At 71.1% G+C, this 112821-nt stretch carries 106 protein-coding genes and 2 pseudogenes (1 of these 108 running past the window's edge); 55 read left to right on the forward strand and 53 right to left on the reverse strand.

The genetic code is table 11. The annotated features are described in order from the left end of the window. On the reverse strand, positions 1 to 248 hold a 248-nt coding region (locus tag K7B10_RS04470; protein WP_229334630.1), incomplete at its 3' end, for a hypothetical protein. 67 nt (positions 249 to 315) lie between these two features. On the opposite strand from K7B10_RS04470, the gene K7B10_RS04475 reads away from it, so the two are divergent. Continuing rightward, positions 316 to 630: a hypothetical protein gene (locus tag K7B10_RS04475; RefSeq protein WP_229334631.1), complete on the forward strand. Its 315-nt coding sequence runs from the start codon at positions 316 to 318 to the stop codon at positions 628 to 630. Here the strand turns inward: K7B10_RS04475 and K7B10_RS04480 are convergent, their stop codons facing one another. Beyond that, on the reverse strand, positions 631 to 1128 hold the full coding sequence (locus K7B10_RS04480; protein ID WP_229334632.1) for a MarR family winged helix-turn-helix transcriptional regulator: 498 nt from the start codon (positions 1126 to 1128) through the stop codon (positions 631 to 633). A 143-nt stretch (positions 1129 to 1271) separates the two neighbouring features. Between K7B10_RS04480 and K7B10_RS04485 the strand changes: the two genes are divergently transcribed. After that, positions 1272 to 2225 carry an NADP-dependent oxidoreductase gene (locus tag K7B10_RS04485; protein ID WP_229334633.1) on the forward strand — a complete coding sequence of 318 codons (954 nt, stop codon included), beginning with the start codon at positions 1272 to 1274 and terminating at the stop codon, positions 2223 to 2225. 29 nt (positions 2226 to 2254) lie between these two features. Here the strand turns inward: K7B10_RS04485 and K7B10_RS04490 are convergent, their stop codons facing one another. After that, positions 2255 to 2899 carry an NADPH-dependent F420 reductase gene (locus K7B10_RS04490; protein WP_229334634.1) on the reverse strand — a complete coding sequence of 215 codons (645 nt, stop codon included), beginning with the start codon at positions 2897 to 2899 and terminating at the stop codon, positions 2255 to 2257. A 48-nt stretch (positions 2900 to 2947) separates the two neighbouring features. Beyond that, entirely contained in the window at positions 2948 to 3760 is an 813-nt protein-coding gene (locus K7B10_RS04495; RefSeq protein ID WP_229334635.1) for an inositol monophosphatase family protein, read from the reverse strand. 117 nt (positions 3761 to 3877) lie between these two features. Here K7B10_RS04495 and K7B10_RS04500 point away from each other — a divergent pair, with 117 nt between their 5' ends. Then, positions 3878 to 4855: a LysR family transcriptional regulator gene (locus K7B10_RS04500; protein WP_229334636.1), complete on the forward strand. Its 978-nt coding sequence runs from the start codon at positions 3878 to 3880 to the stop codon at positions 4853 to 4855. Positions 4856 to 4929: 74 nt separating this feature from the next. Continuing rightward, complete coding sequence (locus tag K7B10_RS04505; protein WP_229334637.1) at positions 4930 to 6618, forward strand: sensor histidine kinase; 1689 nt, start codon at positions 4930 to 4932, stop codon at positions 6616 to 6618. Between the two features lie 4 nt (positions 6619 to 6622). Here the strand turns inward: K7B10_RS04505 and K7B10_RS04510 are convergent, their stop codons facing one another. Further along, complete coding sequence (locus K7B10_RS04510; RefSeq protein ID WP_229344765.1) at positions 6623 to 7045, reverse strand: pyridoxamine 5'-phosphate oxidase family protein; 423 nt, start codon at positions 7043 to 7045, stop codon at positions 6623 to 6625. Positions 7046 to 7216: 171 nt separating this feature from the next. After that, positions 7217 to 7543, reverse strand: coding sequence for an STAS domain-containing protein (locus K7B10_RS04515; RefSeq protein WP_229334638.1), 327 nt, complete (start codon positions 7541 to 7543; stop codon positions 7217 to 7219). A 272-nt stretch (positions 7544 to 7815) separates the two neighbouring features. Here K7B10_RS04515 and K7B10_RS04520 point away from each other — a divergent pair, with 272 nt between their 5' ends. After that, positions 7816 to 8550, forward strand: coding sequence for a response regulator (locus K7B10_RS04520; protein ID WP_229344766.1), 735 nt, complete (start codon positions 7816 to 7818; stop codon positions 8548 to 8550). A gap of 123 nt (positions 8551 to 8673) precedes the next feature. Here K7B10_RS04520 and K7B10_RS04525 read toward each other — a convergent pair whose 3' ends face one another. After that, the gene (locus K7B10_RS04525; RefSeq protein WP_030861277.1) at positions 8674 to 8877 is read right to left on the reverse strand and encodes a cold-shock protein; all 204 of its coding nucleotides are present in this window, start codon (positions 8875 to 8877) and stop codon (positions 8674 to 8676) included. Between the two features lie 142 nt (positions 8878 to 9019). Here K7B10_RS04525 and K7B10_RS04530 point away from each other — a divergent pair, with 142 nt between their 5' ends. Then, positions 9020 to 9247, forward strand: a complete 228-nt coding sequence (locus K7B10_RS04530) for a hypothetical protein (protein WP_229334639.1) — start codon at positions 9020 to 9022, stop codon at positions 9245 to 9247. A 120-nt stretch (positions 9248 to 9367) separates the two neighbouring features. After that, positions 9368 to 10690: a polysaccharide deacetylase family protein gene (locus tag K7B10_RS04535; protein WP_229334640.1), complete on the forward strand. Its 1323-nt coding sequence runs from the start codon at positions 9368 to 9370 to the stop codon at positions 10688 to 10690. A 36-nt stretch (positions 10691 to 10726) separates the two neighbouring features. Here K7B10_RS04535 and K7B10_RS04540 read toward each other — a convergent pair whose 3' ends face one another. Next, positions 10727 to 12733, reverse strand: a complete 2007-nt coding sequence (locus K7B10_RS04540; RefSeq protein ID WP_372481367.1) for a transglycosylase domain-containing protein — start codon at positions 12731 to 12733, stop codon at positions 10727 to 10729. Positions 12734 to 13119: 386 nt separating this feature from the next. Here K7B10_RS04540 and K7B10_RS04545 point away from each other — a divergent pair, with 386 nt between their 5' ends. From K7B10_RS04545 to K7B10_RS04555, 3 genes are all read left to right on the forward strand, one after another. Beyond that, a complete protein-coding gene (locus K7B10_RS04545) occupies positions 13120 to 14259 on the forward strand; it encodes an amidase domain-containing protein (RefSeq protein WP_229334642.1) in 1140 nt (379 codons plus the stop codon). A gap of 428 nt (positions 14260 to 14687) precedes the next feature. Then, positions 14688 to 15731: a 1-phosphofructokinase family hexose kinase gene (locus tag K7B10_RS04550; RefSeq protein WP_229334643.1), complete on the forward strand. Its 1044-nt coding sequence runs from the start codon at positions 14688 to 14690 to the stop codon at positions 15729 to 15731. Positions 15732 to 16197: 466 nt separating this feature from the next. Next, positions 16198 to 17052: a slipin family protein gene (locus K7B10_RS04555; protein ID WP_229334644.1), complete on the forward strand. Its 855-nt coding sequence runs from the start codon at positions 16198 to 16200 to the stop codon at positions 17050 to 17052. Between the two features lie 584 nt (positions 17053 to 17636). Here the strand turns inward: K7B10_RS04555 and K7B10_RS04560 are convergent. Then, on the reverse strand, positions 17637 to 18041 hold the full coding sequence (locus K7B10_RS04560; RefSeq protein WP_372481368.1) for a pyridoxamine 5'-phosphate oxidase family protein: 405 nt from the start codon (positions 18039 to 18041) through the stop codon (positions 17637 to 17639). 104 nt (positions 18042 to 18145) lie between these two features. After that, a complete protein-coding gene (locus tag K7B10_RS04565; protein ID WP_229334646.1) occupies positions 18146 to 18430 on the reverse strand; it encodes an SHOCT domain-containing protein in 285 nt (94 codons plus the stop codon). A 183-nt stretch (positions 18431 to 18613) separates the two neighbouring features. On the opposite strand from K7B10_RS04565, the gene K7B10_RS04570 reads away from it, so the two are divergent. Beyond that, the gene (locus K7B10_RS04570) at positions 18614 to 19078 is read left to right on the forward strand and encodes a Crp/Fnr family transcriptional regulator (protein WP_229334647.1); all 465 of its coding nucleotides are present in this window, start codon (positions 18614 to 18616) and stop codon (positions 19076 to 19078) included. 398 nt (positions 19079 to 19476) lie between these two features. On the opposite strand, the pseudogene K7B10_RS04575 reads toward K7B10_RS04570, so the two are convergent. The 3 genes and pseudogenes from K7B10_RS04575 to K7B10_RS04585 form a co-directional block, all read right to left on the reverse strand. Further along, positions 19477 to 19680: pseudogene (locus K7B10_RS04575) on the reverse strand (DUF1918 domain-containing protein); the annotation flags it as partial. Positions 19681 to 19958: 278 nt separating this feature from the next. Beyond that, positions 19959 to 20819 carry a universal stress protein gene (locus K7B10_RS04580; protein ID WP_229334648.1) on the reverse strand — a complete coding sequence of 287 codons (861 nt, stop codon included), beginning with the start codon at positions 20817 to 20819 and terminating at the stop codon, positions 19959 to 19961. Then, on the reverse strand, positions 20816 to 21241 hold the full coding sequence (locus tag K7B10_RS04585) for an adenine nucleotide alpha hydrolase family protein (RefSeq protein WP_229334649.1): 426 nt from the start codon (positions 21239 to 21241) through the stop codon (positions 20816 to 20818). Before K7B10_RS04585 ends, K7B10_RS04580 begins: the two co-directional genes overlap by 4 nt. 270 nt (positions 21242 to 21511) lie before the next feature. Between K7B10_RS04585 and K7B10_RS04590 the strand changes: the two genes are divergently transcribed. The 8 genes from K7B10_RS04590 to K7B10_RS04625 all read left to right on the forward strand — a co-directional run bounded on the left by K7B10_RS04590 (position 21512) and on the right by K7B10_RS04625 (position 29494). Beyond that, positions 21512 to 21856, forward strand: a complete 345-nt coding sequence (locus K7B10_RS04590; RefSeq protein ID WP_229334650.1) for a CBS domain-containing protein — start codon at positions 21512 to 21514, stop codon at positions 21854 to 21856. A gap of 121 nt (positions 21857 to 21977) precedes the next feature. Then, entirely contained in the window at positions 21978 to 23771 is a 1794-nt protein-coding gene (gene acsA, locus K7B10_RS04595) for an acetate--CoA ligase (RefSeq protein ID WP_229334651.1), read from the forward strand. 25 nt (positions 23772 to 23796) lie between these two features. Next, the gene (gene pdhA, locus K7B10_RS04600) at positions 23797 to 24876 is read left to right on the forward strand and encodes a pyruvate dehydrogenase (acetyl-transferring) E1 component subunit alpha (RefSeq protein WP_372481370.1); all 1080 of its coding nucleotides are present in this window, start codon (positions 23797 to 23799) and stop codon (positions 24874 to 24876) included. After that, positions 24873 to 25877, forward strand: coding sequence for an alpha-ketoacid dehydrogenase subunit beta (locus K7B10_RS04605; RefSeq protein WP_229334652.1), 1005 nt, complete (start codon positions 24873 to 24875; stop codon positions 25875 to 25877). The genes pdhA and K7B10_RS04605 overlap by 4 nt, the downstream gene beginning before the upstream one ends. 1 nt (position 25878) lies before the next feature. Beyond that, positions 25879 to 27210, forward strand: a complete 1332-nt coding sequence (locus tag K7B10_RS04610) for a dihydrolipoamide acetyltransferase family protein (RefSeq protein WP_229334653.1) — start codon at positions 25879 to 25881, stop codon at positions 27208 to 27210. Further along, entirely contained in the window at positions 27207 to 27458 is a 252-nt protein-coding gene (locus K7B10_RS04615) for an acyl carrier protein (protein ID WP_229334654.1), read from the forward strand. The genes K7B10_RS04610 and K7B10_RS04615 overlap by 4 nt, the downstream gene beginning before the upstream one ends. A gap of 137 nt (positions 27459 to 27595) precedes the next feature. Then, complete coding sequence (locus tag K7B10_RS04620) at positions 27596 to 28471, forward strand: universal stress protein (protein WP_229334655.1); 876 nt, start codon at positions 27596 to 27598, stop codon at positions 28469 to 28471. Positions 28472 to 28498: 27 nt separating this feature from the next. Next, complete coding sequence (locus K7B10_RS04625) at positions 28499 to 29494, forward strand: Acg family FMN-binding oxidoreductase (RefSeq protein ID WP_229334656.1); 996 nt, start codon at positions 28499 to 28501, stop codon at positions 29492 to 29494. Positions 29495 to 29793: 299 nt separating this feature from the next. Here the strand turns inward: K7B10_RS04625 and K7B10_RS04630 are convergent, their stop codons facing one another. The 5 genes from K7B10_RS04630 to ppsA are packed head-to-tail and all read right to left on the reverse strand — an operon-like array spanning position 29794 to position 36218. Continuing rightward, entirely contained in the window at positions 29794 to 30096 is a 303-nt protein-coding gene (locus K7B10_RS04630) for a DUF1876 domain-containing protein (protein ID WP_229334657.1), read from the reverse strand. 21 nt (positions 30097 to 30117) lie between these two features. Continuing rightward, on the reverse strand, positions 30118 to 32796 hold the full coding sequence (locus K7B10_RS04635; protein WP_229334658.1) for a cation-translocating P-type ATPase: 2679 nt from the start codon (positions 32794 to 32796) through the stop codon (positions 30118 to 30120). Then, positions 32789 to 33208, reverse strand: a complete 420-nt coding sequence (locus tag K7B10_RS04640; RefSeq protein WP_229334659.1) for a hypothetical protein — start codon at positions 33206 to 33208, stop codon at positions 32789 to 32791. The genes K7B10_RS04635 and K7B10_RS04640 overlap by 8 nt, the downstream gene beginning before the upstream one ends. Positions 33209 to 33241: 33 nt before the next feature. After that, the gene (locus K7B10_RS04645; protein WP_229334660.1) at positions 33242 to 33745 is read right to left on the reverse strand and encodes a flavodoxin domain-containing protein; all 504 of its coding nucleotides are present in this window, start codon (positions 33743 to 33745) and stop codon (positions 33242 to 33244) included. Between the two features lie 31 nt (positions 33746 to 33776). After that, positions 33777 to 36218 carry a phosphoenolpyruvate synthase gene (gene ppsA, locus K7B10_RS04650; protein ID WP_229334661.1) on the reverse strand — a complete coding sequence of 814 codons (2442 nt, stop codon included), beginning with the start codon at positions 36216 to 36218 and terminating at the stop codon, positions 33777 to 33779. A 534-nt stretch (positions 36219 to 36752) separates the two neighbouring features. Between ppsA and K7B10_RS04655 the strand changes: the two genes are divergently transcribed. After that, entirely contained in the window at positions 36753 to 38108 is a 1356-nt protein-coding gene (locus K7B10_RS04655; protein WP_229334662.1) for a nicotinate phosphoribosyltransferase, read from the forward strand. Here the strand turns inward: K7B10_RS04655 and K7B10_RS04660 are convergent. The 5 genes and pseudogenes from K7B10_RS04660 to K7B10_RS04680 all read right to left on the reverse strand — a co-directional run. Further along, the gene (locus K7B10_RS04660) at positions 38074 to 39585 is read right to left on the reverse strand and encodes an AAA family ATPase (RefSeq protein ID WP_229334663.1); all 1512 of its coding nucleotides are present in this window, start codon (positions 39583 to 39585) and stop codon (positions 38074 to 38076) included. The two genes, K7B10_RS04655 and K7B10_RS04660, sit on opposite strands and share 35 nt — an antisense overlap. Before the next feature lie 115 nt (positions 39586 to 39700). Continuing rightward, positions 39701 to 42103: a glycoside hydrolase family 65 protein gene (locus K7B10_RS04665; protein WP_229334664.1), complete on the reverse strand. Its 2403-nt coding sequence runs from the start codon at positions 42101 to 42103 to the stop codon at positions 39701 to 39703. Further along, positions 42100 to 42411 (reverse strand): HAD family hydrolase, encoded by a 312-nt coding sequence (locus tag K7B10_RS41190; RefSeq protein ID WP_308284510.1) that lies wholly within the window; start codon positions 42409 to 42411, stop codon positions 42100 to 42102. The genes K7B10_RS04665 and K7B10_RS41190 overlap by 4 nt, the downstream gene beginning before the upstream one ends. After that, positions 42408 to 43094: a helix-turn-helix domain-containing protein gene (locus K7B10_RS04675; protein ID WP_372481371.1), complete on the reverse strand. Its 687-nt coding sequence runs from the start codon at positions 43092 to 43094 to the stop codon at positions 42408 to 42410. The genes K7B10_RS41190 and K7B10_RS04675 overlap by 4 nt, the downstream gene beginning before the upstream one ends. Positions 43095 to 43206: 112 nt before the next feature. After that, positions 43207 to 43353 (reverse strand): annotated as a pseudogene (locus K7B10_RS04680) (alcohol dehydrogenase catalytic domain-containing protein); the annotation flags it as partial. A 187-nt stretch (positions 43354 to 43540) separates the two neighbouring features. Between K7B10_RS04680 and K7B10_RS04685 the strand changes: the two are divergent. The 4 genes from K7B10_RS04685 (at position 43541) to K7B10_RS04700 (ending at position 46863) form a co-directional block, all read left to right on the forward strand. Beyond that, complete coding sequence (locus K7B10_RS04685; RefSeq protein ID WP_229334666.1) at positions 43541 to 44968, forward strand: MBL fold metallo-hydrolase RNA specificity domain-containing protein; 1428 nt, start codon at positions 43541 to 43543, stop codon at positions 44966 to 44968. 95 nt (positions 44969 to 45063) lie between these two features. Further along, on the forward strand, positions 45064 to 45309 hold the full coding sequence (locus tag K7B10_RS04690) for a hypothetical protein (RefSeq protein WP_308284511.1): 246 nt from the start codon (positions 45064 to 45066) through the stop codon (positions 45307 to 45309). Between the two features lie 10 nt (positions 45310 to 45319). Next, a complete protein-coding gene (locus tag K7B10_RS04695; protein ID WP_229334667.1) occupies positions 45320 to 45988 on the forward strand; it encodes a CBS domain-containing protein in 669 nt (222 codons plus the stop codon). Between the two features lie 131 nt (positions 45989 to 46119). Next, positions 46120 to 46863 (forward strand): hypothetical protein, encoded by a 744-nt coding sequence (locus K7B10_RS04700; RefSeq protein ID WP_229334668.1) that lies wholly within the window; start codon positions 46120 to 46122, stop codon positions 46861 to 46863. Between the two features lie 93 nt (positions 46864 to 46956). On the opposite strand, the gene K7B10_RS04705 is transcribed toward K7B10_RS04700, so the two are convergent. The 3 genes from K7B10_RS04705 to K7B10_RS04715 form a co-directional block, all read right to left on the reverse strand. After that, complete coding sequence (locus K7B10_RS04705) at positions 46957 to 47727, reverse strand: ABC-2 transporter permease (protein WP_229334669.1); 771 nt, start codon at positions 47725 to 47727, stop codon at positions 46957 to 46959. A 47-nt stretch (positions 47728 to 47774) separates the two neighbouring features. Beyond that, positions 47775 to 48692, reverse strand: a complete 918-nt coding sequence (locus K7B10_RS04710) for an ABC transporter ATP-binding protein (protein WP_229334670.1) — start codon at positions 48690 to 48692, stop codon at positions 47775 to 47777. Between the two features lie 527 nt (positions 48693 to 49219). After that, positions 49220 to 49639 (reverse strand): CBS domain-containing protein, encoded by a 420-nt coding sequence (locus K7B10_RS04715; protein WP_229334671.1) that lies wholly within the window; start codon positions 49637 to 49639, stop codon positions 49220 to 49222. Between the two features lie 337 nt (positions 49640 to 49976). Here K7B10_RS04715 and K7B10_RS04720 point away from each other — a divergent pair, with 337 nt between their 5' ends. The 7 genes from K7B10_RS04720 to K7B10_RS04745 all read left to right on the forward strand — a co-directional run bounded on the left by K7B10_RS04720 (position 49977) and on the right by K7B10_RS04745 (position 53854). Continuing rightward, positions 49977 to 50153, forward strand: coding sequence for a hypothetical protein (locus tag K7B10_RS04720; protein ID WP_229334672.1), 177 nt, complete (start codon positions 49977 to 49979; stop codon positions 50151 to 50153). 71 nt (positions 50154 to 50224) lie between these two features. Next, positions 50225 to 50641, forward strand: a complete 417-nt coding sequence (locus K7B10_RS04725) for a CBS domain-containing protein (RefSeq protein WP_229334673.1) — start codon at positions 50225 to 50227, stop codon at positions 50639 to 50641. 80 nt (positions 50642 to 50721) lie between these two features. Beyond that, positions 50722 to 50883, forward strand: a complete 162-nt coding sequence (locus K7B10_RS04730; protein ID WP_229334674.1) for a hypothetical protein — start codon at positions 50722 to 50724, stop codon at positions 50881 to 50883. 99 nt (positions 50884 to 50982) lie between these two features. After that, positions 50983 to 51852, forward strand: coding sequence for a universal stress protein (locus tag K7B10_RS04735; RefSeq protein ID WP_229334675.1), 870 nt, complete (start codon positions 50983 to 50985; stop codon positions 51850 to 51852). 434 nt (positions 51853 to 52286) lie between these two features. After that, on the forward strand, positions 52287 to 52892 hold the full coding sequence (locus tag K7B10_RS04740) for a CBS domain-containing protein (RefSeq protein ID WP_229334676.1): 606 nt from the start codon (positions 52287 to 52289) through the stop codon (positions 52890 to 52892). Between the two features lie 49 nt (positions 52893 to 52941). Further along, positions 52942 to 53058 (forward strand): hypothetical protein, encoded by a 117-nt coding sequence (locus K7B10_RS41525; RefSeq protein WP_372481534.1) that lies wholly within the window; start codon positions 52942 to 52944, stop codon positions 53056 to 53058. Between the two features lie 139 nt (positions 53059 to 53197). Next, positions 53198 to 53854 carry a CBS domain-containing protein gene (locus tag K7B10_RS04745; protein WP_229334677.1) on the forward strand — a complete coding sequence of 219 codons (657 nt, stop codon included), beginning with the start codon at positions 53198 to 53200 and terminating at the stop codon, positions 53852 to 53854. 44 nt (positions 53855 to 53898) lie between these two features. Here K7B10_RS04745 and mdlC read toward each other — a convergent pair whose 3' ends face one another. The 13 genes from mdlC to K7B10_RS04810 all read right to left on the reverse strand — a co-directional run bounded on the left by mdlC (position 53899) and on the right by K7B10_RS04810 (position 69956). After that, on the reverse strand, positions 53899 to 55500 hold the full coding sequence (gene mdlC, locus K7B10_RS04750) for a benzoylformate decarboxylase (RefSeq protein ID WP_229334678.1): 1602 nt from the start codon (positions 55498 to 55500) through the stop codon (positions 53899 to 53901). Between the two features lie 36 nt (positions 55501 to 55536). After that, the gene (locus K7B10_RS04755; RefSeq protein ID WP_229334679.1) at positions 55537 to 55920 is read right to left on the reverse strand and encodes a hypothetical protein; all 384 of its coding nucleotides are present in this window, start codon (positions 55918 to 55920) and stop codon (positions 55537 to 55539) included. Continuing rightward, complete coding sequence (locus K7B10_RS04760; RefSeq protein ID WP_229334680.1) at positions 55917 to 56285, reverse strand: nitrile hydratase; 369 nt, start codon at positions 56283 to 56285, stop codon at positions 55917 to 55919. Before K7B10_RS04760 ends, K7B10_RS04755 begins: the two co-directional genes overlap by 4 nt. Further along, a complete protein-coding gene (locus tag K7B10_RS04765) occupies positions 56282 to 58045 on the reverse strand; it encodes a CocE/NonD family hydrolase (protein ID WP_229334681.1) in 1764 nt (587 codons plus the stop codon). Before K7B10_RS04765 ends, K7B10_RS04760 begins: the two co-directional genes overlap by 4 nt. A 188-nt stretch (positions 58046 to 58233) precedes the next feature. Further along, on the reverse strand, positions 58234 to 59709 hold the full coding sequence (locus K7B10_RS04770; RefSeq protein ID WP_229344770.1) for a bifunctional aminoglycoside phosphotransferase/ATP-binding protein: 1476 nt from the start codon (positions 59707 to 59709) through the stop codon (positions 58234 to 58236). Positions 59710 to 59812: 103 nt separating this feature from the next. Continuing rightward, a complete protein-coding gene (locus K7B10_RS04775) occupies positions 59813 to 60682 on the reverse strand; it encodes a universal stress protein (RefSeq protein WP_229334682.1) in 870 nt (289 codons plus the stop codon). A 223-nt stretch (positions 60683 to 60905) separates the two neighbouring features. After that, on the reverse strand, positions 60906 to 62270 hold the full coding sequence (locus K7B10_RS04780) for a Ni/Fe hydrogenase subunit alpha (protein WP_229334683.1): 1365 nt from the start codon (positions 62268 to 62270) through the stop codon (positions 60906 to 60908). After that, positions 62267 to 63085 carry an NADH-quinone oxidoreductase subunit B family protein gene (locus K7B10_RS04785; protein WP_229334684.1) on the reverse strand — a complete coding sequence of 273 codons (819 nt, stop codon included), beginning with the start codon at positions 63083 to 63085 and terminating at the stop codon, positions 62267 to 62269. Before K7B10_RS04785 ends, K7B10_RS04780 begins: the two co-directional genes overlap by 4 nt. Position 63086: 1 nt before the next feature. Then, positions 63087 to 63893 (reverse strand): FAD/NAD(P)-binding protein, encoded by an 807-nt coding sequence (locus tag K7B10_RS04790; protein WP_229334685.1) that lies wholly within the window; start codon positions 63891 to 63893, stop codon positions 63087 to 63089. Continuing rightward, positions 63890 to 64375 (reverse strand): cyclic nucleotide-binding domain-containing protein, encoded by a 486-nt coding sequence (locus tag K7B10_RS04795; protein ID WP_229334686.1) that lies wholly within the window; start codon positions 64373 to 64375, stop codon positions 63890 to 63892. The genes K7B10_RS04790 and K7B10_RS04795 overlap by 4 nt, the downstream gene beginning before the upstream one ends. Beyond that, positions 64372 to 65541, reverse strand: a complete 1170-nt coding sequence (locus K7B10_RS04800) for a 4Fe-4S dicluster domain-containing protein (protein ID WP_229334687.1) — start codon at positions 65539 to 65541, stop codon at positions 64372 to 64374. Before K7B10_RS04800 ends, K7B10_RS04795 begins: the two co-directional genes overlap by 4 nt. Positions 65542 to 65583: 42 nt before the next feature. Continuing rightward, positions 65584 to 66120: a hydrogenase maturation protease gene (locus K7B10_RS04805; protein WP_229334688.1), complete on the reverse strand. Its 537-nt coding sequence runs from the start codon at positions 66118 to 66120 to the stop codon at positions 65584 to 65586. Positions 66121 to 66323: 203 nt separating this feature from the next. Continuing rightward, a complete protein-coding gene (locus K7B10_RS04810) occupies positions 66324 to 69956 on the reverse strand; it encodes a hydantoinase B/oxoprolinase family protein (RefSeq protein WP_229334689.1) in 3633 nt (1210 codons plus the stop codon). A gap of 102 nt (positions 69957 to 70058) precedes the next feature. On the opposite strand from K7B10_RS04810, the gene K7B10_RS04815 reads away from it, so the two are divergent. Then, entirely contained in the window at positions 70059 to 71114 is a 1056-nt protein-coding gene (locus K7B10_RS04815) for a Rossmann-fold NAD(P)-binding domain-containing protein (RefSeq protein ID WP_229334690.1), read from the forward strand. A 17-nt stretch (positions 71115 to 71131) separates the two neighbouring features. Here K7B10_RS04815 and K7B10_RS04820 read toward each other — a convergent pair whose 3' ends face one another. Next, positions 71132 to 71770, reverse strand: coding sequence for a hypothetical protein (locus K7B10_RS04820; RefSeq protein WP_229334691.1), 639 nt, complete (start codon positions 71768 to 71770; stop codon positions 71132 to 71134). Positions 71771 to 72806: 1036 nt separating this feature from the next. Here K7B10_RS04820 and K7B10_RS04825 point away from each other — a divergent pair. The 3 genes from K7B10_RS04825 to K7B10_RS04835 all read left to right on the forward strand — a co-directional run bounded on the left by K7B10_RS04825 (position 72807) and on the right by K7B10_RS04835 (position 76578). Continuing rightward, entirely contained in the window at positions 72807 to 73784 is a 978-nt protein-coding gene (locus K7B10_RS04825; RefSeq protein ID WP_229334692.1) for a lysylphosphatidylglycerol synthase transmembrane domain-containing protein, read from the forward strand. A 188-nt stretch (positions 73785 to 73972) separates the two neighbouring features. Then, positions 73973 to 74887, forward strand: coding sequence for a universal stress protein (locus K7B10_RS04830; RefSeq protein WP_229334693.1), 915 nt, complete (start codon positions 73973 to 73975; stop codon positions 74885 to 74887). 347 nt (positions 74888 to 75234) lie between these two features. Next, positions 75235 to 76578 carry a phosphoribosyltransferase family protein gene (locus K7B10_RS04835; protein ID WP_229334694.1) on the forward strand — a complete coding sequence of 448 codons (1344 nt, stop codon included), beginning with the start codon at positions 75235 to 75237 and terminating at the stop codon, positions 76576 to 76578. A gap of 156 nt (positions 76579 to 76734) precedes the next feature. Here K7B10_RS04835 and K7B10_RS04840 read toward each other — a convergent pair whose 3' ends face one another. Beyond that, positions 76735 to 77646, reverse strand: coding sequence for a universal stress protein (locus K7B10_RS04840; protein WP_229334695.1), 912 nt, complete (start codon positions 77644 to 77646; stop codon positions 76735 to 76737). A 191-nt stretch (positions 77647 to 77837) separates the two neighbouring features. Continuing rightward, entirely contained in the window at positions 77838 to 78068 is a 231-nt protein-coding gene (locus K7B10_RS04845) for a hypothetical protein (protein WP_229334696.1), read from the reverse strand. Positions 78069 to 78370: 302 nt separating this feature from the next. Between K7B10_RS04845 and K7B10_RS04850 the strand changes: the two genes are divergently transcribed. Beyond that, positions 78371 to 79750 carry an MFS transporter gene (locus tag K7B10_RS04850; RefSeq protein ID WP_229334697.1) on the forward strand — a complete coding sequence of 460 codons (1380 nt, stop codon included), beginning with the start codon at positions 78371 to 78373 and terminating at the stop codon, positions 79748 to 79750. Positions 79751 to 79782: 32 nt separating this feature from the next. After that, on the forward strand, positions 79783 to 81747 hold the full coding sequence (locus K7B10_RS04855) for a helix-turn-helix domain-containing protein (protein ID WP_229334698.1): 1965 nt from the start codon (positions 79783 to 79785) through the stop codon (positions 81745 to 81747). On the opposite strand, the gene K7B10_RS04860 is transcribed toward K7B10_RS04855, so the two are convergent. Next, the gene (locus K7B10_RS04860) at positions 81729 to 82658 is read right to left on the reverse strand and encodes an MBL fold metallo-hydrolase (RefSeq protein WP_229334699.1); all 930 of its coding nucleotides are present in this window, start codon (positions 82656 to 82658) and stop codon (positions 81729 to 81731) included. The genes K7B10_RS04855 and K7B10_RS04860 overlap by 19 nt on opposite strands. 101 nt (positions 82659 to 82759) lie before the next feature. On the opposite strand from K7B10_RS04860, the gene K7B10_RS04865 reads away from it, so the two are divergent. After that, positions 82760 to 83686 carry an AraC family transcriptional regulator gene (locus K7B10_RS04865; RefSeq protein ID WP_229334700.1) on the forward strand — a complete coding sequence of 309 codons (927 nt, stop codon included), beginning with the start codon at positions 82760 to 82762 and terminating at the stop codon, positions 83684 to 83686. Between the two features lie 79 nt (positions 83687 to 83765). On the opposite strand, the gene K7B10_RS04870 is transcribed toward K7B10_RS04865, so the two are convergent. After that, a complete protein-coding gene (locus K7B10_RS04870; protein WP_229334701.1) occupies positions 83766 to 84446 on the reverse strand; it encodes a DUF4360 domain-containing protein in 681 nt (226 codons plus the stop codon). A 217-nt stretch (positions 84447 to 84663) separates the two neighbouring features. Between K7B10_RS04870 and K7B10_RS40695 the strand changes: the two genes are divergently transcribed. Then, complete coding sequence (locus tag K7B10_RS40695) at positions 84664 to 86562, forward strand: galactose oxidase early set domain-containing protein (RefSeq protein WP_267501330.1); 1899 nt, start codon at positions 84664 to 84666, stop codon at positions 86560 to 86562. 39 nt (positions 86563 to 86601) lie between these two features. Here K7B10_RS40695 and K7B10_RS04880 read toward each other — a convergent pair whose 3' ends face one another. Beyond that, positions 86602 to 87138, reverse strand: coding sequence for a MarR family winged helix-turn-helix transcriptional regulator (locus K7B10_RS04880; protein WP_229334702.1), 537 nt, complete (start codon positions 87136 to 87138; stop codon positions 86602 to 86604). A 39-nt stretch (positions 87139 to 87177) separates the two neighbouring features. Here K7B10_RS04880 and K7B10_RS04885 point away from each other — a divergent pair, with 39 nt between their 5' ends. The 4 genes from K7B10_RS04885 to K7B10_RS04905 all read left to right on the forward strand — a co-directional run bounded on the left by K7B10_RS04885 (position 87178) and on the right by K7B10_RS04905 (position 92190). Further along, entirely contained in the window at positions 87178 to 88065 is an 888-nt protein-coding gene (locus K7B10_RS04885) for a DMT family transporter (protein ID WP_229334703.1), read from the forward strand. Positions 88066 to 88327: 262 nt separating this feature from the next. Next, a complete protein-coding gene (locus K7B10_RS40700) occupies positions 88328 to 90409 on the forward strand; it encodes an RICIN domain-containing protein (protein ID WP_267501331.1) in 2082 nt (693 codons plus the stop codon). A gap of 138 nt (positions 90410 to 90547) precedes the next feature. After that, complete coding sequence (locus tag K7B10_RS04900; RefSeq protein ID WP_229334704.1) at positions 90548 to 91195, forward strand: hypothetical protein; 648 nt, start codon at positions 90548 to 90550, stop codon at positions 91193 to 91195. A 113-nt stretch (positions 91196 to 91308) separates the two neighbouring features. Beyond that, complete coding sequence (locus tag K7B10_RS04905; RefSeq protein ID WP_229334705.1) at positions 91309 to 92190, forward strand: pirin family protein; 882 nt, start codon at positions 91309 to 91311, stop codon at positions 92188 to 92190. A 147-nt stretch (positions 92191 to 92337) separates the two neighbouring features. Here the strand turns inward: K7B10_RS04905 and K7B10_RS04910 are convergent, their stop codons facing one another. Next, positions 92338 to 92511, reverse strand: coding sequence for a hypothetical protein (locus K7B10_RS04910; protein WP_229334706.1), 174 nt, complete (start codon positions 92509 to 92511; stop codon positions 92338 to 92340). Continuing rightward, positions 92508 to 92822, reverse strand: coding sequence for a hypothetical protein (locus K7B10_RS04915; protein WP_229334707.1), 315 nt, complete (start codon positions 92820 to 92822; stop codon positions 92508 to 92510). Before K7B10_RS04915 ends, K7B10_RS04910 begins: the two co-directional genes overlap by 4 nt. Before the next feature lie 237 nt (positions 92823 to 93059). Here K7B10_RS04915 and K7B10_RS04920 point away from each other — a divergent pair, with 237 nt between their 5' ends. Next, positions 93060 to 93419 (forward strand): DUF6204 family protein, encoded by a 360-nt coding sequence (locus K7B10_RS04920; protein ID WP_229334708.1) that lies wholly within the window; start codon positions 93060 to 93062, stop codon positions 93417 to 93419. 180 nt (positions 93420 to 93599) lie between these two features. On the opposite strand, the gene K7B10_RS04925 is transcribed toward K7B10_RS04920, so the two are convergent. Both K7B10_RS04925 and K7B10_RS04930 read right to left on the reverse strand, forming a co-directional pair. After that, a complete protein-coding gene (locus K7B10_RS04925; RefSeq protein ID WP_229334709.1) occupies positions 93600 to 93893 on the reverse strand; it encodes a hypothetical protein in 294 nt (97 codons plus the stop codon). A 136-nt stretch (positions 93894 to 94029) separates the two neighbouring features. Continuing rightward, positions 94030 to 95538: an MFS transporter gene (locus tag K7B10_RS04930; RefSeq protein ID WP_229334710.1), complete on the reverse strand. Its 1509-nt coding sequence runs from the start codon at positions 95536 to 95538 to the stop codon at positions 94030 to 94032. 137 nt (positions 95539 to 95675) lie between these two features. Here K7B10_RS04930 and K7B10_RS04935 point away from each other — a divergent pair, with 137 nt between their 5' ends. The 10 genes from K7B10_RS04935 (at position 95676) to K7B10_RS04980 (ending at position 107605) form a co-directional block, all read left to right on the forward strand. Next, a complete protein-coding gene (locus K7B10_RS04935) occupies positions 95676 to 96116 on the forward strand; it encodes a MarR family winged helix-turn-helix transcriptional regulator (RefSeq protein ID WP_229334711.1) in 441 nt (146 codons plus the stop codon). Between the two features lie 903 nt (positions 96117 to 97019). Then, entirely contained in the window at positions 97020 to 98546 is a 1527-nt protein-coding gene (locus tag K7B10_RS04940; protein ID WP_229344776.1) for an NPCBM/NEW2 domain-containing protein, read from the forward strand. Between the two features lie 117 nt (positions 98547 to 98663). Beyond that, positions 98664 to 98855, forward strand: coding sequence for a hypothetical protein (locus K7B10_RS04945; RefSeq protein WP_229334712.1), 192 nt, complete (start codon positions 98664 to 98666; stop codon positions 98853 to 98855). 135 nt (positions 98856 to 98990) lie between these two features. Beyond that, a complete protein-coding gene (locus K7B10_RS04950; RefSeq protein WP_229334713.1) occupies positions 98991 to 100412 on the forward strand; it encodes a glycoside hydrolase family 16 protein in 1422 nt (473 codons plus the stop codon). Positions 100413 to 100440: 28 nt separating this feature from the next. Further along, the gene (locus K7B10_RS04955; protein ID WP_229334714.1) at positions 100441 to 101661 is read left to right on the forward strand and encodes a glycoside hydrolase family 64 protein; all 1221 of its coding nucleotides are present in this window, start codon (positions 100441 to 100443) and stop codon (positions 101659 to 101661) included. Between the two features lie 115 nt (positions 101662 to 101776). Next, entirely contained in the window at positions 101777 to 102820 is a 1044-nt protein-coding gene (locus K7B10_RS04960; protein WP_229344778.1) for a LacI family DNA-binding transcriptional regulator, read from the forward strand. 222 nt (positions 102821 to 103042) lie between these two features. Further along, positions 103043 to 104347 (forward strand): ABC transporter substrate-binding protein, encoded by a 1305-nt coding sequence (locus K7B10_RS04965; RefSeq protein ID WP_229334715.1) that lies wholly within the window; start codon positions 103043 to 103045, stop codon positions 104345 to 104347. After that, entirely contained in the window at positions 104334 to 105311 is a 978-nt protein-coding gene (locus K7B10_RS04970; protein WP_229334716.1) for a carbohydrate ABC transporter permease, read from the forward strand. The genes K7B10_RS04965 and K7B10_RS04970 overlap by 14 nt, the downstream gene beginning before the upstream one ends. Continuing rightward, positions 105308 to 106141, forward strand: coding sequence for a carbohydrate ABC transporter permease (locus K7B10_RS04975; protein ID WP_229334717.1), 834 nt, complete (start codon positions 105308 to 105310; stop codon positions 106139 to 106141). The genes K7B10_RS04970 and K7B10_RS04975 overlap by 4 nt, the downstream gene beginning before the upstream one ends. 45 nt (positions 106142 to 106186) lie before the next feature. Further along, entirely contained in the window at positions 106187 to 107605 is a 1419-nt protein-coding gene (locus K7B10_RS04980; RefSeq protein WP_229334718.1) for a GH1 family beta-glucosidase, read from the forward strand. Here the strand turns inward: K7B10_RS04980 and K7B10_RS04985 are convergent. The 4 genes from K7B10_RS04985 to K7B10_RS05000 form a co-directional block, all read right to left on the reverse strand. Further along, positions 107577 to 108203 (reverse strand): HutD/Ves family protein, encoded by a 627-nt coding sequence (locus tag K7B10_RS04985; protein ID WP_229334719.1) that lies wholly within the window; start codon positions 108201 to 108203, stop codon positions 107577 to 107579. The genes K7B10_RS04980 and K7B10_RS04985 overlap by 29 nt on opposite strands. A gap of 88 nt (positions 108204 to 108291) precedes the next feature. Next, a complete protein-coding gene (locus K7B10_RS04990) occupies positions 108292 to 110040 on the reverse strand; it encodes a glycosyl hydrolase family 18 protein (RefSeq protein WP_229334720.1) in 1749 nt (582 codons plus the stop codon). A 109-nt stretch (positions 110041 to 110149) separates the two neighbouring features. After that, positions 110150 to 110887 (reverse strand): hypothetical protein, encoded by a 738-nt coding sequence (locus tag K7B10_RS04995; protein WP_229334721.1) that lies wholly within the window; start codon positions 110885 to 110887, stop codon positions 110150 to 110152. Between the two features lie 157 nt (positions 110888 to 111044). Beyond that, positions 111045 to 111923, reverse strand: a complete 879-nt coding sequence (locus K7B10_RS05000; RefSeq protein WP_308284514.1) for an NADPH-dependent F420 reductase — start codon at positions 111921 to 111923, stop codon at positions 111045 to 111047. 95 nt (positions 111924 to 112018) lie between these two features. Here K7B10_RS05000 and K7B10_RS05005 point away from each other — a divergent pair, with 95 nt between their 5' ends. After that, positions 112019 to 112821: the 5' portion of an AfsR/SARP family transcriptional regulator gene (locus tag K7B10_RS05005; RefSeq protein ID WP_372481372.1), read on the forward strand. The gene runs 10 nt beyond the window's last position; only the first 803 of its 813 coding nucleotides appear in the window; it begins with the start codon at positions 112019 to 112021; its stop codon lies off the right edge, out of view.

The following is a 112821-nucleotide window of genomic DNA, read 5'->3' on the forward strand; positions in this document are numbered from 1 at the left end:
CGAGCACGTCGTCGGCGGCGACCGGGGCGGCCGTCGAGCCCCGCGGTGTCGCAGCGCGGCATCGGATCCGGGTGCCGGCCGGCCGGCGCGGCTTCGGCGGGGACGCCTCGGTCGAGGGCGGCGGCGAGCATGCCGGCGAGCTCGCGGGTGCGGTGGGTGAGGGTGTCGGCGGCGTGCCGGGCGACCTCGGCGGGGCAGTGGCGGCACCCGATGTCGAGCGGCCGGGGCCTCGTGGCCTCCGCGACCACGCACGAACGCCGCCCCCGCCGTAGCGTGGAAGCAGCAGTGACACTCCGCGGTGAGGGACGGTGCGCCATGACCTGGGCTTCGTGGACAACGACAGGAGTCTTCGCCGGACGGGGCGGGGTACGCACCGAGGAAGCCGGGGTCCTCAGCGGGGACCTGACCGTGCACACGACCTGGTCGGGCCGGGAGGCCAACGTGGCGGTGCAGTACAGCGGCGGATCGGACTGGTTCACCGTCACCGGCAGCCCGGTGCACTGCGCGTCCGAGGAGGGTAGCCGCGTCCTGCACCAGGTGATGGTCGACGCCGTACGCGCCGGCGCCGCCGCCACCGTTCCGCAGGACATTCCCACGGGCACCGGCCGGGGCGGGGCGGAGCCGGCATAGCTAGGAGACCGGCGGGGCGGAGGCCGGGCCGTTCACCATGGCGTCGAGGTTCGCGGTCATGCGGTCGAGGAAATCCCGCAGCCGGGCGTGCTCGGCAGGTGTGAAGCCGGTGAGCGATTCGGCGTCGATGCCGGCGCGCAGCTCCTGGACGGGGTCGCGCAGCTCGTTCGCCCGGAGGGTCAGCGTGACCAGGGCGCGACGCGCGTCCGAGGGGTCGGGGGTGCGCGTGATCAGGCCGTCGCGTTCCATGCGCCGCAGGTTGAGGGCCATGGTCGGCTGCTCCACGCCGGTCCGGCGGGCCAGGTCGCTCTGGGTCAGACCGTCCTGCTCGTAGAGGGCGAGCAGCGTGGGGAGCTGGCCGAGGCTGACGCCCAGCGCGGCGAGCCGGGCCGTGATGGCCTGGCTCAGCAGCCGGGCGGCGTGGTTGACCACGGCGCAGACCAGGGGCTCTTCGCGGGGCGCCGTCGCCCGAGGCTGTATCTCGCGGTCACTGTGCACCGTGGATCCCCACTCCTTCCATGGCCGCCGTGGCCCGCTTGACATCATCCCATAGCTAACTATGCTCAAATTAGATAGTGAGCTATGGAGTGGCCGAGAGTGCGGGCACGCGCAGGCCGCCCCCTCCCCCGAAGGACCCCACCATGTACGCCTTCGCCATCGACGGCTTCGACGACACTCCCGCTCTGCGCGATCTCCCCACTCCCCTGCCCGGTCCCGGTGAGATCCAGATCAAGGTCCGCGCCGCCGGCATCAACCCGCTGGACTGGAAGATCGCCGCGGGGCAGCTGGCCGGCTCCGGCGCCCCGCACGCCTTCCCCCTCACCCTCGGCATCGACGTCGCAGGGCAGGTCACCGCCGTGGGCGAGGGCGTCGACGCCTTCACCGCCGGGGAGGAGATCTTCGGCATGGCCTGGCCGCACACGTTCCGGCACGGCTCGTTCGCCCAGTACATGACCGCCCCGCAGGACGCCGCCCTGGCCGCCCGGCCGAGCGGCCTCGACCCCGTGTCCGCGGCAGCCCTGCCGATGACCGGCGGCACCGCCCTCGCCACGCTGGACTGGCTGGACCTCAAAGCGGGCGAAACGTTGCTCGTCATCGGCGCGACCGGTGGAGTCGGCTCGTACGCGATCCAGCTCGCGGCCGCCGCGGGCGTCCGCGTCATCGCCACCGCCGCCGCGGAGGACCACGCCTACGCCCGCGGTCTGGGCGCGGCCGAGACCATCGACTACCGCACCACCGACACGGCCGACGCGGTCGCGGCGGCGCACCCCGACGGGATCGACGCAATCCTCGACCTCGCCGGCACCGCCGAAGCCCTGAACGTACGCCTCGCTCCGCTCCTGCGACCCGGGGCGCGCGTGGTCAGCACCGTCTTCTCCGCCGACCCGGACGCCCTCGCGACCCGGGACGTCAAGGCGGTGAACTTCTTCTACCAGGCCGAGCCCGCGGACATGGCGCGTCTCGCCGAACTCGTCACCACCGGCAGGCTGCGCGTCGCCGACACCACCTCCTACCCCCTCTCCCACATCGCCGACGCCCATGCCGCGTCCACGACGGGACACGTCCGCGGCAAGCTCGTCGTCACCAACGAGTAGGCCGATCGGGTAAGAGCGGTCTCGACGGGTCAGCGGGCGAGGGAGACGGCGAGGGGCTCGAAGCCGTGTCGGCGCAGGATGTGCGGCACGATCAGGATCATGGCTTCGGTGGCGCGGGCCGTGGTGATGTCGCCGAGGTCCTCGATCCGTTCCGGCTTCCACCCCAGGTCGCCGAGCAGGCCGGTGACCGTCTTCTTCGCGTTCTCGTCGTCGCCCGAGAGATAGGCGGTCGGTGGGGTGGCCAGGATTTCTGGGGCGGTCATGACCATGAACAGCATGGTGTTGAGGGTCTTGACCACATGGGTGTCGGGAAGGACGGCCTGGAGTTTCTCGGCGAGGCTGCTGCCGGGGTAACACAGGTCGCCGGGCAGGCCGTCGGCCGTGTCGCGGGTGGCGTTGGAGACGTCGACGAGGATCTTGCCGGAGAGCTCGTCGCGCAGGTCGGCGAGGCGGCCCAGGGAGCTGTCGCCGGGCGTCGCGTTGATCACGATGTCCGCGGTGCGGGCGGTGGTGCGCTGGTCGGCGAAGGCGATCCGCGGGGCGAGTCCTGCGGTGCGGGCGGCGGTGTCTTCGGAGTTCCGGGTGCCAAGGGTGACCTGGTGTCCGGCGGCGGAGAGCTTGCCGGCGAGGTTGGTTCCGACGCGGCCGGCGCCCAGGATGCCGATGTGGGTCATGCGGGGATGCTCCTTGCGGTACGGGGTGGGAGGCGTGGAGACGTCCGGTCAGGCGATCGGCGCGAGGACCTTGCGGGCGGCGGCGTGGACGCCGGGGGCTGCGGCCAGGAAGTCGCGACTGCCCGTGTTCCAGGGTTCACCCGCGAGGTCGGTGACGGCGCCTCCGGCCTCGGAGACCAGCAGGGCGCCGGCGACCAGGCCGGAGCGGACGTCGGAGAACTGCCAGAACGCGTCCATGCGTCCGGCGGCGACGTGGATGAGCTGCATCGTGGCGGGAACGGACACGCGCACGACCAGGCCGTTGACGAGCATGGCGGTGACGGAGTCGCCGATCCGCCGGAAGGTGCGCTCGTCCTCGCCGGGCTTGGCCTGACCGGTGCCGATCAGGGCGGCGCCCAGGTCGGTCTTGGCGGACACCTTCAGGGGCCGGTCGTTGAGGCGGGCACCGCCGCCGGCGACAGCGGTGTAAGTGTCGCCGGTCAGCGGCAGGTGGACGACGGTGAGCACCGGCTGGTTGTCGCGGACCAGGGTGGCGGTGACGGCCCAGTCGTCCATGCCGTGAACGTGGTTGATGTTGCCCTCCGCGGGATCGACGACCCACCACTCCCCGGGCGGGAGCGCGCCGCCGGCGAGCTCGTCCTCGGCCCACTGCGACCCCTGTCGGGCGCGCAGCAGAGGTTGGCGCAGTACGTCCAGCACCGCGTCGTCGTTGGCGTGGATCTCGCCGACGACCTCGTCCAGGCTCACGCCGCGGGCGTGGGAGGTGTAGCGGTCGCGCAGTGTGACACCGGCCGTCTTCACCGCGGCGGTGACGTCGGGCAGCAGCGTCGCGTCGGCGTCGAAAGGCATGACTGTGCTCATGGTGGGCTCCGTGGGGATTCGGTGGAAGCGGGGCGGTCGTCTCGCCCCCGCACCTCGAAAGTAGGCGGCCCGACCGTTAACAACAAGTGCATGCTTGTCACTTGTAGAGTTACCGCCATGCAACTGGATCTGAATCTGCTCACGGCCCTGGACGCCCTGCTGGAAGAGGGCAGCGTCACCGGCGCGGCAGCGCGCCTCCACGTCACCGCGCCGGCGATGAGCCGCTCCCTGGGCCGCATCCGCAGGGCCACCGGTGACCAGATCCTGGTCCGCACCGGCCGCAGCATGGTCCCCACCACCCGCGCGCTGGCCATGCGCGCCCAGGTCCACACCCTCGTACAGCAAGCCCACCGACTTCTCTCCACGCAACAGGAACTCGACCTGGCGGCACTCGACCGGGTGTTCACCGTGCGCTGGCACGACGCGCTGACCGCAGCCTCCGGGACCGCCCTGATCACCGCCGTCCACCGCCAGGCCCCCGGCGTCCGATTGCGCCTGTCCGCCGAACCCGGCACGGACGACGCCGAGTTGCGCCGGGGTGAAGTCGACCTCGAATCCAGCTCCGCCACTCCGACGCTGCCCGACGTCCGCCACCGCCTCGTCGGCACCGACCGGCTCGTCGTCGCCGTCCGACCGGGCCACCCGCTCACCGAAGGCCCGTTGAGCCTCGAGCGCTACGCAGCCGCCGAACACCTCACCGTTTCGCGACGCGGCAGCCTGCGCGACCCGATCGACGACGCCCTGACCACGCGCGGCCTCGAACGACGCGTCGCCGCCGCCGGACCCACTGCCGCCTTCGCACTGCAACTCGCCCTCGACACCGACCTGGTCGTCACCCTCCCCGACGCGGTCACCCGCACGGCCCGGGAACAGCTCGGCCTGGTCACACTGCCCCTGCCACTGCCCCTGCCCGGCGTCCCCCTGTACCTGCTGTGGCACCAGCGCTACGACGACGACCGCGCCCACGGCTGGCTGCGGGACGTGGCCACCGAAACCATCCGGACACTGTTCACACCACCGACCGCCGGGTCCGACCGCCCGGTCCGGCCGTCGGGTCCGGCCGATGGGTCTCCGGCGTCCGGCTGCTCTCGATAGGCTGGCGCCGGACCGGGTGGTGGGGACAGAGGGAGCTGGTGGGCGTGGCGGATCCGTTGCCTCAGGTACCGCGGATGCAACTGGACGAGCTGCTCGAGGAACTTCAGGCCCGCATCAATGCCGTACGCGGCACGCGGGACCGGGTGCACAGCCTGCTGGAGGCGGTCGTCTCCGTCGGCCGGGAACTGGACCTGTCCCAGGTCCTGCGACGCATCGTGGAAGCCGGCGCACTGCTCGTCGAGGCCGACTACGGCGCACTGGGCGTGATCGGACCCGACGGCCGGACGCTCTCGCAGTTCCTGACCGTGGGACTCGCCGAGGAGCAGATCGCCCGGATCGGGGCGCTCCCCGCCGGCCACGGGCTGCTGGGCGAGGTCATCCGCCATCCCGAACCGCTGCGCCTCACCGACCTCAGCGCCCACACCGCGTCGTACGGCTTCCCGGCCGATCACCCGCCGATGCGCACGTTCCTCGGCGTCCCGATCCGGGTCCGCGACGAGGTGTTCGGCAACCTGTACCTGACCGACAAGCGCGACGGCCAGGACTTCGACACCGAGGACGAGGCGGTCATCTCCACCCTCTCCGTCGCCGCCGGGGTGGCCATCGACAACGCGCGCCTGTACGAGGGCTCCCAGCGGCAGCAGCGCTGGCTGCGGGCGAACGCCGAGATCACCAACAGCCTGCTGTCCGGGAGCCCGCGTCCCGCGGCGCTGGAGCTCATCGCACGCCGTGCCCAGGAGATCACGGGCGCCGAGCTCGCCGACGTCTCGATGCCGCTCGACGGCACGGACGACCTGGCCGTGGAACTCTCGGTCGGGCCCGGCGGCGAGCTGCGGCGCGGCCTGGTGATACCGGTGGAAGGCAGTCTCTCCGGAGCCGCGTACAAGGCCGGCAGGCCGGTCACCACGGTCAGTCTCGCCACTGACGACCTCTACGGCGGCGGCGCGCAGCGGCTGACGGCACTCGGACCGGCGGTGGCCGTCCCGTTGGGCACGGCCGCCGGGGACGGGCGGGGCGTCCTGCTGCTCGCACGGGCGGCGTCCGAGCCGGTCTTCACCGACGGTGAACTGGAGCCCCTGCTGGCCTTCGCCGGCCAGGCCGCGCTGGCGCTGGAGCTCGCCGAGCGGCGCCGTGACGCCGAGCAGATAGCGCTGTTGGAGGAGCGCGACCGGATCGCCCGTGACCTGCACGACCTCGCCATCCAGCGGCTCTTCGCCACCGGGATGACCCTGCAGAGCGCGGCCCGGCTGGTGGAGCACGCCGGCGCCGCCGAGCGGGTGGGGCGGGCCGTCGACGACCTGGACGAGACCATCAAGATCATCCGGTCGACGATCTTCGGGCTCCGGGCCAAGGACCGCGAAGCGGGGCCAGGCCTGCGGGCGCGCGCCGCCCGGGCGGTCGGAGAGGCGGGGTCGGCGCTCGGCCACCCGCCCCGCCTCAGCATGGAGGGGCTGCTGGACACCGACGTGTCCGCACAGGTCGCCGACCATGCCATGGCCGCCCTGACCGAGCTGCTGAGCAATGCCGCCCGCCACGCGCACGCCACCCGGGTGGGGGTCTCGCTCAGGGCCACCCACGAGGAAATCGTCCTGACGGTGACCGACAACGGCAGGGGCATGCCTGCCCAGGGCCGCCGCAGCGGTCTGCGCAACCTCGACGAGCGCGCCCGGGGCCTGGGCGGCACGTTCTCCGTGGGCAGCCCGTCCGACGGCGGAAGCGTCCTGGTCTGGCGGGCTCCGCTCACCGGGGCGGCCGGCACGTGACCGGTCAGGGGCCGCACACCGCCACGGGCTCGGACGGGTCCGCCTCCAGGCGGAACCCCGTGACCAGGTCAGGCGTGATGCGCAGCGCGCGCACCATCGTCTGCGCCACCCAGGGACGCAGCCGCGAGGCATAGCCTTCGGGGTCCTCCACCGGGGTGGCGTAGCCGGTCACCACGACGCTCCAGCCGAGGTGCGTCTCGGCATCGATGGCATCGGCTTCGTAGGCGACCACGACCCCCGCCGTGCCGGACGGCGCGAGCAGGGAGGCGAGGGCCCCGCCGTCGTGGACGCGCACGACGATGCTCTCGCCCTCCACCAGGTGGTTCACGGGCCGGACGGCCGGCAGGGCGTGCCGGGTGAAGACGATGCGGCCCAGCGAGACCGTCCCCAGCAGTCCGAGCGCCTCGTCGCGGTCCAGCTGCCGCATCCGCCGGGGCGACGGCTCCCGCCCCCCGCATGTCGTCTCGCGCTCCACGGTCCGCGCCTCCTTCGCTTCCGGCCTCCGCGTCGCGCGGGATGATCACCACGTTCACGTGCCGGGCCGGCCGGTGCCAGGGCCGTACGGTCCCTTTCCGCCCGCCGGGGTGGGGCCGAACGGTCACCTCCCCGACGGCAGGAGCACCCGGTCGGCGCCGAGGACCCGCATCGGCTCGGCCACCGGGCGGGGAACCCCGGCGAGCGTGAGCCGGGTGCCGCAGGCAGCACACCACTGGTGCACGCGCAGGAGCAGGTCGATGCCGGAACTGTCACAGAAGGTGAGACCGGACAGGTCCAGCGTGAACTCGGGGCCCGACAACCGCGCGAACTGCATCAGTCCGGGTCCGACCTGCGCACTCGTGTGCAAGTCGAGTTCACCGCCGAGGAACGCCGTCATGTCGGATCCCTCTCCCACCGCGCACGTCAGTGCGATCAGCTGCGTGGCCATGGCACACCTTCACGTTCCATGCGGCTCCCCGGGCTCAGCCGCGCCGTTCCCCGTACTCCTCACAGCTCAGCGGACCGGCCCGGTCCTTGGTAAGGACCGGTCGGTCCCCACCGAGGGCCGAAGGTCCCTCTTCCCGCGCGGCGGCACGGGGCCCCGAGGAGCGCATCCGCGACAAGGGCCGATCGGCCCTGTCCGATCGGCCCTTGCGGACGGCAGGATCCAGGCAGTGGCACGCCCGCGGAGGCCGGGCGCCGCGAAGGAGTTGCGTCATGATGGAGAGCGGCCCGTCTCCCGCGAAGTCGCCCGCGCCGATCGGCGTGTTCCTCCTGGACGACCACGAGGTGGTCCGCCGCGGCGTCCACGACCTGCTGGACGCCGAGCCCGACCTGACCGTGATCGGCGAAGCGGGCACTGCAGAACAAGCCCTGATCCGCATCCCGGCGTTACGCCCGCAGGTGGCGGTCCTGGACGTGCGGCTGCCGGACGGTGACGGGGTGAGCGTGTGCCGCGAACTGCGGTCCCGGATGCCCGGACTCGCCTGCTTGATGCTCACTTCCTTCGACGACGAGGAAGCACTCCTGGACGCGGTGATGGCCGGCGCGTCGGGGTACGTCCTCAAGCAGATCACGGGCACCGACCTCGTCTCCGCCGTTCGCACCGTCGCCTCGGGCCAGTCCATGCTGGACCCCGGCGCCACCACCCGCCTGATGGCCCGGATCAGGGGCGACGCCCCGAAGGAGGAACGGCCACCCGGACTGCCCGGGTTGACCGAGCGGGAACGCGAGATCCTCATCCTCGTGAGCGACGGCCTCACCAACCGTGAGATCGGCGAGCGGCTCTTCCTCGCGGAGAAGACGATCAAGAACATCGTCTCGCGGCTCTTCACCAAACTCGGCGTCGAACGGCGCGTGCAGGCAGCGGTCATCGCCAGCCACACCTTGAACCCCCCGGGCCGACGCCCTGCGGCGACACCCGAGTCGGCAGACGGCGGCGCCGCTCCACGTTGACGGCGGCGCTGCCGGAACGCGCCCCCGCCGAGAAAGGCCCGGCCGGCACGAGCGTGCCGACCGGGCCTTTCTTACGGCAGCGGGGCCACACGTGTGGTCGCGGCCGTCATGGGGAGTGAAGGATCAGGCGGGGGTGATGTTCTCCGCCTGGGGGCCCTTCTGGCCCTGAGTGACGTCGAAGTTGACCTTCTGGCCTTCCTGGAGCTCACGGAAGCCCTGGGCGGCGATGTTCGAGTAGTGGGCGAAGACGTCCGGGCCGCCGCCGTCCTGCTCGATGAAGCCGAAGCCCTTTTCCGAGTTGAACCACTTCACGGTTCCGCTGGCCATGTGTCCTCCAAGGGACTTTAAACCGGTCCCGCACCATGCGGGAGCCGGAGGTGATCGCCCTGGTCCTCAGAGACTCTGAACAGCAAAATCGCCCGTGAACGTGCGCACACGGGCAACCGGTACTTCGGAACCACGACAGCTGGTGCTGACGCTACACGGACACTCCTGCTCGCACCACGAGAACACCCGCCCGGTCGTGGTCGAGTCCGGAATGTTCCAGACCGAGCCCGCCCCGGCCGGGGTCGTTCCTTCCGAGCCCGGGGGCCTGCTGGACGTCCTGGGCGTGACCGCCGTGCCCGGCCCCGGGTCCATGGGGGAGGCGTCCGGACCCCGAGACGTCCGCGAGGCGGTGCCCGGTGCGGGGCTGTGAGTTGGCTGTGAAGCGACGGGGCGAGGAGGCCGGAGTGTGGGATGAGTGCCGACAAGTTCTATATTCGTATGAACCATCCATACGCGGCCCGGCTGCGGGGATTTCAAGGGGACGACTGCGATGGCCGACACCGACACCGCTCCGGCTGCCCGGAGGGAGTCCCGGAGTTCCCGCAAAGTACGGAGGAAGGCGCAGAACCGCAGGCGCCTGGGCCTGGGCATCGCCGTGATCGCCCTGGCCGGGGCCACCGCCGCCGCGTTCGCCTTCACGATGGGCGGTCCCGAGGGGGCCGCCCAAGGCGATGCGAAGCTCGGGGCTCCGGGCGGTGCGGCCGACGGGGCCGCCGCGGCGAAGAAGGCCGAGGAGACCTGGGACGGCAAGGTCAAGGTGTTGGGAGACGGCTCCACCTCCTACACCGGGCCACAGCCGGGACAGCTCAAGCCCGAGCGGCTGAAGCCCGGAGAGAAGCCGCCGCAGTTCGTGGTGTTCTCCTGGGACGGCGCGCTGGAGGGCGACGACCACCTCTTCTCCCACTTCCGCCAGGTCGCCCGCGAGAACAAGGCTCACATGACCTTCTTCCTCACGGGCATCTACCTGCTGCCGGAAAGCAAGAAGGCGCTCTACCGGCCGCCGCAGCACAACCAGGGCTCGGCCGCCATCTCCTACCCGACCGTCCCGCACGTGAAGGGCACGCTGGAGCAGTTGCGCGGCGCCTGGGCCGACGGCGACGAGATCGGTTCGCACTTCAACGGGCACTTCTGCGGGCCCAAGGGCGGCGGGGACTGGAGCCCCGCCGAATGGAAGAGCGAGATCGACCAGACGTATTCGTTCGTCAAGAACTGGAAGACCAACACCGGTTTCACCAAGGAGGCGCCGCTGCCCTTCGACCCGGACCGGGAAGTGGTCGGAGGCCGGGCGCCCTGCCTGGAGGGCCAGAAGAACCTCCTGACCGCGATCAAGCCGTACGGCTGGCGCTACGACGCGAGTTCCGCGGGGGACTTCCAGCTGTGGCCGGCCAAGCAGGACGGCATCTGGAACTTTCCGCTGCAGCTCGTACCACTGCAGGGCAAGGAGGTGCAGGTCCTCTCCATGGACTTCAACTTCCTCTTCAACCAGTCGGGCGACAGCACACAGGGCGACCCGGCGAAGTTCGCCGGGTGGCAGGCGCAGACCCGGGCCTCGTATCTGAACGGCTTCAACCGTGTGTACAACGGCAGCCGGGCGCCCATGTTCGTCGGCAACCACTTCGAGGACTGGAACGGCGGCATCTACATGAAGGCCGTCGAGGACGTGATGAAGGACGTCTGCCCGCGCCAGGACGTCCGCTGCGTGTCGTTCCGGGAGCTGGCGGACTGGCTCGACGCGCAGGACCCGAAGGTCCTGGCCCAACTGCGCGGGCTCGACCCCGCGCAGGCACCGGACTGGGCTTCGCTCATCAAGTAGACGGGGCCAGGGGCCGGGCAGCGTGCGCTGCCCGGCCTACTTCACCGCCTTGATGTAGTCGGTCCACAGACGCACCGCCCGCTCGCTGCCGGGCGTCCCCGGGGCGTCGCCGCCCAGTCCCGTCAGCGGCAGCGGCACCAGGTCGGTCAGCGACATCCGGTAGACCACCACGGCCGTGGACTCCTGCTCGGTGCTCGCGACGAACCAGCCCGCCGTGTTCGCGGCCGTCGTGCCGGTCTTGCCCGCCGCCCCGGCGTGCGCCTTGCCCGCCGTCTTCGCCGAACCCTCGGTGACCGCGTCCCGCAAGGCCTCCGTCACCGCCCGGGCGGTCTTGGCCGTCACGGCCCGGGTCGGCTGCGGCGTGTCGAGCGGGACCGCGGCGCCGTTGCGGCTGGCCGAGCGCACCGAGTAGGGGTCGGTGTGCATGCCGTCGGCGGCGAAGGTCTCGTAGGCGCCGGCCATGCGGATCGCACTGGGCATCGAGTTCTCCCCGAGCGCGAACGCGGGAACGCGTGGCCCGAGGCTCGATCCGAGCAGGCCCGCACGCTGGGCGAACGACTGCACCCCGTCGAGGCCCACGTCGAGGCCGAGTTGCAGCATGGGTGTGTTGACGGAGTTGGCGACGGCCTGGTGCAACGTCACCTGGCCCCAGTTGCGGCCGTCGTCGTTGCGTCCCTTCACCACCTTGCCGCTGCGGTCCCAGTACGGCCCCTCGGGCGTCTGCACGGTGACCTGGTCGTCGCCGTTGTACACGGTGGAGGGGGAGACGGGCGTACGGGTCTTGCCGCGTGAGCGCAGCACCCCTTCGTCGAGCGCGGCGGCGTAGACGATCGGTGTGAACGCCGTGCCGACCGGGATGGTCGTCGCGTTCGACTCGTTGAAGCCCTGCTTCAGATAGTCGGGGCCGCCGTACACGGCGAGCAGCCGCCCGTCGGGGGAGACGCTCGCCGCGCCGATCTTCGCGTTCTTGTCCGTGTCGGGACGCCGTTCGGCGTCGAAGTCCTTCTGCGCCTTTTGGACGGCAGAGGTCAGTGCCGTCATGCGGGTCCGGTCGAAGGTCGTGTAGATCTGGTAGCCGCCGAGGTCGAAATCGGAGTCCGTGATGTGGCCCGCCTTGATCGCGTAGGCCTTGGCCAGCTCGACCAGATATCCGGTCTGCGCGCCCGGAGTGCCGGGGAGTGCCGCTCCCAAGGGCTCGGGGAAGGTGGTGTAGGTGGCGCGCTCGGCCCGCGAGAGCCGGCCGGTCTCGACCATGCGGTCCAGGATCCAGGCCCAGCGTTCGACGGCCCGCTCGTGGTTCTCCTTGCCGATGGCCGGGTCGTACAGCCCGGCGCCCTTGAGGAGGGAGGCCAGGAAGGCGCCCTCGCTGGCATTGAGCTGCGAGACGTCCTTGCCGAAGTACGCCTGGGACGCGCGTTGGATCCCGTACGTCCCGCGCCCGAACCAGCTGGTGTTGAGGTAGTCCTGGAGGATCTGCTTCTTGTCCCTCTGGTTGTCCAGTTTCACGGCGAGCAAGAGCTCGGTGAACTTCCGGGAAAGCGTGCGGTCCTGGTTCAGGTAGGCGTTCTTCACGAACTGCTGCGTGATGGTGGACCCGCCCTGGGTCTCGCCGCCCGTCGCCGCGGCACCCAGGGCGCGCAGGACGCCGGACGGTGACACACCGGGATCCGAGTAGAAGCTCGCGTTCTCGGCGGAGAGAACGGCGTCCTGGACCTTGGGGGGCACCTTGTCCAGCGGCATCTCCTGCCGGCTGACCCAGCCCGTCCGGGCCATCGTGGAGCCGTCGGCCCAGTAGTAGACGTTGTCCTGCTGTGTGGCGAAGGAGTTGAGGTCTTCGGGTATGTCCGTGGTCGCGTAGGCGTACGTGATGAAGCCCGCCAGGGCCGTGAACGCGTACAGACAGGCGCCCAGCCACTGGCGCCAGGAGGGTATCCACCGGCGCCAGCCGCTGCGGCCCGGCCTCGGGAAGGCGGGTCGCAGGCGCCGCAGTTGTGTGCGCGCCGCAGCGGCGGCCGGTGCGAGGGCGCCGGGCTGGCCGGCCACCGCCCGGGGCCGACGGCGCGTCCCGGTCTTCCTCCGGCGGCCCGACGGGGCTCCGCCGCCGCCCTCCGGAGCCGCCCGCCTGCCCCATGATCGCCCTCTTGCGGACGTATCCTGCCTGCCCACTGGGAATGCCCCCTTGCTGCGCTTTCCTGCATACCCTAGAGGCATTTGCTGTGAGGTCCGCGTGAGGTATCGGCTTCCGGCCGCGAGGTGCGGCGCCGGCGGCGGAAGGTGACAACCGGAGGTAGACCGCCCTGCGCTCGAGGTGACTCCTGTCAGGTGACCGCCGCCGAAGCGGAACGTGCCGAAGGAGACGGAGGAGCCGCCTGGTTGTGCGAAGATTCCGTCCCCCGGTCCGTGTGGACCGGGTGACAAGGGGAAAAGCAGTGATACCAAAGAGGTTCAGGCTTGCCGTCGGCGCAGCCCTGACCGTGACCCTGTCGTCCGCGACGCTGTTCGCCTACTCCGCGAGTGCGGGCTCCGGTCCCGAAGCAGCCGACCGCGCGACCGTCGACGCCTTCGCCCGCATAGCCGACGACGTGCTCTCCCAGCGCACCCAGGCTCTGGTCGAGGAGCAGCCGGGCCACCGCAACTCCGGCCCGTCCTCCGCGAAGACGCGCATGTCGGCCCAGCTGAAGAAGGACGAGGACGCCGCGATCTCGTCGCTGCAGTCCCGCAAGACGCGCCTGGCGGCGCTCGGCGAGGCGTACTCGGGTGCCACCACCCACGTCGCCGTGGACCGGGCCACGGTGACCGGTGGGAAGGCGACCGTCGAGGTCTCCGAGGACACCACGCTCACCTACAAGAAACTGCGCGGGGACGAGCCGGCCACGACCGACTTCCGCACGCGCTACGAACTGACCCTGACCAGCAAGCGGGGCGGTGCCTGGGAGCTGACCTCGATCAAGTCCCAGGAGAACGGCCCCGTCGCGATCAACGAGCCCGTGGCGGCGAAGGCGAACGTCGCCAAGGACGACGGCAAGCAGTATCCGGACGGCACGCCCGCCTCCACCAAGTACCCCGCTCCGGCGAAGCCCAAGGCGAAGACCGGCGGTGCGTACGACTACGCGGCCATGGCGAAGTACGCGGAGAAGTACTGGAGCAGCTACAACCCGGCGTACCGCAAGTTCAGCGGCGCGGGGGGCGACTGCACCAACTTCATCAGCCAGGCGCTGAAGGCGGGTGGCTGGAAGACGGTTCCGGGCTCCACGACGGACTACCGCAACTGGTCGTACGACGGCCCCCGCCAGACCGACTCGTGGGTCGGCGCGAACGAGTGGGCCTGGTTCACTCTGTCCAACAAGCGGGCCGCCAACCTGGCCAACGTCTACCAGACGGACGTCGGTGACATCGTGCAGGTGGACTTCAACAGGGACGGGTCCAAGGACCATTCCATGATGGTGACGTACCGCAGCAACGCCGGAATGCCGTACCTCACCTACCACTCCACCAACACCTACCGCAAGTCGCTCGCGAGCATCATCGCGTCCTACCCGGACGCGATCTACTACGCGTACCGCACCTGACGGGTGCCCTTCGGCTCCTCCTGCCGCGGTGCCCCCGCGGCAGGCTTGCCGCCCCCCTCCTGGCGAGCTCGGAGGGGGGCGGACCGCTCCCCCCGGCCGCCGGACCCATCAGGAGAATCGTCGCCCGCGGCGGCCGTCTTCGGCGGCCCCAGGTGGAAGACGCCCCTGGGGGATCCGCATACGGAGGAGCAGGCCGAGCCATGGGCCGGCATGCAGGTGACGCCAGGCTGTTTCAGTATGGAAGTCGGCTCGGACGTGTCGCTGTCCACGGAGGTGGGTTCGATGGTGCTTCCCGCGCGGCGCCGGACCAGTGGGCCGGTGGTGCTGGACGGGTTCTTCGGCCTCACGTGCCAGTTCCCGCACGAGCGGAACCGTGCCCAGCAGGCGGTGCGCAGGACAGCGGTCAGCGCGACCGCCAGGGCACAGCGATGAGCACGGCCGCGACGCCTGACCCCATCACAGCCGGGGATACCGACGGTGCAGGCGGCGCAGAGACTGCGGAAGGGACATCGATCCTGACCCTGACGATGAATCCCGCGGTCGATCTCTGCTGGGAGGTCGAGCATCTGGAGGTCATCGGGAAGAACCGTGCCCGGGTCAGGTCAGTGGCCGCCGGGGGCGGAGGGATCAACGTCGCCCGTCATGTCGTGCGGCTCGGAGGACGGGCCACCGCCTTCCACACCGCCGGAGGCGTGGTCGGCCTGCGCCTGAACCGGCTGCTGGACGAAGAGGGCATCGACCACGTCGCCGTCGGCATCGACGACGAAACACGCGAAGCCCTCGTGCTGTTCGAGGCCGGATCGCGCCACGGCTACCACGTCGTGCCACCCGGCCCGCACCTGCACGAGCGCGAGGGACGGCGATCCCTGGATGCGCTGGTGCAGGCCGTTGGCAGTTGCCCGTACGTCGTGGCCAGCGGAAGCCTGCCCGGCGGTTTGCCCGACGACTTCTATGCGGCCGTCGCCCGCCGTATCAGGGAAGCCGGGTCCCGACTGGTCCTGGACACCTCCGGGCCGGCGCTTCGCGGAGCACTCACCGAGGGCGTGTTCCTGCTCAGGTGCAACCGGACAGAGGCCGAAAGCATGGCCGGCCGGCCGGTCCGCGACTTCGAAGACGCCCGAGCCCTCAACGAGCACCTGCTCACCACAGGGGCCGCCGAGATCGCCGTCACCACCCTCGGAGAGCTGGGCGCATTGTGCTCGACCGGCCACGGCCACACCGAGCTCTACGCGCCGCCGCTGCCCGGCGAGCCCCTGAGCGATGCCGGGGCGGGAGACAGCATGGTCGCCGCCCTTGTCACACGGCTGGCCGCCGGGGAGGATCCCGTCAGCGCCTGCGCGCTGGGGGTGGCCGTGGCCGCCGCTGCGATGCTCACCCCCAGCACCGAGCCCTTCGACTTGGACGTGGCCCGATCCCTCCGCTCCCAGGTGAGGACCAGGTTCCGGGCCGACCCACGACGTCAGGGGGTTTGACCCTGCCAGCCCCGTGCCGTTTGGCCAGGCCTCTCAACCACAGTGCGTACCCCGTGCTCACGAGCCGACTCCGCCCCCACAACCGAGTCGGGGCGGGGCGCTGCCGGTGGCGCTGAAGCGACGGCCGTGCCGACCTCGTGGTGCGAGCGGGCCCGTGGTTGGGAAGACTGAAGAACGGCCCCGCTGCCGGAGTCCGATGGTCCTCGTCGAGGGGCCGACCGGGGCCTTGCGGTCCGGTTCCCGTGCGTCACGCGGCGCCTCGAAGCCGACGGGCCGTGCGGGGGTGTGGACCGTTCGGCCCCTGCCCGGCACGGGGGAGGCGCGCGATGCTGGGAAGCGGCAGGGCTCGTCGCATGAGCCAGACCCGTGCGGCCCTGCGGGCGGAGCAGGGGCAGTCTCCCCTTTCCGCCGCCGCTCAGGGACCTCGCCCGGGCATGACGTGGTCCTCGTTCCGAGGAGCAGTACCGTGGGAGTTTGGATCTTCGTTCTGATCGTCGTGGCCGTGGTGGCCCTGGTGGGGCTGGTGATGGCCATCAAGATCGTCAGGCAGTACGAGAAGGGTGTGCTGTTCCGGTTCGGCCGGCTGATCGGCACCCGGGAACCGGGGCTTCGGCTCATCGTGCCGTTCGTGGACGTCCTGCACCGCGTTTCGCTGCGGATCGTCACCATGCCCATCCAGTCCCAGGGGATCATCACGCGGGACAACGTCAGCGTCGACGTCTCCGCGGTCGCCTATTTCCGCGTCGTCGACGCCGTGAAATCGGTCATCGCCGTCGAGAACGTCGAAGCGGCGATCAACCAGATCGCCCAGACCACCCTCCGCAAGGTCGTCGGGCAGCACACCCTCGACGAGACCCTCTCGGAGACCGACCGCATCAACATCGACATCCGCGAGATCCTCGACATCACCACCACCGACTGGGGCGTCGAGGTCACCCTGGTCGAGCTGAAGGACATCCAGCTGCCCGACAGCATGAAGCGCGCCATGGCCCGCCAGGCAGAAGCCGAACGCGAGAAGAGGGCCAAGATCATCAGCGCCGAGGGCGAATCGATGGCCGCCGCAGCGCTCGGTGACGCCTCCGACATCATGATGGCCCACCCGCTCGCCCTCCAACTGCGCAATCTGCAGAGCCTGGTGGAGATCGGCGTGGACAAGAACAGCACCGTCGTCTTCCCCGCGCCCCTCATGAGCACCATCGGCGAGCTCGGCACCTTCCTCGCCCGCGAGACAGCCGCCGCACAGCGGGGCAACGCTCCGGTGGACCTCGGCAAGGAACCTGCCGCCCCTCTGCTCACGAACGGATCCGCCAAGTCCCCGTAACCAGCCGGCACCCCGGCCGGACCGCACCGGGCGGGGGCAGCGCTGACCGCACCGGGCCCTGCGGGGGTACCGCGCCAGTCCCGACCGTTCGAAAGAGGTGAGGTTTCGGTCGAATACATGACTTCCCTGGTGATATCACGTCACACCCGTGCGATCGAAGGCCAGGCGCGGCTACACCCGCCGGACCTTCGGCCCCGGCAGGTGGACTGGGTGGTATGTCCACGTTGCCGGGTGGTGGCCCACGGCGGTAGGTCGATGGTGGATGGAAGCAGCCCCACGGCGGACGGACAGGGCGTGCTCCCTTGCCTCGTCCCGCCCCGGCGCCGTCACGGCAGCCTGCCGCTCGCGGATCACACGCCCACCGGACGCACGAGACCAGGCGTTCCCATGGCCAGCATCCACGCGGTGATCCATTGCGACGGACATCTGGAGTTCCGCGACGGCACCCCGGACCCGGTGGACCAGGACGGCCGCCCGCTGCACGCCGACACCGGAGACGACGGACAGCAGCCGCGAGGATCCGGTCGCCCCGCCCGTCGGCCGCCACTTCACACGCAGGCCGCCGACCAGGGGTCCGGGGGCGGCTACTCGGCCGCGCCGAGCAGGAAGCCCGTGACAAGATCCGGCCTGATGCGCAGGGCCCTGGTCATCGCCTGACGCACCCACGGTACGAGCAACGCCGCGTACGGGTCCGCCCCGTCCCTTTCTGCGACCAGAGAGGCGTAGCCGGTGACGACGACGCTCCAGCCGAGGCGGGTCTCGGGGTCTATGACATCTGCCTCGTAGGCGACGACGACCCCGGGGGCGTCGGGCGTCGCCACGAGCGAAGCGAGCGCTCCACCGTCCTGGATCCGGACGACGATGTCCTCCCCGTCCACGACATGGTTGACCAGCCTCACGGCCGGAAGGGCATGCTCGCTGAAGACGATGCGTCCCAGCGATACCGTGCCGAGCAGGCTCAGTGCTTCGCTTCGGTCCAACGCCTTCATGCTCCGGGTCGGCTCCCCATCCGGGCCGCTGAGATCTGGTCGCCGCGTCGCTTCGTGGTTCATCGTTCGCGCCCTTTGCTCGGCTCCCTCTCGTAGGGCCGGGTTCAGCCCTCTCCCGGTCCGGGCCGACTTCGACCAGGCCCGTGCTCACGCAGCACGGTCAGACTCCGTTCGAACTCTTCCTCGTCGATCTCCCCCCGGGCGAACCGTTCGGCGAGCACCTGCTTGGCGGAAGGCGCAGCGCGGGGCTCCACCGGGCCTGAGGGGAAACGGTCGACGCTGCGGAGGAGCAGAACGACTGCCATGACGGCCAGAGCCACGAGGAGGACCATGCTGAACGACATGGCGACCCAGCCCCATCCGCCCATTCCGTGGTCGTACCAGAACATGGCTCACGCTCCTGGGGCAACGGCTTGGGACCCGGCCCACGGGGCAGGTCCCGCGTGTTCCCACTGTCCACCGGCCTGCGGCGTCAGGAGATGGGCCGGTCGGGGTCGCGAGAAGGGCCGATCGGCCCATCCCCGCAGCCAGGCCGGGTCCCAGACTGAAAGCGGACTCGAACGGAGGCCGCGATGAGCACACCCTCCCCCACCCGGATCGCCACCGCCCTTTCGGCGGAGTACCGCGCCCGTCTGACGGGCATGGCGCGTGAAGTCGGCTTTCCCGTAGGTACCCGCCTCTTCAATGAGGGAGGCCACGCCGACCGGTTCTGGATCGTGCGATCCGGCACGGTCGGCCTCGACGTTCACGTGCCCGGCAGGCAGGCAGCGGTGATCGAGACTCTTGGTCCCGGCGAGCTGGTCGGCTGGTCCTGGCTGTTCCCTCCCTACACCTGGCACTTCGGTGCGGAGGCGACGAGCCCTGTACGCGCCCACGAGTTCGATGCGGCCGCCGTGCGCTCGATGATGGAGGCGGACCCCCGATTCGGCTCCGCCATGGACCACTGGGTGGGGCAGGTACTCGCCCGCCGGCTCGTGGCCGCCAGGGTCCGGCTCCTCGACCTCTACGCGCCTCACGGCAGCGGCAGTCCGCTGTGAACCGGATCCTCTCCCCACCGAGATCACCTGAGGGAGCCGGCCAGGCCCGCATCCCAGTACACCGTCAGCGATGTCATGACCCGGACCGCCGGGGCCGTCGGCCGCGAGGCCTCGTACAAGGAGATCGTCGAGCGTCCTCCGGGACCCCGACCCCGTCGTCCGTGACGGTGACCGTGAGTACGCCGTCGATCGCCGCGATGGACACCTCCGTGTGCCCAGCACGGCAGCTGCCAGCCTGAGTCGGGGCAGCTGGGCGCGGGGGTGTCGTGGCCCTCCCCGACCCTGGCACCTCCAAGGGCACGCGGGAGCAAGGCTGACGTCTCCCTCCGCGGCAGCCCCGCGTTGCGAGGGGTTCACTTCGGAGGGGTGTGCGGCCGCCGCTGTGTCTGGCGGTCTGCCGGCTTTCCTTCGGCGTCGCCCACATGCCTGACGTGGGCATCCGGACCGGGAAAGTAGAGCGTGACGCGGCCGGTGTCCGACCAGCGGATGTCGTACGGCGGAGTGCCGTCGTCATGGTGCAGTCCGACGACCTCGCCGTCACGGCCGGGCTTGCCGACAGTGGGGCCGCCCACGACCACCTGGTCGCCCAGGTGTGCGTGGATGCCGCCTCCAGTGGTGTCAGGGTTCATCGTCTCGTCTCCTTGTGGAATGCGGTTCTCCAGAGTCGGGCCGCAGCGCCTCCGGTGATGGAGGCGATTGCCGCGAGGCCGGCACCGGTCCAGCCGAAGGGGTTCGGTGTCCAACACCGCCTGGAGGAAAGGCACGTAGAGCGCGGCCGCGTCCATCGCCGCCTCCGCCTCCGCCCCCGCCTCCGTCAGATCCGTGTGGGGTCCTGCGGGAGCGGACGCCTGCTGAGCGGCGGAGGTCATCACGGCGGTCCTCACACGACGGGAACCGTGATCACCGGGCAGTGCGCCCGGTGCAGCAGCCCGTGGACGACCGATCCGAGCCGCATGCCGGTGTATCCACCCCTGCCTCGCCGGCCCACGACCACGGCAAGTGCGTGCTCGGCGGCACCGGCGAGTTCCTCCACCGGGTGTCCGATGTGTATCTCGTGTGTCAACACGACGTCCGGGTACGTCTGCGACCAGCCTGCCGTGGTCTCCGACACCATCCGTCGCTGCGCCTGGAGCGCAACCTCCTCGTCATGGAGCAGGAAGAGCGGAGCCTGCCACACGGAAACGGCACGCAGTTTGGCTCCTCTGAGATCGGCCTCCTCGAACGCCAGCGCCAGCGCCGCCTTCGATGATTCGCTACCGTCGACGCCCACCACCAGGTAGGGCGGCTGCTGCATCACGTGCTCGGGGTCGCCCACGACCACCACCGGACACCGCGCTTGCGCGGTGACGGGAACCACGAGGGAGCCGGCGCTGAGGAACTCCGAGGTACGGCTCAGGTGGCGCGAACCGAGAACGATCATGCGGGCCTGCCCGGACAGTCGGCCTATCGCCGGAGCGGGGAACCCGTCGACCAGGTCCGCGACCGGTTCGACTTCCGGGTGGCGCTCCCTGCTCCAGGCGGCAGCAGCACTGAGGGCTTCCGAGGCGGCCTGGTGCAGGGCCATGCTGCGGGGCGTGTCGTCGACGTGCTGCGTGTCGTGCTGCGGTGGTACTGCGGTGACGAGCCGCAGTCCGATCCGGCGTCGACCGGCCTCGTCCACCGCCCAGGCCAAGGGCAGACGCCAGTCCCTGGCCGGGTCGATACCGACGACGATCTCATCGTGGTCGCCCGGGGCCGTCATGACTCGCTCCCGCGCGCGCGTGCGGCGTACCGCCCGCATTCGAGGTCGTGTTCATCGCGGACGGCAGCGAGCACCACACCCGTCTCGGCATCGTTGTCGATGCCTCTGACCATGAGGACGGGCGTCTGCGCGCCCGCAGTGACCTCCAGCCCGACCGAGCCGAGCATGAGTGAGCCGAATCCGCCCGCGCCACGGTTGCCGACCACGCTGGTGCCGCGGAGGCCCGCTGACCGGTGGAGGCTCGGGACGGGTGCGCTGCGGCTGAGCTCGGCGTCGACCTTCAGTCCGGGGAATTGCTCCGCTTCCGCGGTGGCGGTGGCGGTGGCGTCGGGCAGTTCACGGCCTGCCTGGCGGGCCGAGTCGGAGCCGTCGACGCCGACTACGGCGGAGCCAAGTGCCGAGCCGCTCGTGATTCCTCCCATGGTTCCTCCTCAAAGAGCCGCCAAGGGTCCGGCTCTCACGCTGACACAGCGGACTCCCGCAGCAAGAGGGCCGCTCAGGTCCCTCAATGGGACCAAAGGTTCCGGTTCATGCAGGAAAGAGGAGCCCGCATGTCCGGGGGCAGGTCCGATCGGTCCCCGGCTCCGGACCATTCGGCCCTCCTCCTCTCGTAGGGGTCGGTGGATCGTGGTTCTCAAGCGGCCCCCGGCCTTCACGTCCGCGCGGATCGCTGGGACGCCGGGAGGTGCTCCATGAAGCACATCAAGGTGGGAGACCTGATGACCGACGAAGTCCTCTCGGTCGTCACCTCCACCTCTTTCAAGGATGCCGCGAAGCTGCTCGCTCAACACGACATCAGCGGACTGCCGGTCCTCGTGGACGATGAGGACCGCCTCGTCGGCATCGTCACCCGTCGTGATCTCCTCATGCTCCTTCTGCGACCGGACGGGCAGATGAGGCGCCGCGTGGTCGAGGAGATACGCACGGGCACCATGGGGCCGGGCGTGGTCGGGGGCGTCCCCCGACTGACCGCTCGCGTCGATGACTCCCCGCTCACTGCCCCGCCGCGCAGCAGCCTCCTTGGGATGCCCTGGTGACCGTGGGGGCCGAGCGTGGACCGTCCGGGGGACGCCCGGAGCCGGCGCAGCCGCGTTTGCCGCCGTCACAAAGCGTGACGGTGTCTGCTTGAAGATTCCAAGGCGAGGCGAGGACCCGGGCATGGACCACCTGATCATCCGCAAAGAGCCCAGGCCGGACGTCGTCTTCGTGCTCCAGGACTACGAGCGTGCCCGCGCGGACTTCACCTGGGACGAGGCTCGATCCCGGCTGTCAGGACTGCCCGGAGGAGACGGGCTCAACATCGGATACGAGGCCGTCGACCGACACCTGGTGGCAGGTCACGGCGGGCGGGAGGCCCTCCGCTGCATCGCGGCCGACGACACCGTCACCCACCTCACATACGGCGAGCTCGGCGGCCTCACGGGCCGCTTCGCCAACGCACTCACAACCCTCGGCGTGGGGCGGCAGGAGAGGGTCTTCACGCTCCTCGGCCGCTGCCCTGAACTGTATGTGACCGTCCTTGGCACATTGCGCAGCGCGCGCGTGCTGTGCCCGCTCTTCTCGGCCTTCGGCCCCGAGCCCGTGCGCCAGCGGCTGGAGCTGGGCGATGCCCGGGTCCTTGTCACCACCGAGGCGCTGTACCGGCGCAAGGTCGAGGAGAACAGGCACCACCTGCCCCATCTGGACCATGTCCTGCTCGTGGGTCCGATCACCGATCCACCGCCGGGGACCGTTTCCTTCGCCGAGCTCATGGAGCATGCCCCGCAGGAGTACGCCGTGCCGCCCACCGATCCGGAGGACATGGCGCTGCTGCATTTCACGAGCGGCACGACCGGTGCCCCCAAGGGCGCGGTCCACGTGCACGAGGCGGTCGTGGCCCACCACGCGTCGGCGGCCTTCGCGCTCGACCTTCGCCAGGAGGACGTCTACTGGTGCACTGCGGACCCCGGGTGGGTGACGGGCACCTCGTACGGGATCATCGCCCCGCTCACTCACGGCGCGACGGTCGTGGTGGACGAGGGTGACTTCGATGTACACCGGTGGTACCGCATCCTGGACAGCGAGCGAGTCACCGTCTGGTACACGGCCCCGACGGCCGTCCGCATGCTGATGCGCGCCACGCCCAGGGAGGGTGCCCGGGAGCTCCCGGGGCCGTACGATCTGTCGGCCCTCCGGTTCATCGCCAGCGTGGGCGAGCCGCTGAACCCCGAAGCCGTGCTGTGGGGGCAGGATGTCCTCGGTCTGCCCATTCATGACAACTGGTGGCAGACGGAGACCGGCGCCATCATGATCGCCAACTTTGCCTCCTGCGACATCCGGCCGGGCTCCATGGGGCGCCCACTGCCCGGAGTCGAGGCCGCGCTGCTGCAACGCGGCGAGGACGGCCGCGCAGAGATCACCGACGGGCGCGTGCGCGTGATCGGCGAAGCGGGTGTCGAGGGAGAGCTGGCGCTCCGTCCGGGCTGGCCCTCCATGTTCCGGGGCTATCTGAACGAGGAGGCACGCTACGCGGCGTGCTTCGCGGACGGCTGGTACCTCACGGGCGACCTCGCGAAGCGCGACGAGGACGGCTGGTTCTGGTTCGTCGGCCGCGCCGATGACGTCATCAAGTCGGCAGGGCACCTCATCGGCCCGTTCGAGGTGGAAAGCGCGCTGATGGAACACCCCGCCGTCGCGGAAGCCGGCGTGATCGGCCGCCCCGACCCGGTCGTCGGAGCCGTCGTCAAGGCCTTCGTCTCCCTGCGTCCTGGGCTCGTCCCCGACGCGCCCCTCAAGCGAGAACTCCTGGCGTTCGCGCGCCGGCGGCTGGGCCCCGCAGTGGCCCCCAGAGAGATCGAGTTCGATCAGAACCTCCCCAAGACCCGCAGCGGCAAGGTGATGCGCCGACTGCTGCGGGCCCGGGAACTGGGGTTGCCCGAAGGGGACCTGTCCACGCTGGAGAACCCCGGATGACCCGCTCGCGAGAGAAGGCGGAACGATGAGCAGCACCAGCGCGCAGACGGAGGGAAAAGCCCGTCGGGCGGCACGCAAGAGCGGACGCGGGAAGGCAGGCTCCGCCGCCGCGCGCGGCGCTCCCGACAGCCTTCCCTCACCCGACCATCACCTCTCCCTGCTCCGGCAGATGCTCACCATCCGCCGCTTCGAGGAGCGGTGCGTCGAGCTGTACAGCAGCACGGAGATCCGCGGCTTCGTTCACCTCTACATCGGCGAGGAAGCCGTCGCCGTAGGCGTCAACCAGGCGCTGGGCCAGGAGGACGCCGTGGTGTCCACCTATCGTGAGCACGGGCACGCACTGGCCAGGGGAGTTCCCGCCGAGGCCGTGATGGCGGAGATGTACGGCAAGGCCACGGGGTGCAGCCGCGGGCGCGGCGGTTCCATGCACTTGTTCGACGCGGACCGCCGCTTCTACGGGGGCAACGCCATCGTGGCCGGCGGGCTGCCCTTGGCAGCGGGGCTCGCCCTCGCCGACCGGATGCGCGGCAGCACTCATGTCACCTGCTGCTTCTTCGGCGACGGCGCTTTTGCGGAAGGCGAGTTCCACGAGACGGCCAATCTCGCGGCCTTGTGGCAGCTGCCCCTGCTGCTGGTCTGCGAGAACAACCTGTACGCCATGGGGACGAGCCTGGCCCGGGAGCACGCGCAGACCAACCTCGCCATGCGCGCCGCGTCCTACGGCATGCCTGCCTGGACGGTCGACGGCATGGACGTGCTCGCAGTCGAAGCAGCCGCGCAGCGGGCGGTGGAGTCCGTACGAGCGGGCAACGGACCGCATTTCATCGAGGCACAGACGTATCGGTTCCGCGCCCACTCCATGTACGACCCGGACCGCTACCGGGCCAAGTCCGAAATCGAGGCGTGGAAGGGCCGCGACCCCGTCCAGGGGCTGGCCGACCGGATGCGTACGGACGGCCGGCTCGACGACCGGACGATGGAGGAGCTCGACAAGGGCGTACTGGGCGAGATCGACCGGGCTGTCCGATCGGCGGAGGACGCGCCCATGGAGCCCGTCGCGGACCTGCTCCGCTTCGTCACGAGCGCACCCGGGAGCACCACATGAGCACGAGAAGGTCATCCGCCGGGGCTCCGCCACCGACCACGTACCGGGAGGCGCTGCGCGAAGGGCTTCGCGAGGCCATGCACGAGGACGAACGAGTCTTCCTCATGGGCGAGGACGTCGGGAATTACGGCGGCTGCTTCGGGGTCAGTCTCGGACTCCTCGAGGAGTTCGGACCCGAACGGATCCGCGACACTCCTCTGTCCGAGTCGGGGTTCGTGGGTGCGGGCATCGGAGCCGCGCTCGGCGGGATGAGACCGGTGGTCGAGATCATGACCGTCAACTTCAGTCTTCTCGCGATGGACCAGATCCTCAACAACGCGGCGACCCTGCTGCACATGTCGGGCGGGCAGCTGGGCGTCCCCGTGGTCATCCGCATGACCACCGGAGCCGGGCGGCAGCTCGGCGCCCAGCACTCCCACAGCCTCGAAGGCTGGTACGCCCACATCCCCGGGATCCGGGTGCTCGCCCCCGCGACCGTGGACGACGCGCGGCACATGCTCGCGGCTGCTCTGGCCGACCCGGACCCGGTACTCATCTTCGAGCACGGCAGTCTCTACAACGCGGAGGGCGTCCTGGACGGCACCATCGAAGCCGTCGACCTCGACACCGCCGCCGTACGCCGGCCAGGCACGGACGTCTCCGTCATCACGTACGGAGGCTCGCTGCCCAAGGCCATGGCTGCGGCGGATGTCCTCGCCGGGGAGGGCATCAGTGCGGAGGTCGTCGACCTGCGTACCCTGCGGCCCCTCGACGACGCCACCATCATGGCCTCCGTCTGCCGCACGCACCGGGCGGTGATCATCGACGAGGCATGGCGCAGCGGCAGTCTGGCCGCGGAGATCTCCTCCCGCATCACCGAGCAGGCCTTCTACGAACTCGATGCTCCGGTGGAGCGCGTCTGCAGCGCGGAGGTACCCATCCCCTATGCCCGGCAGCTCGAAGAGGCGGCACTGCCCCAAGTCGCGACCATCGCGGACGCGGTCCGCCGGACGGTGAGCTGACATGGCCGAATTCACCATGCCCTCCCTCGGGGCGGACATGGAAGAGGGCACTCTGGTCGAGTGGCTGGTCTCCCCGGGCGAGACGGTGACGAAGGGGGATGTCGTCGCCGTCGTGGAGACGGCCAAATCGACGATCGAAGTCGAGTGCTTCGACTCGGGGACGATCAGCGCCCTCCTGGTAGAACCAGGCACTACCGTGCCGGTCGGCACACCGATGGCATCCATTGACTCGGCCGTCGCCCCGCCCGCCCGCCCTGCGGCCAAGCAGCCCGTCACACCCGCCCCGGCTCCTCCTCCCGACCTGCAGCCCGTCCCCGGTCGGCCCCTCACGCGGACCGAGAGGGCCGTGTCCACCCCTCTCGTGCGGCACCTGGCCGAGGAGAAGGGCATCGACCTGTCCACCGTCCACGGATCCGGCAGGGGAGGGCGGATCACCCGATCCGACGTCGAACACGCACCGACCGAGCCGCCGCCCCGGCTGCGGGCGTCTCCGCTCGCCCGCCGACTGGCTCAGTCGATGGGCGTCGATCTGGGGGGCCTACGGGGCACGGGGCGCAACGGCACCATCAGGGCGGACGACGTACGTGCTGCGGCTGTGGATCATCTGCCTCGTGAGGCGGAACCGCGGGAGCCGGTGGAGAAACCGGTGCTCGCATCGCCGGCCGAGTCCGCTCCGGGCGCGCGTGCGGCGATCGCAGCGCTGATGACGCGGGCGAAACGGGAAATCCCCCACTACTACCTGTCCACGAAGGTGGACCTCGCCGCCGCCATGGCGTGGATGCGCGACCAGAACACCGGCAGGCCGGTGGCGCAGCGGCTCGTGCCGGTCGCCTTGCTGCTGAAGGCCGTGGCACTGGCCGCCCGGCAGGTCCCGGAACTGAACGGCCATTGGAAGGACGACGCGTTCGTCCCGGCGAACGGAGTACGACTCGGCATCGCAGTGTCCCTGCGCGGCGGTGGCCTCACGGCGCCCGCACTGGCGGACGCCGACACGATGCCGTTGCCGGAGCTGATGGCGGCGCTCAGGGACCTCGTCTCTCGGGCGCGTGGCGGACGCCTGCGCGCTTCGGAGACCACCGACCCGACCCTCACGGTGACCAACCTCGGCGACCAGGGTGTGGAGGCCGTCTTCGGGGTGATCTACCCACCCCAGGTCGCGCTCGTCGGACTGGGACGTGTCATCGAGCAGCCGGTGGCCGTGAACGGAATGCTCACGGTCCACCCGACCGTGACGGCCACGCTCTCCGCCGACCACCGTGCGAGCGACGGTGCGACCGGCGCCCGCTTCCTGACTGCAATCGAGCGACTGCTCCAGCGACCGGAGGACCTGTGAACCGTGACGCGGCTCTCGAATTGATCAAGGAAGTTCTGGCGGATGTGGTCCCGGGCGCCGACCCGACCGCGCTGTCGCCCGAGGAGAACTTCCGGGACACCCTGGAGATGGACTCGCTGGACTTCCTCAACCTCGTCGAGGCGCTGAGCGGCCGCACCGGCCTCCCTCTCCCGGAGGCGGACTATCCCAGCCTGAACACGTTGAACGGCTGCGCGGACTACATCGCCTCGCACACTTCCCCGGCGTAGTCGGGGCCGGTCGGTCCCACCAGGGATCATCCGGCTCCTCCTCCGCCCCTGACCACACCGGCCACGCTCCTCATCGGCTCGGTGGGCACGCCGACGGTCGCAGCCACCGAGACACTTCATCGAAGGAGACGCACCTCATGACGAGCCAAGTGACTGTGGGCCTGGACGGCTCCCCTGAAAGTACTGCGGCGGCCCGCTGGGCGGCCTACGAGGCCGAGCTCCGGAGCGCTTCCCTGGATCTGGTCCACGCCGAGGAATGGCTGGAGAATCCGCCGCTGCCGGTCGCGACCACCGAGGAACGCCGCCACTGGGCCGAAGGCATCCTCCGCGACAGGGCCGACGAGCTGCGGCGCGAGCATCCTTCACTGGAGATCTCCACGCGCCGGGTGGGGGGCCTGCCCTCTTTGGCTCTGGCGTCCGCCGCGAAAGACTCCGACATGCTCGTACTCGGCTCCCGCGGGCTCGGCAGCATCGCCGGCTTCCTCGTCGGATCGACGGGCGCCGCCACCATCGCGGAGACCGAGCGCCCGGTCGTGCTCGTACGGTCAGCCGACAACACGGGGACCCGAGCCGTCCGTGACCGTGACCGGGGGCCGGTCGTGGCCGGGATCGACATCCACCGCCCTTGCGACAGACTCCTCGCCTTCGCATTCGAAGAAGCGGCCCACCGCGCCTGTCCGCTCATCGTCGTGCACGGGTGGTCTCCGCCGCCGATCCTCAGCTATGCGCCGATCCTCGACCCCGGGGTGCAGTCGGAGATGGCTCACGGCATCGGCATGGCGATGGACGAAATCCTGAGCCCGTGGCAGGAGAAGTTCCCTTCGGTGGCCGTCGAACCGCGCGTGATCATCGGTCAGGCAGCGATCCAGATCCTCGACGCCGCCACCGGCGCCGCCCTCGTCATCGTCGGCAGGCGTATCCGCCACTCCGCCTACGGCACCCACATCGGCCCGATCGCACATGCCGTGATGCACCATGCGGCAGCGCCGGTTGCCGTGGTCGCCCACGAGTGAGGTCCACCACCCAGGCAGGAAAGTCCCATGACCACAACTCTCCCGGACGTATCACACGTGCTCCCCCTCATCGAGGACGCCGTGATGGCGCCGTCCATGCACAACGCCCAGCCCTGGAGATTCGTCTTCCGGCCGGACACCGGAGTCATCGAACTCCACGGCGACCCCGGCCGGGCGATGCCCCACGCCGACCCGGACCACCGCGCCCTCCACCTGGGCTGCGCCGCCGCGTTGTTCAACCTGCGGGTGTCCGCCACCTGGGCGGGCTGGGAGCCTGTCGTACGGATGCTGCCCGACGACGGCTCCCCGTGGCTCCTGGCCACGGTGAGTCTCCGGAAAGCAGACGAGAAGGACACCGAGCGGGCTCTTGCCGCCCTGCACCCGGCCGTGCGGCGACGTCACTCCAGCCGTTTCCCGTTCAGGGAGGAGGAGGTACCGCCCGCCCTGCTGGACGGTCTGCGGGCCGCCGCTCTCCTGGAGGGCTGCCGTCTGGCCGTGCCGGCAGCCTGGCACACCGAGACCGTCCTGGGCCTGATCCACGACTCCGAGCACCGCGAAGAGATGGATCCCGGCGTGCGGGCGGAGACGGTGGCGTGGACACATTCCGGAACGCCGGAAGGGCAGGTCCGACCCGACGGCATCCCGGCCTACGCCTTCGGACCCAAGCAGTCCGGCCGGGGCGGCGCCGTACGCGACTTCGGCCGCTCCCAGCGCGTACCCGGCCGGGGGTGGGCCGCCTTCGAACGGCGACCCCAGATCGCGCTGCTGGGCACCTCCGGGGACGGGCCCGAGGACTGGCTGCGCGCAGGACAGGCCCTGGAGCGGGTCCTGCTCCAGGCCACTGCCGACGGCCTGGTCACCTCCATGACCTCGCAGCCGCTCGAGTGGCCCGAACTCCGCTGGACGGTGCGCGACCCGGGCGCCGCGATGAGCCGCGTCCAGATGGTCATCCGGCTCGGCTACGGCCCCCAGGGGCCTGCAACGCCCCGGCGCCCCGTAGCCGAAGTCCTCGACGTCCGATGAGTCACCAAAAGAGGCCCGGTACTCGGCGGCGGGGTGAGGTGTTCGCACCCTCGCGCGTGCCGTACCGGAGCAGGCAGGCGCAGAACCGGACCCACGCGGTGGTGATCGCGTACGAAACCGGCCTGGTCGTACCCGGAATCACGGGCTGACGCAACATCAGGCGCTCCGGCCCGGCCCCGCCCGTGCCGGACCGGCCTCCCGGGCGTCCACGCCTGGGCCCCGCTCCCCCGGGGCAGGCCCGCTATGGGAACTCGGGGAACTACCCGCCTTCGCTTGCCCGTCGGTGTTCGGCGTCGTCCTTAAGACGCCTCCATGTCCAACCAGCCCGAATACGGCTTCGGGGATTCCTCGTGCGACGCCGCCCCGACGGCCTGCATGTCTCCATAGGCCGTTCGCTTCAGCTGCTTGGCCAGGTTCTCCATGGCCCGTGCTACGGCGAGTTCGTCGCCGATTTCCGGCACGTCCTTGTCCTGGGGTGCGCAGCGGGCGGTGCCGTGGCCGGTGAGCTTGTTCGTGCCGGTGTCCAGTTCGAGGCGGGCCTTCGTCGTCTGGTCCGCCTCGAAGAGGTAGAGACGGACCTTCCATTCAGCGGTGTGTGACATGGCGGGCCTCCGGTCAAGGTGTCAGGGCTTCGTGAGGTGGTGAGTGCGCCGGACCCAGCGCCGCAGTTCGTCGGTGCCCCAGACGAGGACGGGGAAGGTCGCGATGAGGGCGACGACGTCCAGCGGCAGGGCGGCGGTACCGAACAGGCCTTGCAGGGGGGGCGCAAATACGAGGGCTGCTGTGAAGGCGAGCTCGAAGGCGATGCCGGCCAGGAGCAGGGGGTTGGTGAACAGGCCGATGTCGCGCAGGGCCGCATGGTCGGTGCGGGCGGCGAAGGCGGTGCCGACCTGGCAGGTGACGATGCCGGCGAACGTGGCCGTGGTTGCGGTGATGTACGCGTGGTGGAGGGGGCTGCCCGTGCCGGTGGGGTCGCCTGGTTGCCAGCCCGCGCGCCACAGTACGTAGAAGAACGCTCCCATGACCAGGACGGCGGAGACGCTGCCGAGGTAGCCCCAGCTGCGGATGAGCATCTCGCGGGAGATGACTCCCTGCGAACTCGGGCGGGGCGGGCGGCTCATGGTGCCCGGCTCAGCTCGTTCGCGGCCGAGGGCCAGGGCGGGGAGGGTCTCAGTGCCGAGGTCGATCGCGAGGATCTGCAGGACGGTCAGAGGGAGCGGGACCGTGCCGGCCGACAGCGCGAAGACCAGGAAGGGGACGACCTCGGGGGTGAGGTGGGCGAAGATGTAGACGATGAACTTGCGGACGTTGTCGTAGACGCGGCGGCCCGATTCGATCGCGGTGACGATGGTGGCGAAGTTGTCATCGGTCAGCACCATGGTCGACGCCTCGCGGGCCACGTCCGTGCCGGAGAGTCCCATCGCCACGCCGATGTGGGCCCGGTGCAGGGCGGGGGCGTCATTGACCCCGTCACCGGTCATGGCGACGATCTGCCCGTGGGCGCGCAGGGCGTCGGCCACCTTCAGCTTGGTCTCGGGTGAGGAGCGGGCGAAGACGACTTCGGCGTCCGCCGATGCGAGGAGCGCGTCGAGTTCGTGGTCGCCGACCGATTCGGACTGTGCCACCACCTGCAGACGAGGTAGGCCGATGCCGACTTCGCGGGCGACGGCCGCGGCGGTGGCGCCATTGTCGCCGGTGACGATGTGCACGCGGAGCCCTGCCTCGTGGCAGCGCCGGACGGCGGCCGCGACTTCGGGACGTGGCGGGTCGTACAGGCCGACGAGCCCGAGCAGGCGGAGCCCGGTCTCCGCGTCCTGGCGACGGGTCGGTACCTCGGCGCCGGACGGCAGTGCTCCGACGGCGACGGCCAGGACGCGCATGCCTTCGTGGGCGAGTTCCTCCGCCGCGGCGGCCGCGGACTGCGAACTGCCTTCCAGGGTTTGCAACACCGTCTCCGGCGCGCCCTTGACGATGACGCGCAGCCCCTGCCCGGCATCGGCTTGGACGACGGACATGAGACGCAGCCGGGGGTCGAAGCGGAAGAGGGCTCGACGCCCGGTGTCACGGCCGTCGAGGTCGATGGGAGCGGCGCGGGCAGCGGCGCCTTCGACCAGGGCCATCTCCGTCGGGTCGCCGTGAAGTTCACCTTCCTCGCCGCGGGTAACCGTGGTGCACAGCGCGCTGGTGCGCATCAGCTCCCCGTCCCAGGGGCCTGGCTCCCTTCCGTGTTCCGGCGTCCACACGGCTTGGAGTCGCATGCGGTTCTGGGTGAGGGTTCCGGTCTTGTCGGTGCAGATGACGTTGGTGGAGCCGAGGGTCTCGACGGCGCTGAGGCGCTTGATCACCGCGCCTTGGCGGGCGAGGACGCGTACGCCGACGGCGAGCGCGAGGGTGATTGTAGGCAGCAGGCCCTCGGGGACGTTGGCGACGAGGAGCCCGATCGCGAACATGAGGGTGTCCGTCAGCGGCAGGCCCACGGCGACCCCGGCCACCAGGAACACACCGCCCATAACGACCGCTACGGCGGCGATGAGCCAGGCGACCTTCTTGACCTGCCGTTCCAGGGGGCTGGGGTCGCGGCGGGTGCGCTGGCTCAGTGCGGCGATGCGGCCGAGTTCCGTGTGGTCTCCGGTGGCGAACACGATCGCCTGGGCCTGGCCCCCGGTACAGACCGTGCCGCTGAACACGAGGTTGGGTTCCTGCAGCAGCGGTGCCCCGACGAGTCCGGGGCCGACGATGCGTTCGGCGGGTGTGGACTCCCCCGTCAGCATCGACAGGTCGACCTCGATGCCTCCCTCGGTCAGCCGCGCGTCGGCGGGAACCTTGGCGCCCTCTTCGAGAACGACCAGATCGCCCGGCACCAGTTCTTTCGCCTCCACCGCCGAGGATCGCCCATCGCGGATCACCAGCGCATGCTCGGGCAGGTACTCCGCCAGAGTCTCCACCGCCTGTTCGGCCTGCCGTTCCTGGAGGAGCGCGAACGCCGCATTCACGAGAACCACGGCGATGATGGCCCACCCGAGCACGGGGATGCCGGCAACGAACGCCAGCGCGGCGGCCGCCCACAGCAGCAGGGCCAAGGGATGGACCAGCTGCCGAACGAGTTCACGCCCCAGGGAGGTACGGGCCTTGCGGCGGACTTCGTTCGGACCGTAGACGGCGAGGCGTCGGCCCGCTTCCCGAGCGGAGAGGCCGCTCGAGCCGGTATGGAGTTCGCGGCGCAGCAGTGGCAGAGGCTCCAGCGGGTCCGGGCTCAGGAGCGGTTCCTGATCGACGGGCGGATGAGTGGTGGCCTCAGTCATCTTCAGCTCCCGGCTTCCGGTTCCCGGCGAGGCTGCGCGCTTCGACGCGGCGGAGCCTGAGCCGGACGACTCCCCCGGCGGAGGGAACAAGTACCCCGAAGGCCGGCGCCCCGGCGGCAACGGCGGTGGAGGCGAGTTCGCCGTAGGGGCGAGGAGCCGGCGCCTTCCTTCCGGCGTCATCGACCCAGACCGTGACCGTCCCGCCCACGGCTGTGCCGGGCGGGACCATGACCGTGTCGGTGTGCCGCTGGGAGGCGGGATACTGCCAGGCGGCCTGCGCCGTCGCCACCTGGGCGTCGTCGACTCCCGCGGGGAGGGCGCGGTCGGCCTCACCCACCGTCTTCGCCGACACCTGATGCAGGTGCAGGGCCTCCGCACGAGTGGCGCGGACTTCGGTGTGAGCCTCGAACATGTCGTGCCTCCGCGCTGTCGCCTTGCCGGTCGCTCAGTTGAGGGCGGCGAGCTCGGCGCTGATGTGGTGAGCCCAGCTCTGGATCCGCTCGGGATTGCGGAAGTCACCGCCCTTGCCGTGCCGGACCAGCGCCTTGGCGATCAGACCCGGAGTGTGCGCCGTGATGCTGCCGCCGAAGGTGACGTGTTCACGTGCACCCAGGCTCTCCATCTGCTGCGCGACCGCCCGCACCGGCGGGATGTCGTGCCGTTCGGCGGAGCTGTCGACCGGACCGCTGCTGAACAGCCAGACCGGACGGTGCTTCAGATAGGCGGCGTTGCGTTCGGCGCAGCGCTTGGCCTTGCGGCTCCAGTGCCCTGCGTACAGGGCTCCTCCGATTACCACAGCGTCGTAGCTGCGTACATCGTCCACGTCGTCGGCGGGGAGCACGACGGCGTCGAGGCCGTCCGCGCGGAGGGTCACACCGATCTGCTCGGCGATGCCGGCGGTCGCTCCGTGCTTGGTGCCGTAGGCGACGAGTACCCGCTTCGAGGTCATGGCGTTTCTCCGTTCCCGTCGTTCTCGGTGTTCATCCGCTGGACGGCAGGTCCACTCGGGGCTTTCTGGGCTGGGACGAGCCCCTTCGATCCGCGCCGTATCGCTTCAGTTCGGCGGCGGCCACGTGTTGCTTGACCGCGGCGAAGCTGTCCGGGGCCACGGAGATCGAATCGATGCCGGTCTTCACCAGAAACTCGGTGAAGGCGGGGTCATCGCTGGGCCGCTGGCCGCACAGGCCGACCGTGGCGCCCGCGGACTGGGCGCGCGGGACGAGGATCTGGATGCTGCGGGTGACGGCGGGGTCGGTCTCGTCGAAGATGTGGGCGAGCGCTTCGGAGTCGCGGTCGACGCCCAGGGTGAGCTGGGTGAGGTCGTTGCTGCCGATGGAGAAGCCGTCGAAGCGTCCGGCGAAGTCCTGGGCCAGGATGATGTTGGCGGGGATCTCCGCCATGACATACACCTTGAGCCCGTTCTCACCCCGGCGCAGGCCCTGTTCGGCCATGGCCTCCAGGACCTTGTCCGCCTCTTCGAGGGTGCGGCAGAAGGGGATCATGATGATCACGTTCGTCAGGCCCATCTCGTCACGGACCCGGCGCAGTGCTCGGCATTCCAGGGCGAAGCCTTCCCTGTAGCCGTCGCTGTAGTAGCGGCTCGCGCCGCGCCAGCCGATCATCGGGTTGGCTTCGACGGGTTCGAAGGGGCGCCCGCCCAGGAGGCGCGCGTACTCGTTGGTCTTGAAGTCGCTGGTGCGGACGACGACAGGGGCGGGCCACCGGGAGGCGGCGATGCGGGCCATTCCGTAGGCGAGGCGGTCGACGAAGTATTCGCCGCGGTCGAGGTAGCCCTCGGTGAGTTGGTCGATCGCGCAGCGGTCTTGGTCATCCAGTCGTTCGGGGTGCAGGAGCGCCATCGGGTGGACCTTGACCTGGTGCGCGACGATGAACTCCAGCCTGGCGAGTCCCACGCCGTCCGCCGGCAGCCGCCACCAGCGGAAGGCCGCGGACGGATCGGCGAGGTTCAGCATGACCCGGGTCCGGGTGGCCGGCAGGTCAGCGAGGTCGGTCTCGGTCTCCTCGTAATCGAGCAGGCCCGCGTAGACCCGGCCATGTCCGCCTTCGGCGCAGGAGACGGTCACGTCCTGACCGTCGCGCAGAACCTGGGTGGCCCGGCCGGTGCCGACGACGGCGGGGACGCCGAGTTCGCGGCTGACGATGGCGGCGTGCGAGGTGCGGCCGCCGTGGTCGGTGACGATGGCGGAGGCCCGCTTCATGATCGGTTCCCAGTCCGGGTCGGTGATGCCGGTGACGAGCACTCCGCCGGCCGGGAACCGGTCGAGGTCGACGGGCGAGTCCAGGGCGACGACCGGGCCGCGGCCGATGGCCTCACCGACCGCTATGCCCTCGATCAGGGCCTCTCCCGGCGTGGCGGTCAGCCGGCAGCGGCGCAACGTGGAGGCGCGGCGTCGGGACTGCACGGTCTCGGGCCGGGCCTGCACGATCCACAGGTCGCCGGTGAGTCCGTCCTTGGCCCATTCCAGGTCCATCGGGCAGCCGTAGTGCTCCTCGACGGTCCGGGCCCAGTCGGCCAGGAGCCTGACTTCCGCATCGGTCAGCACACGCCGCGCACGCTCCCCGCCGGTGGTGTCGACGGTCCGGGTCAGCCCATGCTCCGCGTAGACGGCCTTCTGCCGCTTCGCGCCGATCCGTGCGCCGATCACCGGGTCCAGAGACGGGTCCTTCATGCTCGGCTTGAACACGGTGTACTCGTCGGGATCGACCTGGCCGCTGACGACGGTCTCCCCCAGCCCCCAGGCCGCACTCACGACGATGACCTCGGGAAAGCCGCTCTCCGGGTCGAGGGTGAACATCACGCCCGCACCTGCCAGGTCAGACCGGACCATCACCTGGACGCCGACGGAGAGCGCGACGGAGAGATGGTCGAAGCCCATCCGCTCCCGGTAGTCGATCGCCCTGTCGGTGAAGAGCGACGCGTAGCAGCGGTGGCAGGACTCCAGCAGCTGGGCGGGCCCCCGGACGTTCAGGTACGTCTCCTGCTGCCCCGCGAAGCTCGCCTCGGGAAGGTCCTCGGCCGTGGCGCTACTGCGTACGGCGACCTCAGGTTCCTCCCGGCCCTGGTCACGGGCGAGCTGCTCGTACGCCGAGACGATCTCCGTGCGCAGCTCGGCAGGCAGCGGCTCGGCCAGGATCAACGACCGGATCGCCGCCCCCACCTCGTCCAGCGCCGCCCCCTCGTGCAGTCGCCCGAGCTGCTCCTCGATCCGCCCGCGCAGTCCGTGGTCGCCCAGCAGCTCTCCGTACGCGTCGGCCGTCGTGGCGAACCCGGGAGGCACCCGCACACCGGCGGACGCCAGGTGGGCGGTCATCTCTCCCAGGGAGGCGTTCTTGCCTCCGACACGGCCGACGTCCTGCCGGCCGAGTTCTGCGAACGGTATGACGCGTCGAGTGGTGGCCATGACGTCCTCCGTCGTACGTGCGGTGTTCGTGGGGCTCAGTAGGGCAGCGGACGGCCGGACGGGCTGCGCAGGTCCGGCGGCGCGGGCTTGTGAGGCTGCTTCGGTCGGGTCTGGATCCGAATGCGCTGCATCGTCGTCACCTCTTCCGGAGGGGAGCCCTGAGCGGCGTCCGGATTCCACGATCACGCCACGCGTTCCCGGGCCGCAGTGCCGAGGGGGTCAGGACCGAGGGGCCGAATGGTCCGTGCGGGGCAGGGACCGATCGGCCCATGCGCCCGGAGCGGGGCGGCTGCGACGGACGCGGCCCGGAGTCCGCTCCCGCCGCCGTGCACGACGTGCCGCGGCCCCCAGGAGCCGGACGGATGTGCCGCCAAGATCAAGATGTTCATCCAGACACCTCCGAGCGGTTGCTCCAGGCGGATGGAACCCCTTTACAGCGAACCCGCAGGGCCGTGCCACGGACAGGGCCGCGTGGGGCAATCGAGGGCCCAAAGGGCCCATGCCGCGACGGCCGCGCGCGGCCACGCTGGAGACATGTCCGAGACGACGACCACCGACCTCTACGAGGTGACGATGGCGATGTCATACCTGCGCGAAGGTATGCGCGCCCCGGCCACCTTCAGCCTGTTCGTCCGGGATCTGCCGCCCGGCCGGGGTTTCCTCGTCGCCGCGGGCCTGGAGCCGGCGCTGGACTACCTCTCCCGGTTCCGCGTCACGGCGGATGACGTGCGGGACTTCGCCCACTCGCTGCACAGGCCTCCTGAGGAGCTGGCCGCCCTGCTGGACCTCCGCTTCGACGGGGACGTCCGGGCAATCCCCGAGGGCCGGCTCGTATTCGCCGGCGAGCCCCTCATGGAGGTCAGCGCCCCGCTGCCGCAGGCCCAGCTCGTCGAGACGTATCTGCTCACGCAGGTGTGCCACCAGACCGCGGTCGCGTCCAAGGCGGCCCGATGCGTGATCGCCGCGCGAGGACGGTCCCTGGTGGACTTCTCGCTGCGCCGCAACCACGGCCCCGGGGCCGGGCTGCAGGCCGCCCGGCTGGGTGCTCTGGTGGGGTTCTCCGGCACCAGCAACGTGGCTGCCGCCACCCAGCTCGGTATCCCCGCGTCCGGCACGATGGCGCACTCGTACGTCGAGACCTTCGCCTGCGAAGAGGATGCCTTCCGCGCGTTCGCCCGCGCCCACCCCGGCCCGCTCACGTTCCTCGTGGACACGTACGACACGGAGGGTGGCGTCGCGACCGCCGCCCGTGTCCTGGCCGACCTGCGCCGCGGCCCGGGCTGCGCGATCCGTCTCGACAGCGGCGACCTGGGCGCACTCGCCCACCGGTCACGAGCCCTGCTCGACGCGGCCGGGCTGGAGGACGTACGGATCATCGCGAGCGGCGGCCTGGACGAATACGCCATCGCCGCGCTCCTCGGCGACCAAGCGCCGATCGATGTCTTCGCGGTCGGGACCCGCGTGGGCGTGGCGGCCGACGCCCCGTACCTGGACGCGGCGTACAAGCTGGTCGAATACGACGGGAGGCCGGTGATGAAGCTGTCGGCCGCGAAGGTCACCGCGCCGGCTCCCAAGCAGGTGTTCCGCCGACCCGGGTGCATGGATGTGATCGGCCTGCACGACGAAGAGCCACCGACCGGCGCGACGCCTCTGCTGCGCACCGCGATGCGGGGCGGCCGACGGACGGGGCCGCCCGATTCGCTCGCCGCCGCCCGAGCACGGTTCGAGGCGGATCTCGCCGGGCTACCGGCGACCGCGCGCCGCATTCAGGACCCCGAGGCACCCGTCCCGGCCGCTTCCGCGCAGCTGGAGGCGCTGACCGCCGAAGTACGCGGGCGCCTCGAAAGGGCCCTCGCTACGCGCCCCGGTACAGGCGCTCCAGGTCGATGAGCATGACCTCGTCACGCGCCTCGGCCGCGTGCAGCTCGGGGCTGAACCCCGACGCGCTGTAAAGGGCCGGGCGGACTCTGCTGACGTCTTCCTCCTGGGCTGCGAGTGTGTCGAGGACGTCGTGCAGTCGTTGCAGATGGTGGATGTCCATGCCTGTGTGCCATCGCGCGATTCCCACCGACAGGAGGGCACCGGTCTTGTGTCCGTCCCGTTCGCGGACCACGACCTCGGCCTCGTGCCCGCTCGTCGACGAAGGGTCGCCGAGCGAGCCGTACGACGCACTCAGGTGGTCGGCGCCGAAGGAATCCGGGGAGGCGAAGTGGACCACCCAGTCCCTGCATGTCTGAGCGAACTGGGGAGCCGCGACAAGGGAGTTGAAATCGGTTCGCGCGTCTTCCCACACCGCTTCGGCGGAGCCTTGTTCCAGCGCGGTCCTGCGCGGGCGCGCCACGGCGTGCTCGAATGCCAGGAGCTGGTCGGTCGGCCGGTGACGTACGACGGCCGGCCGCAGTCCGTCGTGCTCCAACCGAAGTAGGCCGTTCTCCCGGAGAACGGCGAGGGCACGAGAGGCATCGGAGAGCTGCTGCCCGAGGAAGGCTGCGATCTCCCCCTGGGTCGCGCAGCCCGCGGCCAGGGCGGCGAGCACGGAGTGGCACGCCCCGGGGCTCTGGTGCCCGGTCTCCTCATCGACGAGGTGGCGGGCTTCACGGAACAGCGGCATGCGTGGATTCAGGACGGTTCGGCAGACCCAGGCATCGAAGTCATTCCGGTCGACGGGGACGTCCCCGCCCACGTAGTCATGCCGGTAGGCCGGTGTTCCGCCGACAACGGCGTACACGCGGAAGGCCAACTCCGGGTCGTCGATGCCCCACAACTGCGCTGCCTTGCGAAAGTCCAGAGGCTGAAGGTCGAGCTTCAGACCGGACACGGCCTCCAGCGAAGAAGCGGGCGCGAACAGCCGGTTCATGACCGGTGCGGTCGAACCTCCCAGGATCAGGCGCGCGCGGTTGACCTGCGCAGAGCGCTCAACGCGGCGAAGGGCGCCGTGAATGGTGGATGTCAGAGCCGGGCTCGCCGCGACGAGGTCGGGAAACGAGTCGATGATGACGGGCAGTGCCCGCGCGTCACCCAGTGCGAGAAGAGCGTCGATGGCTTCCTTCCAATCACGCCAGTGACTGGGTGGTGCGACCTGCCGATATCGCGCGTACTCCTCGCCCAGTCTGCGCAGGGACTCGGCTTCGGTGGCTTCCTGACCACAGAAGTAGAACCCGCCCGTGACCTTCGCCACCGACTCCAGCAGCAGCGTCTTGCCCTGGCGCGGCCGGCCCACGACCGCGCCCAGCCTCGTTCCCGCATGCGGATCGCTGGAGAAGGCGATCAGAGTCGCCCATTCTTCCTCCCTGTCGAAGAGCCGATCCGGCTTGGCAGAGAGGTCAGGGACCGCCATCTGGGGTTGTTGTCCGTGTACGGCATTCACACCATGCACCTCCGGAAGCAGCTGAGGGCTGACTCCATTCTCGGGCTCGTGACCGTCCGGCGCGCGGCGCGCTGCCCTCCATCGGACCGGTGAACCTCATCGGGGCCGCCCGGGGTCAGTCCCCGGTCAGTCGGAACCATCGCTCCTCCCCCGCGGCAACGGCCGCAAGCCGTGCGCCGGCCAGGCACACCGGCAGCGGCGATGCCAGCGAGGAGGCGGGCACACTGATGCCCAGCCTGCCGGGAAGGAGCTGGACACGGACGCCTCGGTTCCCGAGATAACAGAAGGTGAACGAGGAGCGGGGGACCTCCCGGAACGGGACGGGGTCGATGAGGAGTCCCCCCGGGCCCGCTTCGAGCCCTGCGATACCCCGCTCGATGAGGTCGAGGGTGCCGGCCATGGCGCCGAGGTGGACGCCTTCACCGGTGGTTCCGCCCTGAATATCCGCCACGTCACTGAGCAGGGCCTCCTCGCAGTACCGCCAGGCGTCCGCGCCCTGCTGGCAGGCGAGGACCCACCCGTGCACCAAGCTGCTGAGAGTCGACCCGTGGCTGGTGCGGTTCAGGTAGTACGTGGCCGTCGCGCGCCAAACGTCGTCATCGAGCCCGTAGCCGAGACGGCCGAAGAGGGCCCGGAGCTCCGCGGGGCGGAAGAGGTAGCCGAGCATGAGGGTGTCGGCCTGTTTCGAGGCCTGATAGCGGTTGACCGTGTCTCCTTCGGCTTCCAGGATGCGGTCGAGCCGGCGGATGTCGCCGTAGCGGGCCCGGTAGGCGTGCCAGTCCAGTTCGGCCAGGCTTCCGTAACCTTCGAACTGGCTGATGACACCGGCGTGGAACGGCACGTACATCCGACGGGAGATGTCCTCCCAGCGGTCCAACGTCGCCTCGTCGGGGCCCAGTTGCTCGACCAGCTCTCTCCGGCGCGCTTCAGGCAGCCTGTCGAGCAGCTCACGTGCCCGCGCCAGGGTCCAGGCCGCGGTCACGTTCGTGTACGCGTTGTCGTCGATCCCGGGCCCCGGCGCCTCGGGGTAGGCGTCGTGGTACTCGTCCGGGCCCACCACGCCGCGGATCCGGTAGCGCTCACGGTCGGCGTCGAAGATGGTCACGGAGCCCCAGTAGCGGGCGATGTCGAGCAGCAGTTCCGCCCCGGGGCCTTCGATGAAACCGGTGTCCCCGGTCGTCTGACCGTAGCGCCACACGTTCCACGCGATGGCCGACCCGACGTGGCGCTGCAGGTGCGAGTGGTCGCGCAGCCACCGGCCCGACCTGGGATTGAGGTGGAGTGTCTGCGTCTCCTCGACGCCCGAACTACCGCTCTGCCAGGGGAACATCGCACCGCGATGACCGCACCGCTGCGCGGCGGTACGGGCTGCGGGCAGCCGACGGTGGCGGTACATGAGCAGGGCGCGTGCCACTTCCGGGAAGTGCAGCGTGAGGTAGGGCAGGACGAACAGCTCGTCCCAGAAGACGTGGCCGCGGTACGCCTCGCCGTGCAGTCCTCGGGCGGGCACACCGACGTCCATCTCCGCGGTGTGCGGGGAGAGTGTTTGGAGGACGTGGAAGAGGTGGAGCCGAAGGATGCGTCCCGCCTCGCCGGGTACGTTCACTTCGCCCTGGCTCCAGAGGCGTTTCCAGGCAGCACGATGGGAGGCGAGCAGCACCTCGAACGCGGCTGCGTGTGACGCCGCCTCAACGGCGCGTGAGAGGGGGTCGCCCTGTGGGCGGTCCATGGATGTGTACAGGGCTGCGCACTTGATGACGGTTGCGGAACGGTTGCGGGAGATCGGCAGCCTGAACGTCTGGGTCGTGGTGGTCTGTGTGCAGCTCGTGGCCACCGCGACGATGGGCCTGGACACCGTCCTGACGGCGACACCGATGCCGATCCGGGAGGCACTGGTCCGGCAGGACAGCCAGGCGACACCGTCCGCGCCGACTCCGGCGCGGTGGCCGGTGAGGTGGTGCCCGTCCAGGTCCCGGTAGCGCTCGACGCCCGCGTTGGTGACGTTGCCGTCGAGGATGGCCTCGGCCTCGATCGTCCCGCTCCAGCCGTACGCGCGGAAGGTGGTCCGCTGGGCGGCGAGGTACGGATCGCCCATGTGGACCAGTCGGGTGTGGGTGACGCCGAGTCGTCGGCCGTGGCCGTCCTGGAAGAGCATCCGGCGGGTGAGGACGCCGCCGCGGAGGTCGAGCGAGGTCTTGTGGTGCCGCAGGCTCGGGTCGTCGGGAGTGAGCCAGGCCCCCGTCGGCCCGTCTTCCGGCACGCACCGGTAGCGCAGGCGGAGCCAGTCGGGCAGGTTGACCAGATCCTCGTTGGCAACGCTCTTGCCCGCGACTTCTGAGGAGAGCCGGTTGTAGCAGCCGGCCGCATACGTTCCGGGGTAGTGGATGGCGTCGGCACTGACCTCGGGTGCGGCTCCCCGGGTGGCGAACCTGCCGTTGCCGAGTGCGCACAGGGCTTCGACCAGACGCTCCTTCTTCGGGTCGTAGTCGTTGAAAGCCCAGGTCCACGAGGTGTTCACGGCACTTCTCCGCACGCTCTCCCCACCACGGCGGTGAGGCCGGGAAACAGCACATCCGTGCCATGAGCACGCAATCGCACTTCGGCGTCAGGGGCACGGGTCCGACTGACGCCCACGACCAGGCCGAAGCGACCGCGACGCCCTGCTTCCATCCCGGCGGGCGCGTCTTCGACGACGGCCGGGCATCGCACGGTCTGTTTCCTGAGCCTGCTGAGCGCGGGGCTGACGTCATCGAAGGGCTCGGCGGGGCGGGTCCGCAGCATTTCCACCCCGTCGGTGTCGAAGATGACCGCGCGGCGTGCGCTCACGGGTCCACCACGCGGCGTCCGGTGATCCGGATCGGTGTGATCTTCATCCAGTGGGTGCGCTCGCTCCCGGCCCAGGGCATCGAGCGCGCAACCGCGTCGAGACGCTGCTTGCCCGCCGCATCGGTGACGCCCTCGGCCTCGCCCACGGCCATGACGCTCCAGCCTTGTTTCATGGCGTCGTCGATGTGGTCGACCTCGAAGGCCACCTCCGTCCCTGCGGCCCTCGCGAGGACCGCTTCTTCGGACGTGCGGAACGCGATCTCATTGCCGGCCACCACGTAGTTCACGGGGAAGATCGCAGGTCCCTCGGGAGTGAAGACCGCGACTCTGCCGACGCCGTGGGTCGACAGCAAACGTCGGCACTCGGCGTTGGTGAGCGTGATGAGTTCCGCGTCCCGCAGAGCGGTGCCCCGCCCGGGGGGATACTCGGTGGTCGCGCCGGTCAGTTCCGCCACGGTCGTTCCCAGAGCGTCGGCGATGCGGGCGAGGGAGCCGATGGCGGGGGCCGCAGCGTGTTCTTCCAGGTAGCCGACGTACGCGGCGTCGGCCCCGCAGCGCTTGCCCACCTGCTCACGGGTGAGGCCGAGCTCCTGGCGGCGCGCTGCGATCCGGCGCCCCAGGTCGGTACGACCGGTGGGCACCTCGGTGGAGGCGGGTCCGGACTTGTTCCTGCTCACGACCATCACGTCCTCTCCGGTTCCTCGGTCGCGCCGGCGGTTGTGTCCACGCCGAGTGCACGGGCGGCTGCCGGCCGCAAGGCCGATCGGGCCCGCTCCGACCACCACGACGTGTCGCCCGGCCGCACGAAGAGATGCAGGAGAGGAGGACCCGGTCCCCGGGCCGGACGGTGTGGACGTCGCCGCCGGTCTCCACCACGGCCTTGACGGCCTCGTGGCCCAGCACGCGGACCGGGGTCACCCCGGGCGCGCCGCCCTTGACGAGTGCCTTCATGACATCGCCCTTCTTCCTCCGTCACGTCCGGTGGGGGCCATCGCCAGGCTGCCCCCGACAGCTGCTTCGCCGCATGGGCCGGTCGGTCCCTGTCCTGCCCCTGTCGGCCCCCTCTCCGCCCCATGCGGCACATGCGACGGTGAAGGCCGGTATCCGCCTCGGAAGGAGGGCTGCCGCCATGGCCGAGACAGCCCCGACGACAGTGCCCTCGTCCTCCCGCCCGGCCCTGCTGCGCTTCCTGGGAGGCGTGCGGACCGTGACCGGCAGCAAGTTCCTGGTCGAGAGCGACCACGCCCGCATCCTCGTCGACTGCGGCCTCTTCCAGGGTTTCGCGGACCTGCGAAGGCGCAACTGGCAGAAACTGGCGTGCGACGCCTCCGACATCCACGCCGTGGTCGTCACGCATGCCCACCTGGACCACTGCGGCTACCTGCCCCGGCTGGTCCGGCACGGATTCCGCGGGCCGATCCTGACCAGCGCCCACACCGCCCGGCTCGCCGAGATCGTCCTCCGTGACAGCGCGAAACTGCAGATGGAAGCCGCTCAGCACGCCAACAAGCACGGCTGGTCCAAGCACCGGCCCGCCGCTCCGCTCTACGACGACAACGACGTGGACCAGACGGTCAAGTACTTCGACCCCGTCCCGGTGGGCGAAGAGGTCGAGATCATGGCGGGAACGAAGCTGACACTGCACCACTGCGGCCACATCCTCGGCTCCGCCTGGGTCCACCTCACGCTGGAGGACGGGCACACGCTCGCCGTCAGCGGCGACCTCGGCCGCCCCGGCCACCCCCTGCTCCTCCCGCCGGAGCCGTTCACGGGCTCGGACGTACTGTTGATGGAGTCCACCTACGGAGACCGGCGCCATGATCACGAGACGGCTCAGCGGGAGTTCGCCTCTGTGATCACCCGAACCCTCTCCCGGGGTGGAACCGTCGTGATCCCGGCCTTCGCGATCGACCGCACCGAGGTCGTACTGCACGAACTCGCCGGACTGCGCCGGGACGGTGTCCTGCCCCACCACGTGCCGGTGTACGTGGACAGCCCCATGGCCCTGGCAGCGCTCGACGTCTACCGCGACGCCCTTCGTTCCCACTCCCCCGAGCTGCGGCCGGAGGCTCTGGCCCAGGGCGATCAGGCGATCAGCCCTGATCCCTTCCTTGCCGCCCGCACGGTGCAGGAATCCATCGACATCAACAACGCCGAGGGCCCGGCCGTCATCGTCTCCTCCGCCGGCATGGCGACGGGCGGGCGTGTCCTGCACCACCTGAGCAGGGTTCTTCCCGACCCGCGGAGTGCCGTGGTCATCGTCGGGTTCGCCGCAGCGGGGACCCGGGCCCGCGACCTCGTGGACGGCGCACGCACCCTCAAGATGTTCGGCGAGTACATCCCCGTACGAGCCGAGATCGCCGATGTACCGCACTTCTCGGCCCATGCCGACGCCGACCAGATCATCGACTGGCTGCGCGGCGCCCCCGCACCCCACACCACCTACCTGGTCCACGGCGAGGAGAGCGCGTCCGAGACGCTCCGGGACCGCATCGACGGCGAGCTCGGCTGGACGGCCGTCGTACCCAAGCCCGGGGAAGCTGTCCTGGTCCGGTGACCTGGGCCGCACGGCCGTGCGTCAGGCGCTCCCGATGCCCCTGAGCCGGGCGCGAGCTCTCCGGGGGAAGGGTTTGGAGGTACACCATGGGCATCATGAGGACCCTGCCGAACGACACGGCACCCGACGCACGCGAGTCCCTGCTCGCCCACCCGGTCCGGGCCCTCGAAATCGACGCCACCGCCGCACGGGAGCCCTGCAAGGAGGACGCCGCGGTGGGACGCGCCGCCTCGATCGCAGTCGCGGCCGTGCTAGCGCAGCGCCTCTCCTCCGCCCGCACGCGGATCCTCGGCCTGTTCGCCCCTCACGGCAGCGGTCAGCCGTTCGCCCACGCCCGCTGAGGAACATGCCATGACCTCCACCCCGTACACCGTCGCCGACGTCATGACCCACAAGGTCGTGGCAGTGGCCCCCACGACAGAGTTCAAGGAGATCGCCACTGCCATCGAGCGGTGGAAGGTCACTGCCCTCCCCGTCGTCGAAAGTGAGGGACGGGTGGTCGGCGTCGTCTCGGAGGCCGACCTCCTGCCGAAAGAGGAGTTCCACGAACACCGCCCCGCCATGATCGAGCACATGCTTCGTCTCGCCGACACCTCGAAGGCCGGCTCCACGTGTGCCGAAGACCTGATGACGACCCCTGCCGTCACGGTGCATCCCGGCGCGACTCTTCCCCAGGTCGCCCGCCTCATGGCCGAGCGGCACATCAAGCGCCTCCCGGTCGTCGACGCCGACGGCACCCTCAAGGGCATCGTCAGCCGCGCCGACCTCCTCAAGGTCTTCCTGCGTTCCGACGACGCACTCGCCGCCGAGGTCAGCCACGAGGTCGTCGAGCAGCTCTTCCCCGTCTCACGCAGGCCCGTCAAGGTCGATGTCACGCACGGAATCGTCACGCTCTCCGGCCAGGTACGCGACGCACACCGCATCCCCTTGGCCACACGCCTCGCCCGAGCCGTCGAGGGAGTCGTGAACGTGCGCAACCGCCTGGAAGCGGTCGATCCCGACCCGGATGACGGAGCCTGACGGGCTGTGCCGCACATGAGTTCGAGTGCGTGCCGGGCGCATCGGTGGTCCCTCCGGCCGGTCGAGCTGATGTGTGCCCTGATGAGCGTGGCCCCGTGCCGCGTGTGTGAGACGTGGTGCAGACTGCTGGCATGTCTGAGGACGCGGCGCACCACACCCCTCCAGACTCACTGCTCCAGGTGATCGACAACCTCGCGCGGTTCCATCGAGAGCATGAGAAGTACTACTCACAGGCGCCACTGCGGCAGGCGGGCGAGCTCCAGGCTCGATCTCGGGCGCTGAAGTCTCTCGCCGACTGGTGGAGCGACGCCGAAGCCGGTGAGCAGACGTCGCCGATTGCCTTCGCGGGCACGGAGGACCTGAATGCTCCAGGGCTCGTGGCGGAGTCGGGGATCCTCTTCATGGAAGGGGAGGGCGAGCCCGTCGAACTCCGGAAGATGAAGAGGGAAGTCGGCATGCTCGCCGAAGAAGCCGAGCAGGGCGGAGCCTGGCTGGCCCAGGCGATGGAGCAGGCGTGGGAGATCGCGGGAAGCCTGGCCGCCTACCCGGCGCTTGCCGACCTGTTGGGGGAGCGGCACCGGATCATCGCCAATGACTGGCAGTCTGCGGGACTGCAGGCCCTGGTCGCTCGGCTGCTGCGCCGCGCCCTTGACCTGCTGGCCAGGGTCGATTTCTCTCCGGCGGCGCTCCGGGCCGACCTGCGCGGCGAGCGGAAGGCCCCTGACTACCTCTATTCGGCTTCTGAGCTGTTCGACCGGGCCGCCGACCTGATGGCGGAGTCAGCGACGCTTGTGCATGAGAACGAGAGGCGTTGGCGCGTGTTCCGTTCCCGGGTTCGCGCATTGCGTTCCGCATGGGGAAGCAGCCGGGAGTGATCCCACCTCGCGAGACGATCTCCATGTTGCAGGTGGGCTCATGGCTACGGTGCCGTCCTGCCACGAGCACGGTGATCATTCGCGGGACAGTCGTCAGGGGGACAGATCCCGCCTCATCAGCAAGGCGTGTGCCGCAACGAGTCCCAGCGCTCCGACGCCGACGAGGACCCCCAACTGCGGCCACAGCACGTGTCCCTGGGCAAGTGCGTCACCCGGCGTGTAGTAGTGGAACGGGCTGATGAAGCGGAGCGGCGCCGCCTTCGACCACGCCAGGGCAATGAAGTTCACCGCGAAACCCACGGCCCCGATCGCGATCGTCGCTCCGATCACCTGGGCCCGCCTGCGCCCCCACGCCGATACGGCCAGGGCCGGCCCCATCAGGCACAACGCAAACCCGCACCCCATCACCCCGGCGGCGAACACTCCGCTGAGCGGCACGTCCCGATGGATGTCCGGCGACAGAGCCACCCCCGTCGCCACCGTCAGCGTGGCCGCCGCGTTCAGAGCCAGCGCGGCCAGCCCCAGCGCGACCGTACGTTCGGCCAGAAGGCGATTGCGGGACACCGGACGAACGATGAGCAGCTCGATCGTCCCCGACTCCACGTCGGCGGCCACGGCCGCCGCCGCAAGGGCACCGATCGCCGTCAGCTGCATGGCGATCCAGAACGGATGCACCAGGCCGGCCCCCAACAGCCCCGGGTAGCTCGCGATCGACACGTCCCCGCTGGAGCCGCTGAACGCCCGGAAGGCGGACGGCGTCCCCTTCCCCCTCCCGGAGAACAGCTGGCCCGGCGGAATCGCGTTCGCCACGATGACGATGAGCGCCTCGAAGACCGCCATCCCGATCACCAGGGCGACCAGCATTCGCCGACGCCGGTGGAGCGCCAGCCACAACAACGGCCATCGGGAGTTCACGGTTCCTCCCCCGCTTCCCCGTTCCGATAGAGGTCCAAGAACGCCTCGTCAAGGCCCGCCTCCTCCACGGTCACGTCGGCCACTGCCAAAGCCAGCAGGCCCCGCAGCGCGGCCACCACCTCGCTCGGCGGCACGAGCAGCTCCACCCGGTCGCCCGCCCACTGCGGCGACCACTGATCCGCGCGCCCCAAGGGCCGAGGCCCCGCCCCGTCGCCGAAGGTGAGCCGGATCCTGCGGGCCCGGGCCTCACGGAGCGCCGCCACGCTCTCCACGGTCACCAAGCGCCCGTCCCGTACGATCGCGACGCGCCCGCAGGCCCGTTGCACCTCGGGCAGCACATGGCTGGACAGCAGCACCGTCCGGCCGCCGGCCGCGGCCTCCCTCATCAGCTCGAAGAACGTCTCCTGCACCAAGGGATCCAGTCCCTCGGTGGGCTCGTCCAGCACCACGAGCCGCGGATCGTGCTGCAACGCTTGGACGAGGCCGATCTTCTGCTTCATGCCCCGCGAGTACTCGCCCACCGTCCGCCGCAAGACCACCGAGTCGAGCCCCAGCCGCTCGCACAGCTCCCCGCGGCGCCGCGACGGCACACCCTGCAGGGCGGAGAGCAGATCCAGGGTCTGCGCGCCCGTGAGCTCCGGATACAGCCGTAGCTCACCTGGCAGGTATCCGACCGCCGGGGCCACCCGCCGGTGATCGGCTATGGGGTCCAGCCCCAGCATCAGCGCCCGGCCCGAAGTCGGCCGCAGCAGGCCCGTCAAGCACCGCAAGGTGGTCGTCTTGCCGGCCCCGTTCGGCCCGAGAAACCCGAAGACCTCCCCGGCCCGCACATTCAGCGTCAGCCCCTCCACACCGACGACGGCGCCGTACCGCTTCGTCAGCCGGTTCAGCTCGATGGCATACCCAGTGCCCATGGAAACAGTCTGTCTCCGTCCTCAAGCCCCCGCCCCACGAACCACGGTTCCGGAAGCCGGCGGCAAGGAGGACGCCATGTCGACGCCGTGGGGCGGGAGCTGGGTGTCCGCGCGGGCTCCGTCTCCCCGGACGGAGCAGCGTCGCTGCAATCAGTGCCATGCCGTGTCACGGGTTGCGCGGGCCTTCCCCGTGGCCGCGCCACAGTCACTGCACATCTCCGACACGAGGCCGACGGATCAGCCGAAGAGATCGAGCACTCGGATGGTGCGTACGGGACGCAGCGCGGGTCGGGGCCTCCCCTGATCCCGGGGAGGAGGCGTCGGCGTCGTGCGTGTCGGCAGCATGCCGCTCGGACCACGGCAGACCGGTTCACGGGGAGCTGCCACGCGTTCCCCGAGTGCAGTCGCATGCGCCGTCACGGCCTCCTCCGCTCGGTATTTCCGGGGTTCGCCGGTGGGCCGCCCGGCGTAGCACGTGGGCGACCGGCCGACCGGGCCGCAGATCCCTCGCCCACCCGCACAGGGCTTCAAGGGACGGCGCAGACGGCTTCGACGAAGTGCCCGACCTGGTCTTCTGACAGATGGCGTGCCAGGTCGGCTTCGCTGATCATGCCGACGAGCCGGTGGTCTTCGATGACGGGCAGTCGTCGGACGCGGTGCTCTTGCATGATGTGCAGGACCTGCCCGCTGTCTGCGTCCGCAGCGACCGTGAACGGCTTGCCCTCGGCCAGCATGCCTGCCGTCATGTGGTGCGGGTCCTTGCCCTTGGCCAGGCACTTGATCACGATGTCACGGTCGGTGATGATGCCGTGCAGCCGGTCATCCGGCCCACAGATCGGGAGTGCTCCCACTCCCAGTTCGCTCATGCGGCGTGCCGCGTCCATGAGCGTCTCCTCCTCGCGGACGCAGGACGCGCCCTCGTGCATGATCTCTCGCGCGGTCGTCACGGCCGCCTCCTGGTTGGTTGTGGTGACGGAGCACGGAACTCCGAGTGACCCTCCTGAGGGTCCGGGAACACGCTGCGCCCAAGTCCCCCCTCCTCGTTCCATCTGCCCTGGGCACGAGCGCCCGACAGGGACTCCTCCAATCTGCGCCTGGCCTGGAGAACGGTCTTGAGACCATCGGGTCCTTTGAGGGGACCATTCGGCCCAAACGGGAAGTGATCACCTTCGACTCGGGCCACCAGTGAAAGCCTGCGGCCACACGGGTGGCTTCGGTACCGCCCCCGGCCGGATGCACGGGCCGCCTTCGCGGCGATGGCGCAGTCCGAGGGGGAACATCCGAGTGGCGACGCTGAAGTCCGAGGCCAAGGCATTCCTGACACTCCGAGTCAGATTGCACTTCGCGGGCAGCTCCGTTCGGCTCGTCAACGCCCCCGGCCATCGCGCCGTGCCGCTGACCGACGGCATGCTGGAAGGGCGGCCGTCCGATCTACCCGCGGACGCCGAAGCCGCAGCATGAACTCCAACCTCCTGCTGCCCCACGGGCCGCAGGGTTCAGGGAGCAGCTGAACGATGAACGTATCCGATCGAATGAGCGCACCAGCAGTGACGATTCCTCCGCGGACGCCGGTCGGTGAGGTGGCCCGGCAGATGAGCGAGTACGGGATCGGTTCCGTGGTGGTCACGGAAGGCGGGGCACTTCGGGGTATCGTCACGGACCGTGACCTGGCCCTGCGCGCGCTGGCCGGGGGCCTGGACATGGACGAGCCGGTGGACGCGGTAATGACGTCCCCGGTCGTCACCGTGAAGGCGACCGACGACATCCACGAGGCGTACCGGACCTTCCGGAGAACCGGGGTCCGCCGCCTGCCTGTGCTGAACGGAAACCAGGTGGTGGGCATGCTGACCGTGGATGACCTGCTGATGGACGTCTTCCAGCGGGTGGCGGACCTGCTCGGCCCCGTCGCGTGGAGCGTCCTCGAGGAACCACCCGGGCCGCCCTCCTGAACGTGTGCCTCCGCCCTCACACACGCCTTGGCCCGGCCGCGGAGAGCGATCCCTGCGACGGATCGCTCCCCCTCCCGGGCATGGGAGCTCCGACGCACGGCGGTTGCCGACAGCTCGCGCCCCACATTTTCATCGAGGCGCTGAGCGGGCGCACCGCTCTCGCCCTGCCCGAGACCGACTGTCCGGCGGTGAACACCCCGGACGGCTGCGCGGCCGCGGCTCCGGAGAGCAGCGGGGGCTGATCGGTCCCACATGGGGCCACTCGGCCCCTCCTCGGTCACCGCGCCGCAGGTGACGCTGGAAGAGGGCCGCGTTGCTGCGGCGCCCGAGGAGGTCTCGCCATGAAGCACCATGTGACCGTCGGCGTCGACGGCTCTCGCGAGAGCCGGGCTGCGGCTCGGTGGGGCGCCCAGGAGGCGGCCTTGCGGGACGTGCCGCTGAGGCTCGTCCACGCTGTCGACTGGCTGATCAGTCCCGCGGTACCGGGGCTGGGCAGCGAAGGAGCCGACCGTTGGGCCGACGAGGCGCTCACTGACGCGTTGGAAGACGTGCGTCGCCGGCATCCCGGGCTGGAGGTCTCGACGAGAAGCCTCTCCGGCAGGCCGGCGGCAGCCCTGGCCGCGGAGGCGGTCGACGCCGGGGTGCTCGTACTCGGCTCCCGCGGGGTGGGGGGCCTGGTCGGCTTCCTCATCGGCTCGGTGGGCTTGTCGACACTGGTGGCCACCGAGACGCCAGTGGCGCTCGTACGCGTGTCGGACGCGCCCGAGGAGGCCGAGCCCATCCGGTACGGGGAGATCGTCCTGGGTATCGACATCCACGAGGCAGCGGACAAGGTTTTGACCTTCGCCTTCGAGGAAGCCGACCGTCGCGGCTGCGTCCTGCGTGCGGTCCACGGCTGGAAGATGCCCTCCATCTACCAGTACGCGCCCTTCTTCGACCCGGAGAACGAGCGCGAGATCGGCCGGAGTGTCACCGTGATGCTCGACGACATGCTGATGCCGTGGCGGCACAAGTTCCCGTCCGTTCGCGTCACCCACGAGGCGTTCATGGGGCCCGCCGGCGAGCAGCTCGTCCGGGCCGCGGCGAGGGCGGACCTGGTCGTTGTGGGTCGCCACCTGCGCCGCTCGCCCCTGGGCGCGCACCTGGGGTCCGTGGCCCATGCGGTCCTGCACCACGCCGCGGCGCCCGTCGCGGTCGTCGCTCACGACTGACGGCCCCCTTCACGAGGCTTCACGAGGAGATCGGACCATGTCTCATCGCACTGTCGCAGACGTCATGACCCGGAGTGGGGCACCGTCGAGACGGCCCGCTCCCTGCACGTGCGAGGTGTCAAGCGTCTCCGAGTGGCCGACGAACTGTCTCCGGTTGCCGACCCTCGCCATGCCACGCACGCCCCCGCGACACGGGGCGAAAGCGTCCGCCGCCTCTCGCGGATCCCGATCGTGCGGTGCACGGCCGCCAGCCGCTTCTCCTCATCCTCCCAGGGACCCTTGCCCTCGATTTCATGAAAGTACGCCCGTCCATGAAGTACGCCCGTCAGCTGGAGAACCGTGCTGATCTGCCCGAAGCCCCCCTGACGGCCCTACCGCCAGGCGGGCACAGGTGTCCACGATCGGATGTATCAGGACGCCGCTCTGGAGGCATCATGAAGCACCTTCGCACCGTCGAGGACGTGATGACCCATGCCGTCATCTCCGTCGACCGCAGAACGCCGTTCAAGGACGTCGTGGAGTCCATGCGGCAGTGGCGGATCAGCGCTCTGCCCGTCGTGTCGGAGGAAGGACGGGTCGCCGGCGTGGTGTCCGAAGCGGATCTGCTGCTCAAGGCCCAGGGCGCGGACGAGTCCCGCGCAGTCACCGCCGGGCAGCTGATGACCGTACCGGCGGTCACCGTGACCAAGGACGCCACCATCCCCGGCGCCGCTCGCCTGATGGCCCGCGGCCACCTCAAGCGGCTCCCCGTCGTCGACGGCGACGGCCACCTCATCGGCGTGGTCAGCCGGGGCGACCTCCTCAAGATCTATCTCCGCCCCGACGCCGATATCGCCGAGGAGCTCCGCGAACTGATCATGGCGGAGCTCATCCCCGCCGGATCGGCCATGGTGCAGGTCCACGTGGCCGACGGCATCGTGCACCTGGACGGCTCCATCCCCGACCCGGCCCTCAAGGACGTGCTCGTCCGGGTCGCACGCACCGTACCGGGAGTCGTGGACGTATCGGCCGTGCGCCTCGACACCGAAGTCCGCTCGTGAGGGAGGCACCCCGTTCAAGGAGATCGCCAGGCTCCTCAAGGAGTTCGGCATCTCCGCCGTTCCCGTGGTGGACGGGGCCGAACGTCCCATGGGCGTCGTCTCCGGCCGACCCGCTGCGCAAGCGCAGCTCCGGCAGCGGTACGAACACGGCCGGCGATCACCGTAAGCCGGCGCGGCCCGGTCCCATCGTGCTGCGCCCGTGCCAGAGCGTCGACGGCGTCGTCGACGTGGTCAACCGGCTCGACTACGCACGGGACGACGTGTCGGTCGGCGCCCGAACGCCCACCGAGCGGTAGGAGAAGAGCATGAAGCACCGGGAAGTCCGCGAGCTGATGACCCGCGAGGTCGTCACCGTCCCCCACAACGCTCCGTTCAAGGAGATCGCCCGCACCCTGACGGAGCACAAGGTGTCGGCCGTTCCGGTCGTCGACTCCGCCTGCCGACCGCTCGGCGTGATCTCGGAACGGGACCTGCTGCCGAAGTCCGCCGGCCAAAGCGACTACTTCCGGTCACTTCCCGAACGGGAGGCCTGGCAGGAGGACAAGGCAGCGGGCACGCGCGCCGAGGAGTTGATGTCTTCGCCCCCCGTGTGTGCCCGGCCGGACTGGACCGTCGCCGAAGCCGCCCGGTTGATGGAAGCCCAAGGAGTCAAGCGGCTCCTGGTCGTGGACGACTCGGACGTACTGATCGGAATCGTCAGCCGACGGGACCTGCTGCGGATCTTCCTGCGGGACGACGAGGACATCCGTCACGAGATCATGGGTGACGTGCTCGACCTCAGCCTGCGCCAGAGCCCCTCGGCCATCACGGTGGGCGTCACCGACGGCCGGGTCGAGCTGCAGGGAACGGTTGACTACAAAAGCCTCATCCCACTCATCGAACGCCTCTGCCGGACCGTGGACGGCGTGGTTTCCGTCACCTCGAGTCTCGGATACGCCATCGACGACACGCCCTCAGCCTGAGCGAGCCGCTGGCCGTGCCGAGTACCTCCGGACCCCGTGGACCGTCAGCATGTCGGCGCGGCCGGACCGTCCAAGGGCTGCTGGGGCACCTCGATCAGGCGCGGCTCGTCAGTGGCCAGCGCGTCCTTCACCGCCCCCGTCAGCCCGGCAAGGGTGTCGACCCGGGTGGCGGGAATCCCGTACGCCGAGGCGATCCCGGTGACGTCGACACCGGGCAGTTCGAGGCCGGGTACGCCTGGCGCCCGCATGACCTGGGTGAACTTCTTGAGTGCCCCGTACTCGCCGTTGCGGGCGACAACGAACACCACCGGGACGCGGTACCGGGCGGCCGTCCACAGGGCACTGACCGTGTAGTGCAGGGCCCCGTCACCGAGCATGGCCAGCACGCGGCGCGAGGGATCGCCCAGTTGCAAGCCGATGGCTGCCGGCAGGCCCCAGCCGAGGCCCCCGGATGCCGGGAAGAACAAGCTGCCCGGCTGTGAGATGTCGAAACGGTCCCAGGTGGTGTCGACCGATGTCCATTCGTGGGCGAGAACGGTGTTCTCGTGTTTGGCCTCGTTGAGGGCGTCGACGATGGCCTCCGCGCTGAACGCTGGTCCGGGCTCGCCCAGGCGGTTGGTTCGTACGAGTGGTGGTGGCGGCGGCCGGTGGCGCGCAGGCATCGTGTCGGCGAGCCGGGCCAGGGCGTCGGAGGGGTTGCCGACCAGGATCTGGCCGAACGGGGCGCGGGTGGCTTCGTCGGGATCCGAGGTAACGGCCCAGAGCTCGGCGCCCGGCGGCAGGTAGTCGCCTTCCTCGAATTCGTGGTAGCGGAAGATCGCCGCTCCGAACGCCACCACGAGATCGTGTCCGCTGAAGTGACGTGCGACCCCGGGGACATCCGACGGCAAGACACCCCGAAAGCCGGGGTGCCGGGTGGGAAACGGACAGCGCGACGGGCTCGGCGCCACGAACACCGGAAGGCCGAGCTGGTCGGCGAGCCGGGAGGCACCACTCCACCCGGTGGGGTTGTCGATGCCGGGCCCGACGACCATCACCGGGTTCGCCGCCCCGCTGAGCCGGCGGCGCAGCAGGTCGAGGGTCGGCTCGGAGACGACCGGGTCACCCTGCACGGAGCGGGCCTTGAGATGCTCCAGCGCGCTCGGATCCGCCTCGTGGTCCCAGTCGTCGAGAGGCAGGGAGAGGTAGACCGGGCCTGCGGGGGCGGACCCTGCGAGCAGGATGCCCTGGGAAAGCGCCTGAGGAACGTCCTGCGGGCGCAGGGGTTCGCAACTCCATTTCACCAGCGGATCGGCCAGTGTCGTGGCATCGACGTTGGTGAGCAGCGCATTCAGGGCGGTGTAGCGTCGGGCCTGCTGTCCGGAGGTGACGACCACCGGCACGTGGCCGGACTGGGTATTGGTCAGATTCCCCATCGCATTGCCGGTGCCGGCCGCAGCATGGAGGTTGACCAACGAGGTCCGGCCGGTCGCCAGCGCGTAGCCGTCCGCCATCGCGATCGCCGCGCCCTCCTGGAGAGCGAGGACGTAGCGGAAGTCGTCGGGGAAGTCACGCAGCAGCGGCAGCTCGTTCGAGCCGGGATTGCCGAAGATGGTGGTGATCCCATGACTCCGGAGCACCTCGAAAAACGCGTCGCGTACGTTCACGCCACTTTCCTCTCCCGGGGTACGGAGTCTGCACCGTCAGTGACCTGAGGTGGAGTCGTCGGCATCGCCCGTGCCGCCCTCGGCTGCCCATAGCGCTCGCATGTCCCGCAGCACCCAGGTGAGCGTCTCGTTGGGGATCAGGTAGCCACCGATGCCGCTGCTGTGCAGCATGTCGTAGACCCGTCCGGACACGTCGGCCCGTCGGGCGGCCGGGTCGACACCCGGCTCGGGGGGAGCCGGGACGACCGCAGTGATCGTGTCCGGACGCTGCTCGATGACCTCGATGCGGTAGTCGCCTTCGATGAGGGCGCCGAAATAGGCGGCGAGGGCCGCCTTGGGGTCGGCCAGCAGCTGCGCCCGCATCGCCGGGTCGGTGCTGAGCAGCCGGTAGTGCTCGGTGAAACGATCGGCACCGCTCATCGGCCGTCCTCCCCGCCACGGTTGCGGTGCTGCTCGCGCATCTCCAGCAGCGCCGTCTTCGCGGCCTGCGGCAGGATCCAGACGAACTGGTCGCCGCTGCGCCACAGGTCCATCTGATTCACGACGCTCTCGCCGCCGACTTCTTCAGGGAACACGGGCGGGATGACGAGGTACAACGTGTCCGGCCGCTGGACGCGCACGTCGAACCGCAGGCCGACCGGCACGTCGACGCCGAGCCGGGCCAACGCCGCGCCGGGATTGTCGGCCACTGCGGGATCGCTCCAGGCGAGCGTGGTGAGAGCTTGCTCGAGGTCAACGGTGCCGGGGCCAATGGGACCGGCGTTCTGATCGGACGCATGCGTCACGCGCTCACACCCGCCCCGGGGGTGCGCCGGGCGGGCTGCTCAGCCACGGACAGCATCAGCCTTGACGACGAATGGATGGTGTTCCGGCTGCTCGTGCCGACCGGCGCGTGACGGAACCCCATGATGGCGGGGGTCCTGTCGTCCTGGTCGTCGCTCGTGACGACGAGCCGGACGCGGTGCCCTGCGGCGAACCGCCGCGCATTGGTGACGAGCGGGATCCGGTAGGTGGTGACAGAACCCGGGACCACGATGTCGGCCTCACGACAGGGGAGCTCAGGTGGCCCGACCGAACCGGCTCCAGTCCGTCGGAGGCTGGCCCGGAGCCATCCCGCGGTGATGTCGACGACGGTGTCGTCGGACGCCACGTCTTGGAGTGTGATGATCCATGCCGTATCGGTGGCCGTGGCGCTGGCGTGGAGCTCGACCTCGAAGTCGCCGACGACGTCGAGCGCCTCGGTCAGCGGCTCGCTGGTCCACTCCAGCCGGGAGGGGGGGTCGGCGTCGCTCGGCCGTGATCGGCCGAGCCCCGCACCGAGCACCATGAGCGACCGCTCGCCCGGGGCCCCGTGGTCGTTGCTGAGCCGCCCATCGGCCCGAAGGCTCCATTCGCGTTGCACACAGCCCTCAGGGGGCCACGTGTCGCTCGTGCGCCACTCGTCGGCGCCGGGCATCCAGTATCGGATTGCGGGGCCGTCGAGGATGCCGGTGTCCTGACCCTTCAACCAGTGGTCGAACCAGGCGAGCGCCTCGACGTGGAGGCTCTCCCAGGGCCACGTCAGCCCGAACTCACCGAGCATCCCGACCCGGACGACTGGAGCATTGGTCAGCGCCCGCATGGCCGCGAAGGTGGACGGGAGGTGGAGGGGGACGTTCTGCCAATCGCAGCCGAGATAGGTGGGAACCTCGACGCGGTCGAGCAGCGGCAACAGGTTCCGTTCGTCCCACCACTCGTCACGCAGGGGGTGCTCGACCGCCATCGCGCGCCACAGGTCGTCCCACGGGTGCGGATCGTGGTGGAGCTTGAGTGCGGCATGCAGGAGGGCGATCGACGACTCGCCGTTCATCGTGGCGAACTTCCGGTGCAGCGGCGCCGTACGGAGAACCTGTCGGGCCGCGTCGACCAGCGGCCCGCGCCAGAACCGATCGCTGCGAGCCGAGGTGAGGCCCACCATGGCAAGGAACGGCGTCACGAAGCTGGAGCTGAACAGCCCATGGTGCATCACCGCCTCGTACAGATCGGTGGTGACGGCCACGGGGAAGATCGCGCGAAGGTGCGCCGGGCGCTCGACAGCTGCCTCCAGTTGGGCCATGGCGAAGTAGCTGATGCCGATCATTCCGACGCTGCCGTCGCACCACGGCCGGCCCGCTGCCCACTCGACCAGGTCGTGCAGGTCGCGACGTTCCTGGGCGTCGAAGAACCCGAACGTCCCGCCCGAGCCGCCCGTCCCTCGGACGTTGGCGATCACGTGCACGTAGCCGCGCGGCACCCAGAAGTCGGATGCGCCGGCCTCGATGAAGCCCATCGGCGCACCGAGGTCCTGGATCTGGCGCGGATACGGTGACGCCGCGATCAGTGCGGGGAACCGGCCGTCGCTGTCCGGTCGATGCACGTCGGCCAGCAATTCGATGCCGTCGCGCATCCTGACGGTGACATCCCGATCGCACCGCATGCCGTGTGCCGGCACCGACAGGTTGCGGTACTCGCGGCCCGTGGTCTGCGGACCGTTCAGTTGGCGCTGACCCCGTTCGGCTCCTGCCACCTTGGGCACGGGCTTCCTTCCCTGTTCACTCACACGCAGCGGCGGCACCCGACCGAAAGCCAACAGGGCATGCGGCAGGACAGCACGGGCCCTGGCTCTTCGTACGGGGACCAACGACCCGCCCGGGCCCCGCGGAGCGCGATGCCATCGCGGTGAGCGGGACCGCGCACACCGCGTCGCCACGCTGCTCAGTCCGGCTCCATGTAGGGGCGGCGGAAGACCGGGGCCTGGCCGGAGCCGTACGGGTGTACGGCCGCCATCGCCTGGATGACCGCGGCCTCCAGAAGGCCGCCGGTGTCGATGGGGACGGCCTCCTCCCACGGCGGCTCCGCGGCCGCCATGGCGGTGGCCACCTCAGGGGTGGCGTCGGACGCCCCGGGGGCGCGGGTGCCCAGGCGCGCTGCCGACACGTCTCCCGGAGCCTGGCAGTGCAGGGCCACCAGGTCGGCGCCGGTGCGTTCGGCCACGCGGAGGGCGGCTTCACGCTGTGCGGCATCGGACCAGGTGGCGTCCAGGACGACGGACTCGCCCAGGGACAGCAGGGCGGACGCCCGGTCGAGCAGCGCCGCGTACGTGCTCGCGGTCCACTCGGGGGTGTACAGCCCTTCGCCGTAGTCGGCGGCAGCGGATTCCTCCACCGGCAGGCCTGCCAGCTCCTTGCGGAGGCGGTCGCTGCTGAGCAGCGTGACGCCCAGGCGATCGGCCAGCGCCCCGGAGAGCGTGGACTTCCCACTGCCCGGGAGGCCGCCGACGAGGGTCAGGCCGACAGCGGAAGTGCGCAGGTGGCGCAGCGTCGCGGTGACCAGTCTCCGCGCGGCCGTTTTCGCGCCGCGAGCGCCTTGAGCCGCCTGGATCAGGGAGACCTTGGCCCGGACGAACGCGCGATAGGCGACGTAATGGTGCCAGAGGGACGGCGGTGCGGGGTCACCGGAGTACTCGCCGTACTGGGCGAGGAAGAACGCCGCGGCCTCCGGAGCACCCGTCTGCTCGAGGTCCATGGCGAGGAAGGCCGCGTCGTCGAGGCCGTCGACGTAGCGGAGGCGGTCGTCGAACTCCAGGCAGTCCAGGACGCGGGGTCCGTCGTCGAGGCAGAAGATGTCCTGGGCGAGCAGGTCGCCGTGGCCGTCGACCACCCGACCCTGTTCGATACGCGCGTCGAACAGTTTCTCGCGGCCGGTGAGGTAGCGACGCACCAGGCGCTCGATCTCCTCCACCCCGTCGAGCAGCCGGACGTCTTCGGTCACTTCCCTGACCTGCATGAAGCTCGCTTCCCAGCGAGCGGACAGCGCGTCCCGCCTGCCCTGTTCGTCGATGTCCGGGCCACGAGGCGCGTCCGCGTGACGGGAGGCGAGGAGGCGTGCGACGGTCCTCAGGGCGTCGTCGACGTCGGCGCCTTGACTCACGAGAAGGGACAGGCGGCGTTCCGCCGGCATCCGGCGCATCACCACGAGAGGTTCGGGCGTGTCGGAGTCCGGTCCGCGAAATTCACCCAGGCCCAGGTAGACGTCAGGAGCGAAGCGACGGTTGAGGGCGACTTCTCGTTCGCACACGGTCCGCCGGGCCGCCGTGGTCGTGTAGTCGAGGAACTCCAGGTCGACCGGCTTCTTCAGCTTATAGGCGCGGTCGCCGACGAAGAACAGCACGGCCGTGTGCGTCTCGCACACCTCTGCCCGCGGAAGTGGTGGAACACCGACGCCGGTGCCGGTCCGGAGTACGGACGCGTCGGTCCGGTGCGCCGGCACCGACGGCTCCTCGCGGTGGCTCGGCTCAGTCATGGGGAATGACGGCGACGGGGCAGCGCGCGTGATGGATCGCGGCCGTGGCCACGGCACCCAATGGGGGTGCCAGAGTGGGACGACGCATGCGTCGGCCGACGACCAGAAGCCCTGCGTCCTCGGCGGCGCGCACCACGGCCTTGGTGGGGCTTTCAAGACCGATGCTGTCGGCCACCTCCACACTCGGAAACTTCTCGCGCCAGGGGCGGAGGGCGTCGCTCAGCAGCTTCTGCGCGTCCTGCGTGATCTTCTCGGTCACGTCGTGGTCCGTGCCCCAGGGAGCATGAGCGTGCAGGGGAACGCTCCGGCCGTGGACGGCCCGAAGGGGCACGCCGCGCGCCGCCGCGGCGGCGAAGGAGAACGCGAGCAGGTCGTCGCACGGACCGCGCAGTTTCAGTGCCACCACCACGCCGCCCGAGGCATCCGGAGCGGACGACGGACCCTCCGTCCCTGCCCGTACCAGGACCACCGGCCGCTCGGCCCGTGCGACGACGGGCATGCTGATGTCGCCCAGGAAGTAGCTCTCGAAGGACTCCAGTCCGCGCGAGCCGAGCACGGTCATCTCGGACTCCGCCGCCGCTTTCAGCAGCGCCTCCTGGGCATCCTCGGCGACCAGGTTTCCGACGATGACCAGGCCCGGGTGGCGCGCTTGGAGCTCGGCCTTCGCGTTGTGCACGATCCGCTTCGCCCAGTAGTTCTGATCCATCTCGGCGGGAACGTGGGTCGATTCCGGTGTGAGCAGGGGCCACGCGTGCAGCAGGCGCAGCGTGAGTTTGCGGCGGTCGGCTTCGTCGGCGGCCCAACGGGCGGCGGCGAGGCTCTCGGGTGAGCCGTCGAGGCCCACGGTGACGACTGGCTCCATGCCGACTGCTCCTTCTGGTAGGTGACTGGAATGGCGGTGAGGTGTCCGTCCCGGCCGGCCCGGAGCCCTGTCGTCCCCGCGCTCGCGCCGGTAGCCGTGCAGCGACCGTAAGCGGTACTCGACGAAGCACCTGTGCCAACGCGCCGAGCTACGCCCTCATGTCATCCGAGGAGCGCCCGAAGCCTCCCCGCAGCGCGCAGGAGGCCGTCCTTCCAGGGCGTGATCAACGGGTGCGCTCGATGTCCAGTTCCAGGAAGTGGGCCGAACACGAGATGCACGGGTCGTGGTTGCGGACGGCCCGCTCGCACAGCCGGGTGAGCTCGGTCTCGGAGCCCTCACCCCGATCGAGCCCTGCTTGGACCAGCCGGCGCAGGTCCTCCTCGATGGCGCCCTGGTTCTGGGCGGTCGGCGGAACGATGCGGGCGTCGGTGACACGGCCCCTGCCGTCGAGCGCGTAGCGGTGGTACAGCAGGCCGCGCGGCGCCTCCGTGGCACCGTGCCCGGTGGCGGCACGCGCGGGCACCTCCGCGTACGGGTGGGCGGGACGCTCGTACTCGGAGATGATCCGGAGGGCCTCTTGCACCGCGTACAGGACTTCCACCGCACGGACGAGGATGCTTCGGTACGGGTTCCTGCAGACCTCTCCCCGCCCGGCGCCTGCCTGCGACGGGGGGTCGCCCAGCCCGGCCTCCCGTGCCGCTTGCAGGGCCAGCGGGGACAGCAGGTGACCGCTGACCGCCCAGCGCGCGAGCGCACCGGTGAGATGCCTCCGGCCGTCCAAACGGGAATGGAGGGCTGTGGAGTGGGACACCTGCTCCTCGGCCACGTGGTCGGTGAAGTCCCGCAGGGGGAAGCTGTACGGCGGGAGCGCCGCGTCGTACGGAAGCACGGTGGGCACGCCGGACTCGATGGCGTAGGTGCCCGGCTCGGCGAGGGCGAGCAGGTCGGCTTCACACTCGGCGTCGGGGAATTCGAAGCCGGCGACCCAGCGCACCGTGTCCCAGGCGTCGTCGAGGGCGGTGCGCAGCCGCTCTTCCAGGGGGCGGAGTTCGGCGCGGGTCGGGGCGCGGTGGAAGCCTCCGATCCGGACGTTGACGGGGTGGATGGCCCGGCCCCCGAGCAGTTCGACCACGGCGTTGCCGGTCTGCTTCAGGCGCAGTCCGCGCTTGACGTGCTCCAGGTGCGAGCGGGACAGACCGATCACGTCGTCTTCGCCGAGGAAGTCCGGCGCGTGCAGCATGTGGATGTGCAGGGTCTGGCTCTCGATCCACTCGCCGCAGTACAGCAAGCGGCGCAGGGCGGCCAGTTGTCCGTCGACGACCACGCCGCACGCGTCCTCGATGGCACGGCAGGCGCTCATCTGGTAGGCGACGGGACAGATCCCGCAGATGCGGGAGGTGAGATCGGGTGGCTCCGTGTGCGCTCTTCCCCGGAGGAAGGCCTCGAAGAACCGCGGTGGCTCGTAGATCTTGAGTCGCGCCTCGACGACGGTGCCGTGGTGGATCCTCAGGTACAACGCGGTCTCGCCCTCGACACGGGCGAGGGAGGGGATGCGCAGCTCCTGGGCCCGGGGCGTGGGATCACTCATCCGGGGCCCTCCGCGTCGGTCGTGCCAGGCTGACCTTGCTCTTCCACTGCGGTGAAGGCGGTCACGTTGAAGGTGTGCAGGAACCTGCCGATGTCCTCCTCGCTCATCCCGTCGCGCTGCATCAGCGGGACCAACGCCGGAAGGTTCGTGGTTCCGGCCGGCCCGAAACAGCCGTAGCAGCCGCGCCCGTAGGTCGGGCACAGGGCTCCGCAGCCCGCGTGGGTGACGGGGCCGAGGCAGGGCGTGCCATGGGCGACGGTGACGCAGACGTTGCCGCGCCGTTTGCAGGAGAAGCAGACGCTGTGGTTCGGGATGGCGGGCTTGCGTCCGGCGAGGAAGGCGGTGATGACCTCGACGAGCTGTCCGCGGTCGATGGGACAGCCGCGCAGTTCGAAGTCGACGGCTACGTGGGCGGAGATCGGAGTGGAGGCAGCGAGGGTCTCGATGTATTCGGGGCGGGCGTAGACGGTCGCCAGGTACCCCTCGACATCGGCGTAGTTGCGCAGCGCCTGCACACCGCCGGCCGTGGCGCAGGCACCGATGGTGACGAGGTGGCGGGCATCGGCGCGGATGCGCCGGATGCGCTCCAGGTGCTCGGGTGTGCTGACAGACCCCTCGACGAGGACGAGGTCGTACGGGCCGGGCGCGGGCTCGCTGGACGCTTCCGGGAAGTGGGCGATCTCCAGTTCGGCGGCGATGCAGAGCAGTTCGTCCTCGCAGTCGAGGAGGGTGAGCTGGCAGCCGTCACAGGAGGCGAGCTTGAAGACGCCGAGGCGGGGGCGGGCAGGCGGCTGGGGTGTGGTGGGGGTGCTCATCTCACAGTTCCCGGACGGTGAGCAGGGGCTCGGCCTGGTCGTAGCCGACGACCGGGCCGTCGCGGCAGAGGAGCAGGGGCCCCAGCTGGCAGTGTCCGCAGTGGCCGGTGGCACAGTGCATGTTGCGTTCGAGGGAGACCTGGATGCGGTCGGGACGTACCCCTTGGTGGATCAGCGCCCGCGCGGTCGCGCGCATCATCACTTCGGGACCGCAGACGAAGGCGACCGTGTCCGACGGTGTGAAGCGGGCCTCGCTCAGCAGGGTGGTGACGACTCCGACCCGGCCGGTCCAGCCGTCGGAAGGCCGGTCGACCGTGACGGCGGCGAACGGCTTTCCCCAGGCGGGGAACTCGTCCTGGTAGAGCAGATCGGCCGGTGTCCGGGAACCGGCGAGGACGTTCAGCCGCCCGAAGGCGTGCGGCTCGGCCAGGACGTAGTCGACGAGGGGACGGAGCGGGGCGAGCCCGATGCCGCCCGCGATGACGAGCAGGTCGTTGCCGTGAGCGGCAGCCGTGTCCCAGGGGGTACCGAAGGGGCCTCGCACGCCGACCCACCCGCCGGTCCGCAGGCCGCACAATGCGCGGGAGACGGCCCCGACCGCGCGGACCGTGTGCGTCAGGTGGTGCCCGTCCGCGAGCCGGGACACGGACACCGGGATCTCGCCGACACCGAACGCGTACAGCATCGCGAACTGGCCCGGTGCGAAGGGGGTCAGGGCGTCCCCGGCAGGCTCCAGTACGAGCGTGACCGTGTCATGCGTCTCGTCGCGGTGGTCCACCACGCGGTAGGAAAGCGGTGCGGGCGTCATGGTGCTGCTCCGTTCCCCTGTGTTACCGGCGGTCCGTAGAGGTCGAGCAGCCGGGTGCGGGTGGCTCGGAGCCGGTCGCCGATGGTCTCGGCGACGGCGGTGACCAGCGACAGGCCCAGCGCCGTGTCCTCGGCGCACAGGTCTTGGACGGCGGCGGCGTCGAACTCCCAGGCGCGGACGGGGTCCCGGGTCTCGGCCGCGAGGTGCCACTGCCGGGGTGGGCACAGCCATGACCAGCCGAGCAGGCTGCCGGCGCCGATGGTCTCGACGACAGCGCGCCCCCGGCCGGGCACGTGGACGTCGAGCGCGACCGTCCCGGAGCGGATGACCCAGAAGCGGTCGGCCTTCTCCCCTTCCTCGAAGATCCGTGTGGCACCCGGAAGGGCGACTTCACGGGCGAGCGCCATCAGCTTCCCGCGGTGCTCCGCCGTCAGAGCGGCGAACACCCCCTCACCGGGAGGCTCGCCCGGATGCGAGGTCACGGCGTCCTCTCCCGGTGCGCGGCTTCCCGGTGCAGGGCGTGGGCTTCCTCGGTGAGGTCGATGCCCGTGGGACACCACACGATGCACCGGCCGCATCCGACGCAGCCGGAGCTGTCGAACTGGTCGTGCCAGGTACCCAGCTTGTGGGTGAGCCATTGGCGGTATCGGCTGCGCGGGGTGGCCCGGACCGGACCGCCTTGGAGGTGGGAGAAGTCCAGGTCGTAGCAGGAGTCCCAGAGGCGCCAGCGCTCGGCGTGGTCGCCGGTCAGGTCGGTGACGTCCTCCGTGGTGGTGCAGAAGCAGGTGGGGCAGACCATGGTGCAGTTGCCGCAGCTCAGGCACCGGGCCGTGACGTCGTCCCAGCGTTCCGCTTCCAGGTTGTCCCGCATCAGCGTGCGCAGGTCCACCAGCGGCATGGAGCGGCCCATGCGTTCTGCGGCAGCGCTCACGGCCTGGGCCGCAGCCTCCCGGGTGGGGTCGTCGGCGCTCCGGCGCGGCAGTTCCGCGAGGACCGCGGCTCCCTCCTCGCTCCCGCTGCGGCACAGGAAGCGGTGACCGGCATCGTCCACGACCTCGGTGAGAGCGAGGTCGTACCCGGCGTCGGCGGCCGGCCCGCTCCCCATCGAGACGCAGAAGCAGGTGGCACCCGGCTCGGTGCACTCGGCCGCGATCAGGAAAGCACCCGTCCGCCGTGACAGGTAGGTGGGGTCCCGGTACCTGCCTCCGCTCATCACACGGTCCAGGATCTGAATGGCGCGCAGATCGCAGGGCCGCACTCCGAGGAACGCGTACGAAATCCTCTCCTGCGCCTCCTCCCGGACCACCGGAGCACCGTCCGGGCCACGGTCCGCGGACCACTGACGGACGCGCTCCGGATGCAGGAACGACTTCCATGACTGGGGTCCCGCGCTGTGCGCGAAGGCCGCCCCGTCCTCGCGGCGGCGGAGCCGGTACCGCCCTGCCTCCAGTTCGACCCCCCACCCGTAGGGGAGGGCGTCGGCGGAGTCCAGCTCGTCGAGGACGATGGCTCCGTCGCGCACTGTCGGGCCGATGACCGTGCGGCCGCGCCGCCTCAGGACACGCACGAGCACGTCCAGACCGTCGCGGTCGAGAACCGTCTCGGCCCGTTGTTCGAAGACGCCTCCGGCATTCGAAGCGTCGGTCATGGTGCACCTCTCGGTCTCCACATGCCTGGAACCGGCAGCATGTCAGACCTGCGGGCTCCCGGGTTCGAACCCGGTTCGGCGAGTCCGCTCGCCGTGTCGGCGGACGTCTTCCTCGATGCGCCGCGCCAGACTCGGCAGGGCGGCCGCCACCTCCGGCGTGAGCCCCGTACCCAGCGAGCGGTCCGCCCCCTCGACCGCGTACACGATGAGGCGGCCGGGACCGCGCCCGAGGCGGTCGGCAAGGCACAGGGCCTCGGCAAGCCCAAGCCCGTGAGTGCTCTGCCTGCCTGCGGCAGCCGGGTGCGGCAGCTCGCCCGGGGACGCCCACCACCGGTGTGTTCGACCGGGCTGCGCCGAAGGCGGGAAGCAGGCGTCGACGACGAGGGTGAGGGCCTTGCCTTCCCAGAGGCTGATCAGTCGGCCTGGGTCTCCGTCGCACCGTGCGAGTTCGGTACCGGCGGGAAGAGGTCGCAGTGCTTCACGCGCGCACAACAGCGAGATGGTGGCCCACCCCGCCCCGTCATCGCGCCGGAACTCGTTTCCGATCCCGATGACCGCCGTACCGGCGAGCGGCTTCATACGTACCCGCTTCCTTCTCCGGGCGTCTGCGGACACAGCCTGCCCCACTCGCGGGATGACGTCCTGTGCCACGGGGCAAACGGCGCACGGCGCCGCACCGAGTGATGTGGAGCCCGGCCGCCCACCGAGGTGCCCGCGCCCGTTACGGCCGCCGGTGATCCGTTGCGTTCGGTGGCCGGATGCTTGCATCATCGCTCTCCCTCTCAGCCCGGCTCCCCGTACCCGCCTCCTCCTGGGGTCTCCACCACGAGCACATCGCCGGTCCGGACCTCGACGGAGTCGCAGCCTGCCATCGGGACGGAGGTTCCGTCGGCCCGCTCCACGTGGTTGGCGCCCAGCGCGCCGGGGGCTCCGCCGGCCATGCCGTAGGGCGGGACCCGGCGGTGGCCGGAGAGGGTACTGACCGTCATCGGTTCGCGGAAGCGGATCTTGCGTACGGTGCCGTCACCGCCCCGCCATCGGCCCTCGCCGCCGCTGCCGCTGCGTACGGAGAACTCCTCCAGCAGCACCGGAAGGCGCCACTCCAGAACCTCGGGGTCGGTGAGCCTGGAGTTGGTCATGTGGGTCTGCACCGCTGGTGCCCCGTCAAATCCCGGTCCTGCGCCGGAGCCGGAGGCGATGGTTTCGTAGTACTGGTGGCGTTCGTTGCCGAAGGTGAGGTTGTTCATCGTGCCGCTGCCCTCTGCCTGGGCGCCCAGCGCGGCGTACAGGGCCCCGGTGATCGCCTGCGAGGTCTCGACGTTCCCCGCGACGATGGCCGCGGGGTAGACCGGCGCGAGCATCGATCCGGCCGGGACGATGATGCGCAGCGGCCTGAGACAGCCGTCGTTGAGCGGGATGTCCTCGGCCAGCAGCGTCCTGAAGACGTACAGGACTGCCGCGTTCACCACGGCTGTCGGCGCGTTGAAGTTCGTCTCCAGCTGCGTCGATGTACCGGTGAAGTCGATCGTTGCCGACCGCTGCTCACGATCCACGGTGATGCGTACGGCGATGACCGCGCCGGAATCCATCTCGTAGCGGTACGCGCCGTCGGCGAGGAAGACGAGCGCGCGGCGGACGGCCTCCTCGGCGTGGTCCTGGACGTGTCGCATATAGGCGCGCACCACGCCGAGGCCGAAGTGGCCGATCATCTTGCCGACCTCCTCGACCCCCTTGCGGTTGGCGGCGATCTGGGCCCGCAGGTCGGCGAGGTTGGTTGCCGGGTCCCGCGACGGGTAGGGCGCCTCCGTCAGCAGTCGCAGCGTCTCGTCCTCCCGGAGCCTGCCGTTCTCGACGAGCAGCCAGTTGTCGAAGAGGACCCCTTCCTCGTCGATCTCGTGGCTGTTCGACGGCATGGATCCCGGTGTCAGGCCGCCGATCTCCGCGTGGTGACCGCGTGAGGCGACGAAGAAGAGGATCTCCGCGCCAGGGGCCGCATCCCTCTCGCCCTGCTCGTCGAAGACCGGAGTGACCACGGTGATGTCGGGCAGGTGAGTGCCGCCGTGGTACGGGTCGTTGACCGCGTAGGCGTCTCCGGGCCGCATCGCACCGTGGCGGCGGCGGATCACTTCCCTGACGGCGGTGCCCATCGATCCCAGGTGCACCGGGATGTGCGGGGCGTTGGCCACGAGATTGCCGTCCGGGTCGAACAGCGCGCAGGAGAAGTCCAGTCGTTCCTTGATGTTGACGGACTGGGACGTCGCCTCCAGCCGGCCGCCCATCTGCTCGGCGATCGATACGAAGAGGCTGTTGAAGATCTCCAGCATGACCGGGTCCGCCCTGGTCTCGACCCCGGTCTCGGCAGGACCGGCCACGCGTTCGAGGCGCAGGTGCCCCGTGGTGGTCGCGGTCGCCTGCCAACCGGGGTCGACGACGGTGGTGGCGTCGGCTTCGGCGATGACGGCCGGACCGGTCACGACGGCGCCCGGTCCCAGGCGCTCCCGCAGCCGCAGGGGGACATCGCGCCAGGTTCCGCCGGTATGGAGCGGTGCGGTGTCCGCTTCCTGCGCGCCGTCGTCAGCCGTTCCGATCGGGGCGAGGCGTCCGAGGTCGGGCTGCGGAGTCAGCCCCGTCGCCTCCACCGAGAGGGCGTCGACGATGACGGGGCGGTCCAGGAGGAACGAGTACGTCGCCCGGTGGTTCTGCTCGAATTCCGTTGTCATGGCGGTGGGGTCGGCCAGTGCCACCGTGACGGTCGTGTCGGTGCCGTCGTACCGCAACCGTGCCTGCCGCGACACCTGGATTCGGTCGGCGGGGACGTCCTCGTCGTGGAGCACGGCGCGGGCGGCGACTTCCAGTTCGCGCGCCACAGCGAGGATCCGCTCCATGCTCGGCTCTTCGAGGGGAAGTTCCACCGACTGCTCGCGCAGGGTGGTGGTGTCGGCGAGGCCGATGCCGAGCGCTGAGAGCACTCCGGCCATCGGCGGTACGAGGACGGTGCGGATGCCCAGGGAGTCGGCGACGGCGCACGCGTGCTGGCCGCCCGCGCCGCCGAAGGAGGTCAGCGCGTACTCCGTGACGTCATGGCCTCGCTGTACGGAGATCCGTTTGACGGCGGTCGCCATGTTGGCCACCGCCACCTGCAGATAGCCTTCGGCCACCTGCTCCGGCGAGCGCCGGTCGCCGGTGTGTGCCTGGATCTTCCCGGCGAGTTCGGTGAAGAGCCGTCGTACGACCTCGTGGTCCAGGGGCTGGTCGCCGCCCGGCCCGAAGACGTGCGGGAAGTGGGCCGGCTGAACGCGGCCGAGCATCACATTGGCATCGGTGAGGGTCAGCGGGCCCCCCGCGCGATAGCAGGCGGGGCCGGGGTCCGCTCCGGCCGAGTCGGGTCCCACCCGGTAGCGGATGCCGTCGAAGTGCAGGACGGACCCGCCGCCGGCCGCGACGGTGTGGATGTCCAGCATCGGCGCCTGGATCCGGACCCCGGCGACCTGGGAGGTGGACACCCGCTCGTACCCGCCGGCGAAATGGGACACGTCGGTGGAAGTGCCTCCCATGTCGAAACCGATGACCTTCTCGAAGCCCGCCAGCCGCGCCATGCGCGCCATGCCGACGATGCCGCCGGCCGGACCGGACAGGATCGCGTCCTTTCCCCGGAAGTGGCCCGCCTCTGCCAGACCTCCGTTGGACTGCATGAACATCAGCCGGACGCCGCGCAGTTCATCGGCCACCCGGCGCACGTAACGGCGCAGGACGGGAGAGAGGTAGGCGTCGACCACCGCGGTGTCCGCGCGCGGGACCAGTTTCATCAGCGGACTGACCTCGCTCGACAACGAGATCTGCGGAAAGCCGATTCGCTCGGCCAGGGCGCCGATCGCCCGCTCGTGTGCGGGGTGGAGGCTGCTGTGCATGCAGGCGACCGCCACGGCGCGGAATCCGTCGGCGTGCGCCCGCCGCAACTCGGGGGCAAGGGCCTCCAGATCGGGCGGAGTCAGCACCGTGCCGTCGGCGGTGACGCGTTCGGAGACCTCGATCACCCGGTCGTACAGGGCCTCGGGGAGGACGATCTCCCGGTCGAAGATCCGGGGGCGGTTCTGGTAGCCGATGCGCAGGGCGTCCCGGAAGCCGCGGGTGATCACCAGTGCGGTCGGCTCACCGGCGCGCTCCAGCAGGGCATTGGTCGCCACCGTGGTACCCATCCGTACCGCATCGATCGCTCCGCCGGGAATCCCCTCCTGCTCGGAAAGGCCGAGCAGCGCGCGGATTCCCGCGACGGCCGCGTCGTGATAGTGAGCCGGATCATCCGAAAGGATCTTGCGGGTCAGCAGTTCGCCGTCCGGGGAGCGGGCCACGATGTCGGTGAAGGTGCCTCCTCGGTCGACCCAGAACTGCCATCCGAGACCGGTACTGGGGGACATGTACCCAGCATGACCCGCGCGCCACGCTCAGTGACCAAGCGACTCGCCCTGAGGGAGATCCATACTGAACGGGGAACGCGTTCGGAGGGTGGTGCAGCAGTGATGGCTCCCATGATCGTCGGCGTGTGCGGGGAGAACGCGCCCGGGGAGCGACGCGTTGCCCTCGTGCCGGACGCCGTGGGCGCGGTGCAGGCGCTCGGGCTGGAAGTGCTGGTGGAATCGGGGGCCGGAGCAGCCTCCTGGCTGCCCGACCTCCTTTACCGGCAGTCAGGTGCGCGGGTCGCGACGCGCGACGAACTGCTCCACCGCGCGGACATCCTCGTGGGCGTACGACCGCCCGCCTTCCCGGCGGGACGCCGGTTTCGCCACGGCCAGGTTCTCATCGCGCTCCTGGATCCCCTGCGCGTTCCGTTCGACGTGCGGCGGTGGGCGGACGAGGGCGTGACCGCCATCGGGCTGGACCTGGCTCCCGACACGTCGGTACTGGCCCGGCCGATGGACGCCGTCGCCTCCCAGGACCGGCTCGCCGGCTACAAGGCGGCCCTGCTGGCAGCCGACCGGTTCGGGCATCCCCTGTCGGGCACGGTTGTTCCCGCCGCTCCCCGCGAGGTACGGGCTGTGGTCCTCGGCTCCGGCGCTGCCGCGCGGCAGGCTGCGGACACTCTCCGCCGCCTGGGGGCGACCGTAGCCGTCGACGATTCCGCTCCGCCGTACGGTCCGAGGTTTTCCGGCCTGGTGGCAGGTGCCGACATCGTCATCACCACGGTCCGCCCACGCCGGGGCCTGAGACCACGGGTGCTGGTGACGGCACGGGCCATGGCGGGCATGCGGCCAGGCTCCGTGATCATCGATACCGCCGCCGGCCCGGACGGCGGAAACGTCGAGGGCGTCCTGCCCGAGTCCACGATGACCGTGGGTCCCGGCGTCACCCTGATCGGCGCCGGCCGCCTCCCGGAGCGCATCCCCCAAGCGGCTTCCGCGACGTACGCACGCAACGTCACGGCACTACTCGGGCACCTGGTGCGTGACGGTGCACTGCTGATCGACCCGGCCGACCCCGTCCAGGCGGCGATGCTGGTCACCCACGGCAACATGGTCCTGCACAAGGGCGTATGGCAATTGATCGTGGAGCAGACCGCTGTGGCCGGCCTGCCCTGACACGCCGAACGGCCCGCTCACCGCCTTGGTGCGGTTTCCTGGAGCAGGGCGATGTGACGGGCCACGGCAACGGCTCTCCGGGCGCACTCCTGGTAGCAGCGGCCGAGGACCGCCGCGTCGACGGCGTCACGGGTGGTGAGCGAGTCCGTGCCGGACAGCAGGACGCGACAGAGCTCCTGCTGGCGACGGTCGATGTCCTGCACCTGCCTGTCCATGACCGCATGAGGCGGGGACAACTCGACGACATCGGCCGCCCGTCCGACCAGTGCACGGCAGTCGTCGCCCATCTCGCGTACGCGGAAACGCACTTCGTCGGGAAGAGGCTGCCTCGACCGGCGCGCCCACGCGATGTCACCGACCTGACGGACCAGCAGATCGATGCGTCCCGCGTCCTGGCCGACGTACATGTCCGTCACCAGGGACCGGAGGTCAACCTCCCCGATCGTTCCGATGGAAGCGTCTGCCGCGACCAGCTCGTCCGTCTCCTGCCGGAGCTCGCCCAGCGCTCCGCTCAGGGTGATCATCCGCTGCTCCAGCCCGGCCTCGGGCGTAGCCAGCAAGCCCGTCGCCTGGCCCACGGCGGCGTGAGCCAGCCGAAGCACGTGCGCCGCACGGCGGACGGCCCGCTCCGTCTGCTCCAGCGCTCTTTCACTCATGTCGAGCTCCTGCTCCTGCGGCCGGCCGAACCGTCGGCCGTGTCGGCCGCGGCATGCCGAGAACCGCTGCCGCGACAGCTTTCACAACCGCGCAAGCATGGCAGAGAACAGCCTGGCGGACACCGGCACGCCACGCGTCACGCCACCCCCACCAGGGCCACTCGGCCAGCGGCCGGTGACCACGGCCCTTGCGCGCCGCATTCGGAGCGTGATCGATGACCTCGGCCCGGTGAGCTGGTCGGCTGGTCCTGGCTGTTCCGCCCCTACACATGGCACTTCGGCGCCGAGGCGAGCCGGCCAACCGGCTGACCGCTTCACGTCGCACCGTTCGGCCTGTGCGGGTCAGCTGCCGAAGCCCTCGACGCCGGTGCAGCTCCAGGAGGTGCAGCTCTGGCACGCTCTTGGCCTCAATGTTCGACTCGGCGGCTTGCCGTGTCGGAGGGGGCGAAGCGGCCTGTCCGCCGGTATCCGCCTGGGACCAGGACCCCGTGCGCGTGCGGCGAGAGCGAGGGGCAGGCCGGCGGCTGCGGCAGTGGGGAAACGGGCCGGGGGCGGAATGCGAGGACCGCCGACGGCCTAAGGGCTGTCCCGTAATCCCCGGCGGGCGCGCGGCGCCAGCTACGGCACCTCGCTGCGTTGTCGGGATCGCCCGAATACGCCCAGTATGAGGACGACCCTCCGCCTTGCGATGCACCGCATCTGACGCCGCGCGCTGACCCACCGCGGATTACGGGACAGCCCTTAGCCTAGTGGTCGGGGATTCAACGACTGCCCGGAGCGGAACCGGTCCCGCCCGGAGGGAGCACTGCCCTTACGGCGCTGCGCCCGCCGCCGGAGATCATCACCGCGATCGCCCTGATCCGCACAGCCGGGCCGGTGCGCGGCGGACGGCATGCCGCGCCGACGGCGAGCCGTCCGTAACGTGGCCTGTATGGCGCATGGACCTGGCGGATCGGACGGTACCGGGCAACCGGTCCCCCGGCCGCTGCCCGCGTCGGCCCGTCACCCGTTGTGGTGGCTGCTGTCGGCCGTAGTCGTGACGGCTGTCGCGGTCGCCGCTGTGAACCGGCGCCACGACATCGCCTCGGCCCTCCGCCTGATGGGGGCGGTGCCGCCGGCGTGGCTGGTACTGGGCACCCTGCTTGAAGTGCTGTCCCTGACGTGTATGGCGGCGATGCAATGGCGGCTGCTGAAGCTGGGTGGCGCCCGACTGGGATTCGCCCTGATGGGTGCCATGGCCGCCGCAGCCAACGCCGTGGCCGGAGCACTCCCCGGTGGTGCGGCATTCGCCGCAGCATGGCTGTTCGGGCAGTTGCGGCGCCGACACGTATCGCTGGTGCTCGCAGGGTCCGTCCTCGCGGTCTCCGGCCTGCTGTCCGCTCTCGCCCTGTTCCTCCTGCTGGTGGTGGGTGTCCTCGCCGGCAGCGGATCGGGGCCCGCCGCCGGTCTGCGCTCCGCCGTGCTCTGGCTGACGGTGGCCCTCGTGCTCGCCGCCACCGCGGTGGTGGCCCTGTCACGGTTTCCTTCCTCGCGGCGCCGCGCATGGCGCCTGTGGCGAAGGATCGGAGTCCGCACCCCGCGCGTGTGGGACATCGAGGAAGGGCTGTCCCGCCTCGTCCGACACGTTCGAGCAAGCAGGCCCGGCGTGCGCCCATGGCTGGTGCCGTTCGCCCTGGCCGTCTCGAACTGGATTCTGGACGTGGCCTGCCTCATCGCCTGCGCATGGGGTCTGGGGATCGCGCTGCCCTGGCCGGGGACACTGACCGCCTACACCCTCACCCAGATGACGGGGGCCCTGCGACTCACACCCGGCAGCCTCGGAGTCATCGAAACCAGCCTCGCCGCGCTCCTGGTCCTGTACGGGCTTCCCGCGGATCAGGCCATCGCGCTCACACTCCTGTACCGGATCGCGAGCTATTGGGTGCTGCAGCCGATCGGGTGGGTGAGCTGGCTCGCCCTCACCATCGCCTCGCGTCATGGGGCAGTCACTCTGCGAAGACGGCCGAATGCCTGAGGGGACCTGCCCGGGCGGCACCTCGCCACTGCAGGGCGAGAATGGGAGAACAGGTACTTCACCTGCCGTCGTCAACCGCGACGTGGTCTGCGAGACGGCCGCCGGGTCCTGCTCAGGGGTTCTACGCGGGCGTGGCCTCCCATACGAACGTGCCAGTGAGTCGATCTGAGTCTCGAGAGGCGGTGGGGATGATGAAGACCCTGGCTCCCCTTGTCGTAGGCGTCGACGGTTCCGACTCCAGTCTCACCGCGACGGACTGGGCCGCGGACGAGGCGGTACGACTCGCGCTCCCCCTGCGCATCGTGTACGCCTCGTTCTGGGAGCGGTACGAGGGAGCCGTACCGGCCTGGAGCCCGGACCGTCCCTCCGAACAGGTCCTCGCCGAGAACATCGTGGCGGTCGGCGCCGAGCGCGTCCGGCGACGCACACCCGGCCTGCAGGTCACGACGGACATCACGGCCGAGGACGCGGCGAGCGCCCTGCTGCGCGAGGGACGCACGGCAGACGCCGTCGTCGTCGGCTCGCGCGGACGTGGGGAACTCGCCGACCTTCTGCTCGGATCCGTGGCCCTCGTCGTGGCCGCCAGGTCCTCCGGCCCAGTCATCGTCGTGCGCGGGGACCAGCACGCCCTGGAAGCGCGCCGCGGGCGCATACTGCTCGGCATAGGCCCCTACGACGTGGACTCTCCAGCCGTACGGTTCGCCTTTCGCGAGGCCGCCGCACGGGACGCGGAACTCGACGTCGTCTGCACCTGGCGACGCTCACCACACGAACCGGTCGACCACATGGTCATGCCCGGCGACGCCCCCCGCGACCACGAGGGGCCGGCGAAAACGCTCCTCGACAGAGCCGTGGAAACCGCGGCCCGGGAACATCCACAGGTACGGCTCCGCCGCACCACGCTCGAAGGCACCGCACGCAAGGTGCTCACGGAGCGGTCTGCCGCAGCAGACCTCTTGATCGTCGGCGCACGGCGGCCGGGCGGCCCGATCGGCATGGAACTGGGGAGGGTCGCCCACCGGGCCCTGCATCATGCCCTCTGCCCCGTCGCAGTCGTCCCACAGCACCACGGCGCACCGGCTCGACCTACCACTGGTGCTTGACGACATTGTCTTCCATGAACACTCCGTCTCCGCGCGCCCGCGCAGGGCAGTCCAGCAGCTCCGTGAGCATGCCCGACCAAGCTTGATCCGCCCTGCAGGGTGCCCGCCGACCGCTCGACGCGAGCACCATCCGGATGCGGACTTCGTGCACCGGTACGACCCTGAAGTCAGGGGTTCTCTTGCGTGCCCTCAACGCGTGATGCGCAGGTTGTCGAGGCTCCCGAGCTCGAACCCCGCACCACCGCGGCCCGGCATGCCACCGAAGCCGTCTGGTTCCGACCCGTTCCTCCGGCCGGTGTCTCTGCGGACGCTTACCGACGGATCAGGGCCGTGACAGGAGGCGCAGCATGTTCTTCTCCAATCGAACGGCCGCCGGCAGACAACTGGCCGGTGAGCTGGTCCGGCTCGGGCTGGTCGAGCCGGTGATCCTCGGGCTCCCCCGCGGCGGAGTACCCGTGGCCTCGGAGATCGCACGGGTCCTGGGCGCTCCGCTGGACGTGATCGTGGTCCGCAAACTCGGGGTGCCCTTCCAACCCGAAGTGGCGTTCGGTGCCATCGGCGAGGGCGGCGTACGGCTGATCAGCGGGGCGACGGTCCGTGCCGCCGGCCTCGGGGAACGGGACTGCGCAAGAGTGGAGGGAGCCGAACGGGAAGAGCTTCAGCGGCGTCTGACGCGCTACCGGCAAGGCCGGGAGCAGATCGCGCTCACCGGACGGACGGTGGTCGTCGTGGACGACGGCATCGCCACCGGATCGACCGCGTCCGTGGCGTGCGAGGTCGCGCGGGAGCGCGGGGCCGAGCAGGTGATCCTCGCCGTTCCCGTGGCGGCTCCCCGGGCACTGGAACAGCTTCGGCGCGAGGCGGACGAGGTGGTGTGCCTGTCGGTTCCCCGTCATTTCTCCGCGGTCGGCCAGTGGTACGAGGACTTCTCGCAGGTGGGGGACGAGGAGGTCGCCGCGCTGTTGGCCGAGGCGGCGCGGGCACGCCCGCCGGCACCGGCACCGGCTTCAGGTCGGGTCCCGCCGCAGACCGGTGAAGTGGTGGTGGACGCGGGAGGCACGGCGCTGCCCGGGCTGTTGACCGTGCCCGAGGACGCCGAGGGCGTCGTCGTCTTCGCGCACGGCAGCGGCAGCAGTCGCCTCAGTCCCCGAAACCGCCACGTGGCCGAGGTACTGAACCGTGCGGGGCTGGCGACGCTGCTCTTCGATCTCCTCACCCCGGCCGAGGCACGTGACCGGGCGAAGGTCTTCGACGTACCGCTCCTCGCCCTCCGCTTGACTCAGGCCACGGGGTGGATCCGGGCGCGGCTTGCCCTGCGCATCTGCTACTTCGGCGCCAGCACCGGCGCCGCGGCCGCGCTCATGGCCGCCGCCGAACCGCGATCGGACATCGCCGCGATCGTCTCGCGGGGTGGACGCCCCGACCTGGCGGTCTCCCGGCTCGCGGCCGTGCGTGCTCCGACCCTGCTGATCGTCGGCGGAGCCGACGATCAGGTACTGGACCTCAACCGCGAGGCCGCGGCGCACCTGCGCTGCGAACACCAGATCGGGGTGGTTCCCGGTGCGAGCCACCTCTTCGAGGAATCCGGCGCGCTGGACGCCGTGGCCGACGCCGCGCTGGACTGGTTCGTCCGCCATCTCCCCCACCTCGGCGTCGTTCCCCACGGGTCCGACGAACACCGAGAGACGTGATGGCCGCGCGCCCTGCCGAAGCCGGACGTCCCGGCCCGCCTCATCTGCCCCCGGCGCAGAGTGCCTGGCCACGGTTTCCGACCGCGGCCGGTGCGGGTGCGGGCGGGGTGCGGCCACGGCGAACGGGGCTGTCCTGTTCTGCGGCCTTCGGGGTGGTCACCACCCTTGGTCCTCGTCGTCATGCCTGCCATGGCGCGGAATGAGTTCGACGGGGCAGTGCGAGTGGTGCAGGAGGCTGTGCGTCGCCCGGCCCAGGGTGGGCCCGAAGTATCCGGGGGTGCGTCGTCCGCCCATCACCACCATGTCCGCGTGGCGTGACGCCTCCACCAGCGCCCCTGCGACGGACGAACTCCTCTCGGTGTCGACGTGCACGCGCAGGGCCGGAAACTCGTCACGGATCCGGTGGGCCACTGACGTCACCCTTCGTACATGCACCTGCACTCCCTCGTCCGCATCGTCGAGCACGGTCACGCTCTCCCCGACGGACTCCAGAACATTCCAGACGTGCAGCAACCGCAGTGACGACCGGCGCAGCTCCGCCTCACTCGCCGCGTGCCTCGCGCACTCCACGTCGTGCTCGTCACGGATGGCGGCCAGCACCACCCCTGCTCCGGCGGTGTCCTCGTCCCCCCGGACCACGACCACGGGCGCCTTCGCGCCCGCGGCGACCTTCAGGCCGACCGAACCCAGCATCAGTGACTCGAATCCGCCGAGGCCGCGGCTACCGACCACGATGGTGTCGGAGTCCGCAGCCGCGGCGTGCAGGCCGGCGACCGGCTCGTGGGGACTGAGTTCGGTCGACACGTGCAGCCCCGGATGGCGTGCGGCGACCTTGGCGGCGGCCTCCTCAAGCAGCTCCCGGCCCGCCCGGCGTATCCGCTCGATCGCGTACACAGATGCATACGACATCCGGCTGTCGGTGTCCGCGCCGTGCACGAGGTGCAAGGTGCCGTCCCGCCGCACAGCCTCCGCCGCGGCCCAGAACACAGCCCGCTCCGCAGGCCGGGATCCATCCACTCCCGCCACCACGGTGCCGAGCTCAGGACCATGTGCCCTACCGAATGCCATGAATCCTCCTCACCGAAAGCCAAGGAGGGGCCGTCCATCACACGCTCCGAAACCTGATGACGAACGAGCCCGCCTTGGTGGATCCGGTCAGCTCCTTCAAGGATGTCGCGAGGCCGCGTGTCGCGCACGGCATCACCGCTCCCCGTGGACGAGCACGAGCGAGTGACGGTGTCCATCGGAAGCCGACCGGCTCACCCGCCAGACTGCGCACGCACGGCGCCGTCGTGGCCGGCGCGGACACCAGTCAGCCCTGCGACAAGCTCCTCGACTTCGCCTTCGAAGAGCCAGCCCACCGCCGGGCCGCCCTCCGTGCGCTGCACGGCTGGACTCCACCCGCCCAGCTCCACGGCGTGGCCGCCGGACTCCACGCACTTGGAACGCAGGACCACCACGGGGGAGAAGACCGCGCACGTCGGACGCACCAGCCATGTGGGCTGGGCAGCGGTGAGACCTCGGGGCGCACTCTCCGATCGGACACGACGGCCGCGCCGGTCCGTCGATGACGGCATGCGGTGGCATGAAGCGGGCCGGGCGACTCTGCAATTCCGGCAGGGGCTGTCGCCATCGTGTCCGGGGTCGCGGGAGGCGGCTCCGTCGGTGGTGTGGGCGTGGGACACATAGAACGGCGCCTCATTGTGATGGCCCGGCACATATACCGCTGACCTGGGGACTTCTACGTTGTGGCGACACCGATCGTCCCCGCAGACCCCTGGAAGTGGTGTTCATGGCCTCCCCCCGGACCGCTCCTCCGACCACCGGATCCATCAAGAGAATCGTCGCCGCGAGCCTCATCGGGACCACCATCGAGTGGTACGACTTCTTTCTCTACGGCACCGCCGCCGCGCTGGTGTTCAACAAGCTGTTCTTCCCGACCGGCGATCCGCTGACCGGGACGCTGATCGCTTTCATCACCTACGCCATCGGGTTCCTGGCCCGGCCGCTCGGCGGGGTGGTGTTCGGGCACTTCGGGGACAAGGTCGGGCGCAAGAAGCTGCTGGTCCTCAGCCTGCTCATGATGGGCGGGGCGACCTTCGCGATGGGGCTGCTGCCCACGTACGCCAGCATCGGCGTCGGGGCTCCCGTGCTGCTCACCGTCCTGCGGCTGGTGCAGGGATTCGCCCTCGGCGGGGAGTGGGGCGGGGCGGTGCTCATCGTCTCCGAGCACGGCGGGGCCGAACACCGGGGGTTCTGGGCCTCCTGGCCGCAGTCCGGTGCGCCCGGCGGGAACCTGCTGGCGACCGGGGTGCTCGCCCTGCTCGCCGGCGTCCAGTCCGACGCGGCGTTCCTCGCCTGGGGCTGGCGCGTTCCCTTCCTGCTCTCCGGGGTTCTGGTGATCGTCGGACTGTGGATCCGCCTGTCCGTCTCCGAGTCGCCCGTGTTCCTCGCCGCCCGGGCGGCCCGGCAGGGGCGCGAGGACGGGGCTCCCGTCGTCCAGGTGTTCCGCCGCGGCTGGCGCCAGGTGCTGACCGCCATCGGCACCCGGTTCGGCGAGAACATCTCCTACTACGTGCTGACCTCCTTCCTCCTCGTGTACGTCACCGTGCACTTGGGGCTGGCCAAGAGCACCGCGCTGAACGCCGTCCTCATCGGCTCGGCCGTGCACTTCGTCACCATCCCGGCCTGGGGCGCGCTCTCGGACCGGATCGGACGGCGGCCGGTGACGCTGATCGGCTCGGTCGGCATGGCCCTGTGGGCGTTCGCGTTCTTCGCACTGGTCGACTCGAAGTCCTTCGCCGTCATCACCGTCGCCGTCACCGCCGGACTCCTCCTGCACGGCGCGATGTACGGCCCCCAAGCCGCCTTCGTCTCCGAGATGTTCGACACCGACGTCCGCTACTCCGGCGCCTCGATGGGCTCCCAGCTCGCCTCGATCGTCGCCGGCGCGCTGGCCCCGCTCATCGCCGTAGAGCTCCTCAAGGACTACGGCTCCTCCGTACCCGTCTCCCTCTATCTCTGCGCGGCCGCCGTGGTGACCACCCTCACCGTCGCCTTCGCCCGGGAGACCCGGGGCCGCGACCTGACCAAGGCCGCCACCGGGCCCGCGGCGGCCGCCGCGGGCGGGCGGGCGGCTCCCCTCCCGGCCGCCCTCGACCACCCCGCCTGATCCGGGCGTCGCGACCACGGGAGAATGCCGCCATGACCTCCCCGAGGGAATCCCCCCTGCTCGAACTGCTCGAACTGCTGCGCCGCGGCGCGCCGGTCGAGCAGTTCACCCGGCCCGCCGCCAACGCCCGCACCTCCGGGGCGGGTCCCGCCGAGCAGGCCCTCGTGGAGGAGGCCACCCGGGTGGCGCTGGACATCCGGCGCACGCTCGAGCAGCACCGGCGGCGCGAGGCCGAACTCACGGCCCTTTTCGACACCGCCGGCGACCTCGCCGCCCTGCGCGACCTCGACGCCGTGCTGCGGGCCATCGTCCACCGGGCCCGGATGCTGCTGGGAACGGACGTCGCGTACCTGACCCTCAACGATCCGGTCATCGGGGACACGTTCATGCGCGTCACCGACGGCTCGGTGTCGGCCGCCTTCCAGCAGCTGCGGCTGGGCATGGGCGAAGGGCTCGGCGGTCTCGTCGCCCAGACCGCCCGCCCGTACGCCAGCGCCGACTACCGCACCGACGACCGCTTCCGGCATACGGACGCCATCGACAACGGGGTCCGCGAGGAGGGCCTGCGCGGCATCCTCGGGGTCCCGCTGCGCGTCGGGACCCGCGTGATCGGGGTGCTGTACGCGGCCGACCGGGCGGTCCGCGACTTCGCGCCCGACGCGGTGGCGCTGCTGTCCTCCCTCGCCGACCACGCCGCCGTGGCCATCGACAGCGCCCGGCTGCTCGAAGAGACCCGTACCGCCCTCGTGGAACTCGGGGTCGCCACCGAGACCGCCCGCGCCCAGAGCGAGGCGATGCGGCTCGCCGCCGAGACCCACGACCGGCTCACCCGGCTCGTGCTGCGCGGCGGCGACGTGGCCGACGTCGCCCGGGAGGTCGCCGTCCTGCTGGGCGGCGGTCTGGTCGTACGCGACGCCGACGGCGCCGAGCTCGCACGGGTCGGCACGGATCCGGCCGGCATGTCGGCGGGCCCGCCCGCCCACGCGCTGGCCGCCTCGCGCTCCGGCGGCCGGGCGGTCGCCGTGGACGGGGTCTGGGTCTGCGCGGTGCTGGCCGGGCCTGAGCTCCTGGGCAGCATCACCCTCGGCGGGCGCGGCGACGACCTGCCCGACACCGAGCGGCGTCTGTTCGAGCGGGCCGGCCTGGTGACGGCGCTGCTGCTCCTGCTGCGCCGGTCCATCGCGCACGCCGAGGACCGGGTCCGCGGCGAGCTGCTCGGCGACCTGCTGGCGCCGGCCGCCCCCGGCCGGGTCCGCGACACCGGCAGCCGGACGATCCGGGCCCGCAAGCTCGGGGTCGACCTCGCCCGGCCGCACGCCCTGGTGGTGCTCCACTGCGACGCAGCGCTGCGGTCCCGGCTGGCGGCGGAGGCCGGCCGCCACGCGCGCGCCCGGAGCGGCCTGGCCGGGCTGCACGAGGGCCGCGTCGTCCTCCTCGCCCCGACCGACAGCCCGGGCCCGCTCGCCCGGTCGCTGGCCGCCGAGCTCGGCCAGGCCCTGGGCACCCCGGTCACGGCGGGCTCCGCCGGGCCCGCCGCCGGACCGGAGGGCCTGCCGGGCGTGTACGCCGAGGCGTTGCGCTGCCTGGAGGCCCTGCACGCCCTCGGTCACACCGGTGACGGGGCCGGCCTGGCCGACCTCGGGTTCCTCGGAGTGCTGCTCGGTGACGGGGCGGACGTGGGCGCGTACGTGGACCGGGTGCTGGGGCCGGTCATCGCGTACGACACGCAGCGCGGAACGGAACTGGTGCGCACCCTGGAGGCGTACTTCGCGCACGGGTCCAGCCTGGCCCGCACCAAGGACGCGCTCCACGTGCACGTCAACACGGTGGTGCAGCGCCTCGACCGGGTCCGGCAGGTCCTGGGCGAGGAATGGAACACCCCGGCCGGGGCCCTGGAGGTCCAGCTGGCCCTGCGGATCCTGCGGGTGGCGGCGGCCCGGCCCCGTACCGCCCCCGCGCCGCACTCCCCCGCGTCCCCTCATCCGACCTCGCGGTGAGAGGCCCAGGCCCCGAGGGTGAAGTCCTGCCCCTGGCGGCGCACTTCCACCGCTCCGGCCCCGCCGAAGTGGGCGGGTACGAGCAACTCGTTCCGGTCGGCGGCGCGTTCGAGGATGCGGCGGCGGCTGGCTGCGGCCTGCGCCGCGTCCAGGCAGAAGCAGCTGTTGCAGGCGGGCTCAAGGATCTGCACGGGGCTGTGCAGCAGATCGCCGACGAAGACGGCCCGGTCGGTGCCGGAGGCCAGTCGTACCACGGAGGATCCGGGGGTGTGCCCGGGCGCGGATTCGAGGGTGAGGTGCTCGTCGATGCGGTGGACGCCGTCCCAGAGCACCACCTGCCCGGTGCGGTGGACCGGCGCGATGCTGTCCTCGTAGATCAGCCGGTCGTCCTCCCGGCGGCCGCCGCCGTACCCGTTGCCGGGCCCGAAGTGGTGGTCGTCCGCGGCCGGGACGAGGTACCGGGCGTTGGGGAAGGCGGGCACCCAGCCCCCGTCCGCGGCCACGGTGTTCCAGCCGACGTGGTCGCCGTGGACGTGGGTGTTGACGACGATGTCCACGTCCTGCGGCCGTACTCCCGCCGCCCGTTCCAGCTCCCCGAGGAAGTCGCCGTCCCGCTGGTGGAAGAGCGGCGAACCGGGCCGCTCGCGCCCGTTGCCGACGCCCGTGTCGATCAGGACGGTCTTCCCGGCGCTGCGCAGGACCCAGGTCTGGAGGGCGAGGACCGCCCGGTCGCTGTCGGCCTCCCAGTGGTCCGGTGACAGCCAGTCCTCGTTGTCCTTCCACGCCTCGGCCCCGGCCTCCGGTACGAGGCCGCGCGCGGGCCCGAGCGGTCCCTGCCATTCGACGACCCGGGTGACCTCGACCTCGCCGAGCACGATGCTCCGCCTGCTCTGCTTGCTCTCACTGCTCATGACGCCGAGTCTACGAAGGCCCGTTGAGCCCCTCAATGCCCGTCCCGCTCATGTGAATACGCGACAGTCTCATCCCTGGTGCCTACGGGTACGCTGACCCCATGGATGTGGTGAGCGACGCCATCGCGGCCGTCCGGATCGGCCGGCCCTCCTCCAACCGGGTCAGGGTGAGCGGCAGTTGGTGCGCGCGCTTCGCCCCGTACGACGGCGCCGGCTTCCACGTCGTACTCGAGGGCAGCTGCTGGCTGCTGGCCGACGGGGGCGGCCCGCCGATATCGCTGGCCCCGGGCGACGCGGTGCTGCTGCCGCACGGTACGGGGCACGTGATCGCCGACTCCCCCGCCGATGCGGCGGCCGTGGCGCGGGCGGTGCCGTTCGAGCTCCTGTCCGGGGAGGCGATGCCGGGCGCGCGCAGGCAGGAAGCCGGTGGCGGGGTGGAGATGCTGTGCGGCAAGTACCGGCTCGACCGCAGCCGCGTGCACCCGCTCATGCTGGAGCTGCCGCAGGTGGTGCACCTGCCGAACAGGGTCGGATCACACCCCGAACTGCGGGCCGCGATCGCCCTGCTGGGGGGCGAGCTGGCCGATCAGCGGCCGGGGGCCTGCATGGCGGTGCCCAGCCTGCTCGATCTCCTGCTCGTCTACATGATCCGCTCCTGGATGTCCGAGGGCGCGGGCGGAGCCTGGTCGGCCGTACTGGGCGATCCGGTCGCCACCGCCGCCCTGCGGGCGCTGCATTCGGATCCGGCCGCCCCCTGGACGAACGAGCGCCTCGCCGCCGAGGCGGGCGTCTCCCGTCCCACGCTGGCACGCCGCTTCACGACACTGGTCGGCCGCCCGCCCATGGCGTACCTGACGTGGTGGCGGCTGACGTACGCCGCCACCCTGCTCCGCGACACCCCGGACCCGCTGGCCGCGATCGCGCGCCGGGTCGGGTACGGCACCCCGTACGCCTTCTCGCACGCCTTCAGCCGGGAGTTCGGGACGACACCGGGCCGGTACAGGGCCACGGCGGGCCGGGTCTCGTAGACGGCGGGACGCCCGCGAGCGGCGGAGGCGGAGTGCCGCCACCGCCGCCCGGGTCGGTGTCACAGGACCGGCGGCCGGCTCAGCGGCGGACCGGGCACTGCTTCCAGGAGAAGTGGTACACGCTGTTGATGCTGCCGTCCGTGGAGTCGACGGTCATGTAGCTCGTCTTGTTCTTGTCGGAGGTCCCGACGTCCGCGCGCAGTTCGGTGTTGATGTTGAAGTTGCGCTGCTCCCCGCAGGGGGCGAAGACGAGGGCCTCGATGCCGGTGGTGTCCGTCACCTGCCAGTTGTCGTTCAGCTCGCCATGGAACTGGTGGGTCCGGTTGGCGGTCTGGCTCATGCCCTGGAAGTAGTAGCTGGCCTTCTGGGTACCGGTCGCCCCCGGCTCCAGCTTGCCGTAGCCCCGGTAGTCGACGTGGGACACCGCGTACGTGTAGCCCTGCGGGACGTGCACGAGGAGGGAGAGGAGGCAGTTCTTGCGGCCTTCGGTGGCGGCGACGCCCCCGCCGGCCGAGGCCATGTACTCGCTGTAGGTCACGGTGAAGGCCGAGTTGTCGGCGGCCACGGCGACGGCGGCACTGCCCGGACGGCAGCCCGAGCCGTTGACCGAGGCGACGTCGACGGCCACCCGGCCCGGGGGCGCGGCGGCAGCGGAGGAGGTGGCCCCGGCCGACGGGGAGAGCGCGACGAGGCATCCGGTGACGGCTGCGGCGGTCAGTGCGGCGCGAGCCTTGCGGGTGGTGCGAGGTGGCTTGATCACGTCGCCATGGATAGCCGCCGCGGGCGGCCGCCGAGCACGACCGGGTACGCGCCCTCACCCGGTCGGACGGGCCCATTCACCGGAGAAACGATTCGGCACGGCGGACCGGGCGGCCGAACGGCCCATGCCTCCCACCTTCACCCGCCCCACTCGCGCCTTTTCGCACCAAGAATCCCCTTTTTCATATGATGGGCACCCCGCCGACGGAGGAGAGCTCATGCCCGGCCTGCCTGGTCTGACCGGTCCGCCCGCACGGCGGTCCGCCGTGCTGTCCGCATGCGTGGCCGTGGCCGCCGCCCTCGCATCCCTCACCGCCCCCGCCCCGGCCGCCTTCGCCGCAGCGGTCCCCGGGCACGAATCCCCTCCGGGGCACCACCACGCCGACGGCCGTGCGTCCACGGTCGCGGCCGATCCCGACGAAGCCGCCGTCATCGGCGAGGAGCACGCCCGCGCCCACGCGCAACGGCGGAGCGCGGCCAAGGGCCCCAAGGAATACCCCCAGTCGAAGCGCACCGAGAGCCTGACCGCCCTCACGTCCTCGCAGCAGCGCACCAACGCGCCCTTCTCCGCAGCACAGTTCGGCCGCTTCACGGAGTTCTTCCCCTCCCCCGACTTCGGCGTCCACACCGCGCTGCTGCCCACCGGCAAGGTGCTGCTCTTCTCCTTCGAGCGCGTGGAGACCGACCCCACCAAGGAGACCGGTCCCACCGACCGGATCGGCCCCACGAACGCCGGCCGCGCCTTCCTCTGGGACCCGGCCAAGGGCACCGGGCCGCGGGCGTTCAAGAAGGTGGAGCCCCCGACCGTCCTGATGCCGGACGGTACGTACACACCCCGCCCCGCGCCGTTCTTCTGCGCGGGGCACGCCTTCCTGCCCAACGGCATGGTCGGGGTCTTCGGCGGCAACACCGGCGGCAAGGGCGGCAGCGGCGCCAAGCTGTCCTTCGTGTTCGACCCCTGGACCGAAACCTGGTTCCGCAACCAGGACATGGCCGTCGGCCGCTGGTACCCCTCGGTCGTGACGGGCGCGGACGGGCGCCAGATCATCATGTCCGGCCAGTCCGAGCGGGGTACGGGCACACCCACCCCGGTCGTGGAGCGCTTCCCCGCGCTGCGCCATCCCGTGCCCTGGCGGACGTACGACATCCCGGTCGGCCTGGCGGCGGAGCGGATGCGCGCGGACGCCCCCTTCCGCAACGACTATCCGCACCTCTTCTCGCTGCGCGACGGCATGGTCTACGGGCTCGGCCGCGACGCCGATCAGCAGTGGCTCTTCGACCCGGTCAAGGAGACCCGGACCGATCTGCCGCGGCGGCCCGCCGACTTCCGGGGCTACGGGTCGGCCGTGCCGCTGCCGGCCGGGTTCCGCGGCCCGGACTCCGTACTGGTGCTCGGCGGTGATCCGCACGACCCGAACACCTACCGGCTGTCCGGCGGCCGGTGGACCACCGAGGAGCCGCGGGCCTTCGGCCGCACGCAGGACGACACGCTGATCCTGCCGGACGGCACGCTGCTCACGGTCAACGGCGCCCTGGACACGCGGAATTACGGACACGGACCGTTCAACCCGAAGGCCGACCTCTCCTACCGGCGGATCGAGCTGCGCGACGCCAAGGGCCACTGGAAGCTCGGACCGGCCCAACGGCTGCCCCGCGGCTACCACTCCAACGCCCTGGTGCTGCCGGACGGCCGCATGATGGTGACCGGCGACGAGCTCCAGCAGATCGCCAACGACCCGGACATCAAGGATGAGATGGACGGCAGCATCGAGCTCTACGAGCCCGCGTACCTGCACCGGGGCGGCGGCCGGCCCGCACTGGACCGGGTGCCCGGCGGAGATTTGGGCTACGGGGCCGCGTTCGAGGTGCGCAGCTCGACGGCCGCCCGGGTCAAGCGGGCCGTGCTGCTGGCGCCGACGACCGTCACCCATGCGGTGAACACCAGCCAGCGCCATCTGGAGCTGCCGCTCACCGGCGTGCGCGGCTCCGTGATCGGGCTCCGGACCCCGCCGGGCGCGGCGGACGCCCCGCCCGGCTACTACATGCTGTTCCTGCTCGACGCGAAGGGCGTGCCGAGCACGGCGAAGTGGGTCAAGCTGGGCGGCCGCCGGCAGTAGCGCCCGCGGGTGCGCACTCGCCGGCGGACCCCTCGTGCCTCAGGGCCCGGGCGGGGGCTCGACCCGGGCCAGCCAGGCGGTGAGGAGCGCCTCCAGTTCGGCCGCCTGCCGCGGGGTCAGCCCTTCGAGCAGGCTGCGCTCGTTCTCCATGTGCTCGGTGAACGCCCGGTCGATCAGCTCGCGCCCCGCCGGTGTGAGCGCGACCACGCGCCCGCGGCCGTCGGCGGCCGAGCGGCGGCGCGCGACGAGGCCGTCCCGTTCCAGCCGGTCGATGCGCTTGGTCATCGCGCCCGTCGTGACCATGGTGTGCACCGCCAGCTCGCCGGGGGCCCGCTCGTACGGCGCTCCCGCGCGGCGCAGGGCCGCGAGCACGTCGAACTCCCCCTCGCTCAGTCCGTAGCGGCGGTAGACGAGGCAGAGCCGGTCGGTCAGGAGCAGCCCGAGCCGGTGCAGCCGCCCGATCACCCCCTGCGGGGCGACGTCGACGTCCGGGCGCTCCCGTGCCCACTCGGCCTGGATGCGGGCGACGTGGTCGGCGGGTGCCCCCGCCTGCGATGCGTACGGTTCCGGTCTCACCCGACCAGTATAGCTTCCATGGAAGGTATTATATCTTCCATGGAAGCCAATCTCAGGTGGTCGCTGGTCACGGCGATCGCCCCGATCGCGTGGGGTACGAACTACTACGTCACCCGCGAGTTCCTGCCCGCGGGCCACGCGCTCTACGGCGCGGCCTTCCGGGCACTGCCCGCGGGCCTGCTGCTCCTGGCCGTCCGCCGGGAGCCGCCCCGGGGATCCTGGTGGTGGAAGTCCCTGCTGCTCGGCTTCCTCAACATGAGCGCGTTCTTCGCCCTGATCTACGTCGCCGCGCAGCGCCTGCCGACCAGCGCGGCCTCGACCGTCATGGCGACCGCACCACTGATGATGATGCTGCTCGCCTGGGCGCTGATCGCGGAGCGGCCGGGCCCGCGCCAGCTGGCCGGCGCCGGCCTCGGCGTCGCGGGGGTGTCACTGACGCTGCTCACCGGGGCCGTCCCGATGGATCCGGTCGGCGTACTGGCCTCCGTGGCCGCGATGGCCATGTCCTCCTTCGGCTACGTCCTGGCCAAGCGGTGGAGCCCGGAGGTCGACGTCCTCGCGTCGACGGCGTGGCAGTTGCTGGGCGGCGGGCTCCTGCTGCTGCCGTTCGCCGTCGCCGTGGAGGGATCACCGCCGGCCCTCGACCCTTCCGAGCTGCTCGGATTCGCCTATGTCGCGGTCGTCGCGACGGCGGTGGCCTTCGCCGCGTGGTTCACGGGGCTTCGGCGGCTGCCGGCCGCGACGGTCGGCCTGCTCGGGCTGCTGAACCCGGTCACGGGGGTGCTGTTGGGCACGGCGATCGCCGGAGAAACGCTCACCCTCCGACAGATCTGCGGCCTCCTGCTCACCCTGACGGGCATCCTGCTGGGGCGGAGGGGAGGATTCCTCACCGCTCGTGACGGGAGGAATTCGGCAGGTAGTAATTAGGTGAATCACCGACTGAATTACCGTCAATAAGGGTTGAGTCCATATCTCGATTTGATAACGAGATCCCTGAAATGGCCTGGACCAATAGCGCCCTACGCGCGTAACTTGGCTTAAATCAAAGAGAATTGACGGTTCATCAAATCTGACCAGTAGGTAACAGTCAGATATCTTGGACCCCATTCCCGTTTGTCCGAATTCTCCACCGCGCCGGTCTGGCAGGCTTCCGCGCACCCACTCCTCCGACCAAGGATTTGAGGTGCGCATGACTAGACATCGCAGGAAGCAGCGCGAACACCGGCGCAAACCGCGCCGGTTGATACTCCTCACCGCCGCCATGGCCACGGCGGCGGTGATAGCGGGCGGCATCGCCTACTCCGGGCTCGGCGACGACGCCCAGGCAGGGACGCCCGTACTGGCCGACGCGGCCGCGGACTCCCTCACACCGGCCGCCGCACCGGCCCGTGACGCGGAGCCGGCGCCCATCGTGGGCGAGCCCGCCAACGAGACCGCCAAGGGCATGGTCTTCGACGGCCTCAAGGCCGCACCGAAGGGCGACCGTTGCGTCGGCGTCTACCGCACGGAGGCCGGGCTCTGCACGCACGGCCCCGACGCCCCGCCCAAGGACGTGAACATCAAGGCCGACGTGGCCCCCGTCGTGAAGACGAAGGCCCCGGCCGCCGACCCGGCGAAGCCCGAGTCCGGCGACGCGGCCGCCGCGGCCGAGGGCGGCGGGCGTCCTCAGGACGCGCCCGCCGCCGACGCCCAGTCCGCCAAGGCCGCGCCGGCCGCGGCCCCCAAGCCCGCCGCTGCCGGTGACGGCCAGGCCGTCGCCGCCGGTCCCGCCGGCCAGACGGTCCAGTGCGACGGCGACGGCAGCACCGGCAACCGCGTCCAGGTCGTGTACGTCCACGGCTCCGACCGCGACCGGTACTCCGAGTACCTCGCCTCGTTCCGCAAGTGGGCGGCCGACGCCGACCTCATCTACTCGACGAGCGCCCAGGAGACCGGCGGCATCCGCCACATCCGCTTCGTCACGGCCGCGGACTGCACGCCGACGGTGCTCAACATCGAGCTCCCGGCCTCCGCGCTCTCCGAGTTCAGCGCGACCAACAACGCGCTCGCCGCCAAGGGCCTCGACCGCCGCGACCGCAAGTACATGATCTTCTCGGACACCCAGGTCTACTGCGGCATCGGCACCTTCGCGGGCGACGAGCGGCCCGGCCAGGACAACCAGAGCAACTTCGGCCCGTCCTACGGCCGTACGGACTCCGGCTGCTGGGGCGGCCACACCGCGGCGCACGAACTCGGCCACAACCTCGGCGCGGTGAACAACAGCGCCCCCAACACCAGCCGCGGCGCGCACTGCACTGACGAGTGGGACGTCATGTGCTACTCGGACACCCCGTACTACCCGCAGATGCGCAACGTGTGCACCAACCAGGCCGCCGAGAACATCCTGGACTGCAACCACGACGACTACTTCCACACCAACCCCAAGGCGGGCAGCTACCTCGCCACGCACTGGAACATCGCGAACAACCAGTTCCTGATGAAGGCCAACGGCGGCGGCGGTGGCACGAACCCCGACCCGAACCCGAAGCCCACGCCGAGCCCCACGCAGAAGCCCACCCCGACGCCGACCAAGAAGCCCACGGGCGGCCCGAAGGTGACGGCGGCCCAGATCCAGGCGAACTCCGTCGTGGTGAGCTGGCCCAAGGTGGACGGAGCCGCGTGGTACCAGGTCCTGCTGAACGGCAAGCACCTGACCTGGGTCCAGTCCCAGGCCCTGCGCATCTACAACCTCCAGCCCGGTACGCAGTACAAGGTCGCCGTCTCGGTCCGCGACACCGCCGGCCATGACAGCGGAGCCGGCCCGACCACGGCCTTCCGTACGACGGGCGCGGGCGGCGGCACCACCACCCCCGGTGCCCGCTACACGCTCGGCAACGGCAGCACCGGCATGAACGCCGAGCTCTGGGGCGGCCGCAGCGCCGACGGCACGGTGCTCGTCGGCGGCCGTGCCAACGGCTACGCCCAGCAGCAGTGGCTCTTCGAGGACGCGGGCAGCGGGCTCGTCCGCATCAAGTCCGCCGTCTCCGGCAAGTGCCTGCAGACGGGCGGCGCCCCGGCCGCCGGCATGTGGATCGCGCAGCAGCCCTGCGGCGGCAACTCCGCGCAGCAGTGGAAGCTGGCGTCCCGCGGCGGCGGCGTGACCGTCACCGACGCGAGCGGCGGCTACGCGCTGACCGTGAGCAGCCGCCCGTACTACGGCGCCTGGTTGCTCGACCTCCAGCGCGCCGACGGCCGCGCGGCCCAGGTGTGGACGGTCCAGAAGGTCGGCTGACCTTCCGGAACCTGCCCTGCCGTCCCGCCGGTGTACGGCCGCCCCGCGCGGCCGTGCACCGGCCCCCTCATCTCCCGCACCGCGGCTCACTCCCGCAGCGCAGCACCTCGCATCCCACCGCACCAGGAGCACCCAACGATGCGTACACGTCCCGCCTTCCCGGTCCGCAGCGGACTCGGCTTCCTGTTCCTGTTCCTCGCCCAAGCGCTGGCCGTTGCCCTGCCCATCGAGGCCCAGGCCCACGGCGACACCGTCAAGGTCGTGGTCACCGGGCAGCGGGAAGGCCATGTCACCACCGAGATCACCTGGGAGAACGACGGGGACGCCATCGACGAGGCGGTCGCCGCCACGGTGAACTCGACCAGCCCCGACGGCTCCCGCACGATGGGGCCCTGGCGGCTGGTCCGCGACGCCGGGACCCAGAGCGGCTGGAGCACGGCCGAGGTACTGCCGCCCGGTACCTGGAAGGTCTCCGTCGACGTGGGGTTCCCGTCGCTGGGGCACGGCGAGAAGGAGATCGCCGTTCCGGTGGTCGACCCGGCGCCCTCCGGGGCCACGCCGAGCGCTGCAGCCCCGTCCGCCTCCACCCCTCCCGCCCCCTCCGGCGCCTCCGCCGGGCCGGTGTCCTCCGCGTCGGCGCCCCCGGCTCCCGCCACTGCTGCGGCCGATGAGGGCGAGGGCGGCGACCGTACCGTCTGGTGGACCACGGCGGGCGTGGTCGTGATCGCCCTGGCCGGCGCCGGCGCCGGCGTACTGCTGCGCCGCGCTCGGGCCCGCAGGCGCTGATGGCGCGGGCGGCGGGGAGGAGCGCGGGCGCCGTGGCCGAAGGCCGCGGTACGACCTGACAGCCGAACGCGTCCGCGTTGACAGCGGAATTCGCCGTGCCGTTCATTCGGCGCATGCACCTCACCACCCCCGCCGTACGCTCCACCCTCCGCGTCGTCCGCCCCTTCCACACCTTCGAGGGCGAGGGCTTCCCCGTACGCCGCCCCTTCCCGCAGCCCGGACTGCCGCTGGCCGACCCGTTCCTGCTGGTGGAGCAGGTCGGCCCGCACGTGCTCGGGCCGGGTGAGGCCAAGGGCGTACCGCCGCACCCGCACCGCGGATTCGAGACCATCCAGTACGTCATCGAGGGCGCCATGGAGGATGTCGACTCCGCGGGGCACAGGCGGGTCGTGCACCCCGGCGGAGTGCAGTGGCTCACGGCCGGGTCGGGTCTCGTCCACCTCACCCGCCCCACCCCCGAACTGCTCGCCGACGGCGGCCCGCAGCACCTGGTGCAGATCTGGCTGAACCTGCCGGCCCGGCTCAAGGCGACGCCGCCGCGCGTCCGGTACGGCTCCGCCCCCGGCGACATCCCCCGGGTCGTCACCGAGGACGGCGGCGCCGAGCTCACGGTGATCAGCGGCCGCACCCACGGGGTGCGGGGACCCTTCGAGAGCCACACTCCGGTGCTCGTCGTACACGCCCGCCTCGCGGCGGGCGGCCGCGCCGAGTTCACCGTCCCGAGCGGGCACAACGCGATGCTGTACGTACTGTCCGGCAGCGCGGCCACCCCCGACGCCCGTCTCCCCGACGGCCACCTCGCCATCCTCGGCCGGGAGGCGGAGCGCTGCGCGGTCGAGGCTCCGGACGGCCCGGCCGAGGTGCTGGTCCTGGCCGGCGAGCCGCTGGGCGAGCCCGTGGCCCGCACCGGCCCGTTCGTCATGAACACCGCGGCCGAGATCCACCAGGCCCAGATGGACTACCAGCACGGCCTGATGGGGCACATCGACATCTGAGACGGGGCCGCCCCGGCCGGGGCGGCCCTGCTGCGACCAGCGGCCGACCGCCGACTCTGGTGAGGTGCCGGGGCGTTGGGCGCGCAGCTCAGCGGGCCGACGACGTGTCGGCGGAGAACTCGACGCCGCCGGTGCTGGCGCTCAGGCTCACCGGCCCCGGACCGTGTTGCCCGCGCAGCCCGTCTCGGTATCGTCCGAGCCGAACAGCACCGGGCCGCCGGTCCCGCCGACGGTGACCGGGCCGGTGAGCCGGGAGCCGCAGACCGCGACGGCGAGCGCCCCGTCGCCGGAGACGGGGCCGGTGATCTCGGCTCCCGTCACGGCCAGGGCTCCGCCGGAGCGGGCCGTGACGGGCCGCTCCGGCTGCCGCCCTTGCCGTTGCCGTGGTTCATGCCCCGCAGGAGGGAGACGTCGGTGGCGGAGGGCGCCGCGAAGCTACTGCCTCCGCCACCGCCCGCGCCGTAGAGGTTTCCGGGGTTCCCGCCGCCCGGGCCGCCGCTGCCGGGGGTGGGCAGGCCGGTGTTGGGGGCGATGTCGCCGCCGGGTACCCCCGGACCGCCCAGGGCCGGGTTGGGACTGCCCGCGCCGTGGGCGCGCCGCGTACCGCCGCCGCCCGCGACTGTGGAGCCCATGGGGCCGCCGCGCTGGCCGCCGTCCTGCGCTTCGAGGCCGCCGCCGTCCCCGCCGTGCCGAAGGCGCCGGCGCGTACGTGGAAACCGCCGCCCCCGGAGCCTGCGCCGCCGTGCCGGAGCGGCCGGCCTCGCCCAGGGTGATCTGCAGGCTCTGGCCGGCGCTCACGGCGAGGGTGGGGCAGATCAGCCGCGGAAATCCCGGTGCGCCGGCCGGTACCGGCTGCCTACGCTGCCGGGATGAGTACTCGCACCTTCCGGATCACCGTCCGCGGCTCCTTCGACGGCCTCACCGCGGAGCAGCACGCGGAGCTGCTCGCCGCCGCGCCGGAGCACGACGTCATGCACTCGGCGTACACCGCCGAGGGACACCTCTCCTACGACGTCGCCGTCGGCCCGTTCTTCACCTTCCGCTTCCTCGACTCCGGCGAGGCGGAGGAGGACATCCTCGACGCGACCGCCCGCGCCGAGCTCGCCGCCGAGAGCTGGCTCACCGACCACGGCTACGGCTTCAAGCGCCTCACGTCCCGGGCCCAGGACCTCTCGCTGGCCCCGCTGAGCAAGCGCCAGCGCCAGGCGGCCGCCCGCGGCGACGCCTGATCGGCAGGACGCACCCTAAGGGCTGTCCCGTAATCCGCGGTGGGTCAGCGCGCGGCGTCAGATGCGGTGCATCGCAAGGCGGAGGGCCGTCCTCATACTGGGCGTATTCGGGCGATCCCGACAACGCAGCGAGGTGCCGTAGCTGGCGCCGCGCGCCCGCCGGGGATTACGGGACAGCCCTTAATAGGGCCGGGCCGCGGGGAAGCCGTAGTTGTACACCGGGAACACCTCGGGGCGGCCGCCCGTGCTCTGCCAGCCCTGGGCTTCCACGACGGGCATCAGCTTCTCCGCGAACACGTTCGCGTGCAGCTCGCTCTCCCACAGGTCGTAGACGTCCAGGCCCTCGGCGCTCACGACACAGACGTGGGAGAGGCAGCCGTCGAACATCCCGGGGACGGACAGGAGCTCCGCGTGGAGGGCGTCGTACTGCTCCGCGGTGATGCCCGGGACGGTGGCGTGCATCAGGATCGCCATGGCAGGTCACTCCTCGCGTGCGGGGGCCAGGACCCTCCCCGCGCCGCCCGGCGGCGGCCCCTGTCCACGGGGACAGGACAGCACGCAAACGAGGGGACGGCATCCGCGAACGGTGCCGTCCCCTCGAAGGGCCAGGTCAGACGGTCTTCGCCGGCTCCGGCTCCGCCGCCTTCGCGGGAGCCGCGGCGGGCGTGCCCGCCTCGACGGTGCGCGGTCCGTGCGCTCCGCGCAGGCCGATCCAGCTGATCACCGCGACCAGGGCGAAGGCGACGGCCCCGATCCAGAAGGTGAGGGTGAACCCGGACTCGGCGGGCAGGGCCGGGACGCCGGCGGGCAGGTGCTCGATGGTCTTCGACGCCAGGATCGTGGTGACGATGGCGCTGCCGATCGCGCTGCCCGTGGAGCGGGAGATCGAGTTGATGCCGTTGGCGATGCCGCTCTGGTGGTGCGGGACGCTCGCCATGATGACGGCGGGCATGGCCGCGTAGCCGAAGCTGACGGCCGCGCCGACGATCAGGCCGGCGCCGATCACCGAGAAGCTGTGGCCGTGGTCCAGCGCGAGCCAGCCGAAGCCGACGGCGCCGAGGCCGGCGGCGAGGCCGAGGGCCACGCGGGGGCCGCGGTGGCGGACCAGCTGGCCGCCGATGGGCGAGGCGAGCAGGGAGACGATCGCGCCGGGCAGCAGGAACTGCACGGATGCGCGCAGGATGGAGGCGTCGAACCCGTAGCCGGTGAGCTTCTCGGGCATCTGGACGAGGTACGAGACACCCAGGAAGTTCGCGAACATGCCGAAGCCGACGAGGATGCCGGCCAGGTTGGCCATGAGCACGGGGCGGTGGACGAACATCCGCATGTCCACGAGCGGCTCGCTGACCTTGAGCTCGGTGAATACCCAGACGGCGGTCATGACGGCTGCGCCGGCGAAGCTGCCCAGCGTGCGGCCGGAGGTCCAGCCCCACTCGTGGCCCTGCGAGATGGGCAGCAGGAGCAGCAGGAGGGTGATGCCGAGGGTCAGCGCGCCGAGGAAGTCGGTGCGGCCGCCGGTCTTGTGCCGGGTCGCGGGGACCAGGAAGGCGACGGCGAGCAGGGCGAGGGTCGCGAAGCCGGTCGCCATCCAGAAGGCGTTGCGGTAGTCGGCGTCGGAGCCGGACGTGAGCAGGCCGGTGGCGACGAGCGCCAGGCCGCTGCCGAAGGCGAGGGTGCCGCTGACCAGGGCCATCGCGCCGGGGAGCTTCTGCGGGCGGACTTCCTCGCGCAGCACCGAGAGGGCGAGCGGGAAGATCGCGGTGGCGGCGCCCTGCAGGACGCGGCCCAGGATCAGCAGCGGGAGCGAGGTCGCGACGGCGGCGATGACGGAACCGACGACCATGACGCCGAGGACGGCCACCAGCGTGGGCTTCTTGCCGTGCTGGTCGCCGAAGCGGCCGAGCAGCGGGGTGAAGACGGCGGCGGACAGCAGGGTGGCGGTGGTCACCCAGCTCACGTTGGCGGTCGAGGTGCCCAGGTCGGTGCGGATGAGGCCCAGGATCGGAACCGGCAGGGTCTGCATCATCGACACGACCATGGCGGCAAGGCTCAGGGCGAAGACGATGATCGTCTCGTTCCTGTTCTTGGCCTCGGCGGGGGTGGGGGCGGCGGTGCTCATGCTGGCAGGAACCTTCTTAGTGCTTCAGATCGCAGATGTTTGATGTCATCAAGTAACTCCACAGACGGTAGACGTCGATAGTTAAAGTGGTCAAGTAAACAATTGACAATGTCAACCACCTGAGTACGCTCGAAGCCATGAGCGCCACCACCCCCACCGCCCCCACCAAGCTCGAGCTCCTTGAGCTGCTCGCCGCCATCGGAACCGCCCAGTGGCGCGATTTCGCCGCCGCGGCGGCCCACTACGGCCTCACCTCCACCCAGGCCCGGGTCCTCGCCCAGCTCAACGGCCCGCTCCCGATGCGCGGCCTGGCCACCCTCCTGGTGTGTGACGCATCGAACGTCACCGGGATCGTGGACCGCCTGGAGGCCCGCGAGCTGGTGCGCCGCGAGGCCGACCCCTCCGACCGCCGCGTCAAGAACGTCGTGGCCACGGACGCGGGCCGGGAGATCATCCGACGCGTGCGCGAGGAGATGCAGGCGACCCACGGCGCGCTGGACACCCTCGACGAGACCGAGAGCGCGACGCTCTACGCCCTGCTGGAGCGGCTGCGCCCGACCATGGAGAAGGACGCGTAAGAACGCCCGCACACCGGGAGGCGGCCCTCAGGCCTCGCGCAGCGCCGCGGCCGCCCGCTCGGGTGCGATGTCGTTGACGAACCGGCCCATCCCGGACTCGATGCCGGCCGGGTACGTGAGCTTGTCGGCGGCCCGGCGGGTCGTCCGCTCCGGACAGGGCGGGGAAACGGCTCTCGACGACGGCGACCTGGTGGTCGGGGGCCGGGATCCCGGTGGCCCGGCCCGGGGCCGACGGACAGAGCGGGCACCGGCCGGCCGGCGGCATACGGGCACGGCCCTGGCGGTGCGAGCGATCACCACCCACACGCCGCGGAGCCGGTCGTGGCGCCGCCCGGAGCACGTCGATGCGGACGGCAGGACGCGGGGATCGGCGCGGTCGCGTACGGGGGCTCCCGCGCCGGGCCCGTGATCGGGGTCGCCGCCCGTGGGGCACCGGCGTCCCCGGCCAGCAGAAGCATCCTGAGGGATCCAACAGAAGCCAACATGCCTCGACAAAGCCACAGTTGGGGATCCCGTCGAGGCCGGTGACCGCCCTCGCGGCCCGCGTCGGGCGGCGGATTGACGCAGCCCCTTCTCTTGACATGTCCCCGCTAGGGCAGTGTGATGTGGGCCTTCCCGTTGGAGTCCGTTCGTTCCTGAGGACTTCTGCGGGAACCGGCGTACAGGACGTACGTGTCAGGGTGCATTTCCGCACACGCTCTCCCGGAATTCCGGGCCCCACTCCCCCAGGAGCCGTCTGTGCACTCGTTACGAAGCGCCGTCGCCCGCCGCCTGACGGCGGTCCTCACGGCCCTCCCCCTACTGGCCCCGGTGGCGGGGGCCGCCGCACTGGCCGGCGCTGCGGTGCTCGCGGGCGCCGCGCCCGCCGCCGCCGTGGACGACGGGCAGGCACTGACCCCGCCCATGGGGTTCAACAACTGGAACTCCACCCACTGCCGGGCCGAGTTCAACGAGGCGATGGTCAAGGGCATCGCCGACCTCTTCGTCTCCAAGGGCCTCAAGGCCGCCGGCTACCGGTACGTCAACCTCGACGACTGCTGGGCCCTGCCGAACCGCGACGCCGCGGGCAACCTCGTCGCCGATCCGGTCCGCTTCCCCGGCGGGATCAAGGCCCTCGCGGACTACGTGCACTCCAAGGGGCTGAAGTTCGGCATCTACACCAGCGCCGGCACCAAGACCTGCGACACCGCGGGCTTCCCCGGCGGTCTCGGCCACGAGCAGCAGGACGCCGCCCTCTTCGCCTCGTTCGGGGTCGACTACCTCAAGTACGACAACTGCAACAACCAGGGCGTGGACGCGAGGAAGCGGTACGCGGACATGGCCGAGGCCCTGAGGAAGACCGGCCGTCCCATCGTCTTCTCGCTGTGCGAGTGGGGCGAGAACCAGCCCTGGACCTGGGCATCGAGCCTCGGCCACCTGTGGCGCACCACCGGGGACATCGGCGACAGCTGGTCCTCGATGATCTCCATCGCGCACAGGAACCAGCCGCTCGCTCCGTACGCGGGCCCGGGCCGGTGGAACGACCCGGACATGCTGGAGGTCGGCAACGGCGGGATGAGCGCCGCCGAGTACCGCACCCACTTCACCCTCTGGTCGATGATGTCGGCGCCGCTGCTGATCGGCAGCGACCTGCGCAAGGCGACGGCCGAGACCTTCGAGATCCTCTCCAACCCCGATGTCATCGCCCTGGACCAGGACGCCCTCGGCAAACAGGGCACGGTGGTCTCCGGTTCGGGCGGTCTGGTGGTGATGGCCAAGGAGCTGGCCAACGGCGACCGGGCCCTGTCACTGACCAACGAGACCGGCTCCACCGCCACGATCTCCGCGCGGACGGACGCCCTCGGCATCGGCAACCGCGCCCCCTACGCCCTCAAGGAACTGTGGACGAAGGCCGCCTCGACCAACACGAGCGGCATCATCAGCGCCTCGGTAGCCCCGCACGCCACCGTCGTCTACCGGATCACCCCGGGGTCGGCGCCGCTTCCGCCGGCCGGCACCTCCCACCTGTCCGACCTGCCCTGGACGGGTGTGAGCAACGGCTGGGGCCCGGTGGAGAAGGACCGCAGCAACGGGGAGCAGGCGGCGGGCGACGGCAGGACGCTGACCGTGGGCGGCGCCACGTACGCCAAGGGGCTCGGCGCCCACGCGGCCGGCACCCTCACCTACCACCTGGGCGGCAGGTGCACCGCCCTGACGGTGGACGTCGGCGTCGACGACGAGAGTTCACGCACCGGAGCGGTCGTCTTCCAGATCTACCGGGACACCGTCAAGGTCGCCGACAGCGGGGTCGTCACCACGTCGGACGCGGCCCGGGGGCTCACCGCCGACCTGACCGGCGGCCAGACGCTGCGGCTCGTCGTCACCGACGGCGGCAACGGCATCGACTACGACCACGCGGACTGGGCCGCACCCCGGCTCACCTGCACCTGACCCTCCGTACCCGCGGATCCGGCGATCCGGCGATCCGGCGATCCGGCAGCCCACCGATCCGCTGACCCGACCGGACCCGGCCGCGGGCGCCAAGCAGAAGCGGGCATCGTCATCCTCGTGCCGGAGCCGGCGGTCGGCCCGCAGGTCGCCGCCGAGGCGAAGGAGGCGGGGATCCCGCTGCCGAGCTCCGACGAACAGGTGTGCGTCAGCGGTCCCAAGCCCCCGGACCGCGCCAAGGCCCGACGGCGGCGGTCCCCCCTCCCGAAGGGCGGGGCCGCCCGCCCGCGCGGGCCGCCCTTCAGGCGATGAACTCTCCTCGCTCGTATGGCCGTTGACGGCTCCAAGTCTTGACGCCGGTGGGTGCCGGGAGCACAGTGGCCACCGGCGCCGCTTGAGAGCGCTCTCATCCAGTGCGCCGCCTCCCCCCGAAGAGAGGGCACACCCATGCGTCTTCCCACCGGCAGAAAGCGGCCGTCCTTCCGGCGCGCCGTCATCGCCGCGTTCGGCACGATGGCCGTGGCCGCCGCGGCCGCCGCCGTGGTCACCCTGCCCGCCAGCGCCGTCGCTCCCCCGGCCCCGGCGGGCTGGTCCCAGGTGTTCCTGGACGATTTCGACGGGGCCGCCGGCTCCGGTGTGAACACCGCCGACTGGCAGTACACCACCGGCACCAGCTACCCGGGCGGCCCCGCCAACTTCGGTACGGGCGAGGTCGAGACGATGACCGCGAGCACCGCGAACGTCGCCCTCGACGGCGCCGGGAACCTGCGGATCACCCCGCGCCGGGACGCCGCCGGCAACTGGACCTCCGGCCGCGTCGAGACCCGCCGCTCCGACTTCCAGCCCCCGGCGGGCGGCAAGCTGCGCACCGAGGCACGGATCCAGATGCCGAACGTCACCGGTGCGGCGGCGAAGGGCTACTGGCCGGCGTTCTGGATGCTCGGCGCTCCCTACCGCGGCAACTGGTGGAACTGGCCGGGCATCGGCGAGATCGACATCATGGAGAACGTCCAGGGCATCAACAACGAGTGGGCCACGGTGCACTGCGGCACGAGCCCGGGCGGCCCCTGCAACGAGACCTCCGGCATCGGCGGCCAGCGCGTCTGCACCGGCACCACCTGCCAGGCCGGCTTCCACACGTACGCGGTGGAGTGGGACCGGTCCACGGCCGTCGAAGAGATGCGCTTCTACCTCGACGGGGTCAACTTCCACACCGTCCGCGCGCATCAGGTGGACGCCGCCACCTGGGCCAACGCCACCAACCACGGCTACTTCATCATCCTGAACGTCGCCATGGGCGGCGGCTTCCCGGACGCCTTCGGCGGCGGACCCGACGCGGGCACCCAGCCCGGCTACCCGATGGTCGTCGACTACGTGTCCGTACTCCGCTCGACGGGCGGCACGACCCCGCCGACCACACCCCCGACGACCCCGCCCACCACCCCGCCGTCCGGCAACCGCGACGCGTACCGCGCCATCGAGGCCGAGTCGTACGACGGCCAGGCCGGGCTGGGGACGGAGACCACCACGGACAGCGGCGGCGGCCGGAACCTGAGTGCGATCGCGGGCGGCGACTGGGCCCTGTACAAGGGGGTGAACTTCGGCTCGACCCCGGCGACGCAGTTCTACGGGCGGGTCGCGAGCGGGGCGGCCGGAGGGGTCAGCGGACTGGTCGAGGTCCGGCTGGACAGCCGTACGAACCCGCCGATCGGCAGCTTCTCCGTCGCCGGCACCGGCGGCTGGCAGAGCTGGCGGACCGTCCCGGCGAACATCGCCCCCGCCACCGGCACGCACGACGTCTACCTGACCTTCACCAGCGGACAGGGCGCCGACTACGTCAACGTGAACTGGTTCGACTTCGGCCATTGACCGGATCGAGCGGACCGAGGAGACGCTCATGAACACACGCCCACCGCTGCCCCTGCCGGTACTGGCCCTCCTCATCGCCCTGTTGGGGTTCGTCCTGCCGGCCCCGACCCCGGCCCGCGCCGCCGCGCACCACGCGCGGGCCGGGGCCGGGAGCTTCCCGATCACCTTCCAGAACAACACCCGCGGCGCGTACCCCGATGCGCGGGTCTTCATCACCGTGCTCGGGCAGGTGACCCCCGGCCAGTGGTCGTACATGAAGCCCGACGGCTCCATGGCCCACATCAACCACCTCGACGCCACCGCGCCCGGCCACCTCGTCAAGAGGGGCGCCAACTACCCCAACATGTCCTTCACACTGGCCCAGGCCGGCGGGACGGTGCCCTCACCGGCATCGATCCGCGGGGGCCGGATCTACGTCTCCCTCGGCTCGCCCCTCTACCTCCCGGTCTCCCCCGACGACCAGGGCTGGGGCGGCCCGGACCTGCGCAACCCCGACGACCCGAACAGCGACGTGTACTACGACTGGTACGAGTACACCTACGTGCAGGGCCAGGTCGCGTTCGGCGGGAACACCACCCAGGTCGACCAGTTCGGCTTCCCGATGACCTCGCGGCTGCGCCAGGCCTCCAGCGGATACGACACCACCCGGGGGATCACCCGGACCCGCGCCGAGGTCATGCAGCAGTACGCGGCCTCCGTCGGGGCGGCCTTCAAGCCGCTGCAGAACGGCTACCGCATCGTGGCCCCGCGCTCCTCGAACCTGTTCCTCGCCGGCGGGTCGCAGCAGAACCACCTCACCGCCGCCATCGACCAGGCCTGGTCCTACTACACCGCCCGTCCGTTCACCCTGACCCGGCTCGGCGAGACCTTCTCGGGGCGGGTCTCGGGCTCCACGCTGACCTTCACCAAGAACGGAGTAGGTCCCTTCACCCTCCGCAAACCCACCTCGCCCGACGTCATGGCCTGCGCGGGAGCGCTGGCCTCCGGCAACGACACCGAGAAGCAGCTCGGTGCGGAGTTCTGCGCCGCGTTCAACAGGGGCGTCGCCCTCGACACCACCGCCTGGTACACCCCGGCCGCGTACTACGCCGGGGCGGCGAAGAACGACTACGCGGGCTTCTTCCACACCGTCGCCCTGGGCCGGCGGGCCTACGGCTTCCCCTACGACGACGTGGGCGACCAGTCCTCGGTCCAGATCCTCGGCAACGCCGAGCCGCCGACCGGGCTGACCCTCGGCATCGGCTGGTGACCGCCGCCCGTTCGCCGGGAGCGCTCTCAGGCTCCCGGCGGTACGGGTTACCCTGCTGTCCGCCGCGCCAACGGCCCCCGGACCCGCAGGAGGAGCGCCCGTGCCCGAACAGCCCGTGCCCGAACAGCTTCCAGGTCACCGCCCCACGCTGGAGGCCGTGGCGGAGCGCGCCGGAGTGTCCCGGGCGACCGCGTCCCGCGTGGTCAACGGCGGGGACGGCGTCCGCGCGCATCTGGTGGAGAAGGTCCGCGAGGCCGTGCAGGAGCTCGGGTACGTGCCGAATCCGGCGGCCCGCACACTGGTCACGCGGCGCACCGGGGCCGTCGCCGTGATCATCGCGGAGCCGGAGATCCGGATCTTCTCGGACCCCTTCTTCTCCCGCCAGATCCGCGGCATCAGCAAGGAACTCACCGCGCACGACACGCAGTTGGTCCTGCTGCTGGTGGAGGACCGGGGGGACTACGACCGCATCGAGCGCTACCTGGCCGGCGGCCACGTCGACGGGGCGCTCGCCTTCTCCCTGCACACCGACGACCCGCTGCCCGCGATCACCCGCCGCGTCGGGATGCCCACGGTGTACGGCGGCCGGCCGGGCTGGGCCCCGGTGTCCGGGGGGCACGGCGGGGTCGCGTACGTGGACGCGGACAACCGCGGAGGAGCCCGCGAGGCCGTACGGCACCTGCTGGACCAGGGCCGGCGGCGGATCGCGCACATCGCCGGTCCGCTGGACCAGACCTCGGCGGTGGACCGGCTCGACGGGTACCGGGACGTACTGCTCGACGCCGATCCCGCGCTGATCGCGGAGGGGGACTTCACGGCGGCGGGCGGGGCCGAGGCGATGGCCGGGCTGCTGGAGCGCTGCCCGGACCTCGACGCGGTGTTCGCCGCGAACGACCTGATGGCGACGGGCGCCCTGCGGGTGCTGCGGGAGCGCGGGCTGGCCGTCCCCGGGGACGTGGCCCTGGTCGGCTTCGACGATGCCGAGCTGGTGGCGGAGAGCGCCGATCCGCCGCTGACGACCGTGCGCCAGGACATCGAGGGCATGGCGCGCCTGATGGCGCAGCTGCTGCTGCGCACCCTGGACAAGGCGCAGGGTGACCGGGCCGTGCCCGCCTCCGTGGTCACCCCGACGGCGCTGGTGCGGCGCGCGTCCACCTGACGCGGCCGGGGGACGGGGGCGGAGCGACGGCCGATCGGCAGGAACGGCCTGAACTCGTCGCACCGCACGGGTGATTGTGGACGAATGGCTCCGTTGTGGCTACGACTCTTGACGGCGCCGGGGCTGTGGGTGCACGCTCCAGTCGCGCTCTGAGAGCGCTCTCAAGGCTGGCTCGCTCCCACCCCCGCACCCTGCCCGTCCAGGCCAAGGAGGCCCCGCCCCATGTCGATCCCCCGAACCGCCGGAAGAACCGCGGTCCGTCTCGGCGCCGTCGCGCTCACCGGAGTGCTCCTGGCCGCCTGCGGATCCGGGTCGGGTGGCGGCTCCTCCGACGCCGCAGGCGGAGACATCACGCTCACCGTCGACCTGTTCGGCGCGTTCGGCTACCAGGAGTCCGGCCTCTACGCCGAGTACGAGCGGCTCCACCCCGGCATCAAGATCAAGCAGACCGACACCGAGGACGAGCAGGACTACTGGAAGTCCCTCCAGACCCGCCTCGCGGGCGGCGGCGGCCTGGCCGACGTCCAGGGCATCGAGGTCGGCCGCATCGCCTCGGTGGCCCAGCAGCAGTCCGGCAAGTTCGTGGACCTGAACCAGTACGGGGCCGGAGCGCTCAAGGAGGAGTTCGCCCCGGCCAAGTGGTCCGCCGCGACGACCAAGGACGGCAAGGTGATGGGCCTCGGCACCGATGTCGGGCCCGAGGCCATGTGCTACCGCAGCGACCTGTTCCAGGCCGCCGGACTGCCCACCGACCGCACCGAACTGGCCAAACGGTGGGCGACGTGGGACGGATACCTCGAACTGGGCCGCCAGTACAAGGCGAAGGCGCCCGCGGGCAGCGCCTGGCTCGACAGCGTGGGCAGCCTGAACGCGATCATGGTCGGGCAGGCCAAGGAGCGTTATTACGACGCCTCGGGCGCCCTGATCTACGAGAACAGTCCCGCCGTGAAGGCCGCCTGGGACGCGTCGGTCAAGGCGGCGGGCGAGGGGCTCAGCGCCAAGCTGGACCAGTGGTCGCCGCCGTGGAACCAGGCGTTCTCCTCGGGGTCCTTCGCCACCCTGCCGTGCCCCGCCTGGATGCTCGGCTACATCAAGGGCCAGGCCGGGGACGCCGCCAAGGGCAAGTGGGACGTCGCGAAGCTGCCCGGCGGCGCGGGCAACTGGGGCGGCTCGTACCTGGCGGTCCCGACCGCGGCCGCCCACAAGAAGGAGGCGTACGAGCTGATCAAGTGGCTCACCGCGCCCGAGCAGCAGACCAAGGTCTTCCGCGGGCAGGGCAACTTCCCGTCCGCCACCAAGTCGATCGGCCAGATCGCCGATGCCAAGGACCCGTACTTCTCGGACGCGCCGATCGGGCAGATCTTCGGTGACGCGGCCGAGCAGGCCCCCGTCCAGGTGCTCGGCCTGCACGACAAGGACGTCGCCGACCAGATCAACAACGCGCTCAGCGAGGTCGAGCGCAAGGGCACGGCGCCCGAGACGGCCTGGTCGAACGCGAAGAAGGCCGTCAAGAATGCCCTCGGCTGAGCCGCTGTCCCCGCAGGCACCGCCGGCGCCCGCGACCGCCCCCAAGCCGCCGGAGCCACCGTCCCGGCGGCGCGGGCGACCCGCCTCGCTCTCCCCGTACGCCTTCCTCGTCCCCTTCTTCACCCTGTTCGCCGCGTTCGGGATCTTCCCGCTGCTCTACACCGCGTACGTCTCCCTCTACCGCGCCGAACTCCAGACCCCGGGCGAGCTGGAGTGGCGCGGGCTCGGCAACTACACGGCGCTCTTCACCGATCCGTTCTTCTGGACCGCGCTGCGCAACACCTTCACCATCGGCGTGCTGTCCACCGTGCCCCAGCTGCTGATGGCCCTGGGCCTGGCCCACGTCCTCAACTACCGGCTGCGCGCCCGTACCTTCTTCCGCACCGCGCTGCTGCTGCCGTACGCGACCTCGGTCGCCGCCGCCTCGCTGATCTTCGCGCAGCTCTTCGGGCACGATTTCGGTCTGATCAACCGCCTGTTGGACCTGGTGGGCATCCACCCCGTCGACTGGCAGAACGGTACGGCGGCCTCGCAGGTCGCCGTCTCCACCATCGTCGTCTGGCGCTGGACCGGCTACAACGCGCTGATCTACCTGGCCGGCATGCAGACGATCCCGGCCGAGCTGTACGAGGCGGCCGAGGTCGACGGCGCCTCGCGGTGGCGGCAGTTCCTCCACGTGACCCTGCCCGGGCTGCGCCCCACGATCGTCTTCACCTCGATCGTCTCGACGATCGGGGCGACGCAGCTGTTCGGCGAACCGCTCCTGTTCGAGGGGTCGGTGTCCGGCGGCATCTCGCACCAGTACCAGACCCTCGGGCTCTACCTGTACGAGCAGGGCTGGGGCTTCTTCCACCTGGGCCGCGCGGCGGCCATCGCCTGGGTGATGTTCCTGCTGATCGTGGTGCTGGTCGGGGCCAACGCCTGGGCCGCGCGCCGCCGTTCCCGTAAGGAGGCCGGCCGATGACCGCGAACGTCTCCGCCCGGCGTGGCGGCAGGCTCACCTACGCCGTCCTGATCTGCGCGGTGCTGGTCTCGGCCTTCCCGCTGTACTGGACCCTCGTCGCCGCGAGCCGCTCCAATGCCGAACTGGCCCGCCCCCTGCCGGCCCTGCTGCCCGGTCCGCGCCTCCTGGACAACCTCAGCTCGGTCCTGGACGAGGCGGCGATCGGCAAGGCGCTGCTCAACTCGCTCATCGTGTCGGGGGCGATCACCGTCGGCACGGTGCTGTGCTCCACGCTGGCCGGGTTCGCCTTCGCCAAACTCCGTTTCCGCGGCCGCGGGGCGCTGCTCGGCGCCGTCGTCGCCTCGATGATGATCCCGCCGCAGCTCGGGGTGATCCCGCTCTTCATGCTGATCGTCGAACTGCACTGGGTGAACCAGCTGCAGGCCGTCATCCTGCCCGGACTCGTCTCGGCCTTCGGGGTGTTCTTCATGCGGCAGTTCCTGGTGCAGTCGCTGCCCGACGAGCTGATCGAGGCCGCCCGGGTGGACGGCGCCTCGCACGCCCGGATCTTCTGGTCGATCGTCGTGCCGATCGCCCGCCCGGCCATGGCCGTCCTGGGGCTGCTGACCTTCATGACCGCCTGGAACGACTTCTTCTGGCCGGTCGTCGCACTGTCCTCGCAGGAGCCGACGGTCCAGGTCGCGCTGCGCCAGCTGGGCGGCGGCTACGTCCACGACCAGTCCGTGATCATGGCGGGCACCCTGCTCGGCACCCTGCCCGTGCTGCTGGTCTTCGGACTGCTCGGCCGCCAGATCGTCGGCGGCATCATGCAGGGCGCGGTGAAGGGCTGACGCAGCAGCCCCCCGGCCCTCCCCTCATCCCTTTGGAGCCTTTCCATGACCACGCTCGACGCGTCCGCCTCCACGAGGACGGGGCTCGCCTTCCCGGCCGGTTTCCGCTGGGGCACGGCCACCGCCGCCTACCAGATCGAGGGCGCGGCCGCCCTGCACGGCCGGACGCCCTCCATCTGGGACACCTTCAGCCACACCCCCGGCAAGGTCCTCCACGGCGACACGGGGGACACGGCGGCCGACCACTACCACCGCACGGCCGAGGACGTGGCCCTGCTCCGGGGCCTCGGCGTGAGCGACTACCGCTTCTCGGTGGCCTGGCCGCGGGTCCAGCCCACCGGCCGGGGGCCCGCCGACCGGCGCGGCCTGGACTTCTACGCCAGGCTCGTCGACGCACTGCTGGCGGCCGGGATCCGGCCGGTGGTCACGCTCTACCACTGGGACCTGCCGCAGGAGCTCGAGGACCTCGGCGGCTGGCCCGTACGGGAGACCGCCGAGCGGTTCGCCGAGTACGCGGGGCTCGTGGCCGCGGAGCTCGGCGACCGGGTGGCCAGCTGGACCACCTTCAACGAGCCCTGGTGCTCCGCCTTCCTCGGCTACGCCTGCGGCGTGCACGCCCCGGGGCGCACCGAGCCGGAGGCCGCGCTGCGGGCCGCGCACCACTTCAACCTGGCGCACGGCCTGGGCACGGCGGCCCTGCGCGCGGTCCTCCCCCCGTCGGCCGAGGTCTCCCTGACCCTGAACCTGCACGCGTTGCGGCCGCTGACGCGCTCGGAGGCCGACCTGGACGCGGTGCGCCGGATCGACGCGGTGGGCAACAGGATCTTCCTCGATCCGGTCTTCCACGGGCGCCTGCCGGAGGACCTGGTCGGGGACACCGCCGGGGTGACGGACTGGTCCTTCGTCCGGGACGGCGATCTGGCGGCGGCCGCCCGGCCGATCGACTGGCTGGGCGTCAACTACTACTCCCCGACGGTGGTCGCGGCCGCCGAGCCCGGATCGGGCACCGCGCCCGCCGGACCCTCGCCGTGGGTGGGTGCCGGGGAGCACGTGCGCTTCCTGCCGGCTCCGGGGCCGCGGACGGCCATGGACTGGCCGGTGGACGCGGACGGTCTGCACGAGCTGCTGGTCCGGCTGCGCGACGAACTGCCGGGCGTGCCGCTGCTGATCACGGAGAACGGCGCGGCGTACGCGGACTACGCCGACCCGGAGGGCGCTGTGCACGATCCGGACCGGATCGGCTACCTGCGCGGCCACCTGGCCTCGGTGCACCGGGCGATCGAGGACGGGGCGGACGTGCGCGGGTACTTCGTGTGGTCGCTGCTGGACAACTTCGAGTGGGCGTACGGCTACAGCAAGCGGTTCGGCCTCGTCCACGTGGACTTCGCGACCCAGCGGCGCACGCCGAAGGACAGTGCCCGCTGGTACGCCGACGTCATCGCGCGGGGCGGACTGCCAGCCTGACCACCGCCGCGTGACCGCGGGTGCGCAGGCCGAAGGCGTTGCCGCCGGTGATCCGGGCCGCGTCGTACGGACCGAGGGCGACGGGCCCGCCCCGGCCGCCGTGCCCGGCTCCGGCCCCGGTCCGGGCTTCGGCTTCGAGTTCCGCCGCTTCCCTCAGGGCCACGACCAGCAGGGTCTCCCCCGGCTCGGCGCGGAGCGCGAGTGCGCCCCGTACGACCGCGGTCCGCGCGCGCACCCTGTCCCGGCGGTACATCACGTTGAAGTTCACGACGGGCCCGTCGAGGAGCCTGCAGTCGGTGGGGACGTCGCCGGGGAAGTCCTGAGGTGCGCAGCGCTCGCCGACGAGGCGGCGGGCGCCGGCCACCGTGAGGTCCATGCCCGCGCCCTCGGCCAGGGTCAACGTGCGGTCGACCCCGGGAAAGACCGAGAACGGTCCGTCTGCGGCCACCTCCGCGAGGCTGATCCGCCATCCGAAATCGGCCGTCGAGGCGCCCTCGGGCCAGGCGGCGATCTCGCGGGTCACCCCGCCGCCGTTCTTCCAGGCGACCGCTTCGCGGTCGCTCGCGCGCAGGATCCGGAGCTCGTTGCCGCCGGCCATGGAGCCGTTCCTTCCGTCGGGTACGCGCCGCCCCGTGCGGGGCGGTGCGTACCCGGGCGGCCGCGGCCGAGCCTATCGGTCCCGGGAGCTACCCGAGCGAGAGGTCGTCCCCGTAGACCGCGCCCTGTCCGTACCAGCCGTGCAGGTAGACGGTGACCGTGCCGGAGGAGCCGGTGGTGAAGGGAACCGTCAGCTTCGACCAGCCGGTCGAGCTGGTCCACGCGCTGGCGCCGGCGCCGCCGCGGACCCCCAGGTAGGCGTGACCGCCCTGTACCCACCCGGCGAGCGTGTACTTCGTGTTCGGGGCGAGGGTCAGGGTCTGGGCGCACTCCCCGGTCTGGGAGGAGGTGGGTGCGGTCTTCAGGGCGTACGAGCCCCCGTGGGCGGGGGTGCCCACCACCGCGCCGCCGCTCTCGCAGGTCCACGGGGCGAGCGCGCCGCTTTCGAAGCCGCCGTTGACCAGGGCACCGCTCCCGCCGCCCGGGCCGGAGACCGTGAGGGTGAAGGCGGCGGTGTGCGTGAGGCCGCCCGAGGTGCCGGTGACGGTGATCGGGTACGTGCCCGGCGCGGCCGAGGCGGAGGCGGCGACCGTGAGCCGGGCCGAACCGCCCGCCGTGACCGAGGCCGGGTCGATGGATGCCGTCACCGCGGCGGGTGCGCCCGAGGCCGTCAGCGCGACGGTGTGCGCGGTGCCCGAGACGACGGCCGTGTTCACGGTGGCGGAGGTGGAGCCGCCGGGTGCCACCGAGGCCGATCCGGGCGCGAGGGCGAGCGAGAAGTCGTCGGCGACGGGACCGCCGCCGCCCGTGAACGGCGCGAAGGTGTGGCTGAAGTACCAGGGATCCTGGACGATGCCCGAGCAGGAGTCGGAGCCGCCGGTGCCGGGGCAGCCGCCGTTGTCGCGCTGGAGCGCCCAGAAGGACAGGGTGTTGATGCCCTTCTGCACCGCCCAGTCGCGGACGGCGGTGGCGTCGGCGGTGGTGAAGGTCTCGGCGGGGCCGTAGTCGTCGATGCCCGGCATCTCGGTGACGCCGATCATGCCCCAGAGCTGGGCGGGGGTCTTGGCCGGGTACAGGGCGGCGAGCTGGTCGTGCAGACCGGCGGCGGCGGTCTGGGTGTCGGCCGCCATGTGGTGGGTGGCGCCGTCGTAGTAGTCGAAGGTCATCAGGTTCACGACGTCCACCTGCGCGCCCGCCGTCCTGGCGCTCTTGAGGACGGCGAGGCCGCTGCTCGCGAGGCCGCTCGTGGTGGTGGGCAGGGTGTACGAGACCTGCAGCGGGCGGCCGTTCGCCGCGGCCCAGTCCTGGACCTTCTTGATCGCCTGGTTGCGCCGGTCGATGCCCGCCTTGTTGGTCAGCGAGTTGTCCTCGATGTCCATGTCGAGGCGGGAGACCTCGTAGGTGGTGATCACCTTCTCGTACGCGGCGGCGATGGCGTCCACGCTGGTGCAGCTGTCGGCGATCTCGGTGCCGCCGTTGTCGGCCGCGTAGCCGCCGAAGGAGGGGATCACGTCGCCGCCGCGCGAGCGGATGGTCGCGAAGTCGGCGCCGAAGACGGAGGCGGAGACGGGCTGCCCCGTGTCGCCGTTCCAGTACGGGGTGCAGGATCCCCTGGCCTCGGTCTGCACGAAGGCCATGGTCAGGTACGTGGCGCCGGACTTCTGGGCGAGGTCGGCGGGGCTGTCGCCGTTGTACGCCTCGAAGTACGGGGCGAAGACGTGCGCGGGCAGTGGGGTCGCGGCGTGGGCGGCGCCGCCGGCCCCGAGGACGAGGCCGGCGGAGGCGAGGGCCGTGGTCAGGGCCGCGGATAAGGCATGGAGGGGCCTGGGACGTCTCATCGATGCTCCCGGTGGGGCGCGAGCGAACGGGCGGACGCCTCATGATTGGTCTGGACCAGGTGGGGGTCAAGGGTCCGGACCCCTTCGGTTGCCGCGGCGGCAACGGGAGTTACACGAGGCGTCGGGTGGTGAGGGGCAGCGAGACGTGTCCGGGGTGTTCGAAGTCGGCGGCGGTGCCCCCGGCGGCATCCGCGTCGATCGCGTACACCACGAGCGGGCTGCTGCCGGTGGGACCCGTGGCGGTGGCGCGCAGCCGGTAGCGCTCGGTGCGCACGGCGTCGGGGGCGAGGGCGGCGCCGCCCGTGTAGAGGTGGGCCGGCTTGACGTCGGTGGCGATGCGCAGGTCCACGGCGCGCCAGGCGCCGGTGGCGGGGTCGCGGCGTTCCAGGACGAAGGGGGCGGCGGGTCCGGGGAGGTCGCCGGGCTCGCCGGTCAGCGGTTCCATCTGGAAGGCGACGAGCAGGTGCCGGTAGGCCTGGGAGTTGCCGTTGCGGACGGTGACCGTGAACTCCTGGGCGGGGCCGCCGCGGACCAGGTGCAGCGCGCCGCCGGGGGCGGCCGCGGTGAGCGACAGCCGGGTCACGGGGGCCGGGGGCGCCGGTGCCTTCGCGGGCGCGACCGGGGACGCGGCCACGGGGGTGGCGGTCGGGGTGGGCGTGGGCGCCGGCGCCGAGGTGGCCGGGGTGGCCGCCGCGGCCGTCGCCGGGGACTCGGGGCCGGAAGGCGAGGGGCTCGACGGCCGGACGGGGGCGGCCGTCCGGTCCGGGTGGCCGGAGCAGGCCGTCAGGACGGCCACCAGCGCCGCCAGTAGCGTCGAGGCGATCAGCAGACGGGGTCTGACGTGCATGGTGGGCCCTCCTACGGCTCCCGCGAGGGCAGGACCGTAGCAAGCCCGGCCCGCCGGGGCGCAGGGGGCTGCGGATGACACTTCGGTATCGGTTGGCCGCGGGGCGGGGCCGGGGCGGGCGCGGGAGCCCCCGTACTCCCGCGCCCGCACGGGATCCTCAGCCCTTGAAGGCCGCCTGGCGGACCGGAGACGCCTCGGCGAGGGCCTTCACGACCGCGTCGGTGCCGGCCCGGAGTCCGTACACGGGGGTGCCCGGCTGCTGCCGCCAGGAGTCGTCGATGCCGCCCGCGTCGACGGTGTCGAAGCCGAGCTCGTCGATGAGCTCCCGTACGATCCGCTTCGCCCTGGCGTCGTCGCCGGCCACCGGGAGGGCCACCCGGTCCGGCGCCCCGGCCGGGCGGTGCAGGGCCAGGATGTCCTCGGCGTACGTCCCGTTGAAGGCCTTGACCACCGGGTGGCCGAGGCGGCGCTGGCTCCAGCCGCTTTCGGTCAGCCCCTCGTCCTCGATCTCGGCGATGCGGCCGTCGCGCTGCTGCGGGTAGTAGTTCCCGGTCTCGATGAGGACGAAGTCCTTCGCCGCTGCGTCGAAGAGGCCTGCGGGCAGGTTCGCCACGTTCTTCAGGGGGACGGTGACCACCACGACCTCGGCGCCCCGCGCCGCCTCCGCGACGGTGACGGGCGTGGCTCCGGTCTCCTTCGCGAGGTCGGCCAGGGTCTCGGGGCCGCGGGAGTTCGCCACGGACACCTCGTGTCCGAGGGCGGTGAGGCGGCGGGTGAGGTTGCCGCCGATGTTGCCTGCGCCGATGATGCCGATCTTCATGAGCTCTCCAGTGCGTGCAGGGTGGTCGGGTGCTGCGTGGAGTCCGAACCACCGGGCGCCGCCGCGCATTCCGCCTCCGGCCCTCCGGTCCCGCGGTTCCCCCGTACGAGGCCCGGCCGTACTGGCGGCGGCGCTGCGGGCCGCCCGCTGACGGCGGTGCGTCGAGCCGTACACCACTCGACTTTCACAAGATCCCTTATGTAGTGCTTCATTCATTCGCCGCCCCACCGGGGGGCGGCGAGCAGGCGCCGCCGACCACCGCCCCTGTCCTGCTCGTTCGCGAAATACGTGACCCGACACGAGGGACCAGTATGCGGTTCCAGCTTTTGGGGCCGCTGAGTATTGCCCACGGCCCGGAAACCGTAGTTCTCAAGCCGTCCAAGCCGACCAGCCTTCTCGCCGCTCTTCTTCTGCATCCCGGGGTCGTCGTTTCGACCGCCTACCTGGTGAGCGCGGTGTGGGACGAGGAACCGCCGGCCACCGCGCGAGCCTCGTTGCGGACGTGCGTCCTGAGGCTTCGGAGGTTATGCACGAAGTACGGCATATCCACGACCACCATCGAGGCCGTGCCCGGCGGATACCGCATGCACAACGACGTCGAGACCCTCGACCTCGTCCTCTTCCGCTCCCTGACCTCGCAGGCACCGGCCGCCGGCGGGCCGGGGGAGGAGCTGTACCGGCTGCGCGAGGCGCTCTCGCTGTGGCAAGGGCCGCCGCTCGCCAACGTGGCCTCGCGGATGCTCCGGCGCGACGCGGTGCCCTCGCTCGAACAGGAGCGGCTGCGCGTGCTGGAGCGGGTCTGCGATCTCGAACTCGCCGCCGGGAACTGCCATCAGGTGCTGGTCGACCTGTACGAGAGCGCCCGCCGGCGTCCGGTGCGCGAGCGCTTCACCGAGCAGCTCATCGAAGCGCTCTACCGCACGGGGCGGCAGGCGGAGGCACTCGCCGAGTACCGCACGGTGCGGGACCGGCTGCGCGACGAGCTCGGCGTCGCCCCGGGGGCCGGGCTGCGCCGTCTGGAACTGGCGATCCTGCGCGCCGAGGAGATCGGCGGTCCGCACGCCGCGGCCGCGGGTACGGCGCCGCGGCCCGCGGCCGGGTCCGGAAGGCCGCC

This window comes from Streptomyces flavotricini (genome assembly GCF_020639365.1).
Classification (GTDB): Bacteria; Actinomycetota; Actinomycetes; order Streptomycetales; family Streptomycetaceae; genus Streptomyces; species Streptomyces flavotricini.

Excerpts from the sequence above, each read along its gene's own strand:
- K7B10_RS04475 (WP_229334631.1), top strand. The coding sequence starts at position 316 with ATGACCTGGGCTTCGTGGACAACGACAGGAGTCTTCGCCGGACGGGGC.
- K7B10_RS04485 (WP_229334633.1), top strand. The coding sequence starts at position 1,272 with ATGTACGCCTTCGCCATCGACGGCTTCGACGACACTCCCGCTCTGCGC.
- K7B10_RS04490 (WP_229334634.1), bottom strand. The coding sequence starts at position 2,899 with ATGACCCACATCGGCATCCTGGGCGCCGGCCGCGTCGGAACCAACCTC.
- K7B10_RS04495 (WP_229334635.1), bottom strand. The coding sequence starts at position 3,760 with ATGAGCACAGTCATGCCTTTCGACGCCGACGCGACGCTGCTGCCCGAC.
- K7B10_RS04500 (WP_229334636.1), top strand. The coding sequence starts at position 3,878 with ATGCAACTGGATCTGAATCTGCTCACGGCCCTGGACGCCCTGCTGGAA.
- K7B10_RS04505 (WP_229334637.1), top strand. The coding sequence starts at position 4,930 with ATGCAACTGGACGAGCTGCTCGAGGAACTTCAGGCCCGCATCAATGCC.
- K7B10_RS04510 (WP_229344765.1), bottom strand. The coding sequence starts at position 7,045 with ATGCGGCAGCTGGACCGCGACGAGGCGCTCGGACTGCTGGGGACGGTC.
- K7B10_RS04515 (WP_229334638.1), bottom strand. The coding sequence starts at position 7,543 with ATGGCCACGCAGCTGATCGCACTGACGTGCGCGGTGGGAGAGGGATCC.
- K7B10_RS04520 (WP_229344766.1), top strand. The coding sequence starts at position 7,816 with ATGGAGAGCGGCCCGTCTCCCGCGAAGTCGCCCGCGCCGATCGGCGTG.
- K7B10_RS04525 (WP_030861277.1), bottom strand. The coding sequence starts at position 8,877 with ATGGCCAGCGGAACCGTGAAGTGGTTCAACTCGGAAAAGGGCTTCGGC.
- K7B10_RS04535 (WP_229334640.1), top strand. The coding sequence starts at position 9,368 with ATGGCCGACACCGACACCGCTCCGGCTGCCCGGAGGGAGTCCCGGAGT.
- K7B10_RS04550 (WP_229334643.1), top strand. The coding sequence starts at position 14,688 with ATGAGCACGGCCGCGACGCCTGACCCCATCACAGCCGGGGATACCGAC.
- K7B10_RS04560 (WP_372481368.1), bottom strand. The coding sequence starts at position 18,041 with ATGAAGGCGTTGGACCGAAGCGAAGCACTGAGCCTGCTCGGCACGGTA.
- K7B10_RS04565 (WP_229334646.1), bottom strand. The coding sequence starts at position 18,430 with ATGTTCTGGTACGACCACGGAATGGGCGGATGGGGCTGGGTCGCCATG.
- K7B10_RS04570 (WP_229334647.1), top strand. The coding sequence starts at position 18,614 with ATGAGCACACCCTCCCCCACCCGGATCGCCACCGCCCTTTCGGCGGAG.
- K7B10_RS04580 (WP_229334648.1), bottom strand. The coding sequence starts at position 20,819 with ATGACGGCCCCGGGCGACCACGATGAGATCGTCGTCGGTATCGACCCG.
- K7B10_RS04585 (WP_229334649.1), bottom strand. The coding sequence starts at position 21,241 with ATGGGAGGAATCACGAGCGGCTCGGCACTTGGCTCCGCCGTAGTCGGC.
- K7B10_RS04590 (WP_229334650.1), top strand. The coding sequence starts at position 21,512 with ATGAAGCACATCAAGGTGGGAGACCTGATGACCGACGAAGTCCTCTCG.
- acsA (WP_229334651.1), top strand. The coding sequence starts at position 21,978 with ATGGACCACCTGATCATCCGCAAAGAGCCCAGGCCGGACGTCGTCTTC.
- pdhA (WP_372481370.1), top strand. The coding sequence starts at position 23,797 with ATGAGCAGCACCAGCGCGCAGACGGAGGGAAAAGCCCGTCGGGCGGCA.
- K7B10_RS04605 (WP_229334652.1), top strand. The coding sequence starts at position 24,873 with ATGAGCACGAGAAGGTCATCCGCCGGGGCTCCGCCACCGACCACGTAC.
- K7B10_RS04610 (WP_229334653.1), top strand. The coding sequence starts at position 25,879 with ATGGCCGAATTCACCATGCCCTCCCTCGGGGCGGACATGGAAGAGGGC.
- K7B10_RS04620 (WP_229334655.1), top strand. The coding sequence starts at position 27,596 with ATGACGAGCCAAGTGACTGTGGGCCTGGACGGCTCCCCTGAAAGTACT.
- K7B10_RS04625 (WP_229334656.1), top strand. The coding sequence starts at position 28,499 with ATGACCACAACTCTCCCGGACGTATCACACGTGCTCCCCCTCATCGAG.
- K7B10_RS04630 (WP_229334657.1), bottom strand. The coding sequence starts at position 30,096 with ATGTCACACACCGCTGAATGGAAGGTCCGTCTCTACCTCTTCGAGGCG.
- K7B10_RS04635 (WP_229334658.1), bottom strand. The coding sequence starts at position 32,796 with ATGACTGAGGCCACCACTCATCCGCCCGTCGATCAGGAACCGCTCCTG.
- K7B10_RS04640 (WP_229334659.1), bottom strand. The coding sequence starts at position 33,208 with ATGTTCGAGGCTCACACCGAAGTCCGCGCCACTCGTGCGGAGGCCCTG.
- K7B10_RS04645 (WP_229334660.1), bottom strand. The coding sequence starts at position 33,745 with ATGACCTCGAAGCGGGTACTCGTCGCCTACGGCACCAAGCACGGAGCG.
- ppsA (WP_229334661.1), bottom strand. The coding sequence starts at position 36,218 with ATGGCCACCACTCGACGCGTCATACCGTTCGCAGAACTCGGCCGGCAG.
- K7B10_RS04655 (WP_229334662.1), top strand. The coding sequence starts at position 36,753 with ATGTCCGAGACGACGACCACCGACCTCTACGAGGTGACGATGGCGATG.
- K7B10_RS04675 (WP_372481371.1), bottom strand. The coding sequence starts at position 43,094 with ATGGTCGTGAGCAGGAACAAGTCCGGACCCGCCTCCACCGAGGTGCCC.
- K7B10_RS04685 (WP_229334666.1), top strand. The coding sequence starts at position 43,541 with ATGGCCGAGACAGCCCCGACGACAGTGCCCTCGTCCTCCCGCCCGGCC.
- K7B10_RS04690 (WP_308284511.1), top strand. The coding sequence starts at position 45,064 with ATGAGGACCCTGCCGAACGACACGGCACCCGACGCACGCGAGTCCCTG.
- K7B10_RS04695 (WP_229334667.1), top strand. The coding sequence starts at position 45,320 with ATGACCTCCACCCCGTACACCGTCGCCGACGTCATGACCCACAAGGTC.
- K7B10_RS04700 (WP_229334668.1), top strand. The coding sequence starts at position 46,120 with ATGTCTGAGGACGCGGCGCACCACACCCCTCCAGACTCACTGCTCCAG.
- K7B10_RS04705 (WP_229334669.1), bottom strand. The coding sequence starts at position 47,727 with ATGCTGGTCGCCCTGGTGATCGGGATGGCGGTCTTCGAGGCGCTCATC.
- K7B10_RS04710 (WP_229334670.1), bottom strand. The coding sequence starts at position 48,692 with ATGGGCACTGGGTATGCCATCGAGCTGAACCGGCTGACGAAGCGGTAC.
- K7B10_RS04725 (WP_229334673.1), top strand. The coding sequence starts at position 50,225 with ATGAGCGCACCAGCAGTGACGATTCCTCCGCGGACGCCGGTCGGTGAG.
- K7B10_RS04730 (WP_229334674.1), top strand. The coding sequence starts at position 50,722 with ATGGGAGCTCCGACGCACGGCGGTTGCCGACAGCTCGCGCCCCACATT.
- K7B10_RS04735 (WP_229334675.1), top strand. The coding sequence starts at position 50,983 with ATGAAGCACCATGTGACCGTCGGCGTCGACGGCTCTCGCGAGAGCCGG.
- K7B10_RS04740 (WP_229334676.1), top strand. The coding sequence starts at position 52,287 with ATGAAGCACCTTCGCACCGTCGAGGACGTGATGACCCATGCCGTCATC.
- K7B10_RS04745 (WP_229334677.1), top strand. The coding sequence starts at position 53,198 with ATGAAGCACCGGGAAGTCCGCGAGCTGATGACCCGCGAGGTCGTCACC.
- K7B10_RS04755 (WP_229334679.1), bottom strand. The coding sequence starts at position 55,920 with ATGAGCGGTGCCGATCGTTTCACCGAGCACTACCGGCTGCTCAGCACC.
- K7B10_RS04775 (WP_229334682.1), bottom strand. The coding sequence starts at position 60,682 with ATGGAGCCAGTCGTCACCGTGGGCCTCGACGGCTCACCCGAGAGCCTC.
- K7B10_RS04780 (WP_229334683.1), bottom strand. The coding sequence starts at position 62,270 with ATGAGTGATCCCACGCCCCGGGCCCAGGAGCTGCGCATCCCCTCCCTC.
- K7B10_RS04785 (WP_229334684.1), bottom strand. The coding sequence starts at position 63,085 with ATGAGCACCCCCACCACACCCCAGCCGCCTGCCCGCCCCCGCCTCGGC.
- K7B10_RS04790 (WP_229334685.1), bottom strand. The coding sequence starts at position 63,893 with ATGACGCCCGCACCGCTTTCCTACCGCGTGGTGGACCACCGCGACGAG.
- K7B10_RS04800 (WP_229334687.1), bottom strand. The coding sequence starts at position 65,541 with ATGACCGACGCTTCGAATGCCGGAGGCGTCTTCGAACAACGGGCCGAG.
- K7B10_RS04805 (WP_229334688.1), bottom strand. The coding sequence starts at position 66,120 with ATGAAGCCGCTCGCCGGTACGGCGGTCATCGGGATCGGAAACGAGTTC.
- K7B10_RS04810 (WP_229334689.1), bottom strand. The coding sequence starts at position 69,956 with ATGTCCCCCAGTACCGGTCTCGGATGGCAGTTCTGGGTCGACCGAGGA.
- K7B10_RS04815 (WP_229334690.1), top strand. The coding sequence starts at position 70,059 with ATGGCTCCCATGATCGTCGGCGTGTGCGGGGAGAACGCGCCCGGGGAG.
- K7B10_RS04820 (WP_229334691.1), bottom strand. The coding sequence starts at position 71,770 with ATGAGTGAAAGAGCGCTGGAGCAGACGGAGCGGGCCGTCCGCCGTGCG.
- K7B10_RS04830 (WP_229334693.1), top strand. The coding sequence starts at position 73,973 with ATGATGAAGACCCTGGCTCCCCTTGTCGTAGGCGTCGACGGTTCCGAC.
- K7B10_RS04835 (WP_229334694.1), top strand. The coding sequence starts at position 75,235 with ATGTTCTTCTCCAATCGAACGGCCGCCGGCAGACAACTGGCCGGTGAG.
- K7B10_RS04840 (WP_229334695.1), bottom strand. The coding sequence starts at position 77,646 with ATGGCATTCGGTAGGGCACATGGTCCTGAGCTCGGCACCGTGGTGGCG.
- K7B10_RS04850 (WP_229334697.1), top strand. The coding sequence starts at position 78,371 with ATGGCCTCCCCCCGGACCGCTCCTCCGACCACCGGATCCATCAAGAGA.
- K7B10_RS04855 (WP_229334698.1), top strand. The coding sequence starts at position 79,783 with ATGACCTCCCCGAGGGAATCCCCCCTGCTCGAACTGCTCGAACTGCTG.
- K7B10_RS04860 (WP_229334699.1), bottom strand. The coding sequence starts at position 82,658 with ATGAGCAGTGAGAGCAAGCAGAGCAGGCGGAGCATCGTGCTCGGCGAG.
- K7B10_RS04865 (WP_229334700.1), top strand. The coding sequence starts at position 82,760 with ATGGATGTGGTGAGCGACGCCATCGCGGCCGTCCGGATCGGCCGGCCC.
- K7B10_RS40695 (WP_267501330.1), top strand. The coding sequence starts at position 84,664 with ATGCCCGGCCTGCCTGGTCTGACCGGTCCGCCCGCACGGCGGTCCGCC.
- K7B10_RS04885 (WP_229334703.1), top strand. The coding sequence starts at position 87,178 with ATGGAAGCCAATCTCAGGTGGTCGCTGGTCACGGCGATCGCCCCGATC.
- K7B10_RS40700 (WP_267501331.1), top strand. The coding sequence starts at position 88,328 with ATGACTAGACATCGCAGGAAGCAGCGCGAACACCGGCGCAAACCGCGC.
- K7B10_RS04900 (WP_229334704.1), top strand. The coding sequence starts at position 90,548 with ATGCGTACACGTCCCGCCTTCCCGGTCCGCAGCGGACTCGGCTTCCTG.
- K7B10_RS04905 (WP_229334705.1), top strand. The coding sequence starts at position 91,309 with ATGCACCTCACCACCCCCGCCGTACGCTCCACCCTCCGCGTCGTCCGC.
- K7B10_RS04915 (WP_229334707.1), bottom strand. The coding sequence starts at position 92,822 with ATGGGCTCCACAGTCGCGGGCGGCGGCGGTACGCGGCGCGCCCACGGC.
- K7B10_RS04920 (WP_229334708.1), top strand. The coding sequence starts at position 93,060 with ATGAGTACTCGCACCTTCCGGATCACCGTCCGCGGCTCCTTCGACGGC.
- K7B10_RS04925 (WP_229334709.1), bottom strand. The coding sequence starts at position 93,893 with ATGGCGATCCTGATGCACGCCACCGTCCCGGGCATCACCGCGGAGCAG.
- K7B10_RS04930 (WP_229334710.1), bottom strand. The coding sequence starts at position 95,538 with ATGAGCACCGCCGCCCCCACCCCCGCCGAGGCCAAGAACAGGAACGAG.
- K7B10_RS04935 (WP_229334711.1), top strand. The coding sequence starts at position 95,676 with ATGAGCGCCACCACCCCCACCGCCCCCACCAAGCTCGAGCTCCTTGAG.
- K7B10_RS04940 (WP_229344776.1), top strand. The coding sequence starts at position 97,020 with ATGGGGTTCAACAACTGGAACTCCACCCACTGCCGGGCCGAGTTCAAC.
- K7B10_RS04950 (WP_229334713.1), top strand. The coding sequence starts at position 98,991 with ATGCGTCTTCCCACCGGCAGAAAGCGGCCGTCCTTCCGGCGCGCCGTC.
- K7B10_RS04955 (WP_229334714.1), top strand. The coding sequence starts at position 100,441 with ATGAACACACGCCCACCGCTGCCCCTGCCGGTACTGGCCCTCCTCATC.
- K7B10_RS04965 (WP_229334715.1), top strand. The coding sequence starts at position 103,043 with ATGTCGATCCCCCGAACCGCCGGAAGAACCGCGGTCCGTCTCGGCGCC.
- K7B10_RS04970 (WP_229334716.1), top strand. The coding sequence starts at position 104,334 with ATGCCCTCGGCTGAGCCGCTGTCCCCGCAGGCACCGCCGGCGCCCGCG.
- K7B10_RS04975 (WP_229334717.1), top strand. The coding sequence starts at position 105,308 with ATGACCGCGAACGTCTCCGCCCGGCGTGGCGGCAGGCTCACCTACGCC.
- K7B10_RS04980 (WP_229334718.1), top strand. The coding sequence starts at position 106,187 with ATGACCACGCTCGACGCGTCCGCCTCCACGAGGACGGGGCTCGCCTTC.
- K7B10_RS04985 (WP_229334719.1), bottom strand. The coding sequence starts at position 108,203 with ATGGCCGGCGGCAACGAGCTCCGGATCCTGCGCGCGAGCGACCGCGAA.
- K7B10_RS04990 (WP_229334720.1), bottom strand. The coding sequence starts at position 110,040 with ATGAGACGTCCCAGGCCCCTCCATGCCTTATCCGCGGCCCTGACCACG.
- K7B10_RS04995 (WP_229334721.1), bottom strand. The coding sequence starts at position 110,887 with ATGCACGTCAGACCCCGTCTGCTGATCGCCTCGACGCTACTGGCGGCG.
- K7B10_RS05000 (WP_308284514.1), bottom strand. The coding sequence starts at position 111,923 with ATGAATGAAGCACTACATAAGGGATCTTGTGAAAGTCGAGTGGTGTAC.